General features: G+C 61.7%; 113 protein-coding genes and 3 pseudogenes (1 of these 116 only partly in view). 58 read left to right on the forward strand and 58 right to left on the reverse strand.

Annotation, left to right across the window (positions count from 1 at the left end):
- Positions 1–18: 18 nt before the first annotated feature.
- From K3724_RS06940 to K3724_RS06950, 3 genes are all read left to right on the forward strand, one after another.
- Positions 19–222, forward strand: a complete 204-nt coding sequence (locus K3724_RS06940) for a hypothetical protein (protein ID WP_129370421.1) — start codon at positions 19–21, stop codon at positions 220–222.
- A gap of 152 nt (positions 223–374) precedes the next feature.
- The gene (locus tag K3724_RS06945) at positions 375–2,420 is read left to right on the forward strand and encodes an acetyl/propionyl/methylcrotonyl-CoA carboxylase subunit alpha (RefSeq protein ID WP_259991281.1); all 2,046 of its coding nucleotides are present in this window, start codon (positions 375–377) and stop codon (positions 2,418–2,420) included.
- 159 nt (positions 2,421–2,579) lie between these two features.
- A complete protein-coding gene (locus tag K3724_RS06950) occupies positions 2,580–3,071 on the forward strand; it encodes a hypothetical protein (protein WP_259991283.1) in 492 nt (163 codons plus the stop codon).
- Positions 3,072–3,093: 22 nt separating this feature from the next.
- On the opposite strand, the gene K3724_RS06955 is transcribed toward K3724_RS06950, so the two are convergent.
- Positions 3,094–3,528 (reverse strand): DUF4174 domain-containing protein, encoded by a 435-nt coding sequence (locus K3724_RS06955; protein ID WP_259991285.1) that lies wholly within the window; start codon positions 3,526–3,528, stop codon positions 3,094–3,096.
- A 177-nt stretch (positions 3,529–3,705) separates the two neighbouring features.
- On the opposite strand from K3724_RS06955, the gene K3724_RS06960 reads away from it, so the two are divergent.
- From K3724_RS06960 to K3724_RS06995, 8 genes are all read left to right on the forward strand, one after another.
- Entirely contained in the window at positions 3,706–4,638 is a 933-nt protein-coding gene (locus K3724_RS06960) for a hypothetical protein (protein ID WP_259992584.1), read from the forward strand.
- A complete protein-coding gene (scpA, locus tag K3724_RS06965; protein WP_259991287.1) occupies positions 4,604–6,733 on the forward strand; it encodes a methylmalonyl-CoA mutase in 2,130 nt (709 codons plus the stop codon). The genes K3724_RS06960 and scpA overlap by 35 nt, the downstream gene beginning before the upstream one ends.
- Before the next feature lie 307 nt (positions 6,734–7,040).
- Entirely contained in the window at positions 7,041–7,649 is a 609-nt protein-coding gene (locus tag K3724_RS06970; RefSeq protein ID WP_259991289.1) for a VOC family protein, read from the forward strand.
- Complete coding sequence (locus K3724_RS06975; RefSeq protein ID WP_259991291.1) at positions 7,646–8,167, forward strand: GNAT family N-acetyltransferase; 522 nt, start codon at positions 7,646–7,648, stop codon at positions 8,165–8,167. The genes K3724_RS06970 and K3724_RS06975 overlap by 4 nt, the downstream gene beginning before the upstream one ends.
- 9 nt (positions 8,168–8,176) lie before the next feature.
- Entirely contained in the window at positions 8,177–8,875 is a 699-nt protein-coding gene (locus K3724_RS06980; protein WP_134830160.1) for a molecular chaperone DjiA, read from the forward strand.
- Positions 8,856–9,866, forward strand: a complete 1,011-nt coding sequence (locus K3724_RS06985) for an endonuclease/exonuclease/phosphatase family protein (protein WP_259992585.1) — start codon at positions 8,856–8,858, stop codon at positions 9,864–9,866. Before K3724_RS06980 ends, K3724_RS06985 begins: the two co-directional genes overlap by 20 nt.
- Positions 9,867–10,049: 183 nt before the next feature.
- Entirely contained in the window at positions 10,050–10,697 is a 648-nt protein-coding gene (locus K3724_RS06990; RefSeq protein ID WP_259991293.1) for a glutathione S-transferase family protein, read from the forward strand.
- Between the two features lie 179 nt (positions 10,698–10,876).
- A complete protein-coding gene (locus K3724_RS06995) occupies positions 10,877–11,257 on the forward strand; it encodes a hypothetical protein (protein ID WP_259991294.1) in 381 nt (126 codons plus the stop codon).
- A 17-nt stretch (positions 11,258–11,274) separates the two neighbouring features.
- Here the strand turns inward: K3724_RS06995 and K3724_RS07000 are convergent, their stop codons facing one another.
- The 5 genes from K3724_RS07000 to K3724_RS07020 all read right to left on the reverse strand — a co-directional run bounded on the left by K3724_RS07000 (position 11,275) and on the right by K3724_RS07020 (position 17,266).
- Positions 11,275–12,846, reverse strand: a complete 1,572-nt coding sequence (locus tag K3724_RS07000; RefSeq protein ID WP_259991296.1) for a Ppx/GppA family phosphatase — start codon at positions 12,844–12,846, stop codon at positions 11,275–11,277.
- Positions 12,847–12,898: 52 nt separating this feature from the next.
- A complete protein-coding gene (locus tag K3724_RS07005; RefSeq protein ID WP_259991298.1) occupies positions 12,899–13,606 on the reverse strand; it encodes an HdaA/DnaA family protein in 708 nt (235 codons plus the stop codon).
- Positions 13,607–13,611: 5 nt separating this feature from the next.
- Positions 13,612–14,685, reverse strand: a complete 1,074-nt coding sequence (locus K3724_RS07010) for an AI-2E family transporter (RefSeq protein WP_259991300.1) — start codon at positions 14,683–14,685, stop codon at positions 13,612–13,614.
- 242 nt (positions 14,686–14,927) lie between these two features.
- Complete coding sequence (locus K3724_RS07015; protein ID WP_259991302.1) at positions 14,928–15,902, reverse strand: isopenicillin N synthase family oxygenase; 975 nt, start codon at positions 15,900–15,902, stop codon at positions 14,928–14,930.
- Positions 15,902–17,266, reverse strand: coding sequence for an FAD-dependent oxidoreductase (locus tag K3724_RS07020; protein ID WP_259991304.1), 1,365 nt, complete (start codon positions 17,264–17,266; stop codon positions 15,902–15,904). The genes K3724_RS07015 and K3724_RS07020 overlap by 1 nt, the downstream gene beginning before the upstream one ends.
- Positions 17,267–17,507: 241 nt before the next feature.
- On the opposite strand from K3724_RS07020, the gene K3724_RS07025 reads away from it, so the two are divergent.
- Together K3724_RS07025 and proS are read left to right on the forward strand one after the other, a co-directional pair.
- Positions 17,508–19,109: a BCCT family transporter gene (locus tag K3724_RS07025; RefSeq protein WP_259991306.1), complete on the forward strand. Its 1,602-nt coding sequence runs from the start codon at positions 17,508–17,510 to the stop codon at positions 19,107–19,109.
- Positions 19,110–19,343: 234 nt separating this feature from the next.
- Positions 19,344–20,699, forward strand: coding sequence for a proline--tRNA ligase (gene proS, locus K3724_RS07030; protein ID WP_259991308.1), 1,356 nt, complete (start codon positions 19,344–19,346; stop codon positions 20,697–20,699).
- Positions 20,700–21,009: 310 nt separating this feature from the next.
- On the opposite strand, the gene K3724_RS07035 is transcribed toward proS, so the two are convergent.
- On the reverse strand, positions 21,010–21,498 hold the full coding sequence (locus K3724_RS07035) for an HPP family protein (protein WP_259991310.1): 489 nt from the start codon (positions 21,496–21,498) through the stop codon (positions 21,010–21,012).
- 282 nt (positions 21,499–21,780) lie between these two features.
- Between K3724_RS07035 and K3724_RS07040 the strand changes: the two genes are divergently transcribed.
- From K3724_RS07040 to K3724_RS07050, 3 genes are all read left to right on the forward strand, one after another.
- Entirely contained in the window at positions 21,781–23,067 is a 1,287-nt protein-coding gene (locus tag K3724_RS07040) for a lipoprotein-releasing ABC transporter permease subunit (RefSeq protein WP_259991312.1), read from the forward strand.
- Positions 23,060–23,743: an ABC transporter ATP-binding protein gene (locus K3724_RS07045; protein ID WP_259991314.1), complete on the forward strand. Its 684-nt coding sequence runs from the start codon at positions 23,060–23,062 to the stop codon at positions 23,741–23,743. Before K3724_RS07040 ends, K3724_RS07045 begins: the two co-directional genes overlap by 8 nt.
- Before the next feature lie 197 nt (positions 23,744–23,940).
- On the forward strand, positions 23,941–24,258 hold the full coding sequence (locus K3724_RS07050) for a polymer-forming cytoskeletal protein (RefSeq protein ID WP_129370442.1): 318 nt from the start codon (positions 23,941–23,943) through the stop codon (positions 24,256–24,258).
- Positions 24,259–24,304: 46 nt separating this feature from the next.
- Here K3724_RS07050 and K3724_RS07055 read toward each other — a convergent pair whose 3' ends face one another.
- From K3724_RS07055 to K3724_RS07075, 5 genes are all read right to left on the reverse strand, one after another.
- Entirely contained in the window at positions 24,305–24,823 is a 519-nt protein-coding gene (locus K3724_RS07055; RefSeq protein ID WP_259991317.1) for a hypothetical protein, read from the reverse strand.
- Positions 24,820–25,254 carry a DMT family transporter gene (locus K3724_RS07060; RefSeq protein WP_129370444.1) on the reverse strand — a complete coding sequence of 145 codons (435 nt, stop codon included), beginning with the start codon at positions 25,252–25,254 and terminating at the stop codon, positions 24,820–24,822. Before K3724_RS07060 ends, K3724_RS07055 begins: the two co-directional genes overlap by 4 nt.
- A gap of 149 nt (positions 25,255–25,403) precedes the next feature.
- Complete coding sequence (locus tag K3724_RS07065; protein ID WP_259991319.1) at positions 25,404–26,084, reverse strand: hypothetical protein; 681 nt, start codon at positions 26,082–26,084, stop codon at positions 25,404–25,406.
- 12 nt (positions 26,085–26,096) lie between these two features.
- The gene (locus K3724_RS07070; protein WP_259991321.1) at positions 26,097–26,753 is read right to left on the reverse strand and encodes a DNA-3-methyladenine glycosylase I; all 657 of its coding nucleotides are present in this window, start codon (positions 26,751–26,753) and stop codon (positions 26,097–26,099) included.
- Positions 26,754–26,782: 29 nt separating this feature from the next.
- Positions 26,783–27,547: a hypothetical protein gene (locus tag K3724_RS07075; RefSeq protein ID WP_259991323.1), complete on the reverse strand. Its 765-nt coding sequence runs from the start codon at positions 27,545–27,547 to the stop codon at positions 26,783–26,785.
- Positions 27,548–28,179: 632 nt separating this feature from the next.
- Between K3724_RS07075 and K3724_RS07080 the strand changes: the two genes are divergently transcribed.
- The gene (locus K3724_RS07080) at positions 28,180–29,340 is read left to right on the forward strand and encodes a DUF3644 domain-containing protein (protein WP_259991325.1); all 1,161 of its coding nucleotides are present in this window, start codon (positions 28,180–28,182) and stop codon (positions 29,338–29,340) included.
- Positions 29,341–29,352: 12 nt separating this feature from the next.
- On the opposite strand, the gene parE is transcribed toward K3724_RS07080, so the two are convergent.
- Entirely contained in the window at positions 29,353–31,311 is a 1,959-nt protein-coding gene (parE, locus tag K3724_RS07085; protein ID WP_259991326.1) for a DNA topoisomerase IV subunit B, read from the reverse strand.
- 235 nt (positions 31,312–31,546) lie between these two features.
- Here parE and K3724_RS07090 point away from each other — a divergent pair, with 235 nt between their 5' ends.
- The 5 genes from K3724_RS07090 to K3724_RS23975 all read left to right on the forward strand — a co-directional run bounded on the left by K3724_RS07090 (position 31,547) and on the right by K3724_RS23975 (position 35,534).
- Positions 31,547–32,962, forward strand: a complete 1,416-nt coding sequence (locus tag K3724_RS07090) for a pyridoxal-dependent decarboxylase (protein WP_311200224.1) — start codon at positions 31,547–31,549, stop codon at positions 32,960–32,962.
- A gap of 462 nt (positions 32,963–33,424) precedes the next feature.
- A complete protein-coding gene (locus tag K3724_RS07095) occupies positions 33,425–34,240 on the forward strand; it encodes an IS110 family transposase (RefSeq protein ID WP_259992586.1) in 816 nt (271 codons plus the stop codon).
- 70 nt (positions 34,241–34,310) lie between these two features.
- On the forward strand, positions 34,311–34,442 hold the full coding sequence (locus K3724_RS07100; protein ID WP_259991331.1) for a hypothetical protein: 132 nt from the start codon (positions 34,311–34,313) through the stop codon (positions 34,440–34,442).
- Between the two features lie 15 nt (positions 34,443–34,457).
- Positions 34,458–34,796 carry a hypothetical protein gene (locus K3724_RS23970; RefSeq protein WP_409201406.1) on the forward strand — a complete coding sequence of 113 codons (339 nt, stop codon included), beginning with the start codon at positions 34,458–34,460 and terminating at the stop codon, positions 34,794–34,796.
- A gap of 72 nt (positions 34,797–34,868) precedes the next feature.
- Positions 34,869–35,534: an IS110 family transposase gene (locus tag K3724_RS23975; protein WP_409201416.1), complete on the forward strand. Its 666-nt coding sequence runs from the start codon at positions 34,869–34,871 to the stop codon at positions 35,532–35,534.
- A gap of 384 nt (positions 35,535–35,918) precedes the next feature.
- Here K3724_RS23975 and K3724_RS07110 read toward each other — a convergent pair whose 3' ends face one another.
- On the reverse strand, positions 35,919–36,749 hold the full coding sequence (locus K3724_RS07110) for an AraC family transcriptional regulator (protein ID WP_259991333.1): 831 nt from the start codon (positions 36,747–36,749) through the stop codon (positions 35,919–35,921).
- Positions 36,750–36,866: 117 nt separating this feature from the next.
- On the opposite strand from K3724_RS07110, the gene K3724_RS07115 reads away from it, so the two are divergent.
- Complete coding sequence (locus tag K3724_RS07115) at positions 36,867–37,811, forward strand: NAD(P)/FAD-dependent oxidoreductase (protein ID WP_259991335.1); 945 nt, start codon at positions 36,867–36,869, stop codon at positions 37,809–37,811.
- Positions 37,808–38,428: a hypothetical protein gene (locus K3724_RS07120; protein WP_259991336.1), complete on the forward strand. Its 621-nt coding sequence runs from the start codon at positions 37,808–37,810 to the stop codon at positions 38,426–38,428. The genes K3724_RS07115 and K3724_RS07120 overlap by 4 nt, the downstream gene beginning before the upstream one ends.
- Before the next feature lie 455 nt (positions 38,429–38,883).
- Here K3724_RS07120 and K3724_RS07125 read toward each other — a convergent pair whose 3' ends face one another.
- Positions 38,884–39,405 (reverse strand): winged helix DNA-binding protein, encoded by a 522-nt coding sequence (locus K3724_RS07125; RefSeq protein ID WP_259991338.1) that lies wholly within the window; start codon positions 39,403–39,405, stop codon positions 38,884–38,886.
- 168 nt (positions 39,406–39,573) lie between these two features.
- Here K3724_RS07125 and K3724_RS07130 point away from each other — a divergent pair, with 168 nt between their 5' ends.
- The 8 genes from K3724_RS07130 (at position 39,574) to K3724_RS07165 (ending at position 47,280) form a co-directional block, all read left to right on the forward strand.
- The gene (locus tag K3724_RS07130) at positions 39,574–40,545 is read left to right on the forward strand and encodes a TRAP transporter substrate-binding protein (RefSeq protein WP_259991340.1); all 972 of its coding nucleotides are present in this window, start codon (positions 39,574–39,576) and stop codon (positions 40,543–40,545) included.
- Between the two features lie 58 nt (positions 40,546–40,603).
- Entirely contained in the window at positions 40,604–41,152 is a 549-nt protein-coding gene (locus tag K3724_RS07135) for a TRAP transporter small permease (protein ID WP_259991342.1), read from the forward strand.
- 9 nt (positions 41,153–41,161) lie between these two features.
- The gene (locus K3724_RS07140) at positions 41,162–42,457 is read left to right on the forward strand and encodes a TRAP transporter large permease (protein WP_259991344.1); all 1,296 of its coding nucleotides are present in this window, start codon (positions 41,162–41,164) and stop codon (positions 42,455–42,457) included.
- Complete coding sequence (locus K3724_RS07145; protein WP_259991346.1) at positions 42,457–43,203, forward strand: allophanate hydrolase subunit 1; 747 nt, start codon at positions 42,457–42,459, stop codon at positions 43,201–43,203. The genes K3724_RS07140 and K3724_RS07145 overlap by 1 nt, the downstream gene beginning before the upstream one ends.
- Positions 43,200–44,216, forward strand: coding sequence for a biotin-dependent carboxyltransferase family protein (locus tag K3724_RS07150; protein ID WP_259991348.1), 1,017 nt, complete (start codon positions 43,200–43,202; stop codon positions 44,214–44,216). Before K3724_RS07145 ends, K3724_RS07150 begins: the two co-directional genes overlap by 4 nt.
- A gap of 9 nt (positions 44,217–44,225) precedes the next feature.
- Complete coding sequence (locus tag K3724_RS07155) at positions 44,226–44,999, forward strand: LamB/YcsF family protein (RefSeq protein WP_259991350.1); 774 nt, start codon at positions 44,226–44,228, stop codon at positions 44,997–44,999.
- Positions 45,000–45,728: 729 nt separating this feature from the next.
- Positions 45,729–46,364, forward strand: a complete 636-nt coding sequence (locus K3724_RS07160) for a DUF1007 family protein (RefSeq protein WP_259991352.1) — start codon at positions 45,729–45,731, stop codon at positions 46,362–46,364.
- Position 46,365: 1 nt separating this feature from the next.
- A complete protein-coding gene (locus K3724_RS07165) occupies positions 46,366–47,280 on the forward strand; it encodes a nickel/cobalt transporter (RefSeq protein WP_259991355.1) in 915 nt (304 codons plus the stop codon).
- A gap of 4 nt (positions 47,281–47,284) precedes the next feature.
- Here the strand turns inward: K3724_RS07165 and K3724_RS07170 are convergent, their stop codons facing one another.
- A complete protein-coding gene (locus tag K3724_RS07170) occupies positions 47,285–47,935 on the reverse strand; it encodes a TIGR02453 family protein (RefSeq protein ID WP_259991357.1) in 651 nt (216 codons plus the stop codon).
- 122 nt (positions 47,936–48,057) lie between these two features.
- Here K3724_RS07170 and K3724_RS07175 point away from each other — a divergent pair, with 122 nt between their 5' ends.
- The 3 genes from K3724_RS07175 (at position 48,058) to K3724_RS07185 (ending at position 51,096) form a co-directional block, all read left to right on the forward strand.
- Positions 48,058–49,440, forward strand: a complete 1,383-nt coding sequence (locus tag K3724_RS07175) for an MATE family efflux transporter (protein ID WP_259991359.1) — start codon at positions 48,058–48,060, stop codon at positions 49,438–49,440.
- Between the two features lie 82 nt (positions 49,441–49,522).
- On the forward strand, positions 49,523–49,969 hold the full coding sequence (locus K3724_RS07180) for a nucleoside deaminase (RefSeq protein ID WP_259991361.1): 447 nt from the start codon (positions 49,523–49,525) through the stop codon (positions 49,967–49,969).
- A 143-nt stretch (positions 49,970–50,112) separates the two neighbouring features.
- Positions 50,113–51,096 carry an NAD(P)H-binding protein gene (locus K3724_RS07185; RefSeq protein WP_259991363.1) on the forward strand — a complete coding sequence of 328 codons (984 nt, stop codon included), beginning with the start codon at positions 50,113–50,115 and terminating at the stop codon, positions 51,094–51,096.
- Between the two features lie 125 nt (positions 51,097–51,221).
- Here K3724_RS07185 and K3724_RS07190 read toward each other — a convergent pair whose 3' ends face one another.
- On the reverse strand, positions 51,222–52,085 hold the full coding sequence (locus K3724_RS07190; protein WP_259991365.1) for a delta-class carbonic anhydrase: 864 nt from the start codon (positions 52,083–52,085) through the stop codon (positions 51,222–51,224).
- 348 nt (positions 52,086–52,433) lie between these two features.
- Between K3724_RS07190 and K3724_RS07195 the strand changes: the two genes are divergently transcribed.
- Entirely contained in the window at positions 52,434–53,084 is a 651-nt protein-coding gene (locus K3724_RS07195; RefSeq protein WP_259991367.1) for a hypothetical protein, read from the forward strand.
- A 21-nt stretch (positions 53,085–53,105) separates the two neighbouring features.
- Here K3724_RS07195 and K3724_RS07200 read toward each other — a convergent pair whose 3' ends face one another.
- Both K3724_RS07200 and K3724_RS07205 read right to left on the reverse strand, forming a co-directional pair.
- Positions 53,106–53,519, reverse strand: coding sequence for a hypothetical protein (locus K3724_RS07200; protein ID WP_259991369.1), 414 nt, complete (start codon positions 53,517–53,519; stop codon positions 53,106–53,108).
- 14 nt (positions 53,520–53,533) lie between these two features.
- Entirely contained in the window at positions 53,534–54,736 is a 1,203-nt protein-coding gene (locus tag K3724_RS07205) for a pyridoxal phosphate-dependent aminotransferase (RefSeq protein ID WP_259991372.1), read from the reverse strand.
- Positions 54,737–54,833: 97 nt separating this feature from the next.
- On the opposite strand from K3724_RS07205, the gene K3724_RS07210 reads away from it, so the two are divergent.
- From K3724_RS07210 to K3724_RS07220, 3 genes are all read left to right on the forward strand, one after another.
- On the forward strand, positions 54,834–55,250 hold the full coding sequence (locus tag K3724_RS07210; RefSeq protein ID WP_259991374.1) for a helix-turn-helix domain-containing protein: 417 nt from the start codon (positions 54,834–54,836) through the stop codon (positions 55,248–55,250).
- A gap of 7 nt (positions 55,251–55,257) precedes the next feature.
- On the forward strand, positions 55,258–55,515 hold the full coding sequence (locus K3724_RS07215) for a succinate dehydrogenase assembly factor 2 (protein ID WP_259992587.1): 258 nt from the start codon (positions 55,258–55,260) through the stop codon (positions 55,513–55,515).
- A 76-nt stretch (positions 55,516–55,591) separates the two neighbouring features.
- Positions 55,592–56,089, forward strand: coding sequence for a MarR family winged helix-turn-helix transcriptional regulator (locus K3724_RS07220; protein ID WP_259991375.1), 498 nt, complete (start codon positions 55,592–55,594; stop codon positions 56,087–56,089).
- Between the two features lie 289 nt (positions 56,090–56,378).
- Here K3724_RS07220 and K3724_RS07225 read toward each other — a convergent pair whose 3' ends face one another.
- The 3 genes from K3724_RS07225 to K3724_RS07235 form a co-directional block, all read right to left on the reverse strand.
- Complete coding sequence (locus K3724_RS07225; protein ID WP_259991377.1) at positions 56,379–56,807, reverse strand: VOC family protein; 429 nt, start codon at positions 56,805–56,807, stop codon at positions 56,379–56,381.
- A gap of 77 nt (positions 56,808–56,884) precedes the next feature.
- Positions 56,885–58,165, reverse strand: coding sequence for a surface lipoprotein assembly modifier (locus K3724_RS07230; RefSeq protein WP_259991379.1), 1,281 nt, complete (start codon positions 58,163–58,165; stop codon positions 56,885–56,887).
- 156 nt (positions 58,166–58,321) lie between these two features.
- Positions 58,322–59,242, reverse strand: coding sequence for a thymidylate synthase (locus tag K3724_RS07235; RefSeq protein WP_259991381.1), 921 nt, complete (start codon positions 59,240–59,242; stop codon positions 58,322–58,324).
- 422 nt (positions 59,243–59,664) lie between these two features.
- Between K3724_RS07235 and K3724_RS07240 the strand changes: the two genes are divergently transcribed.
- The 3 genes and pseudogenes from K3724_RS07240 to K3724_RS07250 all read left to right on the forward strand — a co-directional run bounded on the left by K3724_RS07240 (position 59,665) and on the right by K3724_RS07250 (position 61,945).
- Positions 59,665–60,561 (forward strand): thymidylate synthase, encoded by an 897-nt coding sequence (locus K3724_RS07240; protein WP_259991383.1) that lies wholly within the window; start codon positions 59,665–59,667, stop codon positions 60,559–60,561.
- A gap of 198 nt (positions 60,562–60,759) precedes the next feature.
- Positions 60,760–61,170, forward strand: a pseudogene (locus K3724_RS07245) (hypothetical protein); the annotation flags it as partial.
- Positions 61,171–61,263: 93 nt separating this feature from the next.
- Positions 61,264–61,945 (forward strand): annotated as a pseudogene (locus tag K3724_RS07250) (transposase).
- 438 nt (positions 61,946–62,383) lie between these two features.
- Here the strand turns inward: K3724_RS07250 and K3724_RS07255 are convergent.
- The 3 genes and pseudogenes from K3724_RS07255 to K3724_RS07265 form a co-directional block, all read right to left on the reverse strand.
- Positions 62,384–62,725: pseudogene (locus K3724_RS07255) on the reverse strand (ATP-binding cassette domain-containing protein); the annotation flags it as partial.
- Between the two features lie 3 nt (positions 62,726–62,728).
- Positions 62,729–63,604 carry an ABC transporter permease gene (locus K3724_RS07260; protein ID WP_259987394.1) on the reverse strand — a complete coding sequence of 292 codons (876 nt, stop codon included), beginning with the start codon at positions 63,602–63,604 and terminating at the stop codon, positions 62,729–62,731.
- A complete protein-coding gene (locus K3724_RS07265; RefSeq protein ID WP_259991386.1) occupies positions 63,601–64,437 on the reverse strand; it encodes an ABC transporter permease in 837 nt (278 codons plus the stop codon). The genes K3724_RS07260 and K3724_RS07265 overlap by 4 nt, the downstream gene beginning before the upstream one ends.
- Positions 64,438–64,587: 150 nt before the next feature.
- On the opposite strand from K3724_RS07265, the gene K3724_RS07270 reads away from it, so the two are divergent.
- Together K3724_RS07270 and K3724_RS07275 are read left to right on the forward strand one after the other, a co-directional pair.
- Positions 64,588–64,800, forward strand: a complete 213-nt coding sequence (locus tag K3724_RS07270) for a hypothetical protein (RefSeq protein ID WP_259991388.1) — start codon at positions 64,588–64,590, stop codon at positions 64,798–64,800.
- Between the two features lie 695 nt (positions 64,801–65,495).
- On the forward strand, positions 65,496–65,975 hold the full coding sequence (locus K3724_RS07275; protein WP_259991390.1) for a dihydrofolate reductase: 480 nt from the start codon (positions 65,496–65,498) through the stop codon (positions 65,973–65,975).
- A gap of 55 nt (positions 65,976–66,030) precedes the next feature.
- On the opposite strand, the gene K3724_RS07280 is transcribed toward K3724_RS07275, so the two are convergent.
- The gene (locus tag K3724_RS07280; protein WP_027259410.1) at positions 66,031–66,237 is read right to left on the reverse strand and encodes a cold-shock protein; all 207 of its coding nucleotides are present in this window, start codon (positions 66,235–66,237) and stop codon (positions 66,031–66,033) included.
- Between the two features lie 188 nt (positions 66,238–66,425).
- Here K3724_RS07280 and K3724_RS07285 point away from each other — a divergent pair, with 188 nt between their 5' ends.
- Together K3724_RS07285 and K3724_RS07290 are read left to right on the forward strand one after the other, a co-directional pair.
- Positions 66,426–66,743 carry an arsenate reductase family protein gene (locus tag K3724_RS07285; protein ID WP_259991393.1) on the forward strand — a complete coding sequence of 106 codons (318 nt, stop codon included), beginning with the start codon at positions 66,426–66,428 and terminating at the stop codon, positions 66,741–66,743.
- Between the two features lie 42 nt (positions 66,744–66,785).
- The gene (locus K3724_RS07290) at positions 66,786–67,151 is read left to right on the forward strand and encodes a hypothetical protein (RefSeq protein WP_259991395.1); all 366 of its coding nucleotides are present in this window, start codon (positions 66,786–66,788) and stop codon (positions 67,149–67,151) included.
- A gap of 72 nt (positions 67,152–67,223) precedes the next feature.
- Here the strand turns inward: K3724_RS07290 and K3724_RS07295 are convergent, their stop codons facing one another.
- The 5 genes from K3724_RS07295 to thrS form a co-directional block, all read right to left on the reverse strand.
- Positions 67,224–67,799: a DoxX family protein gene (locus tag K3724_RS07295; RefSeq protein WP_259991397.1), complete on the reverse strand. Its 576-nt coding sequence runs from the start codon at positions 67,797–67,799 to the stop codon at positions 67,224–67,226.
- Between the two features lie 4 nt (positions 67,800–67,803).
- On the reverse strand, positions 67,804–68,559 hold the full coding sequence (locus K3724_RS07300; RefSeq protein WP_259991399.1) for a DUF2063 domain-containing protein: 756 nt from the start codon (positions 68,557–68,559) through the stop codon (positions 67,804–67,806).
- The gene (locus tag K3724_RS07305; RefSeq protein ID WP_259991401.1) at positions 68,556–69,410 is read right to left on the reverse strand and encodes a DUF692 domain-containing protein; all 855 of its coding nucleotides are present in this window, start codon (positions 69,408–69,410) and stop codon (positions 68,556–68,558) included. The genes K3724_RS07300 and K3724_RS07305 overlap by 4 nt, the downstream gene beginning before the upstream one ends.
- 68 nt (positions 69,411–69,478) lie before the next feature.
- Entirely contained in the window at positions 69,479–69,784 is a 306-nt protein-coding gene (locus K3724_RS07310; RefSeq protein ID WP_259991403.1) for a DUF2282 domain-containing protein, read from the reverse strand.
- Between the two features lie 221 nt (positions 69,785–70,005).
- Complete coding sequence (gene thrS, locus K3724_RS07315) at positions 70,006–71,952, reverse strand: threonine--tRNA ligase (RefSeq protein ID WP_259991405.1); 1,947 nt, start codon at positions 71,950–71,952, stop codon at positions 70,006–70,008.
- Positions 71,953–72,232: 280 nt separating this feature from the next.
- Here thrS and K3724_RS07320 point away from each other — a divergent pair, with 280 nt between their 5' ends.
- Entirely contained in the window at positions 72,233–72,481 is a 249-nt protein-coding gene (locus K3724_RS07320; RefSeq protein ID WP_259991407.1) for a hypothetical protein, read from the forward strand.
- Between the two features lie 100 nt (positions 72,482–72,581).
- Here the strand turns inward: K3724_RS07320 and K3724_RS07325 are convergent, their stop codons facing one another.
- On the reverse strand, positions 72,582–73,589 hold the full coding sequence (locus K3724_RS07325) for a DUF4105 domain-containing protein (RefSeq protein ID WP_259991409.1): 1,008 nt from the start codon (positions 73,587–73,589) through the stop codon (positions 72,582–72,584).
- Positions 73,590–73,721: 132 nt separating this feature from the next.
- Between K3724_RS07325 and K3724_RS07330 the strand changes: the two genes are divergently transcribed.
- From K3724_RS07330 to K3724_RS07340, 3 genes are all read left to right on the forward strand, one after another.
- Positions 73,722–74,471 carry a carboxylesterase gene (locus K3724_RS07330; protein WP_259991411.1) on the forward strand — a complete coding sequence of 250 codons (750 nt, stop codon included), beginning with the start codon at positions 73,722–73,724 and terminating at the stop codon, positions 74,469–74,471.
- 86 nt (positions 74,472–74,557) lie between these two features.
- Positions 74,558–74,983 carry a VOC family protein gene (locus tag K3724_RS07335; protein ID WP_259991413.1) on the forward strand — a complete coding sequence of 142 codons (426 nt, stop codon included), beginning with the start codon at positions 74,558–74,560 and terminating at the stop codon, positions 74,981–74,983.
- 122 nt (positions 74,984–75,105) lie between these two features.
- Positions 75,106–75,831, forward strand: coding sequence for an alpha/beta fold hydrolase (locus K3724_RS07340; RefSeq protein WP_259991415.1), 726 nt, complete (start codon positions 75,106–75,108; stop codon positions 75,829–75,831).
- Here K3724_RS07340 and K3724_RS07345 read toward each other — a convergent pair.
- Positions 75,828–76,400 (reverse strand): DUF6151 family protein, encoded by a 573-nt coding sequence (locus K3724_RS07345; protein ID WP_259991417.1) that lies wholly within the window; start codon positions 76,398–76,400, stop codon positions 75,828–75,830. The genes K3724_RS07340 and K3724_RS07345 overlap by 4 nt on opposite strands.
- Positions 76,401–76,404: 4 nt before the next feature.
- Complete coding sequence (gene phaZ / locus K3724_RS07350; protein ID WP_259991419.1) at positions 76,405–77,679, reverse strand: polyhydroxyalkanoate depolymerase; 1,275 nt, start codon at positions 77,677–77,679, stop codon at positions 76,405–76,407.
- A gap of 133 nt (positions 77,680–77,812) precedes the next feature.
- Here phaZ and K3724_RS07355 point away from each other — a divergent pair, with 133 nt between their 5' ends.
- Together K3724_RS07355 and K3724_RS07360 are read left to right on the forward strand one after the other, a co-directional pair.
- A complete protein-coding gene (locus K3724_RS07355) occupies positions 77,813–79,615 on the forward strand; it encodes an alpha/beta hydrolase (RefSeq protein ID WP_259991420.1) in 1,803 nt (600 codons plus the stop codon).
- A 132-nt stretch (positions 79,616–79,747) separates the two neighbouring features.
- Positions 79,748–80,197, forward strand: a complete 450-nt coding sequence (locus tag K3724_RS07360) for a phasin family protein (RefSeq protein ID WP_129371274.1) — start codon at positions 79,748–79,750, stop codon at positions 80,195–80,197.
- A gap of 94 nt (positions 80,198–80,291) precedes the next feature.
- Here K3724_RS07360 and K3724_RS07365 read toward each other — a convergent pair whose 3' ends face one another.
- Positions 80,292–82,043: an adenylate/guanylate cyclase domain-containing protein gene (locus K3724_RS07365; RefSeq protein ID WP_259991423.1), complete on the reverse strand. Its 1,752-nt coding sequence runs from the start codon at positions 82,041–82,043 to the stop codon at positions 80,292–80,294.
- A 114-nt stretch (positions 82,044–82,157) separates the two neighbouring features.
- The gene (locus K3724_RS07370) at positions 82,158–83,027 is read right to left on the reverse strand and encodes an NAD-dependent epimerase/dehydratase family protein (RefSeq protein WP_259991425.1); all 870 of its coding nucleotides are present in this window, start codon (positions 83,025–83,027) and stop codon (positions 82,158–82,160) included.
- 196 nt (positions 83,028–83,223) lie between these two features.
- Between K3724_RS07370 and phaR the strand changes: the two genes are divergently transcribed.
- Positions 83,224–83,778, forward strand: a complete 555-nt coding sequence (gene phaR, locus K3724_RS07375; RefSeq protein WP_259991426.1) for a polyhydroxyalkanoate synthesis repressor PhaR — start codon at positions 83,224–83,226, stop codon at positions 83,776–83,778.
- Between the two features lie 183 nt (positions 83,779–83,961).
- On the opposite strand, the gene K3724_RS07380 is transcribed toward phaR, so the two are convergent.
- The 18 genes from K3724_RS07380 to K3724_RS07465 all read right to left on the reverse strand — a co-directional run bounded on the left by K3724_RS07380 (position 83,962) and on the right by K3724_RS07465 (position 101,961).
- Positions 83,962–84,156, reverse strand: a complete 195-nt coding sequence (locus K3724_RS07380; RefSeq protein ID WP_259991428.1) for a hypothetical protein — start codon at positions 84,154–84,156, stop codon at positions 83,962–83,964.
- A gap of 53 nt (positions 84,157–84,209) precedes the next feature.
- Entirely contained in the window at positions 84,210–84,731 is a 522-nt protein-coding gene (locus K3724_RS07385; RefSeq protein WP_259991430.1) for a hypothetical protein, read from the reverse strand.
- Positions 84,732–84,823: 92 nt separating this feature from the next.
- A complete protein-coding gene (locus K3724_RS07390; RefSeq protein WP_259991432.1) occupies positions 84,824–86,029 on the reverse strand; it encodes a DegT/DnrJ/EryC1/StrS aminotransferase family protein in 1,206 nt (401 codons plus the stop codon).
- 138 nt (positions 86,030–86,167) lie between these two features.
- Entirely contained in the window at positions 86,168–87,478 is a 1,311-nt protein-coding gene (locus tag K3724_RS07395; RefSeq protein WP_259991434.1) for an FAD-binding oxidoreductase, read from the reverse strand.
- Between the two features lie 105 nt (positions 87,479–87,583).
- Positions 87,584–88,942, reverse strand: a complete 1,359-nt coding sequence (locus tag K3724_RS07400; RefSeq protein WP_259991437.1) for a glutamine synthetase family protein — start codon at positions 88,940–88,942, stop codon at positions 87,584–87,586.
- A complete protein-coding gene (locus K3724_RS07405) occupies positions 88,942–89,622 on the reverse strand; it encodes a type 1 glutamine amidotransferase (protein WP_259991439.1) in 681 nt (226 codons plus the stop codon). Before K3724_RS07405 ends, K3724_RS07400 begins: the two co-directional genes overlap by 1 nt.
- An 86-nt stretch (positions 89,623–89,708) precedes the next feature.
- Positions 89,709–91,028: a glutamine synthetase family protein gene (locus K3724_RS07410; protein ID WP_259991441.1), complete on the reverse strand. Its 1,320-nt coding sequence runs from the start codon at positions 91,026–91,028 to the stop codon at positions 89,709–89,711.
- Between the two features lie 196 nt (positions 91,029–91,224).
- On the reverse strand, positions 91,225–92,031 hold the full coding sequence (locus tag K3724_RS07415) for an ABC transporter permease (protein WP_259991443.1): 807 nt from the start codon (positions 92,029–92,031) through the stop codon (positions 91,225–91,227).
- Positions 92,028–92,912, reverse strand: coding sequence for an ABC transporter permease (locus K3724_RS07420; protein ID WP_259991445.1), 885 nt, complete (start codon positions 92,910–92,912; stop codon positions 92,028–92,030). The genes K3724_RS07415 and K3724_RS07420 overlap by 4 nt, the downstream gene beginning before the upstream one ends.
- 108 nt (positions 92,913–93,020) lie before the next feature.
- Positions 93,021–93,728 carry a transporter substrate-binding domain-containing protein gene (locus K3724_RS07425; protein WP_259991447.1) on the reverse strand — a complete coding sequence of 236 codons (708 nt, stop codon included), beginning with the start codon at positions 93,726–93,728 and terminating at the stop codon, positions 93,021–93,023.
- A gap of 46 nt (positions 93,729–93,774) precedes the next feature.
- Positions 93,775–94,554, reverse strand: coding sequence for an ABC transporter ATP-binding protein (locus K3724_RS07430; RefSeq protein WP_259991449.1), 780 nt, complete (start codon positions 94,552–94,554; stop codon positions 93,775–93,777).
- 143 nt (positions 94,555–94,697) lie between these two features.
- Positions 94,698–95,462, reverse strand: a complete 765-nt coding sequence (locus K3724_RS07435) for a phosphate/phosphite/phosphonate ABC transporter substrate-binding protein (protein WP_259991451.1) — start codon at positions 95,460–95,462, stop codon at positions 94,698–94,700.
- On the reverse strand, positions 95,459–95,899 hold the full coding sequence (locus K3724_RS07440) for a TerB family tellurite resistance protein (RefSeq protein ID WP_259991453.1): 441 nt from the start codon (positions 95,897–95,899) through the stop codon (positions 95,459–95,461). The genes K3724_RS07435 and K3724_RS07440 overlap by 4 nt, the downstream gene beginning before the upstream one ends.
- Entirely contained in the window at positions 95,899–96,360 is a 462-nt protein-coding gene (locus K3724_RS07445) for a TerB family tellurite resistance protein (protein WP_134831307.1), read from the reverse strand. Before K3724_RS07445 ends, K3724_RS07440 begins: the two co-directional genes overlap by 1 nt.
- A gap of 41 nt (positions 96,361–96,401) precedes the next feature.
- Positions 96,402–96,695, reverse strand: coding sequence for a DUF1330 domain-containing protein (locus K3724_RS07450; protein ID WP_259991455.1), 294 nt, complete (start codon positions 96,693–96,695; stop codon positions 96,402–96,404).
- 185 nt (positions 96,696–96,880) lie between these two features.
- Positions 96,881–99,937, reverse strand: a complete 3,057-nt coding sequence (locus K3724_RS07455; RefSeq protein WP_259991457.1) for a valine--tRNA ligase — start codon at positions 99,935–99,937, stop codon at positions 96,881–96,883.
- Positions 99,938–100,306: 369 nt separating this feature from the next.
- Positions 100,307–100,780, reverse strand: coding sequence for a hypothetical protein (locus tag K3724_RS07460; protein WP_259991459.1), 474 nt, complete (start codon positions 100,778–100,780; stop codon positions 100,307–100,309).
- Between the two features lie 179 nt (positions 100,781–100,959).
- Positions 100,960–101,961, reverse strand: coding sequence for a sterol desaturase family protein (locus K3724_RS07465; RefSeq protein WP_259991461.1), 1,002 nt, complete (start codon positions 101,959–101,961; stop codon positions 100,960–100,962).
- 136 nt (positions 101,962–102,097) lie between these two features.
- Between K3724_RS07465 and K3724_RS07470 the strand changes: the two genes are divergently transcribed.
- Positions 102,098–102,979 (forward strand): LysR family transcriptional regulator, encoded by an 882-nt coding sequence (locus K3724_RS07470; RefSeq protein ID WP_259991463.1) that lies wholly within the window; start codon positions 102,098–102,100, stop codon positions 102,977–102,979.
- A 3-nt stretch (positions 102,980–102,982) separates the two neighbouring features.
- Here the strand turns inward: K3724_RS07470 and K3724_RS07475 are convergent, their stop codons facing one another.
- Positions 102,983–103,420, reverse strand: coding sequence for an Lrp/AsnC family transcriptional regulator (locus K3724_RS07475; protein WP_027259373.1), 438 nt, complete (start codon positions 103,418–103,420; stop codon positions 102,983–102,985).
- A gap of 106 nt (positions 103,421–103,526) precedes the next feature.
- Here K3724_RS07475 and K3724_RS07480 point away from each other — a divergent pair, with 106 nt between their 5' ends.
- From K3724_RS07480 to K3724_RS07490, 3 genes are read left to right on the forward strand one after another with little or no spacing between them, the layout of a single operon-like run.
- The gene (locus K3724_RS07480; RefSeq protein WP_259991465.1) at positions 103,527–104,678 is read left to right on the forward strand and encodes a type III PLP-dependent enzyme; all 1,152 of its coding nucleotides are present in this window, start codon (positions 103,527–103,529) and stop codon (positions 104,676–104,678) included.
- A gap of 49 nt (positions 104,679–104,727) precedes the next feature.
- Positions 104,728–107,025, forward strand: coding sequence for a xanthine dehydrogenase family protein molybdopterin-binding subunit (locus tag K3724_RS07485; protein ID WP_259991467.1), 2,298 nt, complete (start codon positions 104,728–104,730; stop codon positions 107,023–107,025).
- Positions 107,003–108,079 carry a DUF2235 domain-containing protein gene (locus K3724_RS07490; RefSeq protein WP_259991469.1) on the forward strand — a complete coding sequence of 359 codons (1,077 nt, stop codon included), beginning with the start codon at positions 107,003–107,005 and terminating at the stop codon, positions 108,077–108,079. Before K3724_RS07485 ends, K3724_RS07490 begins: the two co-directional genes overlap by 23 nt.
- Before the next feature lie 93 nt (positions 108,080–108,172).
- Here the strand turns inward: K3724_RS07490 and K3724_RS07495 are convergent, their stop codons facing one another.
- The 3 genes from K3724_RS07495 to metF all read right to left on the reverse strand — a co-directional run bounded on the left by K3724_RS07495 (position 108,173) and on the right by metF (position 110,201).
- Positions 108,173–108,688, reverse strand: coding sequence for a DUF2867 domain-containing protein (locus tag K3724_RS07495; protein WP_259991471.1), 516 nt, complete (start codon positions 108,686–108,688; stop codon positions 108,173–108,175).
- Positions 108,689–108,780: 92 nt separating this feature from the next.
- Positions 108,781–109,266 (reverse strand): PaaI family thioesterase, encoded by a 486-nt coding sequence (locus tag K3724_RS07500; RefSeq protein WP_259992588.1) that lies wholly within the window; start codon positions 109,264–109,266, stop codon positions 108,781–108,783.
- 65 nt (positions 109,267–109,331) lie between these two features.
- Positions 109,332–110,201, reverse strand: a complete 870-nt coding sequence (gene metF, locus K3724_RS07505) for a methylenetetrahydrofolate reductase [NAD(P)H] (RefSeq protein WP_259991473.1) — start codon at positions 110,199–110,201, stop codon at positions 109,332–109,334.
- Positions 110,202–110,299: 98 nt separating this feature from the next.
- Here metF and K3724_RS07510 point away from each other — a divergent pair, with 98 nt between their 5' ends.
- Positions 110,300–110,774 carry the 5' portion of a LysR family transcriptional regulator gene (locus K3724_RS07510; RefSeq protein WP_259991475.1) on the forward strand. The gene runs 431 nt beyond the window's last position, so only the first 475 of its 906 coding nucleotides appear in the window; the start codon lies at positions 110,300–110,302; its stop codon lies off the right edge, out of view.

The following is a 110,774-nucleotide window of genomic DNA, read 5'->3' on the forward strand; positions in this document are numbered from 1 at the left end:
GGAAGAAGGAAACTGGACATGCGGGCAAAAACTTTCATCGCGGCCCTGTCGCTCTGCGGCTTTGCGGCGGCCTGCGGCGACACCACTGGCGAACGTATCGTATATGGCGCCGGCGCAGGCGCCGCAGGTGCTGCGCTGCTGGACGGCAGCCTGGTCACCGGCGCAGCCGTCGGCGTGGCCGCAAACCTGGTCTATTGCCAGCAAAATCCCCGCAAGTGCTAAGGCCGCCACCGCTGCCGCTGCACTGCTGAACATCCGGCCCGCTGCGGCCGGTGCAAAAATCGCGCAAACGCCGTGCCTGGGTCTGCCCCGGGCGCGGCGTTTTGCATTCCGGAATGCCAAGGACCAAGGGCCAGAATACAAAGGGACCACCTATGTTTGACAAGATCCTGATCGCCAACCGGGGCGAGATCGCCTGCCGGGTGATCAAAACCGCGCGGAAAATGGGCATCAAAACCGTTGCCATCTACTCTGACGCCGACAAGCAGGCCCTGCATGTGCAAATGGCCGACGAGGCTGTCCACATCGGCCCGCCGCCCGCCAACCAGTCCTATATCGTCATCGACAAGGTGATGGAGGCAGTCCGCGCAACCGGCGCCCAGGCGGTGCATCCGGGCTATGGCTTCCTGTCGGAAAACTCCAAATTCGCCGAGGCCCTGGCCGCCGAAGGCGTCGCCTTTGTCGGCCCGCCGGTGGGTGCGATTGAAAGCATGGGCGACAAGATCACCTCAAAGAAAATCGCCCAGGAGGCCGGTGTTTCCACCGTGCCCGGCTACATGGGGCTGATTGCCGACGCGGATGAGGCGGTGAAGATCTCGAACGAGGTCGGCTACCCGGTGATGATCAAGGCCTCCGCCGGCGGCGGCGGCAAGGGCATGCGCATCGCCTGGAACGACGACGAGGCCCGCGAAGGTTTCCAGTCCTCCAAGAACGAGGCCGCGAATTCTTTTGGCGATGACCGGATCTTTATCGAGAAATTCGTCACCCAGCCGCGCCACATTGAAATCCAGGTGCTCTGCGACACCCACGGCAACGGCATTTACCTGGGCGAGCGGGAATGCTCGATCCAGCGCCGCAACCAGAAAGTCGTGGAAGAGGCCCCGTCGCCCTTCCTGGACGAAGAAACCCGCAAAGCCATGGGCGAGCAGGCCGTGGCCCTGGCCAAGGCCGTCGGCTATGCCTCAGCCGGCACTGTGGAATTCATCGTTGACGGCGACAAGAACTTTTACTTCCTGGAAATGAACACCCGCCTGCAGGTGGAGCATCCGGTGACCGAGCTGATCACCGGCGTTGATCTGGTCGAACAGATGATCCGCGTCGCAGACGGCGGTGAGCTGCCGCTGCGCCAGGAAGACGTGAAACTAACCGGCTGGGCGATTGAAAACCGTCTTTATGCCGAAGATCCCTATCGCGGCTTCCTGCCCTCCATCGGCCGCCTGTCGCGCTACCGCCCGCCGGCCGAGACTGCCGCAGGCCCGATGCTGATCAATGGCAAGTGGCAGGGGGATGCGCCCGCGGGCGAGGCTGCCGTACGCAATGACACCGGCGTCTTTGAGGGCGGCGAGATCTCGATGTATTACGACCCGATGATCGCCAAGCTCTGCACCTGGGCGCCCACCCGGGCTGAGGCGATCGACGCCATGCGCATTGCCCTCGACAGCTTCGAGGTGGAGGGCATCGGCCACAACCTGCCGTTCCTGTCAGCTGTCATGGATCACCCGATCTTCATCGACGGCACCATGACCACCGCCTTTATCGAGGAACAGTATCCCGAAGGTTTTGAGGGCGTTGAGCTGCCCGAAGCCGACCTGCGCAAGATCGCCGCCTCCTGTGCGGCGATGCACCGGGTTGCCGAAATCCGCCGCACCCGAGTGTCGGGCCGGATGGACAACCATGAACGCAAAGTCGGCACCGATTGGACCGTCACCCTGCAGAGCCAGTCCTATGACGTGGTGATTGACGCCGACCGCGACGGTGCCACTGTCAAGTTCGCCGATGGCACCGCATTGCGCGTGTCCTCGGACTGGACGCCGGGCGACCAGCTGGCCACCCTGGACGTGGACGGCGACATCCTGGTGCTGAAGACCGGCAAGGTCACCCAGGGTTTCCGCATCCGCTCCCGCGGGGCGGATCTCAAGGTCCATGTGCGCACCCCGCGCCAGGCGGAACTGGCGCAGCTGATGCCGGAAAAACTGCCGCCCGACACTTCCAAGATGCTGCTCTGCCCGATGCCCGGCCTGATCGTGAAGGTCGACGTCGAAGCGGGGCAGGAGGTCCAGGAGGGCCAGGCCCTTTGCACCATCGAGGCGATGAAAATGGAAAACATCCTGCGCGCCGAGAAAAAGGGCGTGGTGTCCAAGATCAACGCATCCGCGGGCGACAGCCTGGCGGTTGATGATGTGATCATGGAATTCGAATAATGCACCACGGGGCAGGCATATGCGCGGGCGGGCAGGCGGTTTTTTCCGCCGGCCCCCGCATGCCTGCCCCGGACCGCACGGCTGCGTGCACCGAATCTTCAGGAATTTCTGCAATCCTGCCCGGGTTGAACTTCCTCAAGGTGCCCTATGTTCCGCTTAATGACCGGTTTGCTTTCGGGCATTCTCCTGCTGACGGGCTGCACGCTCGACAAGGAAGAGGAGGTGCGCGTGCTGCTGTCCGAATGGACGGAACTGGGCGAAACCTTCTTTTTCCAATCCTCGTCCACCTGCACCGCTGCGGTGTTCCACACAACGGAACAGCCGCGGATCACTTCGCTGCTGGGCAGGGCGCGATCCGTCAACACCGGCATGAAAATGCTGGCAGACGGCAAGCCGGTTGTGTTCCGGGTGGCCGGAAAATCCCCCAATGCGGTGACCGAGGCGATCATGTCGCGGGATCTGCCGCAAGGTATCGGGATCCTGAACTCGGGCCTGGCCGGGGTCAATTGCATGAACGAGACTGTGAAAGGCGTCTACTACCGCGCTATTCTCAATCCGCAGTCCAACCTTGTCTTTGTGCCGGACAGCCATGCCATGGTTGTGCTCGACAAACAGGCGATGGCGCTGATTTACGTCCGCGGCAACAGCTGACAGCAGGCGCGGCCCGGTCAGCTCAGCTGCCGCGCCGCTCTTCCACTTCGCGCAGCCGCTCGGGGAATTTGTCGATGGTGCGGGACAATTCGCGCGCTGTCCAAGGGTGCGGTTTGCGCAGCTTCACGCCGCCGTCCTTGCCGACCAGAACCAGCATGAACCCGCGCGGACGCAGCTTTTTGCGCAGCGCCGATTTTGCGGCCGGGTCGGTGTCAACCAGCACCACCACATCCCGGGTTTTCAGAACCTCGGCGCCTTGCATCAGCCGCTCCATCTGCTCGTGGAAGCGCGGGTCGTCGGGGCTGTCGGCAAACACCACCACAGGGCGCTGCTTCCACTGGAAATCCTCCAGTTCCACGTCATACCCGGGCTGTATCCAATCAGGCGCACTGCCATCTGCAGCCAGGGCCGCAAGCGGAATAAAACCTGCCAAAACAACGGTTAGGATTGCTCTCATGATCTCTCCTGTCCCGTTGAATATATGCGCCGCGGCGGCAAATGCGACCGGGAAATCCGCAACTTGGCCAAAAAACATCATCGTTAACGGGATACTGAGGGGTTGCCGGCCATGATTGTGCCATTCCCCTTGACCGGGCTGCGGCCTGCGGCCCTCCAGAAGAGGTCCCGAAGCATGATGAAAGTGATCCTTCATACAGGTGCGCACCGCTGCGCAACCACGTCGTTTCAGGAATACATGCGCCAGAACGCCGATGGGCTTGCCAAACAGCGCATTGGGTTCTGGGGGCCGTTCCGCACCAGGGGCGGGCTGTTCCACGGCATCCAGCCCGGGCCTGCACGGGTGACTGGCCGCGACCTCGCCCAGCGTGCCCGCGGGCGGCTGCAGATCCAGATTGCCGGCTGCCGCGAGCAGGGCATCCATCAGCTGCTGATCAGTGAAGAAAACATGATCGGCTCCATCCGCGGCAACCTGCGGCTTGGCGATCTTTATAATGGAGTGGGGGAACGGATGGCGCGGTTCTCCCAGGCCTTCGGCAATGCCGTGACAGACGTGGCCCTCAGCATCCGCAGCCTGGACGGCTACTGGACCTCAGCACTGGCCTATGCGGTTGCCCGCGGCCACCGGGTGCCGTCGCCTGCGCAGCTTGACCGTCTGGTGCAGGCGCCGCGCAGCTGGCGCGATGTGATCACCGATATTGCCTGTGCGGTGCCAGATGTGCGCCTGCATGTGTTGCCGTTTGAAACCTTCGGCACCCGGCCCGAGGCACAGCTGACGGCCCTCACCGGGGCCGAGGCGCCGCGCACCCACGCAAGGGTGCGGCTCAACGCCTCGCTGTGCCTGCAGGACCTGCGCGCCAGCGTGCCGTCCTCTGCGGCGGCCAAACTGCCAGGGGGCTCAGGCCGCTGGCGCCCCTTTGACGACGCGCAGACCGCACGCCTGCGCGAGGCGTATGCCGACGACATGATGTGGCTGGCTGCCGGTGCCGATGGCATCGCCGCACTGGCCCATGATCCCGATAAACTGGCGGCGGGCACGAACCCGCCCCGTATCGCACTGACAAGAGGAAGACCTGATGACAAACAAAGACGAATGGCAGGCTCTGGCTGAGAAAGAGCTGCGCGGACGGGCGGTTGACGACCTCAATTGGCAGACGCTGGAAGGCATCGAGGTCAAGCCGCTTTATACCGAAGACGACACCAAGGACCTGCCCCACATGGGCACGCTGCCCGGCGTCGGCCCATTCACTCGCGGCGTCAAGGCCACCATGTATGCCGGCCGGCCCTGGACCATCCGCCAGTACGCAGGCTTCTCCACCGCCGAAGAATCCAACGCCTTCTACCGCCGCAACCTGGCCGCGGGCCAGCAGGGTGTCTCGGTCGCCTTCGATCTTGCCACTCACCGCGGTTATGACAGCGACCACCCGCGCGTGGTCGGCGATGTCGGCAAGGCCGGCGTGGCGATTGACAGCGTCGAAGACATGAAAATCCTGTTTGACGGCATCCCGCTCGACAAGGTTTCGGTCTCGATGACCATGAACGGCGCGGTGATCCCGGTTCTGGCGTCCTTCATCGTTGCGGGCGAAGAGCAGGGCCACGATAAATCGGTCCTCGCAGGCACCATTCAGAACGACATTCTGAAGGAGTTCATGGTCCGCAACACCTATATTTATCCGCCGAAACCCTCGATGCGGATCATCTCGGACATTATCGAGTTTACCTCGAACGAGATGCCCAAATTCAACTCGATCTCGATCTCCGGCTACCACATGCAGGAGGCCGGCGCGAACCTGGTGCAGGAGCTGGCCTATACCATCGCGGACGGGCGCGAATACGTGCGCGCGGCGCTGGATGCGGGCATGGACGTGGACAAATTCGCAGGGCGTCTCTCGTTCTTCTTTGCCATCGGCATGAACTTCTTCATGGAAATTGCCAAGCTGCGCGCGGCCCGCACCCTGTGGCACCGGGTGATGACCGAATTCGGCGCCAAGTCCGAACGCTCCAAGATGCTGCGCACCCATTGCCAGACCTCCGGCGTCTCCTTGCAGGAGCAGGATCCCTACAACAACGTGATCCGCACCGCCTATGAAGCGATGTCGGCAGTCCTCGGCGGCACGCAAAGCTTGCACACCAACGCGCTGGATGAGGCCATCGCGCTGCCCACCGATTTCTCGGCCCGCATCGCCCGCAACACCCAACTGGTGCTGCAGGAGGAAACCGGTGTCACCAATGTCGTCGATCCGCTGGCCGGCTCTTACTATGTCGAAAGCCTCACCAACGACCTGATCGAACAGGCCTGGGCCTTGATCGAAGAGGTTGAGGAAATGGGCGGTATGACCAAGGCGGTTGAGAGCGGCATGCCCAAGCTGCGCATCGAAGAAAGCGCCGCCCGCCGCCAGGCGATGATCGACCGCGGCGACGAGGTGGTGGTCGGCGTCAACAAGTACCGCAAGGAAAAAGAAGACCCGATCGACATCCTGGATGTGGACAATGTGGCTGTCCGCGAGTCTCAGATCGCCCGTTTGCAGAAAATGCGGGCTGGCCGCGACGAGACCGCTTGCCAGGCCGCGCTGGATGAACTCACCCGCCGTGCCCAGGCGGGCAGCGGCAATCTTTTGGAAGCCGCAGTTGAAGCCGCCCGTGCGCGGGCCTCAGTCGGAGAAATCTCCATGGCGATGGAAAAGGAATTCGGCCGCCACCGTGCCGAGGTGAAGACTTTGGCGGGCGTCTATGGTGCCGCATACGAAGGCGATGAAGGCTTTGCGGCGATCCAGAAATCGATCGAGGATTTCGCCGAAGAAGAGGGCCGCCGCCCGCGTCTTCTGGTGGTCAAGATGGGCCAGGACGGCCACGACCGCGGCGCCAAGGTGATTGCGACGGCGTTCGCCGACATCGGTTTCGACGTTGACGTGGGCCCGCTGTTTCAGACTCCCGCCGAGGCCGCCCAGGACGCCATCGACAATGACGTGCATGTGATCGGCATCTCCAGCCAGGCGGCAGGCCACAAGACATTGGCTCCGCAGCTTGTCGAGGCGCTGAAGGCGGAAGGCGCGGGCGACATCCTGGTGATCTGCGGCGGCGTGATCCCGCAGCAGGACTATGAGTTCCTGTACTCCAAAGGCGTCAAGGCAATCTTCGGCCCCGGCACCAACATCCCGGAAGCCGCCCAGGACATCCTGCGCCTGATCCGCGAAGCGCGGGCGTAACGTAAGTAGCAGGGGGCTCCCGCACCCGCAGGTGCCAGCCCTGCGGGCAAACCCCTTGGCGGCTTTGGGCCTGGCAGTTCACCCTGCCAGGTGAACTGTCGGCATCGCGCGCCGTCAGGCGCGCGATGCCCCGCCCAACGGGAGCGGATGTGCCTTCGCACAGCCTGCGACGGGCGGGAGCGCTGACGGTTTTGAGTGTCCTCTCAGCGCCGGTGGCGGGTGCCCGCTTCACTGTCCTTGACGGCAAATCCCGCCTTGTACCCCGCCGCTGTCCGGCTAGTCTCTGGCCGCAAAAGGGGAGGCGCAAATGATACTCGATCACCTGGCCGTGGCCGGCGAAACGCTGGAAGAGGCGGTTGCCCATGCCGAAGAGGCCCTTGGCGCCGCGCTTGGCCCCGGTGGCTCCCACGCCCGCTATGGCACCCATAACCGGCTGATCGGGCTGGAGGACGGGCTGTACCTGGAGGCCATCGCCATCGACCCGGACGCCCGACCGCAGGAGCAGCCGCGCTGGTTCAACCTGGACCGGTTCTCCGGCCCTGCACGGCTCAGCAACTGGATCCTGCGCAGCGAAAACCTGGAAGCGGAGAAACCCCTGCTGCCGCCTCATGCGCAGCGCCACGTGGCAATGCAGCGCGGGGACTTGCGCTGGCTGATGACGGTGCCTGCGGACGGGCTGCTGCCGTTCGGCAACATTTTCCCCGCGGTCCTGCAGTGGCAGTCCGAGCCGCCCGCCGGCAAGCTGCCGCAGTCGCACTGCCGCCTGACCCGCCTGATCCTCAGCCACCCGGAGGCCAAAGACCTGCAAGCCGCACTGGACCGGATCCTCGGCGACCCGCGCGTTGCAGCGGAGCAGGGTAAACCTGCGATGATGGCGGAGTTCGAAACCCCGCATGGGCCAAGGGTGCTGCGATGAAAATCCGCTCTGCCCGCCCTGATGATGCCGAAGCCGTCTGCACCATTGCCAACTGGGTGATCCGCGACACGCTGGCCACCTTCAACACCATTGAAAAAACGCCTGAAGACGTCCGGGAACTGATCATGGCCGGCAACGGCGCTTATCTGGTGGCGGAACAGGGCGGCAGGATCCTCGGCCACGCGCATTGTTTCCCGTTCCGCCCCGGTCCCGGCTATCGATTTACGGCAGAGCACACCATTCATCTGCTGCCCGAAGCACAGGGGCAGGGCGCGGGCCGCAAGCTGATGCAGGCGCTGGAGGCCAAGGCGGAACAGGCGGGCATTCATGTGCTGATCGCCAGTGTCAGCAGTGCCAATCCCGCAGCAATCGCCTTCCATGCTGCTATGGGCTATGTGGAAACAGCAAGGATGCCGGAACTGGGCTGCAAGCAAGGGCGCTGGCTCGACACTGTTTTCATGCAGAAAATCCTGACGCCCGGTATTCCCGCCCCTGACAACCCTGGCAAAGACGCATAGGCTGGCACCATGTCACTTTGGACCCGCATATCCGACGCGCTGGCCGCACTTGCCGCAGGAGAAAGCCTGTCGGAAGTCTTTGACCGCTTGCGCGCGCCGCCCGAACGCACCGTGGCCTTTGCCATTGCCGTCATCGCCCTTGGCGCCAAGATGGCCAAGGCCGACGGGCAGGTCACCCGCGACGAAGTGGCCGCCTTCCGCGAGGTGTTCCAGATTGCCCGCGATGATGAAACCGGCGCCGCCCGCGTCTTTGACATGGCGCGCACCGATGTGGCCGGCTACCAGGAATACGCCCGCCGCATCCACAGCATGTTTGCCGATGACCCCACCACGCTGTGCGACCTGATGGAGGGGCTGTTCCATATCGCCATGGCCGATGGCTTCTATCACCCCGGCGAAAATGAATTCCTCGAAGAAGTAAGCCGCATTTTCGGCCAGACCCCGCAGCAGTTCCAGGCGCTGCGCGCGCGGTTTGTGCCGGATGCGCCCAAGGATCCCTATACCGTGCTGGGTGTCAGCCCAGATATGGCCATGGACGAGATCCGCAAGCATTGGCGCAAGCTGGTGCGCGACACCCACCCGGATGCGATGATCGCCCGCGGCGTGCCCGAAGAGGCGGTGCGGCTGGCGGAGAAGCGGATGATCGACATCAACCGCGCCTGGGATGAAATCAACGGATGCTGCGGCAATGCGGCTGGCAACCTATAATATCGAATGGTTCGCCAACCTGTTTGATGCAGAGGATAATCTGCTGCTCGACGGCGAACGCTCCTCCCGCCATGGGGTCGACCGGTACACCCAGGGCCAAGCCATCGCCCAGGTGCTGCGCCGCATTGATGCCGATGCGGTGATGGTGGTGGAGGCGCCCAATACCGGCCGCAGCCAGCGCACCACCCGCGCGTTGGAGCGCTTTGCGGCTGAAGCCGGCCTCAGAGCGCGCGAGGCCGTCAGCGGCTTTCCCAATGACACCCAGCAGGAAATTGCATTGCTGTTTGATCCGGATGTTCTGGACGCCCGCCACGACGCCCGTTCCTCGGCGGATGCGCCGCGGTTTGACGGGGTGTTCGGCATTGACCTGGACGTTGACGCCCAGGCCGATCAGGTGCGGTTTTCCAAACCGCCGCTGGAGCTGGCGGTGACCACCAAAGGCGGCCCGGACAAGAAGGGGGTGGAGCTGCGGATGATCGGCGCGCATCTGAAATCCAAGGCGCCGCATGGTGCCCGGACCAAGAACGAGGTTACCACCGTCTCCATCGCCAACCGGCGCAAGCAGCTGGCACAGGCGATCTGGCTGCACCGGCGGGTGGCGGAACATGCCGCGGCGGGGGAGCATGTGGTGGTTTTGGGGGATCTGAACGACGGCCCCGGCCTGGATGAATTTGAGAAATTGTTCGGCCAGTCCTCGGTTGAGATCGTCATGGGCAGCCTGCTGAACGACCCCCACGCGCAAAGCCTTTTGCGTCCGCGCACCACCGTGCTGCCCAGCACCTCGCGGTTCTACAATCCTGAAACCAAACGCTATTTCTGCGCGCTGTTGGATTATGTGATGATCTCGCACAGCCTGATGGGGCTGCAGCCCAAGTGGCGCATCTGGCACCCGTTCGAGGACGCGGAATGCTATGGTGATGCGGAATTGCGCCAGGCGCTGCTGAATGCCTCGGATCATTTCCCGGTGACGCTGGATATCGCGCTGGCGTGAACGGTCTGGTTTCATCCCGGGCCTGCACTTGCCGTCCAGCGCCCGAAGGGGTGCAGTTCTGGACTTTCCGGACAGGCGGTCAGCCGCCGCCGTCTAAGCCCTTCACATTGCCCCTTTTATAAATCCAAGGGGCGGCGCAAGGTGTGTGCAGAACATCCAACGTCTAAGCTGCCGGATCGGTCTATGAAGCTCATCACCGCAGAATACTGCCCGTTCAGTTTGCGCTGCGTGCTCGCGCTTCGGGAAAAGCGGCAGAAGTTCGAATTGCTGACGGTCAACTTGGCGGAAAAGACGCAATTCGGCGCGCTCCTTTCACCTTATGGCCGGGTGCCGGTTCTCGAACATAATGGCAATTCGATCTATGAGAGCAGCGTGATCAATGAATATTTGGAGGAGGTTTTTCCCGAACCTGCGCTACTGCCCGGGGATCCTTATAACCGTGCTGCCGCTCGTTTTTGGATCGATTTTTGCAACACGCGGTTCATGCCCGCTTATTTCAATCTGCTGAAATCAGTTCCCGGAAAAACGCGGGATGCGCTGCGTGCGGAATTGCTGGAACATTTGGCTTTCATCGAAGATCAGGGCCTTTCGCAACGGGCCGCGGATCAGCCGTTCTGGCTAAGCGGCCGTGCCGGGCTTGTCGACTTTTCGTTTTATCCTTTCTTTGAGCGCTTCGCCGACGTGGAAGTGTTTCGCAATGTCGAAATTCCGCACCGTCTCGAGAATTTGCAGAAGTGGCTGAAAACGATGCGCGGCCTGCCGTCGGTTCAATCCATCATGCGTTCAAGGGCACACTACATTGCGTATTTCCGAACGTTCTACGCTGATTGAGGTTTCGCTTTTGGCAGGTTCCAGTTTTGTTGCAAGGCCTGCAGTTCATTGACCGGGGCAATCGGCATTCATGCCAGACGGCTGCAAATCAGCCATCACCGCGGGCATGCACCCGCCCGGCGCGGTTCCGTATCAGGGCACCCCTGTTACCCCCGGCGAGACCTCCCTATATTGGCACTATGAAACAGATCCTTTTGCCAGCTGCCCTCGTTGCCCTGATGTCCGTTCCGCTTGCCGCCCAGGAAGCCGGGGAGGAGGGCGGTGCCCCCTCTCTGATGGAACGCGGGGCGGAACTGTTCTGGGAGGGGCTGCGCGAGGAAATGGCGCCGGCGCTGGAAGACCTGCAGGGCATGATGGAGGACATCGGCCCCTCGATGGGGGCTTTCCTTGCCGAAATGGGGCCTGCGCTGGCCGAAATCGCCAAGGAGGTGGAGGATTGGAGCGCCTATGAGCTGCCCGAGATCCTGCCCAATGGCGACATCATCATCCGCAAGAAACCCAAGGACAACGCGCCCGCCGAAAAAGACAAGGGCGAGGAGGAAGGCGTCACCGAAATCTGACGCACCACCCTAGGGCCTTACGCCTCAGACGGACCGGCGGGTTTGCTGAAACTCAGCTGCACCCCGGCATCCAATGCCTTGCCCAGCGATTGCAACCGGGCTTCGGCAACTTCGCCGTACAGCGGCCGTGCCGCATCCGGCAGTTCCGCGTGCAAAACCCGCTTGCGCGGCTGCCAGCGCAAGCTGCCAATGGCGCCGGTGCTGGTCAGCATCAGCATGGCGCCGAACCGCATCGCCTTGCCCAGAACCTCGGCCTCGTGCTGGCCCTTTTCATCCAGCAGCGCATAGAGATGCTCAAAGGCGCTGCCCTGCCGCTTGTTGCTGTAGCGGTGCAGCAGCGCCAGGCCCAGGAACACCCGTTCTGAATGTTTCAGCCCGCCCAGGTTGGCGCGGGTGGCGTTGTCGAAACAGACCTCGGCGCGGTAGTCGGGATGGGCGCGCCAGCTGACGTCATGCAGCAGGCAGGCCGCCTTGACCAGCCGCCGTTTGGCCAGCGGGGCACCGCTGAACAGCGGGCTGACAAATTCATACAGGGTGCCACCGAAACCGGGCACGCGGGCGTCCTTGGCCTCGGCAAAGCGCGAGGCTTCGATCAGCGGATCGCGGGCGCGCAGCCGCTGCGGCATCTGTTCATACAACAGCCCTTCGCGGATGCCATAGCTGGAGACGGCGATATCCTTGGGTTTGAAGGTCTTGACCAGCCGGGTCAGCACGTCGATCGCATAGGGCACCAGCGACATCCGGCTGGCGGAGACGCCGCAGGCATTGCGCAGCTTGTCCAGATTGGTGGTCTCGATATAGCGGGCGGTTTCGCGCACGTCCTTGGCGGACATCCGGTATTCATGCAGCACCTTCAAGGGATAGCCGCGCCGGTGCATGTCGATGCGGGCAATCGCCCGCCAGCTGCCGCCGACCAGGAACAGCCGGTCGCGCTGTGCGCCCATCGCGCCTTTCAGCTGTTCGATCACCTCCCTGATGTGGGCTTTGCGGCCCTTGCGCCCGCCTTTGATGTCGCGCAGCTTCAGCGGCCCCAGGGATGAGGTGACCCGGCGCCCGACAGAGTTTTCCTGTATTTCCGCCAGCTCCATTGACGAGCCGCCGATATCGCAGACCAGCCCATAGGCGCCGGGCCAGCCCAACAGCACACCTTGCGCCGATAACCGGGCTTCTTCGCGCCCGTCAATGACGTGGATCTTCAGGCCGGTCTCGCGCAGCACTTCGGCGCAGAAATCCGGCCCGTCCCCGGCGTCGCGCACCGCGGCGGTGGCAACGGCGGACAGCGGCGGCAGGCCCATGCCCTTGGCCAGATGCTGGAACCGGCGCAGCGCCGACAGGGCGCGGGCGCGGCCGTCGGGGTTCAGCCGGCCGCTCTCGGACAGGCCCGCGCCAAGCGCGCACATGATCTTTTCGTTATAGAAATAAGCCGGGCTGCGGGCGGCGCCGTCAAACACCACCAGCCGGACCGAGTTGGAGCCGACATCGACCACCCCCACCCGCGACAGCGCCCGGGCCCTGGGGTCATCAAAGATCGGGCGGCCGAAGGGCCCCCAATCGGCATTGGCGGCGGCGGGGTCCTGGGTGACGTTCATAAGGGCTCCGTCTGGCAATCCGCGGTCAGGATGGTCGAAGGGAGGGCAGCGGTCAACCGCTTGCGGATGCGTCATTTTCCGCGGCCTCGTGGCGGATCTCGGACAGCGCCCGCACCGCCAGGGGCCGCGACAGGCTGCGTTTTTCGGCCAGCGACAGGTGGTCCAGCCGCCCGACAATCCGCGCCGCGGCGGCAAAGGAGCGGTCCATATGCGCCACCAGATAGGGAATCACATCCGGTTTGGGGGTGATCTGGCGGTCGTTGAACAGTTTGGCCAGCACCACCGCCAGCAGCTGGTCGTCCGGCGGCTGCAGCTCGGCATGGGTGGCGGCCTGCACCCGGCTTTGCAGATCGGGCAGGGTCAGCCCCCACAGATTCGGCGCGCCGCGGCCCGTCATCACCAGCGGATACCCGTTTGCCAGCACCATATTGTGCAAATGAAACAGGGCGTTCTGCTGTTCCGCGCTGCCGGCGGTCTGCGGCACGTCCTCAACCGCGACGGGGCCTTGCGCCAGTTCCGGCACGGCTCCGGCTGTCAGCTCTGCCGCCGGCAGGATCCGCGCGCCGGTCTGGCTGGCCCAGACATGCACCAGATGGGTCTTGCCCGCACCTGCAGGCCCGGTCAGCACCAGCTTGCCGCTGGGCCAGGCAAATTGCGGATCCAGCAGCGCCACCGCCATTGCATTGGAGGGTGCCACAAAGAAATCATCCCGCCCCAGCGCCGGTTTCGCCGGGAGGTCAAAGCTCAGCTGTTGTGCCATCTGTGTTATTCCGCCCCTGCGTCCCGGTGGCTTTGCCCCTGATAGAGGCGGCTGTGCAGATACTGTTCAGTCAGGAAGCGGGCCACCACGCCCAGGGCTGCGGCCACAGGGACAGCAACCAGCATGCCGACAAAGCCAAACAGCGCGCCAAAGACTGACAGCGCCAGCAAGAGCCACACCGGGTGCAAGCCGACCGAGCTGCCGACCAGTTTCGGGGTCAGGAAATTGCCTTCAGCCACCTGGCCGATGGCAAAGATGATGCCCACCAGCCCGATCGACACCCAGTCGCCCCAGAACTGGAACAGCGCCAGGCCGATTGCCAGCGCGCCGCCGATGAGGGCGCCGAGATAGGGGATGAAGGTAACCAGCCCGGCAATAAAGCCGACCGCCAGGCCGAAGTTCAGCCCCACCAGCATCAGCGCCACGGCGTAATAGGTGCCCAGGATCAGGCAGACCGTGCCCATGCCGCGGATGAATGACGCCAGCACCGCGTCGATCTCGCCGGCAATGCGGCGGATCACTGGCTGGTGGTCGCGCGGCAGCAGCTCATCAATGCGGGCGACCATCCGGTCCCAATCGAGCAGCAGATAGACCGCAACCACGGGTACGATGACCAGCAGAACCACCACGTTCAGCAGTGAAACCGCCGATCCTGCAACCGACTGCAGCACCTCAACCGCGCGCGATTGCAGCGTCTGCAAAAAGGCGGTGAGGGCCTGGTGGATACGGCTGTTTTCCTCAAAGACAGAAGGGAACTGTTCAATTGCAAAGGCGCGGGCATCGCGCAGCAGCTGCGGCAGCACCTGTGCCAGGTCGATCATCTGCGACACCAGCGTCGGCACAACCACCACCAGCAGAAGCAGGAACACCATCAGCGCGCCGGCGGTGATGGCGGCGGTGGCAGCCGTGCGGCTCAGGCCCCAGGACTCCAGGCGGTCGGCAATCGGGTCGATCATATAGGCAATCGCCGCGCCCAGGATAAAAGGCATCAGCACGCCGCCAAGCGCCCACATCACCACGGCAAACACCACTGCGGCGATGCCCCAGTATTTGAATTGTTTCTGTGCTGGTAGCGCCATGGTCAGTCAGCCCGCCCTTTATCCGTTTGGTTCAGGATCTTGGCGCCAGTCTTCCCTGATGGGGCAGGGGCTTGCAAGGGGGGCGGGTCAATCCTCTGTGGGCAAGCCGGGGATAAGACGGAAAAGGCGGGGGGCAACCGGGGGGCAACCCGGGAAAGGCCTTCCGCCCGGGCGGAAGGCCGGGCAGCGCCCGCCCTCACGGTGTGGGCGGGCGCTCCGCCCCCTTGGGGCGGGGCGTTCCCTCAGCTGTGAATTGTGCCCAGTTCCGGCGTATCGGCGCCCGCGTCTTCATCCGGCCAGTTAGTGCGCCAGATCTCGGCCGACCAGTGGCCGCAATGCACCGCGGGGCGGTCAAACCCCGCGACCGGCGGCAGCAGCGGCGCCACCACCACGTCATGGCGCGGCACCGCGAAATAGGGGAAGGAGTAGCGTTCTTTGCCGGTTTTGTTCACTACCCGGTGCGGGGTGGAGACCAGCCGCCCGCCGGACCACAGTTCCAGCATGTCGCCGATATTGACCACAAAGCCGCCGGGCGGGCAGTCCGGGGTGATCCAGCCGCCGCCCTTGGTCTGCACTTCCAGCCCGCCCACCGGATCGGGTGCGATGATGGTCAGCGCATCGGTGTCCTTGTGGGGGTGGATGCCAAAGCCCGCGTCCTCCGGCGCCTGGGGCGGATATTGCAGCAGCGACATGTTGGTGAGCGGGGTTTCAAACGGCTCGCGAAACTGCGCCGGGTTCAGCCCCAGCCCCTCGGCCAAAGCACCCAGCAGCAGGTGGAACACGCTGTCAAGTTCCGCCCAGTAGCCTAGGATCACCTCGCGCGCTTCCGGCACTTCAGCGGGCCAGCGGTTGGGGCCGTAAAGCGGGCAGGCGGCGCGGATGGGATCATCCGCCGCCACCTCGTAATGCAGCTTATAGCCCTCGTATTTGTCCGCAGTACCTGAGCCGTCGTTCGGCGTGAAAAACCCCATCGGGATATAGCCGCGGTAATTTTCCCGCGTAATTGCCTGATCCCACTTGGATTTCTCCGGCACGGCAAAGATTGCCTGCACCGCGTTCCGCACCGCCTCTACGGTTTCCTGCGCGACGCCGGTGCCGGTGATTGAGAGGAACCCGATATCCTCCGCCGCGGCCAGAATAGCAGCGACGGTCTGCTGGTGCTGCGGGTGGCCAACCTCCCGCAGCGGTGTGATGTCGATGGTCGGAATGCTCTGCATCAATGGATCCTCACACCTTGGCGCTTCAGCTCTCCTTGCACGGCGGTAATGTCCACCGCGTCAAACTCGCAGCCCGCCTTGACCGACAGCGCCGCGGCGATGCCCGCGCCCTGTCCCGCAACGGCGCAGCAGGCCATGTTGCGGGTGGCGGCATGGGCGATTCTGTCGCCGCCAATGGCGCGGCCTGTCACCAGCAGGCCCTGAACGCCCTTGGGCAGCATCGACCGGTAGGGGATCTGCATGTAGCGCCCGGTGGTGGGCAAGATCAGCACGCCGTAGCCGTCGATGAACTCGGGATAAATGCCGATGGTGTCATCAAAACGGCCCTGATTGCGGGTCTCACCTTCGGTAATGTTGTGATGCGCGTCGATCTTGCGGGTGTCGCGGATGCCGATGGTCATCCCGAAATTGCGCAGCCGCGCGCCCTCGCAGCCCGGCGTATAGGCGCGCAGCGCGTCAATCGCGTGCATCGCCTGTTTGCGGCCCTCGATTTCGCCCTTGGTCATGCTGTTGGGATCGGTTCCGTCGATCCCGGCCAGATGCACCAGGTTCATATAGGTCATCTCGCCACTGTCATGCACCGCGCCCCAGGTGCCGCCGATAGTATTGAGATGCGCCGGAATGACCCCGTCGCGGATCGCCTGCCCGAACGGCTTGGCCAGAAAGGGCGAGAACATGCCGTCTTCCTTGCCCGAGGTCTCCACCTGCCATTCGCCGGTGGACCAGTTGGCATAGGTCTGCGGGTCGGCCCTGACGCCCTCCATGAATTTCTGCTTGTCGACGCCGGCGATGTGGAACATCACACTGGCCGCCTGCATTTCTTCGACCGGAGTCTTGAGGGTCGGCGCGCCCATCATATGGGCAATGTCAGCATCTCCCGTCGCGTCAATCACCCGTTTCGCCAGGATGGCCTCGCGGCCAGCCTTGCTTTCGACAATCACACCGGTGATCCGGCTGCCCTCGCGGATCGGCGCCACAAACACCCGGTGCAGCATCGGGTGGATGCCGGCCTCCTCGACCAGCTTGTCGGCGACCAGCTTGAAGCCCTCGCTGTCCAGCTCATAGGACAGCGACTGGCTTTCCGGCACCGCGGCGCCCATGGCCTTGGCGCGCTCCTCGAACTCCCAGCCGATGCCATGGGCCTCGACCGTCTGTTCGTGCCGGTACCAGGCAAAGCCTTCAACCCCGACGGTGGTGATATTGCCGCCGAAACAGCCGAAGCGGTCCAGCAGAGTCACCTCTACTTCCGCCCGCGCCGCAGCCAAGGCCGCCGCAAGCCCGCCGGGACCGGAGCCGACAACCAGCACCTCGGTTTCGTGAATGACCGGTATTTCGCGCGCCGGCTCAAGGATTGTTTTGGCCACGTCTGTCTCTCCCTTGTCGCTGCTGAGAGCGGTGTTTCCGGTAACAGTTTCGAATCTTGTACAGCGGCTCAAGTTCTTTTGCGCCATGATGCCGGAAAAACGACATCGGCGCGGGTGGCGGAACCGGCCCTTCTGCGCGATCTGCTGTCTGCTGCAACGGCAGGCTTGGACGCCGGATTAGGTAATTCCGGCATTTAATGCGACACTTGCGGGATAGTTAACGAGTATAAGGGGAGGCGTCATGCCAGAGACAAAGAAAATGCTCGATCCCGACCCGAGGGTTTGGGATTTCGAGACAGAACATGAGTTGGGACAGGACAACATCCGCCCGTTCGGCCTGGACATTCATAATCCGGTCTTTCTGATCTCCAGCGTTCTGATCGCGGCGTTTGTGCTGATTGCGCTGGCCAATCAGGAGGCCACAGCGGCGTTCTTCGGCTGGCTGAGGCCCTGGCTCACCAGCACCTTTGACTGGTTCCTGGTGCTGTCGGTGGATGCCATCACCCTGTTCTGTCTGGCGCTGATCGTGCTGCCGGTCGGCGCGGTCCGGATCGGTGGCAAGGACGCCACGCCGGACTATTCCTATGCCGGTTGGATCGCGATGATGTTCGCGGCCGGCATCGGCATCGGCCTGCTGTTCTTCGGCGTGCTGGAGCCTGTCTACTACAACTTTTCCGAAGGCGGGGCGGCGCGACCGTTGAACATCGACATCACCCAGCCGGGCAATGAATACATCGGCATTGTCGGCACCATCCACCATTGGGGGCTGGAGGGCTGGGCGGTCTATGCCGCAGTCGGCCTGTCGCTGGCGATCTTCTGCTACAATCTTGGCTTGCCGCTGACCCTGCGCTCGGCGTTTTATCCGATCCTGGGCGAACGTGTCTGGGGCTGGTGGGGCCATGCCATCGACACGCTGGCGGTGTTTGCCACCCTGTTCGGGCTGACCACCTCGCTGGGTCTTGGCGCGCAACAGGTTGCGGCCGGCCTTTATGAGGTCTTTGGCATTGAGCCTTCCCCGACGGTTGTTGTCCTGCTGATCATCGGCATCACCGCGATTGCGCTGGGCTCGGTGCTGATGGGTATGGATGCCGGCGTTAAACGCCTGTCCGAGATCAATATGGTAATGGCGGTGGTGCTGTTCATCTTCGTGATCCTGGTGACGGGTGTCGTCTCCGCAATCACCCGCTACTTCAGCGTGATGGCGGATTACGTGATGCTGCTGCCCCAGCTCTCAAACCCGTTCGGGCGCGAGGACACCAGTTACTTCCACGGCTGGACCACATTCTATTGGGCGTGGTGGATTGCCTGGTCGCCCTTTGTCGGCATGTTCATCGCCCGCATCTCCAAGGGCCGCACGGTGCGTGAATTTGTGCTGTGTGCGCTGATCGCCCCCACCGCGGTTTGTGCGCTATGGATGTCGACCTTTGGCGGCGGCGCCATCGACATGCTGAACGCCGGCGGCGCAGAGGGCGTCAAGGCCACGGTGATCGACGCTTACAAACCCGAAGGTGCCTTGTTCGGCTTCCTGAAGGAGCTGCCGCTGTACTCAATCGTGGCGCCGGTGTCGCTGGTGCTGATCATCATCTTCTTCGTGACCTCGTCCGACTCCGGTTCGCTGGTGATTGATACCATCACTGCGGGCGGCAAGATGGACGCACCGGTGATCCAGCGCGTGTTCTGGTGCACGCTGGAGGGGTTGGTGGCCATCGCGCTGCTGCTTGGCGGCGGATTGTCTGCATTGCAAGGCGCGGCGGTCTCCACCGGTATTCCGTTCACGCTGGTGGTGCTGATCATGTGCTACTGCCTGTGGCTGGCGCTGCGGGCCGAACGCGCGAAGATGTAGGCAACACAAAAATCTTGGGAGAAAAAGCTGCGGGCGTCCCGGCGTCCGCAGCTTTCTTTTTGGGGACGTGGCGTGCAGCGGCACGGCCCGCGCCTGACCTTCCCCCCGATCAGGCGCGGGCCTTGTGTTGCACTAGGGCCGTATCCCGAACGCTTTGGATCCTCCTCTTGCCCGCACCCCCATCACCCACTAAACCGGGCGGGACCTCGACCACACATCATTGATGGAGCCAAGATGCGCCTGTCCCGCTATTTCCTGCCGGTTCTGAAGGAAAACCCCTCGGAAGCCCAGATCGTCAGCCACCGGCTGATGCTGCGCGCCGGGATGATCAAGCAATCCTCCGCCGGGATCTACTCCTGGCTGCCGCTTGGCTTCAAAGTCTTGAAAAAGATCGAAAGCATCGTCCATGACGAGCAGATCCGCGCCGGCCACATCCCGATGCAGATGCCGACCATGCAGTCCGCCGATCTGTGGCGCGAGAGCGGCAGGTACGAGGCCTATGGCCAGGAAATGCTGCGGATGAAGGACCGGCATGACCGCGATATGCTGTTCACCCCCACCGCCGAAGAACTGATCACCGACATCTTCCGCGCCCATGTCAGCAGCTACAAGGACCTGCCGCTGACCATGTACCAGATCCAGTGGAAATTCCGCGACGAGATCCGCCCGCGTTTCGGCGTGATGCGCGGCCGCGAATTTTACATGAAGGACGGCTACAACTTCGACCTGACCAAGGAAGACGCGCTGCACGCCTACAACCGCCACCTGGTCAGCTACCTGCGCACTTACGAACGCATGGGCCTGCAGGCGATACCGATGCGAGCTGACTCGGGGCCGATCGGCGGCGATGACACCCATGAATTCCTGGTGCTGGCTGACACCGGCGAGTCGGAGGTGTTCTATGACAGCGCCGTCACCGATCTGACCTTCGGCGACCGCGAAATCGACTATGACAGCGTCGAGCAGTGCCAAGGCGTGCTGGAGGAGTTCACCTCCAAATACGCCCGCACCGACGAGACCCACGACGAAGCCCTGTTCAACCAGATCCCCGAGGAGCGCCGTCGGGTGGCGCGCGGTATCGAAGTGGGGCAGATCTTCTATTTCGGCACCAAGTATTCCGACGCGATGGGTGCCACTGTGCAAGGTCCCGATGGTAAGCCGGTGCCGGTCCATATGGGTTCGCACGGCATTGGCGTGTCGCGTCTTTTGGGCGCCATTATCGAGGCCAGCCACGACGACAAGGGCATCATCTGGCCCGAGGGCGTGACCCCGTTCCACTGCGGCATCGTCAACCTCAAGCAGGGCGATGACGAGGCAGACGCGGCCTGCAACCAGCTTTATACCGCGCTGACTGCTGCCGGGCTGGACCCGCTGTATGACGACCGCAAGGAACGTGCGGGCGGCAAATTCGCCACCATGGATCTGATCGGCCTGCCATGGCGCATCACTGTTGGCCCGCGCGGGCTGAAGAACGGCGTGGTCGAACTCACTTCGCGCCGCACTGGCGACAGCGAAGAGCTGAGCCCGGAAGAGGCAGTGAAGAAGGTGGTCGAGGTCTACAAGGCGCACCCCACGGGGCGCGGCTTCTGAGCCAGCCCGGCAATCAGAAAAAAAGCCCCGTCAGCGGAAGCTGGCGGGGTTTGTCGTTCAGCGGGGCAGGCAGACGGGATTGCGCAGTCTTTGATGCGGCCACACATGGGACTGACGCGAAGCGGCGTTTTTTGACGGTCAGGAGTATTGCGGGGTTTTCAACTTTGTCAGCACCATCGCCAAGCCTGCCGGGCCTGCCGCGCCGGAACGGCGCCGCTGCCAACGGCAGAAGGGCTGGAAAACACCTATGCTTAAGTGGCGGGCGCGGTGCGCGGGAATCCGGGCATCGCACGATGGAGAGCCGCAGCGCTCAGCTGTGTTTCATCGGATATTCGTGGCCGGCCAGCCGGTGGAACACTGCGGCAATCACCACCAGCGCCACCGCGCCGGTCAGCACCGGGAACAGCAGGAAGGACAGGCCGGGATCGGTGGCAAAGACCACCAGCGGATTGGCGCCGGCAGGCGGATGGGTGAGGCGCAAAGCCGCCATCACCGCAATCGACAGACCCACCGCCAGCGCCAGTGCCCACCAGGTTTCCGGCAGCACGGCATTAAGCCCGAGGCTGATAGCAGCGGCCAGAAGGTGGCCGCCTATTACGTTGGCAGGCTGCGACAGCGGGCTGGCGGGAACGGAGAACAGCAGCACGCAGCTGGCGCCAAAAGGCGCGATCAGCAGCAGCAGATTGGCATGGGTGGTCAGCAGCGACAGCGCTGCAATTGCCAGAAAGGCACCCAGCCCGGCGGTGATCACAGCCCGCGGTGACGGATGCGGCAGCGCGCGCTTGAAGTATCTGTCCATCGTCCTCACCCGTAAAAAAACCGTAACCAGCGCGGTACACCCTGCTTACGGCGCAGATGCAAGGCAATAGGCGTTTGCGGCAAGTCACGTTGCGGTGACGCCCGGCAGAGGAGCCTGTGACCGGCGTCCAAGAGTTTTGAGGAAAACTCTTGGCAAATCTTTTCTCAAAAGATTTGCGGCTTCGGCTGCGGCCGGCGGAAAAAGGGCCGGGCCGGCAACCACATCTTGACCCCAAGCCCCCGGCAGCACAGGTTGCAGCAAAATTTCCGGGCAGGACAGCACATGGCCACAACACCTCCGCCGTTTTCACGATTTGAATGGATCATCGCCTGGCGGTACTTGCGCGCCCGCAAGGCCGAGGGCGGGGTCAGCGTGATGACCTGGATCAGCCTCATCGGCATCACTCTGGCGGTGTTTGCGCTGATTGCCACGCTGGCGGTGCGCTCGGGCTTCCGGTCGGAATTTGTCGGAACCATTCTGGGCGCCAACGCGCATGTGACGCTGTATTCCTACGGCGAGGTGACGGAATCCGGGGTGGTGGACCGTTTGCTGAAAGACTATGACGCGCTGGCTGACAAAGTCGCCGCCGTTCCCGGTGTGACCCGTGCAGCCCCCCTGATCAAGGGGCAGGTGATGGCCAATAGGCGCCAACGCAATGCAGGGGTTGAGGTGTTCGGCATCTCAGCGGCTGATATTCAAGGCATCCCCGGTGTCGCCCAAAGCGCGGAGGCGCTGGGCGATCTGGCGCGCTTTGACGATGGTATCGCTATTGGGTCCGGTGTGGCGCGGGAACTTGGCGTCTCGGTCGGGGACAAGATCAAGCTGATCTCCCCCAACGGGGTCAAGACCGCCTTTGGCACCAGCCCGCGGGTCAACGCCTATGAGGTGGTCTATGTCTTCACCGCCGGGCGCTGGGACATCGACCGTACCCGTGTTTATCTGCCGTTTGCCGAAGCGCAGGGGTTCTTCAACCGCGAAGGCACGGCGGATGAGATCGAGGTGATGGTGGAGGATCCGGAAGACGTTGATGCCATGGCGGTTGCAATTCTGGGGGCAGCTGGCGGCACCGCAGGCGTTTGGACCTGGCGCGATGCCTCGGGCGGGTTCCTGCGGGCCTTGGAGGTCGAGGACAATGTGATGTTCATCATCCTGTCGATCCTGGTGCTGATTGCAGCGATGAACATCGTCTCGGGGCTGATCATGCTGGTCAAGAACAAGGGTCGCGACATCGGCATCCTGCGCACCATCGGCCTCAGCGAAGGATCGGTGATGCGGGTGTTTTTCATCTGCGGCGCCTTTACCGGGGTGCTGGGCACGCTGTTCGGGGTGCTGCTGGGGTGCCTTTTTGCGCTGTATATCGATCCGATCTTCTCGTTTGTGAATTATCTGATGGGCGGCGGCGTCTGGGATCCGTCGATCCGCGGCATCTATGCGCTGCCGGCCGAGCTGCGGCTGGGCGATGTGCTGTCGGCGGTTGGTCTGTCGCTGGGGCTGTCGTTCTTTGTGACCATTTTCCCGGCCCGCCGCGCGGCGCGGCTGAACCCGGTGGAGGCGCTGCGCTATGAGTGAACTGACGTTGGAGCTGACAGGGATCAGCAAATCCTATCTGCAGGGCACACCCGGTCAGGTAGATGTATTGCGCGGTGCCGATCTGACCTTGCAGGCGGGGGAGGTTGTGGCGCTGGTGGCGCCCTCCGGTGCCGGTAAATCAACATTGCTGCATATCGCCGGGCTGCTGGACACGCCGGACGCGGGCGAGGTGCGGGTGGCCGGTGAGGACGTGAGCCGCAAGGGCGACCGCCGCCGCACCCGTGTGCGCCGTCAGGAGGTGGGGTTTGTCTACCAGTTCCACCACCTGCTGCCGGAGTTCACGGCGCTCGAGAACATCGTGCTGCCGCAGCTGGCCAATGGGGCCTCGCAAAAAGCCGCAGCCGCGCGGGCGGCGGATCTTTTGGCCACAGTCGGGCTGGCGGGCCGCGCCGGTCACCGCCCCGCGGCGCTGTCGGGCGGTGAGCAGCAGCGGGTCGCCTTTTGCCGCGCGCTGGCCAATGCGCCGCGGGTTCTGCTGGCGGATGAGCCGACGGGAAACCTGGATCCCGGCACTGCGGATCAGGTGTTTGCTGCATTGATGGAACTGGTGCGCGGCACCGGCCTGTCGGCGCTGATTGCCACCCACAACTTGGAGCTGGCTGCGCGGATGGACCGGCAGGTGAAGCTGCAGGAAGGGTTGCTGGTGGCCATGTGAGCAAATTGCGCCTTGGCGGCGCAATGCCTTCGGCGAGAGTATTTTCGCAAAGGTGATAGCGGGGCAGGCAGCGGCAGGCGGAACCTTGCCTGCGGTGCCGGGAGCGGGCTATGGCCGGGTGGCGGGGTTTGCTATCAGGTGTTCAAACCGGAGCTGGCAGGTTAGGCTGGCCGGGAATGCGCAGAAAGGGCTGAGACGTGGTGAATTCCGTTATCGAAAAAGATGTGACTGTTGAGGGCAATATCACCTCCAGCAAAGGCAGCGTCGAAGTCCGCGGCCGAGTGGTTGGGGATCTTTCGGCGCAGGCGGTGACAGTGCATCAGGGCGGCACGGTTGACGGCGCCCTGAGCGCGCAATCGGTGACTGTTGAGGGCACCTACAGCGGCAGAATCCAGTGCGAGGACCTGCGGCTTGCCTCCAGCTCGCAGGTGAAGGCGGATGTGTCTGCCCAAAGCATGGCCACCGAAAGCGGTGCGCAGGTGGAAGGCAACATCAAGATCACCGGCAAGGGGTAGAGGCGCGGGTGAAAAAAATCCGCCAGCCTGCTGTCACCCTGGCCAGTTAATCCGGGTGTTTTGAAGGGCGGATCGGATCAACTGAGCGCAGGTAAATAACAGCCCCTCCAGCAAGGGTTCCCAAAAGGCCGATCGTGAATATGGTCTCCAATGGGACCCCCTTGCTGACCAGCACGGCCATCGCAAGGGACCAAACCAGAAAAGCAGCATACAAGGTGAACGCGCCCAGGAACCTTGCTCGCTTCCGCGTCAATACTTTGGCGGCGAGAAATGCAGCCAAGAAGGGAAACCAGGTTTCTGCCACATGGTTCAGGAAGTGCAGGCCTGGTGTGGCTCCGCCGGGGAAGGACATTCCGGTGAACAAAGCGAGAGCCGGATACTGCCAAGGAAGAAACGGGTTCATCGCTTCCATTACTGTGAAGAAAACCCAAAATAGAAATCCTGCCAAGAATGCAGCGGCATAAGTGAGAAGGCGCTTTGTCATGTCTCGTTGCTCTTGCTGGAAGCGCTGAACTGCCGCAAGGGCAACGGTAGTCTTGTTCTTTTCCCGGTTTTTGCGGCTCACGCCATCTGGGTGATCCAGACCCCCAGCGCCATTACCGAAATTCCGGCTGTGCGGGTCAGGGTCAGGGGGCTGATCTGGGCGCCGAACAGCCCGTAGTGGTCGATGGCTGCAGCTGAAATCAACTGGCCGATCAGCACGAAGAACACCGCGTTGCCAACGCCGAAATGCGGCGCGACATGGGTGATGGACAGTACGTAGAAGGCCACCAGAACGCCTGCCAGCAGCAGGTGTTTGGGCGCGGCGGGGATTTTTGCCAAGGCTTGCGGGCCAACAATCAGGCAATAGAGGATCGTGGCAATCAGCGCGATCAGGAACAGCACCACAGCGGCTGAGGCGGGGGAGCCGATCAGCTTGCCCAGGGCCGCATTCAGGGCGGCCAGCACCGGGATGCCAAGGCCCGCGGCCAGCATGATGAGGGCGTATTGTGTCATCGGGCGGCTCCTGAAGATTGCTTGCGAGAGTAGTGGCCGGAATTCACTTGGCAAAACAAGTGCTACGTTGCGGCGCGGATTCCGGCCCTGGTAAATTTGAGGCAAATTTGATTTTCTAGGGCCGTCCAAATTGCAAGAAAACGACGGGGTCAGTCGCAGATGCCGCGCAGTTCGGCGTCCTTCCAGGGCAGGTAGACATCGCTTTCGCGGTTTTGCGGCAGGGCACTGACCGGCATCGCCGCCGCCAGCATCCCGTGCAGCCGGCGGGTGCGTGCCGCCTGCGGGGCCAGGGCGCGGCAGCAGACGTATTCTTCAATGATGGCGCCCTGCTGTTCAAATCCATAGGTGAGGAAATCCGGTTCGCCCTCGAGATCGAACAGATAGGGGTCGCGGTTCTGGCCGTGCTCTGCCGCAGCCCGCAGCGGCGAATAGCCGGTTTGCTTGCGGTTCTGCCATTGCCAGACATGGGTGACTTCATGTGCGAGCAGCATCGCCTCGACCAGGTGCAGCTTGTCCGGGTAGTCCGGAAGGTAATTTTCCGTGTACCAGACCCTGGCAAAGAAGATCCGGTTGAACAGGGCCACCGCAGCGGGGGAGGAGGTGACGACCTCTTCCGTCACCGGCGGCAGGATACGTTCGCGGCAGGTGACGCGCGGGCGCGGCATCCGGCGGAAGGTAACCGCCCCCACAGGTGCGCCGCGCACGATCCGCACCTTGCCGGCGTTCAGGCTGGACCCGTGCAGCTCGGCCAGATAAGCGCGCTCTGTGTCCGTCAGCGGGCGGCCGCAGGCGGCGAGAAACAGCAGGGCGAGGAGCAGGCAGCGGATCATGCGGACTCTGCCTCAGCAGCTCATCGCCAGCACGCGGCTGATTTCGGTGAGCGAACGGCCCGATTGATCCATCCAGCTGTTGAACGCGCCCTGCACCGCCTTCAGCGCGGATTTGGAGGTCGCAGGTTTGTCGATCACCCCTTCGGCGATCAGGCGCGCGGTGACGTCCTGTGACAGGATGAAGCTGTCGCGGCCGGCAAAGCGCATGGCGTATTGGCCGGTGTTGCCGCCGAGCCGGGCACCGCGTTTCTTGAGCATCTCCAAGAGACCGGTGTAGTCGGTGGAGGGCCAGCCGCCCAGCACCTTTCCGGCGCCGCCCTGGTCGCGCAGGTCCATCAGGAAGGCGGCGTTGTGGCGGACGGTGGCCAGCTTGGCGCCATTGCGGACCACGCGGGTGTCGCCGAGGATGCGGTCGAACTCATCCTCGCTCATGAAGGCGCAGGGGCCGGGGTCAAATCCGTGAAAGACCTCCTCAAAGCCGTCCCATTTGGCCTCGATCACTTTCCAGTTGAAGCCCGCTTGGAAGATGCATTTGGTCATCGTGGCGAGCCAGCGGTCCTCGGGCAGATCCGTGACCGTAGGGTCGGGTTTGGCGAGCTTTTCCTCCAGCGCGTCCGGCCCGCCGTGGCGGTCTGCTGAGATGGCGTGGATGTCGTCAAAGGATCGCATGGCGGCTCCGGTGTGGCGTTCCGGTGAGGTTAGCGGGGGCGGCGCAGCTCGACAATGGATTTGCCGAGGCGGAAGGGGGCGGCAAAGCTGACAAGGCACAGCGCGATGATCTGCAGCACCAGGATATGGGCATTGGCCTGCAGGTATTCCCATTCGTCTTTCAGCTTGGACACATGGGTGATCAGGTCGTCATAGGCCCGCGCGATGATCAGGTAGTCGCCTGCGATGGCGGGAACCTTGCGGCGCATGTTGTCGACGGCGGCCTGGGCAGGGGCGTCGAGCGAAGTGAAGACCAGAAACGCTTCCGGGTTAAATGCGCTGGCCTTGGCTTCCATGTGTTTCATCTCGTCCATGTCGTCCCCGCCGGTTCCGAACAGGAAGTTGAGGCCCTGCAGCGGCGCCACCTCATTTGTTACCGCGATAAACAGGGGCAGTTCGGCGTTGCCTGCGGTGGAGGCAGAGAGGAATTCGACCTTTTCGCACAAGACCGCGATGTCGGCGTCATAGGCGGGGTCGCAGAACCGAAGGCGGAAGCGGGCGGCGTCGCGGTCAAAGGCGGCTGTGGCTGCATAGGCGATGTCGATCTGGCGTTCGAGTTTGGAGCTGTCGGCGGCGTAAATGCCGGAGATCACCGCCACCAGCGCGCCAAAGCCGCCAAGCACCACCCACACGAGGTCCGCCAGTTTCCAGGCGCGGTGGCCGGCCGGTTTGCGGAACAGGAAGATGGTGCCGATAAGGCCCGTGAGGAAGAACAGCAATAGCAGGGGCAGCTGGTTGTTTGCGATGAAATTCATGCCCGGTCTCTTTGCTGTGATTGGCTTGCCTAACCATAAGAAGAGAAAGGGGTTTCAGGCAACAGGCATCACGCAAGCGTCATGCCGCGGGCGGCGCGCATGACTGTGGCCGGGCGGGAGGGGATCCCGGTCCGGGTGGAATGTTGTTCCGGGGGCCGTTTGGCCGCTATGCGCTTAAGACCGGGATGGTCTGGCCGGGTAAGAGGTGGCGGCGCCGCCAGGATGGCGGAGGGCCGGCAGGGGATCGCAAGACCCCATGTCCGCTTGAAAGCTTCCTGTTTGCGGAAAACCCCCGCACCCGATGAGAGGGGGTCCTGGGGGGGCGTATCTCCTGTTGGTGCGGGGTGTCAGTCCGCACCGGTGTCGCGACACATTGGAGTATGGCAGAGCGGGATTAAGGCGGGGGAAGCGGGGCGTGCGGTGGATTGGGGTTTGGTGCAACGCCTTGAGCGGAGCGCTTGCCGCTGATGTTGGATGCCTCCGGTAGGAGTATTGGGGAAGATGAGCTGAGGCGGGTAGTTTTCTTGGAATGTGACACGGAAGAAAGGAGGTCTGTGCTGTTCTGTCTAGTTGACAAACTCTGGCAATCAAAAGATGCACTTTGTCATGTATAGTCAACCTGAGAGGTTTTCATGATTTCTTTCGCTCAAGGGAAAACCGGAAGGCTGAATGAAGCCGAAAAAAGGATCGTCAAATATCTTCTAGGCGAAGAGTGGCGAAACCAAGATGTTTTGGCGCTTGTGAATCTAGAGCGACCCGCGACTGTAAACCCTGGGAGAGTGGCTGAAGTCAAAAAAGACTCAACCCAGTTTGCGGCTAAGGCAAGTGAGTATGAGAGTTATTATCGATTCAAGCGGTCTTTCGACCTGAAAACCGGTCTTAACCCGTTTCTTGACGAGAGGCTTATCAAGTCTCGAGAGGCAATGAAAATGGCCGTAAGTATCTTTAATAACCCAACACTGGAGTTTCGCTCAGAGACATTCTCGATGTTGTCCAACGTTGCATGGACTTACCTGGCGTTGGAATACTCGGGGCGTAATAACCATCCAATAACAAGAAAGAACGGAAAAGTTGTATCATTGGCGGATTTTTTGAAACAACCTTACTGCCCTTTCTCTGAGGGGGTGAATAATAACCTTAAGGCAATAATAAAAATCCGGGATGCTTCTGAACATACGCTCTTGGGTCCGTATGACGATTCTTGGATGGGCCTCTTTCAGGCTTGCTGCATGAACTACGAGAAGTCAATTGTAGAGCTCTTTGGTAGTCGTCTTTCTTTAGGAAGAGAGGTAAATTTCGCTCTGCAGTTTTCCGGTTTGTCGGTCGGTCAAGCGGAGGAAATGGCGAAATCAGATCTTCCTGAAGTTATCAGGTCAGTGAACTCAGAGATATACAAGGGAATGAGTGCGCAGGATAAGGATGATTTAGAATTTGAGTTTTCGGTCGTCTATACGACCGTGGCCAGTTCGAAATCCAAAGCGAAATTCAACTTTGTCTCTCCGACAACTTCAGAAGGTGTCGAAATTGCAAATGTGCTAGTGAAGCACAAGCCTTCTCAAGAGACACATCCTTATACACCAAGTGATGTCGTGGATATGGTTAAGAAACGCTCCGGGAAGAAGTTCTCTACAATGGATCACACGAAGACGTGGCAAGCACATATGGTGCGCCCTGACGGAAAGTCACTAAATCCCGGCAAAACAGATTTGGATTATTGTTATTACCACCCTGTTTTTAAAAGATATACTTACAACGATGCTTGGGTGGATCGTATTTGCCGGGAGCTGGAATGAGGGGCTCGCCCCTCAAACATCCAGCTCCTCCACGAACTTCGCATTCTCCTGAATATACTGGTAGCGAAGCTCGGGTTTTTTGCCCATCAGCTGTTCGACCAGCTCGCTGGTCTCGCCGGGTTCGTCCTCGTCAATGGTGACGCGGATCAGCTTGCGGGTGGTGGGGTCCATTGTGGTCTCTTTCAGATCCTTGGCGTCCATTTCGCCAAGACCCTTGAAGCGGCTCACGTCAATCTTGCCCTTGCCGCCCAGACCCTTTTCCAGCCATTTGTCGCGCTCCGCCTCGTCCAGGCAGTAGACGCGGCGCGCGCCTTGGGTCAGGCGGAACAGCGGCGGGCAGGCCAGATACAGGTGGCCGCCGTCAATCAAGGGCCGCATCTGGGTGAAGAAGAAGGTCATCAGCAGCGAGGCGATATGGGCGCCGTCGACGTCCGCATCGGTCATGATGATGATCTTGTCATAGCGCAGATCGTCGAGGTTGAATTTGGTGCCGGTGCCGACACCCAGCGCCTCGCAAAGGTCGCGGATTTCGGCGTTGGTGCCGATCTTGTTGGAGGCCGCCCCCAGCACGTTCAGGATCTTGCCCTTGAGCGGCAGCAGCGCCTGATTGACCCGGTTGCGCGCGCCCTTGCCGGAGCCACCGGCCGAGTCGCCCTCGACAATGAACAATTCGGTGCCGGCGCGGTCTTTTGATGTGCAGTCGGTCAGCTTGCCGGGCAGGCGCAGTTTCTTGGTGGCGGACTTGCGCTGGGTCTCTTTCTCCTGCTTGCGGCGCAGGCGTTCCTCGGCCCGCAGCACCAGGAAGTCGAGGATGGCGCCGGCTGATTTGGTGTCGGCGGCCAGCCAGTTGTCGAAATGGTCGCGGACCGAGTTTTCCACCATTTTCGAGGCGGACTCGGTCGACAGCCGGTCCTTGGTCTGGCCAACGAATGCGGGGTCGGCGATGAAGCAGGAGATCAGCGCGCAGCCGCCGGCCATCAGGTCATCGCGGGTGATGTTGCCCGCTTTCTTGTTGCCGACCAGCTCGCCGTAGGCCTTGATGCCTTTGAGGATCGCAGCCCAGAAGCCCGCCACATGCGTGCCGCCCTCCGGCGTGGGGACGGTGTTACAGTAGGACTGGGTGAAGCCGTCGCGGGACGGCGTCCAGTTGATCGCCCATTCGACATAGCCCGGCGCATTGAATTTCTCGCGGAACTCGACCTTGCCGGCAAATGGCGCGTCTGCATAGACCGAGGATTTGCCCAGGACTTCGCTCAGGTAGTCGCGCAACCCGCCGGGGAAGTGGAAGGTGGCCTCGGCCGGGGTTTCACCGTCGTCGATATGGGTTTTCCAGCGGATTTCGACGCCGGAAAACAGATAGGCCTTGGAACGCACCAGGGTCATCAGGCGCTTGGGCTTGAACCGGTGGGAGCCAAAGATCTGCTCATCCGCGTGGAAGGTCACGAAAGTGCCGCGCTTGTTGGGGGCGGCGCCGATTTTTTCCACCGGTCCCAGCGGCAGACCGCGGGAGAAGCGCTGCTCGAACAGTTCCTTGTTCTTGGCCACCTGGACCACCAGCGAATCCGACAGCGCGTTCACCACCGAGGAGCCGACGCCGTGCAGGCCGCCGGAGGTCTGATAGGCCTTGCCGGAGAATTTGCCGCCTGCGTGCAGGGTGCAGAGGATCACCTCAAGCGCGGATTTGTCCGGGAACTTGGGATGCGGGTCGATCGGGATGCCGCGGCCGTTGTCGGTGATGGTGACGGAATAATCCGCGTTCAGGGTGACTTCGATGCGGTTGGCATGGCCCGCGACGGCCTCGTCCATCGAGTTGTCGAGGATCTCGGCCACCATGTGGTGCAGCGCGCGCTCATCGGTGCCGCCGATATACATGCCGGGGCGCTGGCGGACCGGTTCGAGGCCTTCCAGCACCTCGATTGAGGAGGCGTCATAGGTGTCGGCTGCAGGCGTGCTGAGGAGGTCGTCGGCCATGTGCGGAAACTGCTCTTCCTTGGTGTTGATTGGGAGGCATTATGGCAGGTGTCGGGGCCGGGTGGAAGAGGGGCGCATGGGGCTGTGGATAAGGCGGCCGGGGCGGGCGGAGAGCGGTTGTTTTCACTGCGCCGAAGGTAAGTTCCGGTTATCCGCTTGCGTCGATATTTCCCGTGCAGGAAAACAGCCTGCGAGTTAAACCTTGGCCAACGAATGGCATGAGGAGGGCCGCCAAGTGGCTGGCAAGGGGATCAAGACGCAGGACTGGGCGGCGTTCCGGGCGGAGGCGCAGCGGATGCTGGAGGCGGCGCTGGATCAGATGGAAGAGGCTGCGGAGCACCCTTGGCAGCCGGTGCCCGAGGATATTGATGCGCGCTATGCGGTGACGGCACAGGCGCGGGGGCCGCAGGCGGCGGTGGACCGGATCATCCGCGACGTGTTGCCCTATCATGGCGGCAATACCCATCCGCGGTTCTGGGGATGGGTGCAGGGATCGGGACTGGCAACGGATCTGATCAGCTCAATGGCGGCGGCGGCGGTCAATGCCAATATGGGCGGGCGCGATCACGGTGCGAATTACATGGAGCGCGCCGTGGTGGACTGGACCCGTCAGAAGATGGGGATGCCGGACAGCGCCAGCGGGCTGCTGGTGACCGGCACCTCGCAGGCGACGGTGATTGCCTTTCAGGCGGCCCGGCTGCGGGTATTGAAGGATTTGCGCAAATCCGGCCAGGGTGACACGCGGTTGACGGCCTATGCGGGCGAGGGTGTGCATAATGCGACGCTGAAGGCGGTGGAGCTGCTGGGCATCGGCTCGGACAATCTGCGCAAAGTGCCCTTGGCTGGCGGACAGATCGACTGTGCGGCTTTGGCGGCGATGGTGACGCAAGACAAGGCTGCCGGGGCGGTGCCGTTCCTGGTGGTGGGCACAGCCGGATCGGTGGATCTGGGGCTGTATGATGATCTGAATGCGCTGGCCGATGCGGCGGCGGATCTGGGGTTGTGGCTGCATGTGGACGGGGCCTTTGGCGCCTGGACGCGGATTGCGCACGCGCCTTGGCGGTCATTGTCCGACGGGATTGGACGGGCCGACAGCATTGCGCTGGATTTCCACAAGTGGATGTATGTGGGTTATGACTGCGGCATGGCGCTGCTGCGCAACGAAGATGAGCATAGGGCTGCGTTTTCGGCGCGGCCATCCTATCTGGAGGGGGCCGAGCGCGGGCTGGCGGGCGGTGAGCCGTGGTTCTGCGACTACGGCATTGATCTGAGCCGCGGCAATAGGGCGTTAAAGGTCTGGACCGCGCTGGAGACCTATGGCGAGGCGGCGTTTTCGGAAGCCGTTACAGGGAACTGCGAGCTGGCGGCATATATGGCGGCGCAAATTGAGGCGCAGCCCGATATGGCACTGGGGGCGCCGGTGGTGTCGAATGTCTGCGTGTTCACCGCGCGCAGCGATCTGCCGCCGGAGGCGCAGTCAGAGGTGAATGCGCGGGTTGCCCAGACCCTGCAGGAAAGCGGCGAGGCGGTGTTTTCCACCACCCGTTCGCAAGGCCGCGTGATGCTGCGCGCGGCAATCACCAACCACCGCAGCCGCGAGGCGGATGTGCGGGCGGCAATCGCGGCAGTGGCGCGGGAGGCTGCCGGTTAACTCGGCGGATCGGGGGGCTATCGGCGGGCTCTTGCGGTTTTGGGTTGCAAGAAGGGGCGCTGCCCTCTTGGCCTTCCGGCCTCACCCCAGGGTTATGCGTAAGACATTGCCTCTATTTTATCTTCTGAGAAGATGAAGCCGGTCGGTTTCCCGGATGGCTTTTCGGGAAGCTGGTGGCGGGCAGGCCAACCCGAGGAAGACCTGCTCAACGGTCGCAAAATATCTTGCCGCCCGTCACATCTGTCCGGCCATCCGAACGGCAGAAGGGCCTTCGCGGCCGAGCCTAATCAAGGATAACGACATCAGCAATAACTTCAGCGAGGCAGACCGCACCAACATCATTGCATTCGAAGTCTCGAAGGCCAGTCTGACGGTGCATAGATTGCCCGATGATCGGCAGGTGACAAGTCCCAACAGCGTCACGGCCATCAAACGGTTTCTCAAGACAAGAGGAAAGGCGGCATCCCATTTGTCGTTTGCGAGGCATCTGGAGGCTATGAACGGCACGTTCTTCAGTCCTGTGTCGATCTGGAGCTGCCTGTCCATCGCGCACATGGCACACGGACACGGAACTTTGCGAAGTATCCCGGATTGTCAGCCAAGACAGACCAGGTGGACGCAAGAATGCTCGCACTCTTTGCCGCAAAATCAGAGGATCTGCGCCTTTGGCAGCCGCCTGGCACGGAAACAGCCGAGCTACGTGGGCTACGGCGGCGTCGCGATGGCCTTGCCCAGATGATCCGCAAGGAACAGAACCGGCTGGAACATCCACAAATCAGGGCCGTTGAGCGCTCCTTGAAACGCCATATCCGCGCCCTGACCAAAGATATGAACGAGCTGGATGAACAAACCGGCAAGCTGATATCATCAACACCCGGGTTTCGGAGCAAGTCGGACTTGCTGAAATCCGTGGTCGGTGTAGGCTCCGAAACGGCTGCGGCGTGCTTGGCATATGTGCCTGAGCTTGGCTCACTGGCCAAGGGTAAAGCAGCCGCCATCGTTGGACTTGCGCCGCACGCCCAAGATTCAGGGACGTTGAAAGGCCACCGCCGCATTTCCGGGGGCAGGCGCGACGTCAGATCCACGCTCTACATGGCCGCTCTGTCAACGCTGCGATACGATCCCATGATGCAATCATGCGCGCGACGCTTACGTGAACGTGGCAAGCCCGCAAAGGTCGCGACCACGGCACTCATGCGCAAGCTCATCGTCATCATGAATGCGGGGCTGAAGACCGGCGAACCTGCGCGACGGCCCGTTCCAACTGACGATTACTGACCTTCGAAACCACGGCTGCCAACTGGCAGGATGCGGACCTTCCGGACTTTTGCCCGTGCGGCTATTGCCCATGCAGAAAGCCTTCGCTCTTGCGGCAGGGTTTTGCGGCGATGCAGCGGATTTTCTGATTGCGGACGAAGTGGATGGCTCCTGCTCCACCGGCGTCGCAATGCACCATAGTGCAGTTGTCATGAACTGCTAGGAGAGGAACCACCCAATGACAGTTAAAACCATAAGTCTCGATCTGGCCAAGAATGTTCTTCAGGTTCACGGAATTACCGAGACAGGCCGCAAGATTTTCAATCGCAAGATAAAGCGCGCCAATCTACTGGTATTTTTTGAAAGCTTGCTGCCATGCATGGTCAGCATGGAGGCCTTCAGTTCTGCCCATCACTGGGAGCGCGAGTTGCGCAAACTTGGCCATGATGTCCGGCTGATGCCAGCGACTTACGTCAAACCTTATGTGAAGCGGGGAAAGACCGATGCGGTGGATGCCGAGGCGATTTGCGAAGCCGTTCGTCGCCCGAGTTTAAGCTGGTCCGCGCCAGCGGATTGAACGATCCGGGGGATCGTTCAAAGGCGCAAGACGAGATTTGTCGAGATCAAGACGGAAGACCAGCAGGCGCTGCTGGCGGTCCACCGCACCCGCGAACTCGTTGTCCGCCAGAGAACTCATGTCGCGAACATCATCCGCGGCCTGTTGCGCGAATTTGGGCGTGTCCTGCCAACCGGTGCCGAGGCCGTGACCGCCTTTTCCAAACGCCATCTCAAGGGCGTTCAACCTGACATGCCCGAGCCGGCGAATGGGGTCCTCGGTACGCTGTTTTACCAATTCCTCGGGCTCAACGCCCGCATTGATGGCTTCACCAGGTTGATCGAGAGCCACTGCCAACGAGATGCCGATGCGCGACGGCTGATGCAGGTGCCGGGGATCGGTCCGATCACGGCATCCGCAATCGTGGCGACGATCGGCGATGCCAAACAGTTCAGAACCGGACGCGATCTGGCCGCCTGGTTGGGATTAACCCCGCTCAGTAAATCCAGTGGCGGCAAGGAGAGGCTCGGACACATCACCAAGAAGGGGAACCACTACATCCGGAAACTCCTGATCGTTGGCATGCCATCCCGCGCGCTGATGACCAAACGGAATCCTGAAAAGGTCGATACCTGGACCGCTAAAATTCTGGCCGGAAAACCGGTTCGGCTTGCGACTGTTGCCATGGCGAACAAGGCGGCTCGTGCAATCTGGGCAATGCTGACGCGACTGGAAGACTACCGGCAGCCGGTCGCTTGACCGGATAACCTGCCAGAGATGCAAGACGAATGACGTGATGATGCGGAATCAAGTCAACCAAGAGCCAGGACACTCCGGGAATGGCAATTACCCCTTGAGGTTGTTTTGCTGATTGGAGCTTCGCCTGCGGAAATCATCAGGGCCAGTGGGAGATCGCCAAGCGAACAGGCCGGACAGACGACTGTACTGACCAAACCGCCGCAGAAATCGTCAAAATATGTCTTGCTATGCAGGCGCCATCCACAGAAGTCATTCATCGGCATAAATTTCGGCCAAATCCAATCCGCCCTTTCGCCGCGACCAGGATCGACCATCGAGGAGCGGGACTTGGTGCATTTGCTGCAAATGCGTCAGTGTCTGCAAAGGAGAATTTTATACAAGCGGCTACGCTGGCAATCGTTGCTTCTTGCGCCAGGCAGCAGGGGTCACTCCATAGATTCTTCGAAACTGGCGTATGAAATGGGTCGTGTCCTGCCATCCGATGTGTGGGGCAATTTGATCGACGGGAATGTCGGTATGTTGCAAGAGTTGCGCGGCCTTGGCGAGGCGGGCGGAAGTGATCCATGTGCCGACCGTAAAGCCAGTATCGGCTTTGACGACGGCCGCGACATGGGGCGCGGTTCGCCTAACTGCGGAGGCCACATCGCTGAGGGAAATTGGGGAAAGGCTATGCCGTTGAATGTAGCGCAGTGCGGCGGCGACCAGCGGCGAGCGTTGCGTATCCTCATCCGCATTTGGCATCGCCCGTGACACCTCTGAAAGAATTAGCGTAATCAAGCTGCGTTGCACGTCTGCGGTCAGCTCGTTTTGCCCTTCGGCCTCGCGCGCCAAGGTTTCAAACCAGAGCTGCAGGCGTGCCTGTGCCGCATTCTCCAGGTGGATCACCGGGGATGCCCCAAGGCGAACCTCGGCAAAGGGACGCATGACCGCCTGCTCCTCATCAAGCCCAAAGCCGCCAGCGGAAAACCCTAGCAGCCAATAATCGAGATCTTCACCTGCCAATGGCCGGTGCGGCACACCGGCGGGAACAATCGTCACGCTTCCCGCCAAGGATAGCGTTTCGTATCTTTGCTCCATTGTGAACCAACCCTCGCGGGCAAACACCAACCCATGTTCGGCATGAACGGCGACGGGCGCCGGATGTGTGCTGACGCCCGTCTCGTGAATCACATAGCAGGAGGGATGCGGCGGTTCGGGCTGCTTAAGATCTGTCATGCACAAATCCCGAATATCATAAGATCAGCCGATAATACCCGAATCCACGCTCTCAAGCAACGACGCCAGCGGGCCTATGTTGGGCCGACGAAACCATCAGCATTAACGGATCCAGACATGGCTAGCCAACACTACGACCTCATTATCATCGGTGGTGGACCCGCCGGACAATCCGCCGCTTTGATTGCTGGACGCACCCGTATGAAAACCGCATTCATCAACGCGGAAAGCCCCCGCAACTTTGTGACCACAGCCTCGCACGGGTTTTTGACCCGCGATGGTGCCCACCCAAGCGAGCTTTTGGCAGTGGCCAAAGAGCAGCTGCACAAATATCCAACCGTCAACTACATTGCCGGTAAGGTTTCTGAGGTCTCCCGCTTGGCCGGCGGATTTTCGGCGACGACAGCGCAGGGTGCAACGATGACCGCGACCCGCATGCTGATTGCGACGGGTCATCGGGACAACCTCGACCAGTTGGACTTGCCCGGTATCGAGGACGTCTACGGCAAATCGGTTTACCCATGCCCGTTCTGCGATGGGTACGAACATTCCGACGAAGCGTTGGCCATTTTCGGCCACGGCGCAATCGAACATTTTGTGCCGATGATGCGGATTTGGTCGCGCGATATGATCGTGTTCACCAACGGCAATCCATTGGACGCCAAGGTGAAAGCAGAGTTGCAGGCCAAAGGCGTGCCGGTCGAAGAAGCCGGGGTTGCGAGTTTACGGTCAAAAGGCGGCACGCTCACCCATGTCGTATTGGACGACGGCCGCGAGATTGCGCGGCAAAGCGGGTTTGTCGTCGAGGAATTCTCGTCGCCCGCGACTGACTTTGCGGTGCGTCTGGGGGTTATCGCGAACGAAGAGAACGATTGGGGTATGTCCGAGCTTGCCGGTGCGAACGGCACAACTAATATTCCAGGTCTTTACATCGTAGGGGATGCACGGATGGGATTCGCGGGCATCGCGGCAGCGGTTTCGGAAGGCGGGTTCTGCGTAGAAATGATAGCCCATGAGGTCGCGATGGAACGTTGGGCCGTCCTGCTGGAGGAACCAAAGTGAAGGAAAAGACAAAGGCGCTTTGGGAAAAGCAGGATCAGCATAAAGGCGACCGTTGGCGGCTGTTTCAAGCGGTGAGCGCGGCGGTCCCTGCGCGCCGTGTGCTCTATGCGGGCAGCTACGTCGATGTTGCGCCGTCCTTTGTTTATGACGATGTGACCTATGCGGACATGGACAAACGGGCGGCGACGTTTTTTGCTGATACTGGAGGTACGCGACAGATCATCTGCGACCATGGAGGCAATGTGAACGGGCGGGTCGCGTTCGTGCATGGCGACTACGCCGCACTTGATTTGCCGCCCGAAAGCTTCGATCTGCTGATCTCACTCTATGCGGGGCTTGTATCGGAGCCCTGCGGCCATTTGCTGCGCATCGGGGGGCATTTCCTGGTGAACTCAAGCCATGGGGATGCAGCGCTTGCGGCGCTCGATCCACGGTTCAAGTTGGTTGCGGTCGTCACCTCTGCAAGCGGTTGCTTCGAGGTCACCGATCAACACCTTGACAGCTACATGGTGCCGAAAAAGCCGCAAACGATCACCCGTGACAGCCTGATGAAATCAGGACGCGGCGTTGCTTATACCAAATCGCCATTTGCCTACTTGTTCGAAAGGGTGCTGTGACTTGCCAATCGATAAGCCGATGATGAAAGCAGCCGTTGGCCGCGCCACAGAAAATTTGCAAAGTGGGCTCTGCTCCCGCTTTTGTGGCGTTTTGCCTGAACGCTAGCTATGAAAGCGTCAATGCCGGGACATTGAATGAAGCCGAAGCGTCTCAGGTACATAGTCTGGCAGGCGCACGGCAGGTTCCAATCCGCCGTCAACCTCTTTCACGCCTCACAGGCAATGTGCTGGCCAACAAATAGGCGGGCCAATTTCCCCTGTACCAGCAGCCGCAGAATTACGGGCAGGAAGGGATCACTCTGGACCGCTCCATCCTGGCGGATTGGGCTGGCCGTTCTGCGGCGCGGCTGGAATCACTGGGCGGAGTCCTGCCGGACAGGTTAACCGTCAAAGGAGCTCATCGGTCAGGTGGCCCGGAACTGCCGATTCCCATTGCCCTTGGTCCCCGGCCATCCTTATAGCGACGCCGCTGCGCGGCTGGCCTGATCGTAGTAGCCCGATAAAGTGCGCAAGCTGCGGGCAATCTCGCGCAGATCTTTTCCTGGAAGATCGACGCCATCCAGCCCGTCCAGCAGGCATTGGCGGCGGACATCGCGATAGGCAGCACAAATCGCGGCGCCCTCAGGGGAAGTGCGGTAGAACACTTCCTTGCCGCGTTTTTCAGAATCCAGCAGCCCCGCCTTGAGCAGCTTGCGCAGCCCGTAATTCACCGTGTGGCTGTCCTCGATGTTCAAAAGGAAGCAGATGTCGGACAGGCGCTTGTCCTTGCTGCGGTGATTAACGTTGTGCAGGATCAGGATTTCCAGCGGGCTGAGGTCGGGTTGGCCGGCCGCGGACATGCAGCGGGCGGTCCAGCGCGAAAATGCATTGAAGGCGACGATCAGCCCGTATTCCAGTTCCGACAGTTCCCATCCGTCGCCCTCTGCCAGATGGCGGGAGGAGACGATTCGGCGGCCGTCCGGTTGGTTTTCAGCCATCTTTAGCTCCTTCATTATTGATAAAACCCCGGTGTTTTACCTGCTTGAAGCTATAAAAATGCAAAGTATCAGCAAGATCAAGCGAGCAGGGGCCCATTTTGGCATAACGTTGACAAATTGTCAGCGTTATGAATATAAATAGACAACAAACCGCATTGGGAGGAAAAAATGCAGATCACACGTATTCTGGGCAGTGCCGCCGTCCTTGCTGCCGGGCTGTCGGTTTCGGTGCAGGCCGCAACCTGGGACATGCCGACGCCTTATCCGGACTCCACGTTCCACACCAAGAACGTCGCTGAATTTGCCAGCGACGTGGCCGAGGCCACCGGTGGCGGGCTGGAGATCAAGGTCCATTCGGCGGGTTCCCTGTTCAAGCATCCCGAAATCAGCAAGGCGGTGCGCAGCGGCCAGGTGCCTGCGGGCGAGTTCTTCCTGTCGCTCTTGGCCAATGACAACCCGGCGTTTGGCGCCGACTCGCTGCCGTTTCTGGCGACCAGCTACGCCGAGGCCGAACGGCTGTGGGCGGCGCAGAAGGATGTGATCGACGGGCTGCTGGACGAGCAGGGGCTGATGGCGCTGTACGCAGTGCCGTGGCCGCCGCAGGGGCTGTACACCACTAAGGAAATCAACAGCGTGGACGATCTGGCCGGGCTGAAGTTCCGCACCTACAACGCCACGCTGGAGCAATTCGCCAACCTGGCGGGCGCCGCGCCGACCCAGGTTGAGGTTCCGGATATTCCGCAAGCCTTCAGCACCGGCCGGGTCGAGGCGATGATCACCTCACCCTCCACCGGCGTGAACTCCAAGGCCTGGGATTTCCTGACTCATTACACCGATATCCAGGCCTGGATCCCGAAGAACATCGTGGTGGTGAACAAGCGTGCCTTCCGCCGCCTGGATGAAGCCACTCAGACCGCCGTTCTGGAAGCCGCAGCTGCGGCCGAGGCGCGCGGCTGGGAGATGAGCCGGACCGAGACCGCCGAGCAGGTCGGGGTGCTGAAGGAAAACGGCATCACCGTGGCCGAACCCTCAGAGGAGCTGATGGAAGGCCTGCGTGCCATTGGGGCGCAGATGCTGGAAAACTGGAAGGGCGAGGCTGGGGAGGCCGGCGCCACCCTGCTGAACGCTTATCAGCAGTAACTGCAACACGGCCGGACGCCGGCAGCGGCGTCCGGTCTCCTGGGGAGGAGGAGCAGCCATGCGGCTTGTGCTTGATTTCATCTACCGTGCGGCCGGCGGGCTGGCAGCACTGTTCATCGTGGCTATTGTGGCATTGGTATTCGCGCAGGTGTGCCTGAACCTGGCCGACAAGATCGCGGCGGCACTGACCGGCAGCGGGGTCGGCCTGACCATTCCGTCTTATGCCGATTTCACCGGCTTTTTCCTGGCGGCCTCCACCTTTCTGGCACTGGCCTACGCACTGCGCGCTGGCGGCCACATCCGGGTGACGCTGCTGACCAACCGGCTGCCCGTCCGCGCCCGCCGCATGTCCGAAGCGGCCGTCACATTTCTGGCACTGGTCATGAGCGGCTATGCCACCTGGTACATGGGCTTGCTGCTGCTGGAATCGCTGGAATTCGGCGACCGCAGCGCAGGAATGGTGTCGGTGCCGCTGTGGCTGCCGCAGGCACCGGTGGCACTTGGCCTTGCGATCCTCACCCTGGCGCTGGCGGACGAGCTGATCTGCATATTGCGCGGCGCCCCGCCCTCCTGGGAGGGCAAGGGCGAAAATCTTCTGAGCGAATAGGGGTTCACCATGTCGATTGCCGCACTTTCCATCCTTCTTCTTGTCCTTCTGTTCCTGTTCCTGGGTGCAGGCCTTTGGGTGGCCTTTGCCCTGCTGGGGGTGGGCATCGCCGCGATGACGCTGTTCACCGAGGCGCCGCTGGGGCTGGTGATGGCCACCACCATGTGGGGCCACAGCAACTCCTGGGCCCTGGCGGCGCTGCCGCTGTTCATCTGGATGGGCGAGATCCTGTTCCGCTCGCGCCTGTCGGAGGACATGTTCACCGGGCTGTCGCCCTGGATGAACCGGCTGCCGGGGCAGCTGCTGCATGTGAACGTCTTTGCCTGCGGGATCTTTGCCGCCGTGTCGGGGTCGTCCGCCGCGACCGCCGCCACCATCGGCAAGCTGTCGATCCCGGAGCTGTCGCGCCGTGGCTATCCTGAAAAGCTGGTGATCGGCACCCTGGCCGGTTCTGCCACGCTGGGGCTGCTGATCCCGCCGTCGATCATCCTGATCGTCTACGGCGTGGCGACCGAGCAATCCATCGCCCGGCTGTTTGTCGCGGGCGTGCTGCCGGGCGTGCTGCTGGTCGGGCTGTTCGTCGGCTATGTGGTGGTCTGGGCACTCCTGAACCGCAGCCAGCTGCCCACCGAGGACATCGCCGCCACCTTCCGCGAGAAGCTGAAGCGCGCCCGTAGGCTGCTGCCGGTGGTGCTGCTGATCGGCGGGGTGATCGGTTCGATCTATGCAGGCATTGCCTCGCCCACCGATGCCGCCGCTGTCGGCGTGGTGCTGGCGCTGCTGTTGTCATGGCAGTCCGGGTCGTTGAACCGGCAAAGCTTTACCGAAGGGCTGATGGGGGCGACCATCACCTCCTGCATGATCGCCTTTATCCTGGCGGGGGCGTCCTTTCTGACCGTGGCGATGGGCTTCACCGGCATTCCGCGTATCCTGGCGGAGTGGATCGGGTCGCTGAACCTGTCGACCTTCACCCTGCTGGCAGCGCTGACCATCTTCTTTGTGATCATGGGCTGCTTCCTAGATGGGATTTCGGTGGTGGTGCTGACCGCCTCGGTGATCATGCCGATGGTGCTGGAAGCGGGCATTGATCCTCTGTGGTTCGGCATCTTCCTGGTGATCGTGGTCGAGATGTCGCAGATCACGCCACCAGTCGGCTTTAACCTGTTTGTGCTGCAGTCGCTGACCGGGCGGGACATTCTGACCGTGGCCAAGGCGGCGCTGCCGTTCTTCTTCCTGATGATCGTGGCACTGGTGCTGATCGTGCTGTTCCCGTCCATCGTCACCTACCTGCCGGAGCAGATGTGATGGCACAGGATACCGTTGCAACGCCCAGCTCTGAAATCCGCACGGTGGGGGTGGACGGGATGCTGGTGAGCTTTGGCAGCCGCCTGAGCGAGCCGGCCAACCGCGCCGCCCTGGCGTTCCGCGCAGCACTTGCGCAGGAAAGCTGGGACGGGATCGAGGAGGTTTCCACCTCGCTGGTGTCGGCCTATGTGCGCTTCGACCTGCGGCATCTGGGCCATGCGGCGCTGCGGGTGCGGTTGGAGGGGCTGCTGTCGCAGCGTGACTGGTACGCGGCCAAACTGCCCGGCCAGCGCCGCCTGTGGCGGATCCCGGCTGTGTTCGGCACCGATCTGGCGCCGCAGCTGCCGCAGGCGGCGGAGGCGGCAGGTATGAGCGAGGCAGAGGCAGCGGCCTCGCTGTCGGCAGCGCGGGTCAGGGTGCAGACCATTGGTTTTGCCCCCGGCCAGCCGTACTTGGGAGAGCTGCCCGAAGCCTGGGATATCCCGCGCCAGAGCCAGCTGACCACCCGCATCCCCGAAGGCGCGCTGGCGGTGGCGATCCGCCAGCTGGTGCTGTTCTCGGTGGCGACGCCCACCGGCTGGATGCACGCGGGCCAGACCGCGGTGCGGCTGTTCCGCCCGGATGCAGAGGAGCCGTTCCTGCTGCGCCCCGGCGATGAGGTGCAATTCAACGCGACAACACCGGAGGAGCTGCAGGGCTTGCGGCGCGATCCGCTGGGCGGTGCAAGGGCGGAGACACTGTCATGAGCGGCACCTTGACCATTCTGCGCGCAGGACCTGGGATGACGGTTCAGGACCTTGGCCGCCCGGGCTGGCTGGAATACGGGGTGTCGCGCGGCGGCGCTGCCGACCGGCTGGCGCTGGCCGAGGGAGCTGCGCTCTTGGGGCAGGCGGCGGATCTGGCGGCGGTCGAGATGGCCGGCCTGGGCGGCGAGTTCCAGGCGGGCAGCGATCTGCGCATCGCCCTGACCGGCGCGCCGATGCGGGCCAGCATCGACGGCACCGCCGTGGCTTGGAACGCCAGCCACCTGCTGCCCGCTGGGGCGCGGTTGACGATCGGCGCGGCCCGCAGCGGCAGTTATGGCTACTTGCATGTTAGCGGCGGTATTAAGTCGGCGGAGCATCTGGGTGCGCGGTCGGCGCATCTGGCGGCGGGCATCGGCGCGCCGCTGGCGGAGGGGGAAGTTCTGGACACCGGTCCTGACGGCAGCCAGGGCACTGGGCTGGGGCTGACGCCGGAGAACCGGTTCGAGGGCGGCACCGTGCGGGTGGTGGCGAGCCTGCAGACGGCGCTGTTCCCGCAGGCCGAGCTAGAGCGGTTCGAGCAGACGGCCTTCCACCGCGGAGCGCGCGGCAACCGGATGGGCGTGCCGCTGGAGAGCGAAGGCGAAGGCTTCCGCCCGGAGGGCGCGCGCACGGTGGTCTCCGAGGTGATCACGCCCGGCGACATCCAGGTGACCGGTGACGGCACGCCCTATGTGCTGCTGTCGGAATGCCAGACCACCGGCGGCTATCCGCGGATCGGCACGGTGGTGCCCTGCGATCTGCCCTTGCTGGCGCAGGCGGCGGCGGGGGCGGCGCTGCAATTCCGCTTCATCCCGCTGGAGGAGGCGGTCGGGCTAGAACGGTCAGAGGCGGAACGGTGCGAAGGCTTGCGCGGCCAGTGCCGTCCCTTGATCCGCGATCCGCGCACTATGTCCAACCTGCTGTCTTATCAGCTGATCAGCGGCGCGATTGCCGGTGAAGAAGATGTCTTGTGAGGAGATGACATGACCCGGACTGTCGATCTGAACGCCGATATGGGCGAAAGTTTTGGCGCCTGGTCCCTGGGCGATGATGCCGGGCTGCTGGATATCGTGACCTCGGCCAATATCGCCTGCGGTTATCACGCGGGCGACCCGGATGTGATGGCGGCGACGATGAAACACGCGGTGGCCAAGGGCACCGGCATTGGTGCGCATCCCGGTTTTCCCGATCTGCAGGGCTTTGGCCGCCGCCGGATGTCGGTGCCCTATGGGACGCTGGGCAACATGGTGCGCTATCAGCTAGGGGCGGCGCAGGCAATGGCCCGCGCGGCGGGCGGCGCAGTGCGGCATCTGAAGCTGCACGGGGCGCTGGCCAATATGGCCTCGGAAGACATTGCGGTGGCGCGGGCCTGCTATCAGGCGGCCTTGTCAGTCGATCCGGAAATCATCGTGATGGTGCTGGCGGGCACCGCGCAGCAGCAGGCGGCGCAGGAGCTGGGTTGCAAGACCGCGTGCGAGATCTTCGCCGACCGTGCCTATAACGACGATGCGACGCTGGTGAACCGCAGCCTGCCCGGCGCGGTGATCTATGATCCGGCAGAGGCCGGGCGGCGGATGGTGGAAATGGTGCGCGAAGGCGCGATTATCACCGCTGCCGGCAAGCGCATCCCGGCGCGGATCGATACCATCTGCCTGCATGGCGATACTTCCGCCGCTGTGGCCATCGCAGCGGGGGTCAAAAGCGCACTGCAGTCAAACGGCCTAAAGACGGCCATATTCGGTGGGGCCATGCTCTGATTTACCGGGACAGGCGGACGGGGTCCGTAGCATTGAAGTGCTTTGCCGAAGGATTCTGTTTGCTTAACTTCTTCGACTAAGATGCTTCGAATGAACAGTTCGAAATCCCCCCTGCTGCACGGTTTTGAGTGTTCGTTTTTGGGCAAACCGCTTCACCGCCGAAAATCTGCCGCATCGGTTACGAGAATTTTCTGCGTACGCGAAAGCTACGTTGGCAAAAGGCGGCTCTATCCGGCCTCTTTAGTGTCCAAACGCCAAGCAGTGAAGGCGCGGTTTTGATCCACCGCTCGAACCCGCCAAGCAATGACCGCTTCCGTGACAAGGACTGTAAGGTAGCGAGAAGCCCGTCGCATGTGCAAAGCGATGCTGCGTCAGCGAAGAAGAAATTGCCAAGGTCGGTTCTGTCCGGCGTCCTGGAATTTCAGATAAAGAATCTCGCTGCAGCACACACGAACGGCAGGTATTCCCGCCGCGCTGCGACGTCAGAGTTCGCGCGAGTGCAGAAAAACCCGTGCTGCGCGCACGCAGTAAGGAAATCCAATCTACAGGTTGGGCTCTCCGCCAGCTTTCGCCGTGTTTTACTCAACAGCTGCTTTGCTGAATCCGCAAGGATGTTGACCAAAGGTCCACGGTAGACATTTCCGGCCAGAAAGAAGCGGGCGGGCAGAAGCCTGCTGGTGAGGTGCGCGGCTGTTGCGGGGGGGCGGATTGGGGCGTAAAGCTGTGGCCATGAAACGTTTTGTTCCTTTGCTTTCGTTTGCGCTGCTGGTGCCGCAGGGCGCCGGATCGCATCCGCATATTTTTGTCGATACCGCGCTGAAGGTGATTGTTTCGGATAGCGGGCAGTTGCAGGCAGTGGAGATCACCTGGGCCTATGATGAGTTCTATTCACTGCTTATTTTCGAGGACCGGGGGCTGGACGGCGATTATGACGGTGCGCTGACAGCCGCGGAACTGGCCGGGCTGCAGGGGTTCGACTTGGCGTGGACCGAGGGGTTTCAGGGCGACACCTATCTGTCCCGGGATGGGGCTGCGCTGGCGCTGGGAGCGCCGGAGCATCTGTCCACCGAGGTCGCCGGGGGGCGCATCAGCACCCGCCACCGGCGCGTTCTGGCGCAGCCGCAGGCTGCGGACGGGGTGATGATCAAGGCCTATGATCCAACTTATTACACAGCCTATACCCTGACCGGCGGGCTGGAGGTTTCAGGGGGCTGCCAAGGTCATGTCACCCCGCCGGATCTGGACGCGGCGTATACCAAAGTTGAAGAGCTGCTCTATGCGATGCCCGCGGATCAGGCAGAGGCGGCGTATCCTGAGGTAGGGGCAGCTTTTGCCGATACCGTGCAGTTGAGCTGCGGGGCGTAAGGTGCGGGCTTTTCTGGCAGTTTCAGTGCTGGCTGTTGCGGTTTCCGCCGCCTGGCTGTGGGGCTTCGGCGGTGCAGGCGTTGTTGCCGCCTGGGCGGGCGAAGGCCAGCGCGAGGCGCAGACTGCGATGGCGCGGGGGCTGCGGGCCTTGCGGGCCGGTGAACCCGGAGCGCTGACGGCGCTGCTTGGTTTGTGTTTTGCCTACGGGTTCTTTCATGCCGCCGGGCCGGGGCATGGCAAGCTGGTGATCGGCGGCTATGGCATGGGCAAGCCGGTGCCGCTGGCGCGGCTGGCCGGGCTGGCGGTGGCGTCTTCGCTGGCGCAGGCGGCCACCGCGGTGCTGCTGGTGGCGGGCGGGCTGCTGCTGCTGGACTGGGGGCGGGAGCAGCTGACCCTTGCGGCCGAGGATGTGCTGGCGCCGCTGTCTTACGGGCTGATTGCGCTGGTGGGGCTGTGGCTGCTGCTGCGCGGGGCGCGGCGGCTGCTGGCCAGCCGGGGTGGCGGGCCGGAAGGGCATCACCCGCATGACCACCATCATGAACAGGGAGACGCTTGTGCCGCCTGCGGGCACCGGCACGGGCCCACGGCGGAGGAGGCGGCCAATGTGGCCTCGCTGCGCGACGCGTTGGCAATCATCGGCGCGGTGGCGCTGCGGCCCTGCACGGGGGCAGTGTTTTTGCTGCTTCTGACCTGGCGCATGGGGGTGCTGTGGGCCGGGATTGCCGGGGCCTTTGCCATGGGGCTTGGCACTGCAACGGTGACTGTGGCGGTGGCGGCGGCAGCGGTCACCCTGCGCAAGGGCGCGCTGGCGCAGCTGCAAGGGACGGGCGCGCTGCGGGCAGCGGCAGTGCTGGAGATCGCCGCAGGCGCAGTGGTGGCGGTGCTGGCGGTCCAGATCATGCTGCGGGCATTGTAAAGGATCACGCGGTCAGGGCGCTGTCCAGCAGGGCAAACATCGGCTCCTGAGTGAGATAGGCTGACATCAGCGCTTGCATCGGGGCGGCTTGTTCCTGCGCAGTCATCCCGTGCCAGAAGGTCAGGGATTTGCGCTGCAGCAGGTGCCCGTGCGGGTGGGCTTTGCCATAGGGGGCGGGCACGCGTTTCAGTTCCGGGTCTTTGACGGCGAAGCCCTTGAGCGCCAGGATGTCCGTCAGCGCTGCGATCTCGTCGCCATAGGCGCCGTCGATGGCCGCCCGCCAGCGCGGCAGCTGCGGCTTGCCGAAACCCATGATGCCGCCGCCTGCGGTGCAATAATCCGGGGCCAGCCCGAAAAACAGTGCACAGCCGCTGCTGTTCAGCGTCCACATCAGGTGCAGATGGGTGCTATAGGGCGTCTTGTCCTTGGAAAACCGCACGTCGCGCTGCGGGCGGAAAAACTTGCCCGTGACTTCGGCGCCGCTGCGCCGGGTTATGGCTTGGGAAACTTCGTCCAGCAGCCGCAGCGCAGGGGACTTCAGCTGGGCTTCATACCTGTCCTTATGCGCGGTGAACCAGTCCCGGCTGTTGTTCTGCGCAAGCGCTGCCAGAAAGGCGCGGGCATCGGGGATCAGCTGGGCAAAGGCGTTGGTCATCGGGAATGGCTCCTGGGCGGCAGGCGGGAAATCCTTCTGTGCAGGATATCACCATAGGCCTGTGCAGGGGCAAGGAAACTCCGCTCTTGCCGGGAATGACTGTCCCGCCTAAGGCTGGCTGTATGAGCACGTTCGCACCCAAACACACCGAGATGTCTCTGCGCGGCCATACCAGAGCGATAGCCATCCTTGGGCTGCCGCTGATTGGCGGCCATGTGGCGCAGTTTGCAATCGGCCTGACCGATACCGTGATGCTGGGCTGGTACGGGGTAGAGGCGCTGGCGGCGGTGACGCTTGGGGCGACCTATTTCTTTTCCATCTTCCTTTTGGGGTCCGGCTTTGCCTTTGCAGTGATGCCGATGGTGGCGGCGGCAGCCGGTGCCGGGGAAGAGCGGCAGATCCGGCGCAGCACCCGGATGGGGCTGTGGCTGTCGCTGCTGTATGGTGCGCTGGCGATGCCCTTGCTGTGGTGGTCGGAGCCTATACTGCTGATGCTGGGGCAGAAGGCGGATATTGCCCATGCGGCGGCTGAATACCTGCGGATTGCAGGCTGGGCGATCTTTCCGGCGCTTTTGTACATGGTGGCCAAGTCGTATCTGGCGGCGCTGGAGCGCACCCAGATCGTGCTGTGGCTGTCGGTGTTCGGGGCGGTGCTGAACGCGCTGGTGAACTATGCGCTGATCTTTGGCAACTGGGGCGCGCCGGAGCTGGGCATCACCGGGGCGGCGATTGCGTCGCTGGTGACCAACGGGGTGTCCTTTGTGCTGGTGCTGGCCTATGCGCTGAAGGTGCTGCCGGAGCATGAGCTGCTGAAGAATTTCCAGCGCCCCGACTGGGAGATGCTGGGGCAGGTGTTGCGGATGGGAACGCCGATCGGGCTGACCACCCTGGCCGAAACCAGCCTGTTTGCGGCCTCAGCCATGATGATGGGGTGGCTGGGCACGGTGCCGCTGGCTGCGCACGGGATTGCGATCTCGCTGGCGGGGCTGACGTTCATGGTGCATCTGGGACTGTCCAATGCGGCCACGATCCGCGCGGGCAATGCCTTTGGCCGGGGTGACCGGGACCACATGGCGCGCGGCGGCAAGGTTGTGACAGTGATGTCGCTGGTGGTGTCCGTGATTGGGATCACTCTGTTTCTGACCCTTCCGGATCCGCTGATGTCGCTGTTCCTGGATCCGGCGGATCCGCAGAAGACGGAGATCCTGCTGATCGGTGCCGGGCTTCTGGCGGCGGCGGCACTGTTTCAGCTGATGGATGGGATGCAGGCCATTGCGCTGGGGCTGCTGCGCGGAGTGCAGGACACTGGCGTGCCGATGGTGATTGCGGTGCTCAGCTATTGGGCCGTCGGGATTCCTGCGTCTTATGTCTTTGGTTTTATGCTGGAATGGGGCGGCGTTGGTGTCTGGGTGGGGCTGATTGCAGGGCTTACAGCCGCCGGCGTCTTCCTGATGGCCCGGTTCTGGCGGCAGTCGATCAAGCTGGTGGGCGCTGCGGCAGTCTGAGCGGCGCGGGGTTGACCCTTTGCGGGCATCTGGGCAGGCTTCCGGGACAGCTTTGTATTCATTCAGAAAGAGGCCGTTCCTGATGATGACCGACGACGACACACGCCTGCTGCGCATTGCCTATGAAGAAGCCAGGGCGGGATTTGACGAGGGCGGCTGCCCGATCGGTTCGGTACTGGCGCGCGGCGGTCAGGTGGTGGCGCAGGGGCGCAATCAGCGGGTGCAGAAGGGGGATCCGATTGCCCACGGCGAGATGGACGCGCTGCGCAAGGCGGGGCGGCAAAGATCCTATCGCGATACGGTGCTTTATACCTCTTTGTCGCCCTGCATGATGTGCAGCGGTACCATTGTCCAGTTCGGCGTCCCGCGGGTGGTAATCGGTGATGCGCAGAATTTTGGCGGCAACGAGGAGTTCTTGCGCTCGCGCGGTGTGGAGGTGGTGATTGCCGAGGACCCGGACTGCATCGCGCTGATGGAGCGGTTCATCCGGGAAAAGCCTGAATTGTGGGCGGAAGACATCGCCGAGTGACAGCGGCCTGAGGTCTGGCGAAACCATGGCATTTTGCGTCGGGTTTCGGAGGCTTGGCACCAGCCTGTTGCGGTAGGGTCTGCGCAGATTTGCAATATTTGCGCGCGCCGTTTGGACGGTGCGCGGTACCAGGAGGATCCCCCATGTCCAAACCCGTTGTTCTGATCACCTCGGCCACCGGCCGCATTGGCCGCGAGCTGGTGGCGCGTCTTGCCTCCGCAGGCGGTTTCACCGTGCGTGCCTGCTATTTCAGCGAGGCCAAGGCCGAGCAGTTGACCGCGTTGGGCGCTGATGAGGTTGTGAAGTTCGACCTGTCGGAGCCGGCCACCTGGGACGCCGCGCTGGATGGTGTTTCGGCGGTCTATTCCGCCTCGCTGGACCCGATGCTGGAGGGGCATCTGAACTTTGCTAAGGCGCTGGGCGCGCGCAGGGATCAGATCAAACACGTGGTGCGGGTCAGCTGCATGGGCGCCGATACCAACACCGCCGATTATGACGCGGATACCCATGCCTCGCGCGCAGGGGCCGGTATTCCGCTGATGCTGCAGCATTACTGGTGGGGCGAAAAGGCGCTGATTGATGCCGGGCTGAACGTGACCGCGCTGCGCAACAACTTTTTCATGAACCACCTGCTGAAGACCGATTGCGACACCATCGGCGCCGAGGGCTGGTTCTCCAACCCGCTGGGGGATATGCGCAATTCCTTTGTCGCCACCCGCGACATCGCCGAGGCGGCGGCGGTGGTGCTGGCGGAAGGCCCCGCTCGGCATGGCAACAAATTCTATGACATCACGGGCCCGGCGCCGCAGTCGATGGCGGAAATCGCTGCTGATCTGGGCCGCGCAATGGGCAAGGAAATCGCGTACCGCGCCCAGTCGATGGAGCAGTTCGAGGCCGATTTCGGCAGCACCCGCGCCGAGTTCTTTGAGTATCTGACCAACGGTTTCTACACCCGCTGCAGCCCGGATTTCTATAACATCACCGGGCACAAGCCGACCTCTTATTATGACTATCTGACCACCAAGGGCGCCTGCGGTGAAACGGGTCTTGAAGAGCTATGGCAGGGCAACCTGTGGAAGAAAGGCGTCGATGCAATGAAAGACGCCGCCGCCGCCACGGCGTCCTGAGCCGCAGAGGGCAGTTTGCCGGGCTGAAAGAAAAAAGGGCTTCGCACGGGCAGCGCGAAGCCCTTGGCTTGTCCTGCGTGGGGGGATTCGGCGGACAAGCAATCAGCGCCTTAGCGCGGCCGTTTCTAGTGGCTGATGTCCGACAGCAAATCCGGGTTCATCACCAGATTGCGAACACCGTGGGCGTGATCCTCCATAAAGACATTGTCTTCGAGCCATTTGCCGACGGAATGAATGTTCACCTTGGCGACCTTGGGGCGCACGCTCCAGGAGACCTGGAAGGGGGAGCCGTCCTCGTTATAGCCGGGGCCGGTGGTGGAGCCGGCATATTGCACCGGGGTGCCGGTATCGCTGGGAATATTACTGGCCTGATGCAGCCCGTTTGCCTTGCCCAGATGGGCCAGCGCGTTGAAGTCGAGCGCATTTTCGTCGTTCACCAGCACAAAAACCTGTGCTTCGACCCGCAGCTGCGGGTTCTTGATCGCGTCGCTGAGACAGGACCCAAGGGTCGGGCCGGGCTGCACCTGGGCGGTGGAGTGGACGTAATGCACCTCGATCGTGTCGCCGGGCTGCAGATCGCCGTGTTCGGTTGCGCCGATGGGATGGTCGAGCGGTGCCAGTTCTGCGGCGGTCAGCGTGCCGTCGTATTTGTAGCCGGTGCCATAGCCGTGGCCGTCGCCATTGCCGGCGAAAGTCGTGAAGTCACCGCCGCGGTGTTCGGCGTTCTCGTGAAAGTGGATGTTGCACAGGTTCATCTCCGCATAGTCCGGCGCCGCCTGGAAACTGCGCGTGTTGCTGCCAGCGGCGGCGTCTATGTCGCGCGGCGCCTGGGGGCCGAAACCGGCGCCCTTGGTCTTGGCCGCAAGGGCTGCGCGCTGTTCGGCAATCACACTGTCCGCAACAGCGCCTGCGCCGACAGCATAAGCTGCGGTCCCGGCAAGCAGGGTGGAAACAGTGGCAGCGGCCAGAGACAGAATGGGTTTTTGCATAGGGATTCCTGTTGTAGCTGAGAACAAAAGCGGGACGTACCGGTGCACCGCGGGTTCTGCGGGTGCGGGGCTGCTCAGGCGGCAGCAGTCCAAATGTGATACTAGGATTGTGTTAATGGAAAATTAATCAGCTAGTAGTTGCGTTGTCCGCCCCTGTATCCGCTTGGGCAGTGTGGTATGCTGGGCGGGAACACTGCCACCGGCGGCAAGGAGGCCCCTGTTATGGCAAGCTCCGTTACCTGTCCTGTTTCTCCGGCGTCTTTTGGGGGCGCTTTGCTGGCCTGCCTGGTATTGATCGCCCTGGCTGCGGGCGCCGCGGCAGAGACTGAGCGGCCCCGGAGCGGGCTGATGTGGAACAAAACCGGACTGCCGGCTGTGTTTCCGCTGCAGGTGAAAAGCCCGCCGGGGGCGGATTATTATCTGGTGCTAAGCAGCGAAGACAGCGGCGAGGAAGCGCTGGCGGCCTATTTCGAAGGCGGTGCGTTCTTCAAGGTGCTGGTGCCGCCGGGCCGCTATGCGCTGCATTTTGCCAGCGGATCAGGCTGGCAGGGCGAGGGGCGGCTGTTCGGACCCGGAACGCGGGTCTTCAAGCTGCCGGAGGTGCTGGAATTTGCCATCCGCGGCGCAGGGATCAAGGGCGGGCACAAGATCACCCTGACGCGGAGCGGCGCCTATTTGCAGGCCGCGGTCACGGAACAGTATATCTGCCAGGTTGCCAGTCTGGACGAGCCGGCGCCGGTGCCCCGCCCGCTGCAGGACAGCCGGCACCTGTTCCGCCTGGGTGGTGACCGCCATGAAAGATGGAGCCTGCATCTGCAGTGGCGGCTGGGGCTGCGCGCGCCTGAGGCCGGAACGGCAGAACAGTTGTGGCAGCGCAGAAGGTTTGTGCTGGGCAGCCAGCTGTTGCCAAGGCGCCAGGCAGGCCTGCAAGACCTGGCCCCCGGGCGGGCGGAGGCCCGGTTCCGGTCTTTTTCGGTACGGTCGCTGTTCTGCGGCTGAAGCATCCGGGAGGGAGGGAGGTCAGTCCCCGCTTCGGTCCTTCATCAGCCGGTCGGCCTTTTTGCGCACCAGCACGCCGCGCAGATCGTGCATCGCCAGCAGCAAAGCGTCGGTGACATCCTCCAGCTGCGCATCCGTAGCCCGGCTGTTGGCCCAATGGGCGGTAAGGTTCAGGTGATCGATGGCGCGGTGGATGTCGTCGGTGTCGCGGGCGGCGATGGTGGCGGCGCGGCTTTCCATCCAGGATTTGATCTCGGCGATGTCCTGTTCGGACAATGCGCGCTGGCCATGCGGTTTGATCTCGCCGTTGCGGATATTCACAACGGCGATCTGATCCATTTCGATCCGCCGCTGGCGGTTCTCGGTATCAACGCGAAAAACAAAAGCGCCGTTTTCACGGACGCGGAAGTAATAGTCCGGCAGATCGGCGCTCATGTCTTGTTCTCCCGTTACGTCAGCGCGGCGCAGAACGCCTGGATGCGGCTGCAGGCCGTTTCCAGCGCTGCGTCGGATGTAGCGTAGCTGACGCGGAAGTTGGGCGACAGCCCGAAGGCGGCACCGAACACCACGGCGACGTCGGCCTCCTCCAGCAGCGCGGTGGCGAAATCCTCGTCCGTTTCAATCAGCTTGCCTGCGGGCGTGGTCTTGCCGATCAGCCCGGCGATGGAGGGATAGACGTAAAAGGCGCCTTCGGGCACCGGGCAGGAGATGCCGTCGATTTCGTTCAGCATCCGTACCACCAGATTGCGGCGCCGGATGAAGGTCGCGTTGTTGGGCGCTAGGAAGTCCTGTGTGCCATTGAGTGCCTCCACCGCGGCCCATTGGCTGACCGAGCAGGGGTTGGAGGTGGATTGCGATTGCACCTTGCGCATGGCGGCGATCAGCTGTTCGGGGCCTGCGGCGTAGCCGATGCGCCAGCCGGTCATCGCATAGGCCTTGGAGACGCCGTTGCAGGTGAGGGTGCGACCGTACAGCGCCGGTTCGACCTGTGCGGGCGTGCAGAATTCGAACCCGTCATAGGCCAGGTGCTCATACATGTCGTCGGTCATTACCCAGACATGCGGGTGGCGCAGCAGCACATCTGTCAGTTCCTTCAACTCGTCCCGGCTGTAGCCCGCACCGGTGGGGTTCGACGGCGAATTGAAGATGAACCATTTGGTTTTCGGGGTGATCGCAGCCTCCAGCTGATCGGCGGTCAGCTTGAAATTAGTCTGGATCGAGGTCTCGGCAATCACCGGCGTGCCGCCGGCCAGCAGCACCATGTCCGGGTAGCTGACCCAATAGGGGGCAGGGATCACCACCTCGTCGCCTGCATTCAGGGTCGCCATCAGCGCATTGTACAGCGTCTGTTTGCCCCCCGTTCCGACCGACACCTGCGCGGGCGTGTAGTCCAGCCCGTGGTCGCGCTTCATCTTGGCGCAGACCGCCTGCTTCAGCTCGGGGATACCGTCGGGGGCGGTGTATTTGGTCTTGCCCGCGGCAATGGCGGCGACCGCTGCGTCCTTGATATTCTGCGGCGTGTCAAAGTCCGGCTCGCCGGCGCTGAGGCCGATGACGTCGCGTCCCGCGGTCCGCAGCTCGGCGGCTTTTGCGGTCATCGCGATGGTCGGTGACGGTTTGACGCGGGATAAGGTCTCGGACAGGAAAGACATGGGCTATGGCCTTGGTTTGTATGTTTCGCATAACTGTCATAGGGTGCGGCTAGATGGCGATCAAGCCGCGTCGAAACTGGATTTAGGAGAACTGGCAATGACGGAGCAGAACACAGACTGGTACGGTCCGGATGCAGCAACTTTCGGCGACCGCGTGGCGGCCGCACGGGAAGCTGCCGGGATGACCCAGGGCCAGCTGGCGCGCCGGCTTGGCATCAAGAAATCCACTCTCAGCGCTTGGGAGCGGGATCTGGCAGAACCGCGTGCCAACAAGCTGACCATGCTGGCGGGTGTGTTGAACGTCTCCATGTCGTGGCTGCTGACCGGCGAAGGCGAAGGCATGTCGGAACCGGCGCCGTTGGAGCTGGACGCTGGTGACTTCGCAAGTGTTCTGAGCGAATTGCGCGATCTGCGCAGCGAGATGCGCCAGAATGCAGATCGTGCGGCGCGTTTGGAGAAAAAACTGCGGACCCTGCTGCAAGTCAATGACAGCCAGGCAACTGAAGCTGCCTGAGACCGGGATGCAGGAAGACCGTGCCACCCGTCTGAAGCGGCTGCAGATGCGTTCGATGCGCCGGGGTATCAAGGAAATGGATATCCTGCTGTCGGCCTTTGCAGCCGCGAATCTTGAGCAGATGGACGAGGCGCAGCTGGATCTTTATGATCAGCTGCTGCTTGAGAATGATCAGGATCTGTATCAATGGGTCACCGGTCAGGCGGCACCGCAAGAGCGGTTCCGCGCCCTGGTTGCCGATATATCGCAAACGTACCAAAAATAATAAAATACCGGCTTAACTGATTTTTGGGGAATTGTTGGCATCTTGTCTCAAGAGCAAATTCGAGTCGGAGATGCGAATGAGTATGGAAATGCCAATCGGCCAGACGGACCGCAAAGGGTTCATGACTGGCTACCTGGAGGCGCTGGGTCTGCTTGAGCGCCTTCATCGTCTGCTGCTGGACGTCATCAAAGATGAGTTCGAACGCGTCGGCGTGCTGGAGATCAACGCAGTGCAGGCGCTGCTGCTGTTCAACATCGGCGACAATGAAGTGACCGCCGGGGAATTGAAGACCCGCGGCTACTATCAGGGCAGCAATGTCAGCTATAACCTGAAGAAGCTGGTCGAGATGGGCTATATGCACCATCAGCGCTGCGAGATCGACCGCCGGTCGGTGCGCGTCCGCCTGACCCAGCGGGGCCGGGAAATCCGCGATATCGTCTCAGCGCTGTTCTCGCGCCATGCGGAAGGCCTGGAGAACAAGGATGTGATCTCCTCCCAAGGGATCGACGATATCTCCACCGCGCTGAAGCGGATGGAGCGGTATTGGTCTGACCAGATCCGCTATATTTACTAAGCCGCCGGTTGGGGTGTGAAATCCCAGCGGGCAACGGGCCGCAAAAGCCGGGAAAACACCGGCGGGCCGCAGACAGGGCATGAGGGGAAACCGTGCTCTGGACGTATTGAAGGGCAAAGCGCCAGGATCCGCATGAAGGTCCATGGCAGACGGCTGCAGAAGCGGCCGCCCTTGTTACCGGGTTTGAGGGTTGCAGGAAATCAATAAGCGGCCGCAGAGGCCGCATGGAACGGGCAGCACCAAACCGGTGCTGCGCCGGGTTTTCTGCGTTGCGGAACGGGGTGTTACCCTACCACTTGCCGGTGTTTTCCATGCCGGCCCAGGGTTCTGCAGGTGCCAGCGGCTCACCGTTTTGCAGAAGTTCGATTGACACATTGTCGGGGGAGCGGACAAAGGCCATATGCCCGTCGCGGGGCGGGCGGTTGATGGTGACGCCATTGTCCATCAGATGCTGGCAGGCCGCATAGATATCATCGACACCATAGGCGAGATGGCCAAAATGACGGCTGTCATCAGGCAGCGCATCATCGCCGTCCCAGTTCCAGGTCAGTTCCAGCGGTGCCTCCTCCTGGCCCGGCGGGGCCATGAAGACCAGGGTGAACCGGCCCTGCTCATTCTCCCAGCGGCGCGTTTCGCGCAGACCCAGAAGCGTGTAAAAGGCCATTGATTTTTCCAGATCCTTCACCCGGACCATGGTGTGCAGATATGTAAGGGGCATGGCGGATTTTCCTGTCTATGTTTGAAGGGATTTTACCGGGGCGGTGCACAAAGGCCAGCGAAAGCGCCAAGGCGCTCTCAGAATTTTGTTTCAATGCCCAGGGAGACAGAGAATTCCGAGCTTTCAAAGCGGCTATGGTTTGAGAATTTTTTTCCGGCACGCAATCGCAGCATCGGCGCAAAACCGGCATAGTCAAAATCTTCAAAGAAGAGGTTCAAATCGGCGTAAGCGGAATGGTCCTGCCGTCCGCCAGGAATAGGAACCCAGTCTGTTCCATTGTTGAAGATGTAGATGGGGTAGTCGGCGGCCCCTAGGATCAGCCCGGTGCTGACCTTGACCGGTCCTACTTTTTGACCAAAGGTATAGCCGACCCTGAATGTTGCGGATTTCGTGGTGGAGCTGTCGCTTTCCGCTTGGGTATCACGCAGGCCAAGTGTGACGTTCAGGTTATCACCATTGGCCAGTTTCCGGGAGAGCGAGGCGCCTAAGCCAAACACATCGGCGTCCAAAGAGGCATACCGAGGATTCAGGCGGTGTTCGGCGCTTCCATCAAGAGTGAAACGCATCTGAGGTGATAGTGCCCAACTGCGTGCAGCGGTCAGCTTTGCCAGATCATAGTTCCGTTCCCCGCCATACCAGGAAGTTGCACTGGTCACGGAAATCCGGGCGCTGCCACCCTTGTTCTTGGGGCCAGCGGCAAAAGCATGGCTTAAGGTGATTTCACCATAAGTGGAGCCGAATTCGGAGTTTCGCGGCACCGTTGTACCAGTTTGCCCGGCCAATTCAGCGGCCTTTGCCTTGGCATTGGACGACAGAGCCACACGCTGAATATAAAGACGGCCGCTTAAGGACGTCAGGCTTGTTTCGTTTTGCCTCAAGCGGCGGCTGATGCCTGCGTCCAGCGTGCCGGTAACACCTGATAACGCAACGGCTCTTGGCCCAAGCCTGTTGAGATGGGAGGAGAGCCCGTCAATCTCCTGCGTGGCTGCATCCGAACCGCCGTTGACATTATTTGATGGCTTTACCCCGCCGCTTAGCCGGAAGGACCACGGATTTATGCGCCGGAGGGTCTTGTAATCCTTGGCGATCAGGGTCTCGGCCTTGTAATCGGGGGCGTACACGGCAGTGCGGCGCAGCCAGTATTGCGACAGAGTCGGGCTGCCGCTCTGAAAAGCCAGGCGGGAAGCAAGCTGCGCCATCTGGTACTTTGCAGCGCCGTCCGGTGCAAAGCGGAAGGCGCGTGCGGCGGACTTCCGGCCTTCGCCGGGTTGGCCGTTTTTGGCATGGGCTGCTGCCTGCAGGTGCCAGGCGGCATGGTTTTTGCGGTCGGCCTGCAGCAGGGCGCTGGCGATCCGCAAGGCCAGCCGGGGGTTGCCGGAGTTCAGCGCATGCGCACCTAACGCGTGCCCTTGCTGGACCGACAGATGCATCTGCGGCGCTGGTGCTTCTTGCGCATGGGGCTGGGCCGTTGCCAGGGCCAGCCCAAAGAGAGCCGCGGTGGCCTTGCGCATGGTTTAAGGGTCAGGCTGGTTGCAGACCGGGTCGGGACTGGCACCATCGCAAGAGCCGAGTACAAAGACCCCGTACTCCTCGATTGGGGGAGTATTCCCCGAAAAGGCTTCAATATGGCTTGTCGCGTGGACCGAGCCTGCCACCGCTGCGGCATCCGCACCCGAAAAGACGCCGCCGTAATCGCCCACACTTGTGCCTCCAGCATTGACAGCGCCTGTAAACGAGCCGTCTGACGTTATCGCCGTCGTCATGAGGGTCAGATCCTCGACGGCTGTTGCAGGCAGGTCAGTGATCCGACGGTTGTAGATCCGGCCTTTGACTTCACTGTCTTGTGTGAAATCGGCATTGATGAAGACATCACCGGTAACTTCCGCGGATTGGCCGGGGAGAATTGAAGGGTCGGTGCCGGGAGCCGGAGTGAGCAAGTCGCCGCCGTCGCCGTTGATGTTCAACAGGCCCACGTAGGTGCCGGCATAGCTGACGATACCGCCGACCCCCGCGTCCGTAACGGGAGCGGTAAAGCTGCCGGTGCGCCCGTAGGTCGTGCCGCCCTGGTAAGTGCCGAACTGCCCGCCTGTCACAACGACAGCAGCGTAACCGCCTTCGGTTTGACGCACATAGGCAGTCGAGTGCTCAGTCAGTGCGTTGTCCTGAACGGCATAGGCCTCGTAGCCATTGCGGTCCAAAGCAGGCTTACGGACATAAGTCGCGGTAAAGGGCGTTTCATCCAGGCCGACACCAGTAACCGTCAGTGTTTGGTTGCCTGGATCATAATCGACGCTCTCGAGGTCATTTGCCAGAGCTTCGGGGATGGTGGTGGCCGGATCATCTGTGGGGTCATCCGTCGTCGTGATGAACGGATTGCCCCCGCCGCATGCGGACAGCACGGACGCTGCCGCGAGCCCTAGCCAATAGCGCCTCATCTGTCTCTACCTCAATTTGTTTTATCGTTTTGCGCCACCTTCGGTCCAGGCTGGCCTGTTGTCAATTGAGCCGTTGGCATTTGGACGCAACCGTGGCGGATACGCTACCTGCATGTAGCTCCAATTCAAGCCAGGCTGCGCATATGTTGTATGAAAGGAACGGCGCGGAGGTGTTTTTGATCTTGGCGCTTGATGGCGCAGCCGATATGCCGGGGTGTGAATTCCGGGTGTAAATCGAGGAAAGCAGCCATGCATCTGTATCTGTATCTGGGCCGGCGCCGCGGCTTTCTGTTTCACAAAGCGTTGTGGAACGTTCTTGGGACAGAAGAATGAGCTGTCGCCTGGCACGTGTTATTCATTATGATTGAAAAGGGCTGCCACGCAGGTTTCTGTTGATGGCAAAAAAATGTGGAGACAGAGGCATGCGGCACCCGGAATACCAGTACCTGGACCTGATCGAACGAGTCCTTGAATACGGGGACGAGCGGGTTGACAGAACAGGGGTCGGCACCCGCTCGCTGTTCGGCGCCATGGTCCGCTTTGATCTGTCGGATGGCACTGCGCCTATTCTGACGACCAAGCGTGTCTATTGGAAAACCGCAATCAAGGAAATGCTTTGGTTCCTGACCGGGGGCACCAATATTCAGCCGCTGCTGCGGGAAAATGTCCGGATCTGGACAGACTGGCCGCTGGCGGCCTATCGCCGCGAAACAGGCGAGGACATCACGCAACAGGACTTTGAGCGCAGGATTACCGAGGACGACGGCTTTGCCGCCCGATGGGGTGAGCTTGGTCCTGTATACGGGAAACAGTGGCGGCGCTGGATGGGATCTGATGGCCGTGAACATGACCAGATCGGGACGCTGATCCGCTCGCTACGCGAAACCCCTGCGAGCCGGCGTCTGCTGTTTCACGGCTGGAACGTTGCAGAACTGGGAGAGATGGCGCTGCCGCCCTGCCATATGGTCTATCAGTATCACGTGACCTCTGACGGGCGCCTGAATTGCCTTCTGTTCCAGAGATCGGTCGATTTGCTGCTGGGGGCGGCCTTCAACTATGTGGGGGCTTCCGCGCTGCAGCTGATGCTGGCGCAGCAAGCGGGGCTTCGCCCCGGTGAATTGGTTTGGGTCGGCGGGGATGTGCACCTCTACCGCAATCACTTCGATCAAGCGCGCGAGCAGCTGGCACGTGAGCCCCGTCCATTGCCGAAAATTTCGCTGACGAAACGTGCTGAGAGTATCGACGACTACCGGATTGAGGACTTTGAAGTCGAAGGTTACGACCCTCATCCTCACATCAAGGCCGACGTCGCGGTGTAAGGTTGAACCTGCTGAAGAGGCTGGTTCCCCGCGGGGCAGCCACGGGCTGCCGCAGCCGGATCCAAGCCTGCCAGGAAGGGCAGGGGGATACGTCCCGGCTTTCCCGGTGGCTTTGTGTCTGCCGGCGGCCGGTCAAATCCTGACGGGCCACTGCGCCTTGGATGGTTGGCATCACATCCACCGGGACAACCGGCCAAACGCTTGTGCCATGTTGCTGGTTTCAGCACGCGCGGATTGCGGGCCTTTCGCAACCGCCCGGCCAGCCGCAGGCCGCGGGTTGAAATGGTGACGCCGGCGCCCATCCGCTGCCTGGCAGTACATTGAAAATGCACGTGAGGGGAAGAACAGCCGCGTCTCGGCCTGGGCAGCTATGGCAGGCCAAGAATGATTGAAGAGCTGAAGGAGACCGGTTTGGATGCCGGTCACCGCCGTGTGGGTAGCCGCCTCCCGGCAGATTGGGCTTTGTCAGATCACCTGCCGGGCAATGGATGCGCCACAACGGCATATCCGTGGTGCAAAGGCGGCAAGCACAAGGTCACGACGGTCAGCGGCTACAAGTTTAACATCGCGCCCAACCTGCCGGACCGGAACTTCATGGCAGACGCGCCGAAATATCAATGATGGAGTGGATGCCCCACCCGGCGGCATCGCGATGTGCCAGAATGACTGAGGTTTGAACTGTCAAGCAAGGGGAGAGTGCCCGTGGAGAATGTTAGTATAATCGGAATTGATTTGGGGAAACGAAGCTACCAGCTTCACGGTGCTGCACATGACGGCACTGTGATTCTCCGCAAGAAGCTTTCACGTCCATAGCGCCTAGCATTTCTGGCTGGACAGTCTGGGTGTATCGTTGCGATGGAAGCCTGCGCCACTTCTCATCATTGGGGCCGCGGGATTGGTCGGCTGGGCCATGAGGTGCGGCTCATTCCTCCGATCTGCGTCAAACCGTTTGTGACGCGGTAAAAGAACGACGCAAATGATGCGAAAGCAATTGCTGAAGCAGCTTCATGTCCAAAGATGCCCCATGTGTGCGCCAACCATTCAGGCCTTTGCGCCTGCGATGGAAGAGTTTGCAAACGGCGGGGAATTTGCTGCTTGGTGCGGGCTGGTGTCACGACAAAGACCGGCCGGCAGCCGGTAAATCCTTGGGCGAAGCTCGAAAACAGGTCAGTGGGACATTCGAAGACTGTTGATTACCGGTGCAATGGCGGTAATTCAGCGGGCCATCCGGAAAGGCCCGCCCGTTGGATCGTGGCTGGCCAGAATGCTCGCCCGAAAACTACGCATGCTGGCGGCTACAGTTCTGGCCAATAAATTGGCCCGGATCGTTTGGGCCCTAACAACCAAAAACGAAACTTATAGAATTCCGGCACTGGCAGCATAGTCATCAAGCCGAGTGCCGGAAGGGCCGGGGATGTGAGAAAGTCGAAGGAGAGTAAGGAACAACGGTCATATGACGGGATCGGGGAAACCAGGTGGAAGCCAGGAGCCTGGTGCCTGCATCAACGATTTGGACCCAATCCACGGTCACCATACAGGCCAGCGGCGTGTCAAAAGCTGCAATCAAAGGCCGGACACACGACTGCATCTGATCATAGGTTCCATACCCCTCTGAAAAACTTCTTGCCTCAAACCGGGCATCCACACACGGCTTCTATAATCCGCGACGCTGCCACTCAGCATTGAGCTGGAAAAGCCCAGTCGTTTTTGAACGGAAGGTGGCTAAAAACGAGCACTTGGGGAGCACAAAACCGCGACAGGTCCAATCCAGCGCGTCTATGGCACGCTGCCATTTCTCTCGCTTGGACCAAGGCTCGCGGTACAGAAGATCGATCATCTGCTGGCCGATGGTCAGACCCGGTGCCAGCGAGGTCATCGGGTCCTGCGAGATGTATGAAATCCGGGTGCCGCGCAGCGCCTGCATCCGGTCCGGCGGCTGGCGCAGCAGATCCATACCGTCGAACCAGACTTCGCCCGAATTCAGCGTGGCGGCATCCGGCAGCAGCCGGGTCAGCGCCCACAGCAAGGTGGATTTGCCGGAACCGCTTTCACCGACGATGCCCAGGGTGCGGCCCTTCTGCAGCGTGAAAGACACCCATTTCACCGCCTGAATGGGACCAAAGCGCACGGCGAGGTCGTCAACTTTCAGAAGCATATCCGCCATGGTTCAGCCCTTTCCGCCAAGTTTCGGGTCAAAGGCATCGCGCAGCGCTTCGCCCAGGAAGGTGAAACCAAGGGTCGCCAGCACCAAGGGGATCCCCCCCGCCACCACCAGCCAGGGCGTGTGGCCGACAAAATCAAACCCGTCCTGCAGCATCAAACCCCAGCTTGAGGCGGGCGGCTTTACACCCACGCCAAGGAAGCTGAGGCCCGCCTCGGCGGCGATGAAGGTGGGAATATCCATTGAGGCGACGATCAGAACCGGGCCGATCACATTGGGCAGGATGTGGCGAACCACGATACGGACGCGTCCGGCGCCCATAGCGCGCAGCGCTTCAACATATTCGGCATTGGCCTGCGCCATGACCGAAGCCCGCATGATCCGCCCGTAATAGGGCACTGATGTTGCGACCAGCAGGCCGACCAGCACAACCATACCGCCGCCAAAGATCGGCCCGATGGCCAGCGCCAGGATGATCACCGGATAGGCGCGTACAGTGTCAAACCCCAGGGTCAGCACATAGTCCAGCCAGCGCGGCCCCATCGCCGCCATCATGCCTAGAATGCCACCCAGGATGACCGACAGCGCGGTGGAAATCAGCGCCACGCTCAGCGCGATCCGCCCGCCATAGATCGCCCGGGACAGCACATCGCGGCCCAGCTGATCCGTGCCCAGCCAATGCGCCGCACTTGGCCCCTGCAGCTTGGAGGGGATGTCCATGGCATTGGGGCCGTAAGGCGCAATCCAAGGGGCCAGCAGCGCCGACAGGATCAGCAGCAGCGCCAGCAGCAGCCCCAACATACCCATCGGATCGCGGGCCAGATTGGTGAACCCGCCGGGGCGCACCGGTTTGATGACGGGTTGAATATCAGCCGCAGTCATTGCTCTTGGCCCTCCTTGAAACGGGGATCGATGATGGCGTTGAGGATGTCCGCGGCGGTGGTGGCGGCGATCAGCAGCGCGCTGGAGGCCAGCACCGCACCAAGTGTCACCGGGTAGTTGCGCAGGATCACCGCGTCATACATCAGCTTGCCGATGCCGGGCCGGGCAAAGACGATCTCGGCAAAGACCGCGCTGCCCAGCATGTAGCCGACCCCGACCCCCAGCACGGTAATGGTCGGTGCCACCGCCACCCGCAGCGCATAGCGGGAGATGATGCGCGGTTCGGTCAGGCCAAAAGAGCGGGCGTTGCGGATGTAATTTGCCGACAGCACCTCGATCATCGAGGCGCGTACCAGCCGCGCCAGGTAGCCGACCCAGCCGATGCCAACTGCGACGGCTGGCATGATCAGGTGGTGCAGCGTAGAACCAAAGCCGCCTTCGCCCGCGCCGATGGCAGGCAGCCAGCCCAGCCGGGCGGAAAACAGCAGCATGCCGTAGATTGCAATGATCACCGAAGGCACCGCGATGACGCTGACCGACAGCAATCCGATCAGCCGGTCAAACAGCCCGTTGCGGCGCACCGCCGCCAGGCAGCCCAGCGGGATGCCCAGGCCTGCTGCCAGCAGCATGGCTGCCGTGATCAGCTGCACAGTATGCGGAAGATGCGCCATCAGCACTTCGCTGACAGGGCGGCGGCTGCGCAGATCGGTGCCCAGATCGCCCTGGGCCACTGACCCCAGATACTTCACGATCTGCACTGGCATTGGCTGATCCAGCCCCAGCCGCTCGGCAAACTCGGCCTTGATGGCTGGCGTCGCCCGTGGGCCCAGCATCGCGCTGGCAGGATCGCCCCATGACAGGTGCGGCGGAGAATATAACCAAGCACGCCGGCGGCTCCTTGGAAGAAAAATCCGGGCGGGCAGGTCCGGGACAAATTACTGCATCGTGCAGATCCCGTTGGGATTGCCGGTTCAGAATTTCTGATGCAATTGCAGGTCGGCAGTGTGGATTTCATCGCTGTTCCGGAAGGTCCCCTTGTCCTGGCCGATCAGTTCGGCAATCAAGCTGGTTTCACAAAGCACTGCGTGAATGTCCTGCGCGGTGATACCCGGTTGGCGGTGTTGGCAAAATCCAGCCGGACGACCGTGCCGCCTCAAAATACCTGTCCGAAGCTTCCGCCGCGGCCTTGGGAATGATGGTGCTGGAGGTGCCGGCTAAAATTACAGACTAATACGACGGAGACGGTGCGCTCAGCTGGAGGGTCCTGGTGTTAGGCCCGGTAACCTTGGCATCTTCGAGCCGCGCAAATTCGGTGGCAATGCCCGGATCCAGCTCCGGATTCAGGTGATGGTTTTTATGCGGGATGCAGGCTGCTTGCAAAAATGAGCGCGAAACTGTGCCAGCATTCGGCCTCCCCGCCAACTTGCATCTGTTATGCAGCTGCAGCCGCCCGGCCCCGGATGCATTCCGCCGAACCGGCATCAACCGGCAGCAATCCCGCACAGGCCGCACCAGCCAATCCGCCCTCTCTCTCTCTCCAGCCGCGCTTGCTCATGCACAAACCGGCGGCTATGAAACGCAAACACGCAAAAGTCCGGTTTGATCAGATCGAGGCGGCCGGGGCGCTGGAAGGGCTGACAGACAGGGTGCGGGCTGTGGCAGGCATTCTTCAGAGGAAGAGCGGACCAGCGCAGACGCGGGATGGGGCCATGGCGGCAATCGCCAATTCGAAGGAGACCGGAAAACCGTTCAGAATATGCGTCATTTGCCGATCAAGCGGCAGGCCGGCGCATTCTTCGATTTCACCTACGGTGATTTCTGGATTCTGAATTATGATCCCGGTCCGGACGTCAAGGCACCGGTTGCACTTTGAACAGCAAGGAAGACACTTATGATTACTCTGATCGCTGCGCGGGCGCGCAACGGGGCCATTGGCAAGGACAATGATATCCCGTGGTTTGCGCCTGAGGATTTAAAAGCGTTTCAGCGCGAGACCCTGGGCGGCGCCATCATTATGGGCCGCAATACCTGGGACAGCCTACCGGTGAAACCGCTGAAGAACCGGCTCAATCTGGTGGTGTCGTCCAACCCGCAGGCGGCAGAGAATGTGCTGCCGTCGATCGGGGCGGCGGTGCAGGAGGCCTATGCGCAGGGCTACCGCCGGGTCTATGGCATTGGCGGCGAAGGTATTTACCGCGGCATGCTGGAAATGGCCGACCGGCTGCTTGTCACCGAAGTAGATCTGACCATCGAGGATGCAGATGCCTTTTTTCCGGAGTTTCAGGCAGACGAATGGGCCAAGTCCGGGGAAACGGTTCTGCGCGGCAGCGATCCGGCCTGTGTGATGGCTGAGTATCTGCGGCGGACCTGACGGGCGGTCTTTGCCTGCGCCCAGTCTGATCCCGGGCGCAGTGCAGATTAATCGGTCAAAGCTCTTTCAGCTCTGCGGCCATTTGGCGGCCATCGCGGCCTTCGGACAGCTCGTAGCCGACCTTCATATTGTCCGCGAGGCCGGCCATGCCCGACCGTTCCACCGCGGAAATGTGCACAAACACATCCTTGCCGCCTTGATCAGGTTCAATAAACCCATACCCTTTGGTGGTGTTGAACCACTTCACGGTGCCACTTGGCATTTCCCGCGTCTCCTTCTACTTTGCACGTCGCCTTGAGGCTTCCCAAGACATCCGGCCCGTCCCGTTGTCTGAAGCGAGTGAGGCAAGGCCGGACAACTTTAAGTTTTGCACGGGCTGCTCGAAAATCAAGAGAAACCGGCGCATTCTACCATAAATTGTGTGAGGTTCCCGGAGAGGATGGAGGATTTATGAAAATCTACGGGCTGAAAAACTGCGATACCTGCCGTAAGGCGTTGAAGAGTATTGAAAACTCAACTCTGATCGATATCCGCACAAGCGGCATGCCAGAAGGGCTGCTGGAGGCGGCTTATGCACAATTTGGTGCGAAACTGGTCAATACGCGGTCTGCCACGTGGCGTGGTTTGAGCGAGCAGGATCGGGCAAGCGAACCGCTGGTCTTGTTGCGGGAACATCCTGCATTGATGAAGCGGCCGTTGATCGACCGGGACGGGGAGTTATTCCTGGGCTGGGATCAGAACGTGCAGGCGGCACTTGGCGGATCTTAAACCGCTGCCTATGTCGTTACCGTCAATTTAGGGAGAGGCATTATGCGCAACGCAGCCCTGGTATTGGGGATCATCGCCGGTGTTTTCGGCATGATCGTGGGCTTTTTCGGCTATGGCTACACTGCGGCGGTGGAGCATTTCGGCGAGATCGAAGGGCTGGCTGAACAAGTCGTTAACGTGGAGCAGCTGCGGCTGGCGGTGCTGTCGCCGCTTCTGGCGATTGCGGGCGGTGCGATGGCGCGGGCGCGGGCGTTGTGGGGCGGGGTCCTGCTGCTGGGATCAGCTGCGGGAATGTATGCAGGGTTCGGCCTCAACGTCTTTACCATCTTCCCGCTTAGCTTTGCCGCGGCGGCCGGGCTGATGGCGCTGGCAGCCGGGAAGCCGGATGAACCCAAGGCGCATTTCTAACCAGCCCTGGGGCCATTGAAAAAGGCGCTGTTGCGGAAGTAGGGCGCCTTTATTGCCGAAGTGATTAAGGTGTCAGGCGGTCACAGGTCCTGCGCGGCGGCGAAGGATCGCATCAGCCGAAAGGGCGCCGCCGCCCTTGATGACCAGGATCGCCAGAACAAAGACCCAGAACACGCGTATATCTGCCAGGCCGACACTTTTGATGGCTGGATCGAATTCAGCGATGTTGTCAAACCAGTTGCCCCACTGGGAATGCTGCGCGACGTAGACATCGGTAAAGCTTTGTACCGCGACAAAGCCGATCATGCCAAGTGATGCCAAACGGGTGAACAGGCCGATCACGATCAGCAGTGGCAGAATAAGCTCGGCCCACATGCCGGCAAAGGCGAAGGCCCAGTGAAAAATGGTCAGCTGGTCAAAATCATAGCCAACGGATTCAATGAATTTGGGGAAGATCTGGATATAGGCGCCGTCCGAGGGAAACAGGAAGCCAAAGAAGCCGTCGCCGAATTTGGTCAGGGCGGATTTCCAGAAATACACCAGCAGGACAGCGGCAAAGACAAAGCGCGCGGCCAGTGGAAGCAGCCAGTCTCCGACCCTTTCGATCTGGCTGAAGATGGCGTTGTGAATGGAGACTAGTGCGTGCATGGTCTTACCCTTTGCTGTCCAGACCGGTTATCGCGCCGCCCTGCAACAGCAGGGCCAGCGTGGCACCCAGGTCGAATGTTTCGTCTTCGGCGGCGGCCTGTTCCAAGGCTTCGCCGATGCTGGCGCCCTTCGTCAGGGCGCGGATCCAGTGTGCGCCCGCGGGCGGCAGGAGCTGGGGAATGGGATCGAATTCAGGGCGGGTGATCAGCACATCCTGCGCCTGGGCTTGCGGCTTGGGCGCGCTGTCTTCGGTATTGTAAAGCCAGAGGCCATAAATGGGCCAGGGCGAGCGCAGGAGCTGCACCGCGGGGGCCAGGGCTACGCGCGTGTTCATCAGGTCCCCGGGCGTCAAGGCGCCAAGGTCCTCGGGTGGAACGGGCGCGGCATCTGCGGCGTGGTAGGCGCGGCGCAGGGCCAGTTCCAGCCGGGCCACATCACCCAGATAGCCAAGGTGCTTGAGTTGCTCCATACCCTCCAGGAAGGCGGGGAAGTGGTCGCCATAGAACATCATCAGCGGCGAAGACGGCGGATGTTGGCGCAAGTAGATACCGGCCAGCCCGGCCATGTTTTGTTTGCCCAAAAGCTTGGCAATCACCGGGAAGGCGCTGTGCATGGCTTCGGTCAGGGACACGGCCACATTGTTGCGGTAGACGCTGAAGCGGCGCCCGGCGGGCTGGTCCTGATGATCCACCAGCCCATCCGGCACCGGCTGGCCCGCATCCATCATGGCGCGGGTGAAATCTGCTTGGGATACACTCATGCCGGGATGCGCTCCAGCGCGGTTGCGGCGCGGGCGGCCTCGGCTGCCAGCACCACCCAGTCCGGCACGTCGTTGTCCCATTCGATCAGCACTGGCTTGGGGCCGGATTTGGCGAGGGTGTAATCCAGCAGCGCCCAGACCGGATCCACCACCGCGGCACCATGGCTGTCAATCAGCAGGGGATGGCCGTGCTCATCCTGATCTTCGTCATGGCCGCCGAGATGGATTTCACCCACCTTGCCCAGCGGAAAGGCGTCAATGTAGCCCTGCGGAGAGAAGTCGAGGTTGGTGGCCGAGACAAAGACGTTGTTCACGTCCAGCAGCAGCCCGCAGCCGGTGCGGCAGGAGATCTCAGCCAGGAACTCAGGCTCGGACCAGGTGCTTTCAGTAAAGGCGAGATAGCTGGAGGGGTTTTCCAGCAGCATCCGCCGCCCGATGGTGTCCTGCACTTGGCCGATGTGATCGCAGATCCGCTGCAGGCTGGCGTCCGTATAGGGCAGCGGCAGCAGGTCGTTGTAGAAATGGCTGTCGTGTGTGGACCAGGCCAGATGCTCGGAGAAGCTGGCGGGGTTCAGCCAGGACACCAAATGCTTGAGCCGGGCCAGATGGTCTGCGTCCAGCGGTCCTTCGCCGCCGATGGAAAGGCCCACGCCATGCACTGACATGGCAAAATCTTCGGCAAGGTGGCGCAGCTGCGCAATCGGGCGGCCGCCGTCCCCCATGTAGTTTTCCGCGTGGATTTCCAGCCATTTGACAGCGCCCGGATCCGTTATGATCTGGGCGAAATGCTGCGGCTTGTAGCCAACGCCCGGGGCGGCGGGCAGCCTGTTTTGTGCAGCGGCGTCAAGCATGGGAAGTCCTGTTTCCGGGTGCAAAAAGGGCGGGAATTCACACTCCCGCCCCCGAATTCAAGCGGCGCTTATGCCGGCAGGTCGCGTTCCAGCGGCTCCAGCGAGCCGCTGCGTGCGGTGCCGTCGGCCATGGCCGGCAGCTCAAGACCGGCGCAGGTGCCGGCGTCAACCAATGTCCAGGCGTTGCCCTGATAGTCGGTGGTCGAGGTGCCCGCGCAGGTGGTGCCGGGACCGGCGGCGCAGTCATTCTGGCCGGCCAGCGAAACGCCGTAGCACTTTTCCTTGGTGGCGGCGGCAGCGGGCATGGTCGAAGCGGCGGTCAGAGCGGCAGCAACGGCGCCTGCAACGGCCAGGGATTTTGCGGTGTTCGACATCTCGTGAATTCCTTTCGGTTTAACATGCGGTGTCGTGATGACAGGCAAACACTAACCTGAGGTTTTCAGGATTTTAAGTCACGAGGCCGTGTCTCACGCCTGCGTCAGCGTATGTGAGAGCGGAACGCCGGGTAAAGAGCTGATTTCAAGCCTTTTTGCCTGCGTTTGAAACAAAACGGCCCCCGATTGGGGGCCGCTGATGCTGTTCTGCGCGCGAAATGTTACAGAAGGTCCGGCGGGGTGGCTTCCGCCGCCAGCGCGTTTGTAACATTTTCCAGGGAGTCGACCCTGGTCTGCTTTTCGCCAAGACGGCGCACCGAGACGGTGCGCTCCTCCACTTCGCGGTGGCCGACGGCGAGAATGACCGGCACCTTGCCCACCGAATGTTCGCGGACCTTGTAGTTGATCTTCTCGTTGCGGATATCGGCCTCGGCGCGCACGCCGGCCTTTTGCAGGTTGGCAACAACCTCCTGCACATAGTCATCCGCGTCCGAAGTGATCGAGGCAACCACTACCTGACGCGGGGCCAGCCAGAACGGCAGTTTGCCCGCGTGCTCTTCGATCAGGATGCCAATGAAGCGTTCGAACGAGCCCAGCGTGGCACGGTGCAGCATAACCGGGCGGTGCTTGGCGCCGTCGGCGCCGATATAGGTGGCATCCAGACGCTCGGGCAGAACAAAGTCCACCTGATGGGTGCCGCACTGCCAGTCACGGCCGATGGCGTCAGTCAGCACAAACTCCAGCTTGGGGCCATAAAAGGCGCCTTCGCCCGGGTTCAGTTCCGGTTCGATCCCGGCGGCGCGGGTAGCGGACAGCAGGGCAGCCTCGGCCTTGTCCCAGACCTCATCCGAGCCGGAGCGCTTTTCCGGGCGGTCAGAGAATTTGACTGAGAACTTCTCGAAGCCAAGATCGGTGTAGACCTTCGACAGGAAGGTGATGAATTCCGCGGTCTCGGATTCGATCTGGTCTTCGGCGCAGAAGATATGGCCGTCATCCTGGGTAAAGCCGCGCACCCGCATGATGCCGTGCAGCGCGCCCGAGGGCTCATAGCGGTTGCAGGAGCCGAATTCGGCCATCCGCAGGGGCAAATCGCGGTAGGATTTGAGGCCCTGGTTGAAGATCTGCACGTGGCAGGGGCAGTTCATCGGCTTCAGCGCGTTCACAGCTTTTTCGCGGGCGTGCTCCTCGTCGACTTCGACGATGAACATGTTTTCCTGGTATTTTTCCCAGTGGCCCGAGGCCTCCCACAGCTTACGGTCGACGACCTGCGGGGTGTTCACCTCGACATAGCCGCCCTTTTCCTGCTGGCGGCGCATGTAATCCTGCAGCTGAGTGTAGATCTTCCAGCCGTTGGGGTGCCAGAAAATCTGGCCGGGGGCCTCTTCCTGCATGTGGAACAGGTCCATCTCGCGGCCCAGCTTGCGGTGGTCGCGCTTGGCGGCCTCTTCCAGCATGTGCAGGTGGGCCTTCAGCTTCTCCTTGCCGGTGAAGGCAACGCCGTAGATCCGCTGCAACATGGCGCGGCTGCTGTCGCCGCGCCAGTAGGCGCCAGCGATCGACATCAGCTTGAAGGCATCGCCCGGCAGCTGGCCGGTGTGCTGCAGGTGCGGGCCGCGGCACAGATCCTGCCAGCCGCCGTGCCAGTACATCCGCAGCGGCTCGTCGCCGGGGATGCTTTCGATCAGCTCGACCTTATAGGGCTCACCCAAGTCGGTGTAATGCTGGATCGCGCGGGGGCGGTCCCAGACTTCGGTGCGGACCTCATCACGCTTGTTGATGATGTCCTTCATCTTCTTCTCGATGGTGCCGAGGTCTTCGGGGGTGAAGGGCTCGGCGCGGTCGAAGTCGTAATACCAGCCGTTTTCAATAACCGGGCCGATGGTGACCTTGGTGTCGGGCCAGATCTCCTGCACCGCGCGGGCCATGACATGCGCCAGATCGTGGCGGATCAGCTCATTGGCCTGGACCTCGTCCTTAATGGTGTGGATGGCGATGGCCGCATCTGCATCAATCGGCCACTGCAGGTCCCAGTGCTGACCGTCGACGGTGGCGGAGATGGCCTTTTTGGCCAGTGAGGTGGAAATGCTGGAAGCCACCTGCGCAGGGGTTACGCCTGCGTCATAGGATCGTGCATTGCCATCGGGGAATGTGAGAGAGATTTGGGCCATTGTCTGGCTGCTCCTCGTCGGTTTGGCGCCCACTGAACGCCCGGTTGCGGGTATGTGTTTGGTCTGTGCGTATTGCTGTCAATGCAGGGGCAAGTCAAGACAGGTTTGCATGTGTCTGTTTTTGCCCTGGAAAATTCCTTTGTGTGCCAATGCATGCGATTGCACATATATGTATACCGGTAAGCATTTGAAAAACAACAAGAAAAATGTTGTCATGGGAGCGAATCCGGGGCAGTGTGGCTGAAATCTTAGGCCCAATGGACATACCAGGAGTGTTCCGATGACCCGCCCGAACCCGAACTTTGACCTGACAGTTGAAGATGTGGACCTGATTGAAACCGCGCTGTGCCAGTCACGGGAGATCCTGTCGCAGCGCCGTCTATCCTATGAGCATTGTGCGCATGTCGAAGGCGGGCCGAGCCGGGAAAAGGCACGGCTGACAGGAGAGGCATTGACCCGGATACAGGATTTGCTGGGGCGCTTGAGCATGCAGAAAACCGTTTCCAGCCCGGCTGCTGCTGTTTTTTGACTATGCCAATTGGCGCTTGCTGATTCACCTGCCGCAGAAAAGATGCGAGGGGCCGGCCCCTCGCGCTCCCCGGGGTATTTTTGACCAGAAAGAAGCCGGATCAGTTCGATATAAAAGCAGGGATGCCTTCGCGGATCACCGCGGAAAAGTCCGGGGTCACGCCGTGGGCCTGGGCAATCGGGGTAATGCTGCCCAAGGCACGCAGTTCATTGACTGTGCGGGTCTGGTCCAGCACGCCCTGTTCCCACGCATAATCCGGCAGATAACCATTGGCCAGCACCCGCCAGTCCAGCGGTACCTCATCTGCAAAGGCGCGGATCATTGTCATCACCACAGTGGTGCAATTGGTGGTGAGCGAGTTGTACCACTCTGGCCGGGCGGCAAGGCTGTTGGCGGCGCCGACATACTGCATCAGCAAGGCGCGGGCGGTCTCGGGGCTGACGTCAATGCGGAACAGCTGCACGTTTTCGCCGCGGGCGTTGGTGCGGGTGCCGACCACGTCGCGTTCATCGGCGGCAAGGATCACCAGGGTATTGGATTTGAAAAGGTCGGCGATGGGCGAGAAGCCGCCGCCGAGCTGGCGCCGCACCTCGACCGACCAGGCGATATGATCGCCGTTTTCAAAGCCGAAGCTGACGATCATATGCGCCATTTGCGGACCGGCCCAATAGGACATGAACAGATCCACGGTGTTGAGCGTGGTCAGGTCATAGCTGCGGGTCTCCCAGCTTTCGCTGAATTCTTCAGGGGTTTGCCAGGAAAAGTTGCGCACATCCGTGAGTGTGAGAGTATCGCCCGCAACCCGGCCGGTGACCTGGCGGGCCACGTCGGGGGACCAGTTGCGCGCGTCCGGCGGTGTGAGGGTGGACCACCACAAGATCACCGCGGCCAGCGCCAGCGTGAAGGTGGTCAGCGCGCGCAAGGCACGCCTGCGGAACAGACCGGCAATAACAGTGAGGCCCAGGATGGCAAACCCGCCTGCCAGCAGGCCGCGCGGCAGTGTGCCAAAAGGCAGCCGGTACCATAGCGCCAGGGCGGCCCAGGCGGTGGCCAGTGCCACGGCCAGAATGGCGATGGCGATCGCAATGCCCTTAATGAGTCTGAACATGCCCAAGGTCCCTTGAAAATTTTCGCGGACCATAAGGAGGCAGGCGGGGGGCTTGCAAGCAGGGAGTGCCGGCGCTTGCGGGGCAGGCGCTGCCATGCCACATCTTAGGGAAAAGGACAGGAGACCAAAGACATGCCCGCCACATCTTTCCTCGAGACCGCCCAGGGCCGCCGGATTGCCTATCACAAGAGCGAAGGGCAGGGGCCGTGCGTGGTGTTTCTGGGCGGGCTGAAATCCGACATGGAAGGCACCAAGGCGGTGCACCTGGAAGCCTGGGCCAAGGCGCGCGGGCTGGCGTTTCTGCGGTTCGACTATTCCGGCCACGGCGAAAGCTCGGGCAGGTTTGAGGAAGGCTGTATCGGCGACTGGCATGAAGACACGCTGGAGGCGGTGGCGCAGCTTACCGAAGGGTACATCGTGCCGGTGGGATCGTCGATGGGCGGCTGGCAGGCACTGCTGCTGGCGCGCGAAATGCCGGAACGGATCAAGGGTTTGGTGACCATCGCTGCGGCGCCGGATTTCACCGAGGACGGGTATTGGGCCAATTTCTCGGATGCGCAGAAGGCTGAGCTGGAGGCCCAAGGCTATGTGGAGCTGCCCAGTGATTACATGGAGCCCTATCACATCTCCAAGCGGATGATCGAAGATGGCCGCAAACGGCTGGTTCTGCGCACGCCGCTGTTCCTGCCCTTCAAAGTCCGCTGCCTGCAGGGGACCGCGGATACGGCTGTTTCGACGGAAACCGCGCTGCGGCTGATGGATCACGCGACCTGCCCGGATATGCGGCTCAGCCTGGTGAAAGATGCCGACCACCGGTTTTCGGACGAGGTTTGCCTGAAGATGATGGAAGACGCGGTGCTGGATGTTCTGGGCGTCACCTGATGCGGCGGTTTGGGCGCGCGCTGGAGCGGCCTGACGGCTGATGCAACGGGCATAGCGGAGTGGTTGAAAGTGCAAAGGATTCGTTCATGGAACAGAGAGTAAGCCTGATTACGCTGGGTGTGCCGGACATGGAAAGGGCTGCTGCCTTTTACGAAGCTTTGGGGTGGCAGCGTGCTGAAAGCCCAGACGGGGTGATTGCCTTTGATCTGATCTCGCAGACCTTGGGGCTGTATCCGCTGGCAGCGCTGGCAGCCGAAATAGGCCTGCCGGAAGCGGAGCTGGGCACCGGTGCGGTGACGCTGAGCCATAATACCCGCAGCAAGGAGGACGTGGCTGTGCTGCTGACGGCAGCGGAGGCGGCTGGCGCAGAGGTTCTGAAACCTGCGCAGGATGTGTTCTGGGGCGGGCATCACGGCTATTTCCGCAGCCCGGACGGGCATATCTGGGAGATTGCCTTTAACCCATTCTCACCTTTGGCAGAGAATGGCGCGTTCCGCTGGAACGGCTACTAGGCGTGGCAGCGCAGCGGCAGCAGCTTTCTAAATCCCTGCCGCCGGGAGGTTTTTCTTGATCCCGGGGGAGGTTCTCCGCAGAGTTGAAACATCGGGTGGAAGGCAAACCGCGAGGGCAGGATATGCCTTATGACCAGCAACCGTGCCGCGAACCATTGGTTCTGCTGCCGGGGATGATGTGCGACGGCCGGATTTTTGATGCTCAGGTCCGGAGTTTTTCCGGCAGTATGCCTGTTATGGTGCTGCCGCTGGCGGGCGGCGACACGGTGGAAAAGATCGCTGTCCGGATGCTGGCACACCTGCCGCCGCGGTTTTCTTTGGCGGGTGTGTCGATGGGTGGCATCCTGGCGATGGAGCTGCTGCGCCGCGCACCGGAACGGATCAGCCGGTTGTGCATCATGGGGGCCAGCCCGCTGGCGGAGACGCCGGAGCAGGCTGCCGACCGGGAACCGCATATCATTGCAGCCCGGACCGGACGGCTGGAGGATGTGCTGCGCGAGACCCTGCCGATGGAGGCGCTGGCGCCGGGGCCGGGACGGCTGGAGGTCCACAATCTGTTCTGCCGCATGGGGATGGAGCTGGGGCCGGAAATGTATGTGGCGCAGGCCCGCGCGCTGCAGCGGCGGCCGGATCAGCAGGCAACGCTGCGGCGGACGCATGTTCCCACTCTGGTTTTGGGGGGAGAGCATGACACGATCACCCCGGTTGCCAAGCACCAGTTGCTGGCGCAGCTGATCCCGGATGCGCAGCTGCAGGTGATCCCCGAAGCCGGGCACATGCCGGTGCTGGAACAGCCGGATGCTGTGAACCGGGCGCTACTGCACTGGCTGGCGGTGCCTGTTTCTTAAGGGGAGAGTTTTGCGCGCTGGTCTTTGCTGAGCAATTCGGGTTCAGCCACCGGTTTGCCTGTTTGTGCATTAAAGAACGGCGTTTCCCGCCACTTGCCGGACAGCCGAGAGGTGATCATCCGGCTAAGGATGCCCCAGGCCATAACTCCGCCGCCCTTGGTCCGGGACTGTTTGCCCGTGACTGGGAGGAAAGCCTTGGCGCGGATTTTGCCAAGTGCGGATTTATCTTCGAACAAGTCCGAGCGCATCCCGGCGAAGGGCAGCGTGGGTTTGGCCAGCGTGTTGGCAAAAGGGGTGCCGCAGCAGGCGGTGTACCAGCGCAGCGGGCCGCGGGGGCCAAGGCGCAGCGCTTTCAGATGCGTCGCGCCTTGGGTGATGGAAATGCTGTCCGGTGCCAGCTGAAACAGGTCCACCGGATCCGGTGCCGGATCCGGCTGGCCGTGGTACAGCTCATTGGCGCGGCAATCGGGGCAGTAGCAGACCACGCGGGTGCCGCTTTTTACACCCTGTGCGGAAACTTCGCCGCACAGGGCCCCGCACTTACAGGAAAACGCCAGCCCGCCGCCCATGCCGTCAGGCAGCCGTGTTCTTGTTGGCCGGTTTGCGGCCAGGTTTTTTGCGGCTGTTTGCGTTCATGAAATCAATCACCAGCGGACGGATGTTGTCGCGCCAGCTGCGGCCGGCAAAGATGCCATAGTGGCCGGCACCCGGCTCCAGGTGGCTGGCCTTCATGCTTTCGGGCAGGCCGGTGCAAAGATCCAGCGCCGCGACGCATTGGCCGGGGGCAGAGATATCGTCCTTGGCGCCTTCGACAGTTTTCACCGCAACATTGGTGATCTTGCCGATATCGACCTTGTGGCCGTTGACCACAAATTCGTTGCGGGCGATCTCGCGTCTTTTGAAGACACGCTCGACGGTGGACAGGTAGAACTCGGCTGTCATGTCCATGACGGCAAGATATTCGTCGTAGAAACGGTTGTGGGCGTCGTGATCCGAAGCCTCGCCGCGGGAAACGCGATGGATCTGGTCCATGAAGGCCTTGGAGTGGCGCTCGCCGTTCATCGACATGAAGGAGGACAGCTGCAGCAGGCCCGGATAGACCTTGCGCCCGACACCTTTGTTTTTGTAGCCGACACGCTGGATCATGGTTTCCTCCAGCTGGCCCATGGTGACGCGCCGGCCAAAGTCTGTGACCTCGGTCGGGGTGGCGTCCGGGTCCACCGGGCCGCCGATCAGGGTCAGCGACGACGGCTGCGCCTTGGGGTCCTGCTCGGCCAGATAAGCGGTTGCGGCCAGGGTCAGCGGCACCGGCTGGCAGACCGCGACAACATGGGTGTCGGGGCCCATTTCGCGCATGAAATCGACGAGGTAGAGCGTGTAATCCTCGACGTCGAATTTTCCTGCGGAAACAGGTATATCGCGGGCATTGTGCCAGTCCGTCACATAGACTTCACAATTGACGATCAGGCTTTGGACGGTGGACCGCAGGAGAGTGGCGTAATGACCGGACATCGGCGCAACCAGCAGCACCTTGCGCGGCTGTTCCTCGCGTCCGTTGACCTTGAAATGGATCAGATCGCCGAACGGGCGTTCGACAACAGTGGTGATGTCCACCAGATGGTCTTTGCCGTCTTCGCAGGTGAAAGTGCGGATGCCCCAGTCCGGTTTCACCACCATCCGCTGGTAAGTACGTTCCGTCACTTCACCCCAGGCGGCCATCCAGCTGAGCGCAGGGTTTGGCAAGGCGGAAAAGACCGGGTAAGATGCCATGGAAAGGGCGGTTGCGCCCAACCATTGGTTGGTGTTCCGGACGGTCTCCATCAGATCGTAGGTCATCATGTATCGCATGCGTGTCTCCTTCGGGTTCTGCCCCTGCGTCATCGGATCGTCAAATCCGGAACATTGGACCAATCGCCGCTTTGCCCTGAAAAATGCAGAAGAGTATTCTGCATAGCAGAAAGCCTATGAGGGATTCTTTTATATGACAACTAGTGACGAATTATCCGCAGCGCCCAATTCTGAGAGCATTGAAAAGCTTAAGGAAAACATGAGCCGTGTTGAGGAGCTGACTAAGCGTCTGGCCGATGTCATGTCCCGGAAGACCCCGCATAACGCCGCTTTGGACGGTCCGAATCAAGAGCTTTATGCGCGTGCAGCAACTGCGTATTGGACCGAAGCGATGCAGAACCCTGCCAAGATCCTGGAGCAGCAGGTGGCATACTGGAGCAAATCGGTGCTGAATTTCGCCGAAGCGCAGAAGGCCCTGGCCGGACAGATGGACAGCCCGGACGATGGCAGCCCCAAGGACCGCCGGTTTTCGAATCCGCTGTGGGAGAGCAGCCCGTATTTCCACTTTGTGAAACAGCAATACATGACCAACGCCGATGCGATCCGCAATGCGGTGCAGGATGCGGACGAATTGGACAGCAAGGACAAGCAGCGGCTGACGTATTTTGCCGACCAGATCATCGAGATGATGTCGCCGACCAATTTTCTGCCCACCAACCCGGATGCGCTGGAGCGGGCCGTTGCGACCGAAGGCCAGTCTTTGATCGACGGGCTGGAGAACCTGGTCACCGACCTTGAAGCCAACAATGGCGAGTTGGTGGTGCGGCTGGCGGATGAGAGCGCCTTTGAGCTGGGCGGCAATATCGCCACCACGCCCGGCGATGTGGTCTATCGCAACCGGATGATGGAGCTGATCCAATACAAGCCCGCGACGGAAACCGTGCATGAGACCCCGATTGTCCTGTTCCCGCCCTGGATCAATAAGTTCTACATCCTGGATTTGAAGGCACAGAACAGCATGATCAAATGGGTGACCGAGCAGGGCTATACCCTGTTTGTCGTCTCCTGGGTCAATGCGGATGCCAGCCATGCCGAGGTGGGGATGGAGGATTACATCCAAGAAGGCATCCTGACCGCGATTGAGACCGCCAAGGAGATCTGCAAGGTCAAGCAGGTGAACGCTGTGGGTTACTGCATCGCCGGCAGCACGCTGAGCCTGACCTTGTCGCTGTTGAAGCAGCGCGGCGACACTTCGGTGAAATCGGCGACTTTCTTTACCACGCTGACCGACTTTGGCGAACAGGGCGAATTCACCCCGTTCCTGCAGAATGACTTTGTTGACGGGATCGAGGCGCAAGTGGAAGAGGAAGGGCTGCTGCGCTCCTGGGTGATTGCACGCACCATGTCATTCCTGCGGTCCAAGGATCTGATCTATGGTCCCGCCGTCAAAAGCTACATGATGGGCGAGACGCCGCCGGCCTTTGATCTGCTGTATTGGAACGGTGACGGCGCCAATCTGCCGGGCCGTATGGCGGTGCAGTATCTGCGGGGCCTGTGCCAGAACAATGAATTTGTTCGCGACGGGTTTGAGCTGATGGGCCACAAGCTGCACATCAAGGACGTGGATGTGCCGCTGATGTCGATCACCTGCGAGACCGACCATATCGCCCGCTGGAAAGACTGTTACCGCGGCGTGCAGCAGATGGGATCGCGCAGCAAAAGCTTCATCGTGTCGGAGTCCGGCCATATCGCGGGTATCGTCAACCCGCCCAGCAAAAAGAAGTACGGCCATTACACCAACGCTGATCTGAAAGGCGATAGCGAGGCCTGGATGGCAGGGGCGGAATACCACGAAGGCTCCTGGTGGCCGCGCTGGAATGAGTGGCTGAAAAAGCGGTCCGGCAAGCAGGTTCCTGCCCGCGAAGCAGGGGATTCGGGTTATCCTTCTTTGATGCCTGCTCCTGGATCCTATGTAAGGGTCAAGGCAAACCGTTGATTTGACGGGATTTGCGATTTTTTTCTGCACTGCAGCATTAAAAACCTTGAAATGCTGCAGTGCGGCACGCATATTCCTCTCATGCTAAGAGCGCAGGATGGTCCTGCTGCAGCTTTCTGAGGAATTAGAACTATGGCAAAGACCCAAGACTTCACCGCGATGATGAAAGACTTCATGGGCGCATTCCCGGTCGACACCAAAGCGATGGAAGACGTTTTCAAAAACACCGCAGCCCTGAACGAGAAGCTGTCCGCCGTTGCGCTGGACGCTGCCGGCAAATCCGCTGAGCTGTCGAACAAGTGGACCAAAGAAACCATCTCCAAGCTGGGCGATGTGTCCAAAGTCAAAGCCGACCCGGCCGACTATGCCAAAGCCGCAACCGATTTCGCCTCTGCTTCCGCTGAAGTGGCTGCTGAAAACATGGCTGCCTTTGCTGAGATCGCCAAGAAGGTCCAGATGGAAACCGTTGAGCTGGTGATGGCTGCCGGCAAAGACATGGGCGAAGAAGCCACCGCAGCTGTGAAAAAGGCCACCGACGAAGTGACCTCCGCTGCGAAAAAAGCTTCGGCTACTGCAAAGTAAGATCGACCACAGACCGGCCCTGGCTCTCCTCCCTGACGGAGCCGGACTGTGAGAAAGGGCGGGCCGCAAGGCCTGCCCTTTTGCCGTTCAGGGGTCAGTCCGGCAACCCGGCCCGCCGCAGACCGTCGCAGTAATGCTCCAGATCTTCTGCTCTGACAAAGGGCAGGGTCTTGCTGATACGGGCGAGCGAAAACTCTGGCTCCAGGCCAAGGATACGCCCGCATTCCCGTGCTGCCGCAGCCCTGTCTCCCAGTTGTGCGTAGCAGGCAGCCAGATGGCGGTGCGGGGCCGGAAAGCCGGGAAACAGCCCGACAGCCTTGTTCACTTCAGATATGCCGGGGCGGTATTCCCGGCACATATACAGCGCCAGCCCCCTGAACCAGTGGAAGTAGGTTGGATGGAACGGGTTGCGGCCAGAGGCTTGATCCAATTCGGCAAGGGCCTTTTCGGGCTGGCCCCGGTACACATAAGACAGGCCGCGGAAAGCCATTGCGTCAGTGTCGTTCGGGTTCAGGGCAAGGGCGCGCTGGAAATGGTCTTCTGCCAGAGAAAATTCTCCCTTGAACAGATGCATGACGGCCAGACGGCGCTGCACGACGCTGTCCAGCGGGTCGATACGGGCGGCGCGGCGCAGATACGGGAAGGCCTGATCCAGGGTGTCTTCAGGGGACAGGCCCCAGCCGCTCATCCATTCGACCAGGAATGTGAGCGCCAATCCGGAATAGGCCGACGGATTCCCAGGATCGCTGTCACAGGCATTCTGGTACAATTCCCGGCACTGATACAAAGTGTCCCGGGTGTCTAGGATCAGAGCTTTGGCTTGCAGGACCAGTTCCTTGGATGTCCAAGGGCCGCCGCTGGCCAGAACTTCGGCTGATATGCGTTTTGCGGTGGCCTGCAATTGTCCGGCCAGGGTTTGGGTGATTTGCCGTGCCAAAGCATCCTGAAGGCTGAACCCGGCCTGATTTTCCAGATCGTATTGTTCACTAAGCAGCGTTGTACCGCTGTAGCCATCAGCCAGCGAAACAGCGACACGCAATTGTCCGGACCGTTGCCGCACCGTGCCCTCAACCAGGTAACGGACGCCCAATTCCACTGCAGCCAGGGATGTTTCAGATGCGCTGCCGGCAAAGCGGAGTGCAGTGGTGCGGGAAATGACACGCAGCTCACGGAACCGGGAAAGACCGATGGTTATGTCTTCGGTCAGGGTTTCAGAGAGACTGTCTGCTCCGGGTGCACCAGGTGATTTGTTCAGGAAAGGCAGAACGGCAACGGATACTTCGTAGGCGGGGCCTTCGGCCTCAAAGCGCGGCATCGGGTTTTCGGCTATGCGGAAGATCCGCACCGGGTCTGAGATGTTGCGGATCACCTGCAGGCCGAGGTCGTCAAAGGCTGCATTGATCCTGCCGCGGACCTGTTCTTGAACCGTGCCGGAAACACAGATTTCACCGGGTCCTGCAAGGCTTTCGAGGCGGGCGGCGATATTGACGCAATTGCCGAACAGATCGTCCCCGGCAGCAATGACGGTTCCTGTGTGAATTCCCATTCTCAGGTGCAGATGCGGCGGAGGATGGCTGGCAGCCGCGGCAGCGGTCCGCTTGGCAATCAGCAAGGCGGCTTTCACCGCTTGCACAGACGTTTGGAACTCCAGCAGAAAGCCGTCGCCCTGTGATTTGACAAGCCGGCCTGAATACTGCTGTGCGGCTGGCACGACGATATCGTCCGCAAGAGTGCGAACGGCAGCGACCGCTTCCGCCTCCCCGGTCTCAACCAGTGCGGAAAATCCAGCCACATCAGCGATTAAAACAGCAGCTTGTCTTTGTCTGTCCCCTTGGTCAGCCATCATTCCCGCTACCACAGACTCGAAAAGACTCTGTCTGAATTGTATCACATCAAGCCCTGTTTGCTGCACCTCAATTGCAAAATGTTCGATTTTTGTTCATGGAAAGCTGTCTTGAGGTCAAAACTGCGCATTGCGGAAACTGGTGTATTGCGGCTCCCAGCCAGTCATTTGGCGCAGTTTTGCAGAGCCCATCTGCTGGTCCAATGCCGGTCCCTCGGCCCAATCGCCGTATTTGATCAGCACGTGCTTGAGGCTGCGCACAACATAGCTGGCGTCATGGCCATGGCGCCGGGCAATCTCGCGGGTGATCTCTGCCACTGGCACGCCGGTTTCCGCACTGGCATTGAAGTGGCCTGTTAGCTTGGGGCGCTCCATCAGCAGACGGTAGGCGCGGGCAAGATCCGCACGTTCGACCAAGGGCCAGCGGGTTGCGATACTGCCCCAGATCTCAAACGGTATCCTATGACGGGCAGCCTCCAAGTAGCGGGAAAACACGCCGCCATCCGGGTGATAGACCATCGCCGGGTGGATCACCGCGGTTGAAACCGCAGGGGCTGCAAGGGCGGCGCAGGCATTCTTTTGCATCCAGGCGAAGGCTTTGATCGGCCTTAAGGGGCTGGCCTCATCGGCGATCCGGTTGCCGGTCGCGCCGTACAGCCAGCAGCCGCCAGTATAGATCAGCCGCAGAGGTTCAGGGCGCAGGGCCGCTTGGCGCAGGATGGCGGTCATGGCGGCGGCGTCCGTCTCTGCCATGTCCGGGCCAAAGGTGGCCGCCAGCTGGATCAGCCCGTCCACGCGGGACACTTCGCGGACCCAGCTGCCGGGGTGGCGCAGATCGCCGCGCAAGGGGCGGGCACCCAGTGCTGTCAGTTTGCGGTCCGAGGCGACCGAGCGGCTGAGGCCGGTAACGTCATGGCCGTGCCGGACCAGGTCTTGGGTGACGGCGGTGCCGATGGATCCGGTGCCGCCGAGGATCAGGATTTTCATGTCCCGCGCTTTCCTGCTGCAGATTCTATTGCGGGATCCTCTGTAAAATCTCAAGCCGGGTTGAGGTCAAGCGTCTTGAAGACCGCCGCAGCAGGGCTGTCCGGAACAAATGTTGCGGAAAACATGCGAAGGCTTCCCTTTTGTTCTGCGCTGGCATAGGCTTTGCTGCGATGCGTCATGACCGGGGAGGGAATACATGGCAGAGCAGGACAAACCCTTGCTGATCAAGCGGTACGCGAGCCGCAGGCTTTATAACACCGAGACCAGCGATTACGTCACGCTGGAGGATATCGCGGGGTTCATCCGGGAAGGGCGCGAGGTGCAGATCGTCGACCTGAAAACGGGCGATGACCTGACACGGCAGTACCTGTTGCAGATCATTGCAGAGCATGAAAGCCGCGGCGAGAATGTGCTGCCGGTGAATGTTCTGAATGATCTGGTGCGCAGCTACATGGTGCCCGGCGGCGGGGTAATGCCGCAGTTTCTGCAGTCTTCCTTTGATATGCTGCGCGAAAGCCAGTCCAAGATGATGGAAAACATGAGCGCGATGAATCCGATGGCCAAGATGCCGGGATTTGAGGCGATGAAGGCGCAGCAGGAAGCGTTTCTGAAGGCGATGACCGGCGGCCTTGGCACGGCTGGCTGGCCCGGCGGCGCACCGGGGGAAGAGAAATCCGAAGGCGGCGAGGACCTGGACGACATCAAGAAGCAGCTGGCTGAGCTGCAGGAAAAACTGTCCAGGATGAAGTGAGGCGATTGGCGGCAGCGGGGGCCTGATCAACAGGGGCTCCCGCCTGTTCGCAAACAGTCTGCGACTGTTCCTTACAGTTGGGCGTGGCACCGCGGTGCGGTGCCATTCTCTTTTTGTGCGGTTTCTGCGTAGGATTTGCAGCGCCCGTGCGCTGCGCCGGGGGCCAGACGCCGGGGTCGGCGGTCAGGCGCTGGGTTTGATTTTCAGGATATTGTGCAGCCGGTGGTACGGCGCATTCCTGACGATTTTGTCCAGATCACCGGTTTCCGGTTGCGGTTTGGAGCGATAGAACAAATAGACGCTTGCAGCAAAAGACAGGGTGCAGGCCCCGGCAATTGCGCTGACGATGACAGTTTCCATTCCCATAGCTTCAAACATGATGTTCTCCGGTTTCAGGACCAATATAGGCATGGAGAGTTGAAATTTCCATATCACTTTGTACTGCCCGTGTTCTTTGCTGCTTCCAGAACATGGCGGGCCAGTGTTTCCGCGGCTTCGCGTTCTTGCGTTTTGATCCGCCGCCGCGCGCGTCCGCCGAGGCGGGACGCGGTGGCAAAAATGAACCCTGAAAAAGACAAAAGGGTCAGGCCAAAGGCCAGCCCGCCCGTTACTGTGCCGGCAATGGCGGCGCCGAAGCTGGCCAGAAGCGCGCCTGCTGCCAGGCGTTGCGACCATTGGCCGATCACCTGATCGGCATCCTGCGCCTGGGCTTCCGCATCTCCGGCCCGGGTGGCGAAGGCAGTCAGCAGATCCGCCACGGTGAGGCCGGTTTCCGGGTCGTTCGCGGCCCCGATGGCGGCCAAAAGCGCAGCCCGTTCACTGCTGCTGGTGGCAACCGCGCGGATGATTTGCGTCAGCGCGTCTTCGCTGACGGGATCGCCCATGCTGAGCGCATTGGCCATCGCAACCAGAGCCGTGGCCGGGCGCCGTTCGAATTCGGGAAGCGGAGTCATGGCGGCAAACTGTACGGCGCAAGCCAGGATTGCAATCAGGAAAACCCCGGCATAATGCCGGGGCGGTATCTTCTTTACATCACCTGTGGCGTTCAGGCTGCGGCCTTGGCCATGGTCTCCTCAACCGCGGACAGCAGAATGTCTGCAATCACATCCAGCTCGGCTTGGGGCAGGCGCACCGGCAAGCGCACGTCGCAGGCCTTCATCAGCATGGCGCGGGTTTGCGGCAGATCGGGCTGATCGCGCAGGAACTGCCAGTTCCAGAAGGCGCGGGCATTGTCGGTAGAGAGGCCGAAGACCTGCACCTTGACGCCCTTGGCTTCTGCCGCACTGGCAAAGGCGCGGGTCTGCGCCTCGCTGAGGCCTGCCAGATTGAACTGGATCGAATCCGGCGCGCGGCGTTCAGGGACCAGCGGTTCGGGCACGTCAAAGAAAGGGGAGGCATTCAGCCGTTCGGCCACATAGTCATGGTTGGCCAGCCCGTCGCGCACCCGGCGCGCCAGTTCCGGCAGCTGCGGGCGGATCACCGCGGCGGACAGGTTGCTCATCCGCAGGTTATACAGCGGCAGCTGGTTCTGCCACTTGGCAAAGGCCTGCTCCAGATCGGGGGTGTTTTCCCCATGCGGACCTTTATGCTTTTTCCAATTGTGCTCATAGGCGCCGGACATGATCACGGCGCGAGCGATCAGGTCAGCGTCGTCGGTGATCAGGATACCGCCTTCGCCGGCGTTGACCATCTTGTAGGACTGGAACGAGAAGCAGCCGGCCTTACCGATGGTGCCGATATTCCGGCCGTTCCAAGTGGTGCCCAGCGAATGGGCCGCGTCTTCGACCACCGGGATGCCGCGGGCACCGCACAGCGCCATGATCGCATCCATATCAGAGGTATGGCCGCGCATGTGGCTGATGATCACCGCCTGCACGCTGTCCAGCCTGGCCTCAAAGTCACCCATGTCGATACGGTAGTTGTCGCCGACCTCACACAGGACCGGCACGCAGTCGGCATGAACCACCGACGACGGTACGGCGGCGAAGGTGAAGGCGGGGATCAGCACGCGCGCGTCGCGCGGCAGGCCAAGCGCTTTCAATGACAGGAACAAGGCGGCGGAGCAGGAGGAGACTGCCAGCGCATATTTGCTGCCCAAAAGGTCCGCATATTCCTGTTCCAGCAGCGTGACCGGAGCGTTTTCCGGCGCGGTGTAGCGGAACAGGTCGCCCGACTGCATCAGGGCCTCGATTGCCTCAAGGGCGGCTGCGGGAATGGGTTCAGCGTCATGAACGTTGGGCGGCAGAGCCATATTTCAAAATCCTGAATTATTGCTTCAGGAAATGTAAATCTAGATGCCGGAAATGCCAAGAGGCGACGCGGCGGAAAATGCCGGCGCAGGCGGGATTTCACAGAAATGTTGCGGAGTTGCGCGGAAACCGGCCTGGGGTCAGACCCCCAGCCGGTCGCGCAAGGCAAACCAAGTCATTGCCAGCACCAAGAGCGGCGAGCGCATCCGCGGCCCGCCCGGGAAACGCGGGGCGGGGACGCGGGCCAGGGTGTCGAACCCTTCCGCCTGTCCCTGTATCGCCTGCGCCATTAGCTGGCCTGCATGGGTGGCGGTGCCGACACCATGGCCGGAATAGCCGGAGGCCGTCAGCACATTGGGCGCCAGCCGCGCCAGATAGGGCATCCGCTTCATGGTGATGCCCAATGTGCCGCCCCAGGCATAGTCGACCCGGACGTCCTTGGTGTGCGGGAAAATCTGCTGCATCGGTTTGCGCACTGTGGCCTCGATATCGGCGGGAAAGCGGTAGCCATAGCTTTCGCCGCCGCCGAACAGCAGCCGCTTGTCATGGCTGAGGCGGAAGTAGTTGACCACAAATTTGCTGTCTGCCACCGCGACGTCACGGGCAAGTACCCGGGCTGCGTCTTCGCCCAGCGGTTCGGTTGCCACGATGAAGTTGTTGATCGGCATCACCCGCGACGCGACCTGATGGTTCAGCCCGCCCAGATAGCCGTTGCAGGCCAGGATCAAATGGCCGGCTGACACGGTTCCGCCTGCAGTCTGCACACGGACCTGTGCGCCTTCCTGGATGTCCAGAACCTCGCTTTGCTCACAGATTTGCGCCCCGGCATCAGCGGCCGCCCGGGCCAGGCCCAGGGCATAGTTCAGCGGGTGCAGATGGGCGGCCCCCAAGTCCAAAGATCCGCCCTGATAGGCGGGCGAGGGGCAGATGGCGTGCAAACCAGCCTCATCCAGCGGCTGGATCTGATCGTAGCCGTAACGGCTTTGCAGATGTTCGGCATAGGCGTGTTCATGGGCTGCCTCGCCTTTGGAGAAACATGCATGGGCAATGCCGGGGGTCAGATGGCAATCGATATTGTGCCGGGCTATCAGGGATTTCACCAGATCCTTGGCATCTTCACCCAGCTGCCAGAGCTTTTGCGCGTCTGCTTTGCCCATCAGCGCTTCCAGCCCGTCCTGTTCCATCCGCTGGCCGCTGCCGAGCTGGCCGCCATTACGGCCCGAGGCGCCAAAGCCTGCGCGGTGCGCTTCCAGCAGCACAACACGCTGCCCGGCCTCAGCCAGATGCAGCGCGGCGGACAGGCCGGTATAGCCGCCGCCGACGATACAAACATCGGCCGTCACGTCGCCATCAAGTGCCGCGAAGCGATCCATCGGCGTGGCGGTCGCCGCATACCAGCTGTTTGGATATTCGCCCTTCCGGTCATTGGAATAGAGCAGGTTCATGCCCATAGCACACCTCTTTCCGGCGCAGTCGTCCGCCGGGACAGCCTGCACTTCATCTTTCTGTAAATACTCAACTGCATTGGCGCTGCACCGGGGCGCAGCGCCGGAGGTTTACACGTTCATCAGCAGATGTTCGCGCTCCCAGGGGGAGATCACCTGAAGGAATTCGTCATATTCCGCGCGTTTCACGATAGAATAGACGCGGGCGAATTCCGGGCCAAGAACCTCATGCAGTTCGGTGGCCTCGTCAAAAAGATCTAGCGCCTGACCCATCACTTGCGGGATATCGCCTTCGCCCTCATAGGCGTCGCCCTTGAACTGCTTGCGCGGGCGCTCCTCGTTGATCAGGCCAAGATAGCCGCAGGCCAGCGACAGCGCGATGCCCAGGTACGGGTTGCAGTCCATGCCGGCGATGCGGTTTTCCACCCGCCGTGCCGCGGGACCCGACAGCGGGATCCGGATGCCCGTGGTACGGTTGTCGCGTGCCCATTCCAGATTGATCGGGGCTGCGTGGTCCTTCACATACCGGCGGTAGGAATTCACATATGGCGCCATCACTGCCAGCCCCGCCGGCAGATGGTTCTGGAACCCTGCAATGTAGTTGTAAAACGCGTCTGTCTCGCCGCCCTGCGGGTCGGAAAAGATATTCTCGCCGGTTTCCATATCCAGAACCGAATGGTGGATGTGCATGGCTGAACCCGGCTCATCCTCGATCGGTTTGGCCATGAAGGTGGCAAAACAGTCGTGGCGCAGCGCCGCCTCGCGGATCAGCCGTTTGAAGTAGAAGACTTCATCCGCCAGTTTGACCGGGTCGCCGTGCAGCAGGTTGATCTCCAGCTGGCCGGCGCCGCCTTCCTGGGTAATGCCGTCGATTTCAAAACCCTGGGCCTCGGCGAAATCATAGATATCGTCGATCACCGGGCCGAATTCATCCACGGCAGTCATCGAATAGGCCTGGCGCGCTGCCGCCGGACGGCCGGAGCGGCCCATCATCGGCTTGATCTCATGCGCGGGATCAATGTTGCGGGCAACCAGGAAGAACTCCATTTCCGGTGCCACAACCGGCTTCCAGCCCCTGTCATGATAAAGCTGCACCACCCGTTTCAGCACGTTGCGGGGGCTGTAAGGGATCGGTTTGTCGTGCCTGTCATAGGCGTCGTGGATCACCTGCAGCGTCCAGTCGCCGGTCCAGGGCGCTGCCGTGGCCGTGGACATGTCCGGCTTCAGCGTCATGTCCTTTTCGATCCAGCCGTCCTCATCCGCGGCATCGGCCCAGTCGCCGGTGATGGTCTGGTAGAAGATGCTGTCGGGCAGGTGGAAATAGTCGGTTTTTGCGAATTTGGATGCCGGTACCGCCTTGCCACGGGCGATACCGGGAAGGTCCGAGATAACGCATTCAACTTCGTCGAGACGACGGCCCTCCAGATAGGTTTTTGCTGCTTCGGGAAGGGCGTCGAGCCAGGCTGACATTACGTCCTCTCTTTCCTGTAAAATTCTGCGAGGAGGGTTGCGATTTCTTGGTTGTCCACGGGGGCGTCCAGCTCAGCGGCTGCACGGTCCAGCAGGTCGTCCGGCACCACGCCGCGGCCGCGTTTTTCGATCAGGCCGCCGACAAAGGCGCTGGGGAATTCGGGGTGGGGCTGCCAGGAGATGATGTGATCGCCATAGGCCAGAATGCCGTTTTCGCAGAAATCGTTGCCGCCCAGCACGCGGGCACCTTGGGGCCGTTCCACCACCTGATCCTGATGCCAGGCATTAAGGGTCAAGTCCTGGCCGTCCACCTGATAGGTGACACGGCCCACGGCCCAGCCGCCCTCAAACTTCCTGACCTTGCCGCCAAGCGCCTGGGCGATGATCTGATGGCCGAAACAGATACCGGCCAGCGGCTGTTTCCTGGCGTTGATTTCGCGGATCAGATCCTCCAGCGGCGGGATCCAGGCGTGATCTTCATAGGCGCCATGCTTGGAGCCGGTGATCAGCCAGGCGTCTGCCGCATCGGCGCTGTCCGGCAGCACCCCGTCCACCACGGCCCAAGTTTGAAATTCAAAGCCGTTACCGTCCAGCATGTCGCGGAACATGCCGTCGTAATCTCCGAAAGGGCCGAACAGATCTTCGGGGGAGTGGCCGGTTTGCAGGATGCCGATTTTCATAAGTCACCAGATTTGATCAAATTGAGCCTAGCTGAGGGGGCTGGAGCAGGCAAGCGCCTTGCCAATCCCCTTAAGGCAACGCGGCTCTATACCGCTTCCAGCCAGGACAGCCAATGGCTCTCCCGGGGGCGTTCGGCAAAGCCTATCAGCTCTTGCCGCTTGGTCATCACCAGGTTCCGGATGGCAAGGTCCGGCAGCACACGGGCGATCAGCGGGTCGGTCTCAAACCAGTTGATCGCGGTCTCCCAGTCGGCGGCCAGCTGCGGCAGGCCCTGGATCTCGTAGATGTTGCCCTCGGACGGAGCGGGCGGCTGCATCTGATCTTCGATCCCGGCCAGGGCAGAGCCAAGCACGGTTGCGAGCATCAGGTAGGGGTTGATGTCGCCGCCGGCGACGCGGTGTTCAATGCGGCGCGCCTTGTGGCTGCCGCCGGGGATACGGATGGCGGCGGTGCGGTTTTCGTAGGCCCAGGCGGCGCTGACGGGCGCATGGGCGCCAGGCACCAGCCGGTCATATGAATTACCGTGCGGGGCAAAAATCAGCGAGCTGGCGGGCATCGCCGCCAGACAGCCCGCCACCGCGTGCATCAGCAGGTCCGACCCCTTTTCGCCGCCGTCGTCAAAGACATTGCTGCCGTCCTGATCCTCGACCGAGAAATGCACATGCATACCGTTGCCGGCTTCTTCAGCATAAGGCTTCGCCATGAAGGTCGCGGCAAAGCCGTGTTTGCGTGCAAGCCCTTTTACCAAGGCCTTGAACAGCCAGGCATCATCTGCTGCGCGCATCGCCTCCTGATGGTTCAGGTTGATCTCAAACTGACCCAGTCCCGCCTCGGAAATTGCCGATTGGGCAGGAATGCCCATCATCTCGGCACCGTCGTAAAGATCCGTGAAAAAGTCATCGAATGCGTCCAGCTCTGCCACCGACAGCACCGACTGCTGATCCAGCTCACGGCCGGTCTGCGGGTCGATCGGCGGGGCAGGGCGGGGACCGCTGTCATCCAGCAGGCTGAACTCCATCTCAGTGGCGGCCACAACGCTCCAGCCGCGTGCCGCATACCGCGACAGCACATCGGCCAGCACATGGCGGGGATCGCCAAGGAAGGCAGAGCCATCTTCCCAGTACATTGCCATCGGCACCAGCGCCGAGGCGCTTTTGAGCCAGGGCATCGGCACCGCACCGCGTTCGGTCGGCAGCATCACCCCGTCGGCGTCGCCGGTTTCAAACACCAGCGGATTGTCTTCAACGTCGCGGCCCCAGAGATCGACATTAAGGGTGGAGATCGGCATCCGCGCCGCGCCGCTGTCCAGCTTGGCTGCCATGCCCGCAGGCAGGCGCTTGCCGCGCATCTGGCCGTTCATGTCACAGGCGGCAATGCGGATGGTCTTCAGTCCGGACAGGTCCATAGGGGGCTCCATGAATGCGTTGCGCCAACCCTAGCGCAGAGAATTGCATTCGCCAAGATAATTTGATCAAAAGTTTGAGCCGACGCCCCGGCGACCCAATCTTGCGGGAGAAACCCCTGCGGTGTGAGGCACCGAGTGCGCCCGGTATGATCCAGCGATCGCCAAAAAAATGGCTCCCGAAGGAGCCATTCTGCATTCAGCGGATCAGGTTGATCTTCAGCCTGGTGCGGCTGCGCCGCTCTTGCGGCAGGTGCCGGTTCAGCTGCTTGTTCACAAAACCGAACACCGAGATAACAACCAGTGTCAGCAGAATGAAGTAGAAGGCCAGGATCGGGTAGGGGACAAAGGGGTTAAAGGTCTTGTCCGCGAAATAGCTGGCGTAGTACAGCGCATCGCCCTTTTGCTGCCAGGCCGGAAAGCCCGAAAAGAACACCAGCGTGGTGGCGTGGAACAGGAAGATCGCCTCGTTGGTGTAGGCAGGCCAGGCCAGCCGCATCATGGTCGGGAAGGTGATGCGGCGGAACCGGGTCCAGCCGGTCATGCCATAGGCGTCCGCAGCCTCGATATCGCCCTTGGGGATCGACAAAAGCGCGCCATAAAAGATCTCGCCCGAATAGGCCGCGGTGTTGAAGAACAGCACAACCAGCGCGCCCAGCCAGGCCGAGGTGAACGGATCAAAGAAGCTGGAGACGCCTTTGAGGCTGAGGAAGCAGGCGTAGGCAAAGAAGAACTGGATGAACAGCGGGCTGCCGCGGAACACAAAGATGAACCACTCCGCCGGTTTGCGCCACGCCGGGTTGGGGCTGGATTTGCCAACCGCCAGGGCGACGGCCAGGAAAAAGCCGGTCGTCAGAGCGATGATGCCAAAGTAGATATTCCAGATCAGGCCGGATCCGATCAGGGTAAAGTGCTCGCACAGGGTGTACTCGCCCTTGGGCAGCAGCCGTTCGCCAAAGCCCAAAGAACGGAAGGCATAGGCCTGGATGGTTTCAACGCAACTCATGCCGCGGCCTTTCTTTGTGCTTCGCCTGCTGCGGTGGCCTGGCCTCGGGTCAGACGCTTCATGATCCGGTCCAGGGCGACTTCGGACAGTTTGGTAAAGCACAGGTAGAACACCAGCAGCGCGGCGAAATACCAGACATGCCAATTCGGATGCGGGTAGTCGGTGAACCTGGCGGTCTTGGTGCCGCCAAGCTCCCGCGCCCAATAAACGATGTCCTCGACCCCCAGCAGGAACAAAAGCGGCGTGGCCTTGATCAGCACCATCCACAGGTTCGACAGACCCGGCAGCGCATAGACCCACATCTGCGGCACCAGAATGCGCCAGAAGGCCTGGCGGCTGGTCATGCCATAGGCCTCGGCGGTTTCGATCTGGGTGCGCGGCACGGCGCGCATGGCGCCAAACAGGACGTTGGCGGCAAAGGCGCCGAAAACGATCGAGAAGGTCAGAACCGCCAGGAAGAAGCCGTAGGTTTCATGCACCCATTGCGGTGCGGTGGACAGCGGCAGTTTCGCTGCATCGCAGACCACAAAATCGATGCCGCGGCGGACCGGTTCGTCCCATTCCGGGCATTTCACCTTGTGGCGCATCCACTCGAACGCCTGGTCAAGCGCGATGACGAAAAACAGGAAGAAGGCAATATCGGGCACGCCGCGCACAATGCTGGTATAGCCCATGCCGAACCAGCGCAGCGGCAGGAATTTGGAACGGGCGGCACTGGCAGCGCCAAAGCCGAACATCAGCGCAACCGGAGCGGTGATGGCCAGCAGGGTCAGGACCACAAAGACCGAGATATAAAGGTTCAAATGCTTGCCGGTGGTCAGGTAGCAGCTGAGCCAGCTCAGCCCCTCAAGCGTCGATGGGTCCGTGCAATAGGAAAACATAAGTGAGCCTGTCTTTCTCTGTTCACGCCCGGCGCGCGGCACCGGATGAGAATGAATGAGGCCCGCGCGCCGCAGCGGCGGGCCTGCAGATCCTGTAACAGGATCAGATTACCACTGGGAGGAAACTTCCCATTTGGCGATCAGTTCGTTCAGCGTGCCGTCGTCTTTCATGGTCTGGATCGCCGCGTCGAACGTGCCGCGCAAGTCTCCGTCAGATTCCCGGAAGCCCATGCCAACGCCGCCGCCAAGTGCTTCGGATTTCTCCAGCATCACCAGATCGTCGCCCACAACCGTGTCGAGGAAGCTTTTGTCGGCCAGAACCGCGTCTGCTTCGCCGTTGCGTACTGCTGCGACAGTTTCTTCGGGGGTGGCGAATTCGACCAGGGTCCAGCCCTGTTCGGCCACAAAGGCGGCCTGAATGGTGGTCGCCTGGGCCGCAATCACGCCGCTTGCCAGGTCAACGTCTGCCGACTGGGCAACATAGGCGGACGGATCCGGCGGGGTGTAGGGCTGGGTGAAATCAATGACTTCGTCGCGCTCGTCGGTGATCGACATGCCGGCGATGATGGTGTCGTAGTTGCCGGAAACCAGGTTCGGAATGATCGAATCCCAGTCGTTTTTGACCCATTCGCAGGTCAGTTCGGCACGCTTGCACAGCTCATCGCCCAATTCGCGTTCAAAGCCGTCGATCTCGCCTGCGTCATTGACGAAGTTCCACGGTGCATAGGCGCCCTCGGTGCCCAGGCGCACGGTGTCCGCCAGGCCCATGCCTGCGGTCAGCGCCAGGGCGGCGGTGCCAAGGATCAGTGATTTCATGTATTTACTCCCGTTCTGTTTGGTTATTGGGTCTGTTTGTTATTGCTTATTGGCCGTGCCGGGTCGAGGACAGGAATGCCCTCAGCCGCGGTGAGCGGGTGTTGCCGAACAATTCGTCCGGCGAACCTTCTTCTTCGATCAGCCCCTGGTGCAGGAACACGATGTGGCTGGAAACATCCGCCGCCATGTTCATGTCATGGGTCACGATCAGCATGGTGCGGCCCTCAGCGGCGAGGTCCTTGATCACCTTGACAACTTCCTGTTCCAGCTCGGGATCGAGCGCAGAGGTGGGCTCGTCGAACAGCAGTGCTTCGGGTTCCATGCACAGCCCGCGGGCAATTGCGGCGCGCTGCTGCTGGCCGCCCGAAAGCTGCGCCGGGTAGACATCCCATTTGTCGCCGATGCCGACCTTTGCCAGATAGTGGCGGGCTTTTTCTTCGACCTCTGCCCGGTCGCGGCCCAGCACGGTGACCGGCGCCTCCATCACATTCTGCAGGATGGTCATATGGGCCCACAGGTTGAACTGCTGGAACACCATCGACAGATTGGTGCGGATGCGCAGGACCTGTTTGGCGTCCGCCGGGCGGCGGTTCAGACCCTGGCCCGACCAGGTGATCGGCTCATCCTTGAACCGGATTTCGCCTTGCTGGCTGTCTTCCAGCAGGTTGCAGCAGCGCAGCAGGGTAGACTTGCCTGATCCCGAAGACCCGATCAGCGAGACCACGTCGCCCTTGTGGGCGGTGATATCAACGCCTTTGATCACTTCCAGCTCGCCATAGGATTTATGCAGGCCGCGGATTTGCAGAACGGGCGAAGTATCGGTCAAGGTGTCTTTGTCCCTGTAAGTGGAAATTCGTTCTTATTGGACCGAAAAAAAGACCGAATGCAACGTTCAAACCGCACAAGCCGGCACCGCAGGCGCCGAAATGACCGGATGAGCCGCCATTTCGGAAGGGGGCGCTGCGTCAGTTACGCAGCACGGATGCGCTGTTCGGTCAGCACCGGGCCGGGCGGTGTCGGCACCGCCAGGTAGTCGCTGGGGGCAAACTGCACCAGCCCTTTCAGATGCAAAAGGGTTTTGCTGTCTTCGTCCAGCGCGCGGATTGCAGCTTCGATGGCAGCAAACAGCGCCTGCGGGTCCTGGTCCAGGGCGGTGATGTAGGGCAGGGTCGGGGTTGGCTCAGTGCGTTCAATTTCGGTCAGCCCTTCGGCGAACCCGTCGTGCGTCTTGACCAGTTCCCAGGTCAGCGCGTCCAGGGCCGCAAAATCGGCCCGGCCCTCGGCAACGGCTTGCGCCGACAGGCTGTGGCCGCCGGTTTCCAGCAGCGCACCTGGCAGGATGCTGCGGTCGTGCAGATGCACCATCGGTGCGGCCCAGCCGGATTGCGACAACCCTTCATTATAGGCAAAGCGGCGCCCGGCAAAGGCAGACAGCGGCCGCCCCGCGTCCGCGCCGCGGGCAATAAAGACGCTGTTGTAATAACCCGCCGGGCAGCCCGGCAGGCCGTAGTCCGGGGTGCCCACCAGCTCCACCTCGCCATACAGCCGGGTGCGGTACGGGCAGCCGCAGGTCTGTGACAGCAGCAGCTCCGGCGATTTCCAGACCTCCCAGAAATCGGCGCCACGGGTCAGCTGTTCCGGCCCGCGGCCCAGTTGTGCGCGGATCAATGCCCAGAACCGGTCGTTGGCCGCTGCCGTTTCCGGACGGTCGTACATTCCAAGATGAGCAATCATAAAGCAGCCTCTGCCCGTTTGCGCGCCATTGCGCTGTCCACATCCGAAACCCCCAGCAGACTGGCGGACAGCCGCAGCAGAGCATCTTCATTTGCATCGCGGTGGCCATCGGCCAGGGCCACCTGCCACAGGGCCTCAATCACACCCGTGCGGTCCTCATAAGCCACGGCGTCCTTGATCGCGCGGGTGAAGCGCACGGTGTCAGGCGCCTCGGCCTCCATCGCTTCAGCCTGTTCGCGCAGGATCAGCGCCCCGCCGGTGTCCAGCCGGTAGCGGGTGGACAGGATCCGGTCGATCCGGTCTTTCTCGACTTCGGAATAATTGTGGTCCGAGCGGGCAATCCGCACCAGCAGCGCGGTCAGGGCAAGCCGCGCGCCCTCATCATCCAGCGGCGCGGGCGCAGGTTCCAGCAATCGCTGCAGAAGCTCCTTGAACATCAGGTTTCCTCCGCTGTGCCGCTGAATTTCCCGACCGCGCGGGCGCGGGCTTTCTGGCTGTCGGCATAAGACAGGCCCATCGCTTTGCGGGCCTCTTCGACGATGGTGACTTCGCCCGCGTGCTCGTTGCCGTCGGCCAGCACCACCTCCCACAGCGCGTCCATCGCCGCCAGTCGTTCCTCCAGCCCGGTGGTCTCGCGGATCAGCCGCCCGAAGGTGTCGGTTTCCGGCGCCGCGGCGTGCAGCTTTTCGCAGGTAGCGCGCACCTTGGCGGCCTCAATTGCGTTGTGCTGGTAGAGCCGGGCCAGGATCCGGTCGATCAGGCTGATTTCCTCCAGCTGGTAATCGCGGTCGGACTGCGCCACCCGCACCAGCAGGGCACCCAGGGCCAATTCGGCATCCGGGTCCGGCAATCCGGGGCGCTCAGTCGGGCGGAACGCTTGGAAGAATTTCTTAAGCAGCGGCATCAGCAGACCTCGGTCAAAGCGGTTGGGCGGGCGGGTTAACCGCCGTACCCTTCGATGATTTGCATATCACCCGACGAGACCAGATCGCGAAAGGCCTTGGCGTCCTGATAAGCCATGGAAACATAGCAGGCTTTTGCAGTTTCGAAATCCTTGAATTCAAGGACAACAGTGCGCGAGCGGAACGCGCCTTCGCGTACCTCGCGCTCGCCGCCGCGGATCAGGAACTTTGCACCGAACTCAGCCAGCACCGGTTTGGCTGCATTCTTATAGTCCTCATAGCGTTCCATGTCCTGCACATCCACATGGGCCACCCAGTATCCTTTGGGCATGGGCTGCAGCCTCCCTTCTTTTTATGGTTGAGTGCAGGCTGATACAAAAGCGCGGCAATGACAATGGGGCGGTTGTTAAGAATTTCCCCGTTCCGCGGGAATTTGCGCCCGGTTCAATGGTTTGCCGCGAAATGCAAAACGCCCGCCGGAGAGGGCGGGCGTTTGAAACATGCTTAACAGGCGGCTCAGCCGATCTCGGCCAGGCGCGCCAGGGCTTCCTTGACCTTGGCTTCCTCTTCCTCGCGCAGGCGGAGGTTCTCGCGGGCTTCGGCAACCACATCTTCCGGGGCCGAGGCCGCGAATTTCGGGTTGTTCAGCCGCCCGCGCAGCCCCCCCAGCTCTTTGGCGAGCTTACCCAGCGTTTTCTCCAGCCGCGCCTTTTCGGCTTCGACGTCGATCACATCCGCCAGCGGCAGGCCAAAGGCGGCACCGGGTGCAGCAACAGACGCGCAGCCCTTGGGGAAACTCTCGACCTGCTCCAGCGAAGTGATGCGGGCCAGTTTCTGGATCATCGCCTCGTTCTTCTGCCAGGCATTGCGCGCCTGATCAGAGAATTCGGTCACCACCATCGGGATCTTGGCGCCCGCCGGCACATGCATCTGCGCGCGGGTGGAGCGGATGTTCTCAATCGCGGTGATCACCCAATTCATCTCGGCGTCTGCATCCGCATTGACCAGTTCGGTGCCGTAAGCGGGCCAGTCCGCGTGCACCAGCATGTTGCCGCGTTTGGCGGTGTTGCCCCACAGCTCCTCGGTGATGAAGGGCATGATCGGATGCAGCAGGATCATGCACTGATCCAGCACCCAGCCCAGCGTCTGGCGGGTCTCGGCGATCACCGCCTCATCTTCCGAGCCGAACAGCGGTTTCGACAGCTCGATATACCAGTCGCAAACCTTGCCCCAGGTAAAGGCATAAAGCGCATTGGCCGCGTCGTTAAACCGGTAAGCCTCCAATGCTGCGTCGACTTCGACACGCACCTTGGCGGTCTCGCCAATGATCCACTGGTTCACAGCAGCCTTGGCATCCGGGCAGTCATAGGCCGGGGTGTTTTCGTCATAGACGTTGTTGAAATGGGCAAAGTTCACCGCATTCCACAGTTTGGTGCCAAAGTTCCGGTAGCCCTTGAGGCGCTCCATATCCAGTTTCAGCACGCCGCCAAGCGCCGCCATTGCAGCCGAGGAGAAGCGCAGCGCGTCGGCGCCGAATTCGTCGATGATTTCCAGCGGGTCGACCACGTTGCCGGTGGATTTCGACATCTTCTTGCCCTTGGCGTCGCGCACCAGCCCGTGCAGGTAGACGGTGTCAAACGGGATCTGATCGACCACAGCCAGCTGCATCATCATCATTCTGGCAACCCAGAAGAACAGAATGTCCTGACCGGTGACAAGCGTCGAGGTCGGGAAGTATTTCTGCATCTCGGCCGTGTCTTCCGGCCAGCCCAGCGTGCCAATCGGCCAGAGGCCGGAGGAAAACCAGGTGTCGAGGACGTCGGGGTCGCGTCGAAGAATGATGTGTGGAGCAGAGGAAAGGTCAGCCTGCGCGGAAAGGCCTCCACCAATTGCGCCTAAATCAACAGGCTTACCCGAGTCCTTCATTGCTTCTGTGACGATGAGTTTCTTGAAACCCAGCTTCTGATAAGCAGCTTGTAGGGCTTCTTCTTCTGTCGCCGCACAAAACATCTCTTCGAGGTCTTCCTCGGCGCCGCCGTCAACGGCGACCGCGAACCAAACCGGGATCTGATGGCCCCACCACAGCTGGCGCGAGATGCACCAGGGCTCGATGTTTTCCAGCCAGTGGTAATAGGTCTTCTCACCGCTCTCCGGCAGGATCTTCACATCGCCATTGCGCACGGCGTCCAGCGCCGGGCCGACAACCTTTTCCGCGTCCACAAACCACTGGTCGGTCAGCATCGGCTCGATCACCACCTTGGAGCGGTCGCCAAAGGGCTGCATGATCGGCTTGTTCTCTACGTAGGGTTCCAGCACCTGGACCTCTTCACCGCTTTCCGGATCGGTCTTGGTGACGGTCTGCATCACCGCCAGGCCTTCGCTGGTGATCTGCTCTACCACCAGTTTGCGCGCCTCGAACCGGTCCAGACCGCGTAGGTCGTCAGGAACGAGGTTGACGGCGTCGGCTTCCGCTTCGGTCAGTGTTTTTTCGCCCTTGGCGACAGCCATGGCGAGGGTGGCGGCAGCGTCATAGCTTTCGCCGTCAGCCCGCATCTGGCCGCGCATGTCCATCAGGCGGTACATCGGAATCCGTGCGCGCTTGGCAACCTGATAGTCGTTAAAGTCATGCGCGCCGGTGATCTTCACCGCACCCGAGCCAAAGTCCTTGTCCGGGTATTCGTCCGTAATGATCGGGATCAGGCGGCGCTGTCCCTTGGGGCCCACCGGGATTTCACACAGCATGCCAACGATGGGCGCATAACGCTCGTCTGAGGGATGCACGGCGACCGCACCGTCGCCCAGCATGGTCTCGGGCCGGGTGGTGGCGATGGAGATGTAATTGCGTTCCTCGCGGAAGGTCACATTGCCGTCTTCATCTTTCTCCAAATACTCATATGTCGCACCATTTGCGAGCAGGTACTTGAAGTGCCACATATGGCCCGCGACTTCCAGGTTTTCGACTTCAAGGTCCGAGATTGCGGTCTCGAAATGCGGGTCCCAGTTGACCAGCCGCTTGCCGCGGTAGATCAGCCCCTTGTTGTACATCTCCACAAAGACCTTGATCACGGCGTCGTGGAAGTTGGGGGAGTTTTCGTGCCCCGTCCGCGTGTCGCCATGGGCGCCCGCCATGGTGAAGGCCGTGCGGGAGAAATCGCAGGACGCGCCGAGGCGTTTCAGCTGCTCAACAATGGTTCCGCCGGACTTCTCTTTCCATTCCCAGACCTTCTCCAGGAATTTCTCGCGGCCCAATTCGCGGCGCGAGGGCTGCTGGGTCTTGGCCAGTTCCCGCTCAACAACCATTTGGGTGGCGATCCCCGCATGGTCGGTACCCGGCTGCCAAAGGGTGTCGAACCCCTGCATACGCTTCCAGCGGATCAGGATATCCTGCAGGGTATTGTTGAAGGCATGGCCCATGTGCAGAACACCGGTCACATTCGGCGGCGGGATCATGATGCAATAGGCGGAGGCCTCTGGCTTGGCATTGGCGCCGGCCTTGAAACAGCCCGCTTCTTCCCAGGCCTTGTAAAGGCGGCTTTCGGCTTCCGCCGCGTTGAACGTCTTTTCCATCGCCATCGCTGTGATCCCTCATGCAAGTGGCCGATCAATTACCCAATGGCGGCAGGAAGGGGAAGGCGGATTTTGCCGCAAGTGTCCCGTCTGCGGCTGGCAGAGCGCCATTGGGTATTTAAGACCAGAAAGAAGCGGTAAGATTCCGTTAACTGGAATCACGGCACTCTCCTTATGCGGTACAGGCTGGGGAGCCGATGACCGCACCAGGAAGAAGCTGCCCTCGCTCCTGGCAGGATTATCCCTTGGCGGACGGACGGCCAGCGGGCTAGGGCGCTTCGCTTGCTGCTTCTTTCTGGTCCCAAATACCCAAATTCCGCGCCGGAGGCGCTAAAGCCAGCGCGCGCCCATTGGGTGCGCTCCGCTTTGCTCCGGTTACAGCTTGTCCAGTGCTTCGTGCAGTTTCTCCAGTTCGCCTTCGTGCATGAAAATCGCCTGCTCCTTATAAGGAAACTTCTTGGCGTGGACTTCCGGCTGGAATTCCTGCAGCGCTTCCACGCTCTCCCGGTACATCTGCCTATGCGGCCGGCCCAGGCCGCCGGACCAATGGCTGAGCGACGGCACCAGACCCATATGCACCTGCACCGGGATGCCTCCCTTGGCGGGCATTTCGGCCACGCCGAATAAGCGGTTGGTGAAATGCATTTCGGCGCCGTTTTCCATACAGGTGATGGCGTGGCGCATGATCTCGTTCTTGGTGGTGACTTGCCTCCAATTCATCGCGGCGCCGGCAAAGCGGCCGGGTGCGGTTTCGCGCGCCATGTCCAGATGCACGTCCCACAGAGTCTGAAGATTGATGCCCGCATTAACGCAAGCCTGGATTCCGGTCTCGTTGGCCGGGTTGCACATGGTCGAAGGTTCACCGGTTTTCTTCAGGCCTATCAGATCCTTGACGATGTAATTGCGCTGCGCCGGGCGGTGGCTGAAGATGTAGATGTCCTTTATCGTTTTTCCCTGTCTTCAAATAGGGAAGCCGGGCCGCCCGTTTTGAATTCTGGATGCCCGGCGGTGTTTGCCGTGGTGCGTAGTTACTCTGACGCCCAGATCTTGCGCCGGCGTTCCTTGACCATTTCGTTGCCTTCATCGGTGCCGTCGTGGAAAGTGTTGAACCACTCGTCCCATGGTGTCTCCCAGGTGCCGTAGTTGCAGTCGAAGAACCGGTGGTGCAGCTGGTGGAAGAAATCGCCAACCAGAAACTTGGCCTTGTTGCCGAATTTCACATGCTCAAACCCGGCGTGCGAGGTCGGGGCGCCGATGCCGTGGTGGAACAGCAGGAAGATCGCCAGAACCGGGTGCGAGGGCAGCAGGAAGAAAATCATCGAGTCGAACATCAGAAAGAAGCTTTCGACCGGGTGCATCGCCAGGCCAGACCACGGGCCGGTGTTGATGTTGCGGTGATGCCAGGCATGCACCCTGGTATAAAGCACGCCCACGTGCAGCAGCCGGTGCAGCCAGTAAAAGTGAAAGCCTGCCCAGACCGGGATGAAGATGGTCATCAGGATCATGGTGACGGGGTTGCTCTCCAGTGTGATCATCGTGATCCAGCCGCTTGCATAGGCATAAAGGATGAAGCTCTCCCAGAAGGTCCAGAAGGCAAGCGCCGGGCCAAGGGTCCAGAACATGTTGTCCCAGACCTGGTTCTTGAAGGTGAACACCTTGGCGCCTTTCATCATCGGGCGCATGTCATAGCGGTAGTCGTCGTTTTGCGTGCGGAACCTCCACAGCGCCAAGTGCAGCCCGCCGGCCACCACCATGAGGATGCAGAAATTGCGCAGCCAGATCTCAAACACCCAATCCCAGCTGAGCGTGGCAATCCGGTCCAGTGACGGGGTGAAGAAATTCCAGGTGACAATGGCAAAGACAAGAAGAAATGCCCGCAGTGCCAGCGGGTTCCAGCTTTGCAGCAGGTATTTGACCGAGGCCAGCGGCCTCAATGGCCAGTCCCAATAGGGGGAAGTCTGGATCGGCAGCTGGGGGGTGAAATTCCAAATCTTGCGTTTGGGGCGCGGTGTGCTGGCGGGACGTGTCATGTCTCGTCTCTCATGTGGCTTGTGGAGGAGCGGCCGTAGCCGCGGCTGTTCGCTGTTGAAAACCCTAGTCCGGGCCAAGGCAATCCCAGCACGGTATGTCTTGCCGGTCAGGCTAAGTTCTGCTTAGCCTGTGCGCATGACGGCCCGGATACCCTCTCTCAACTGGCTGCGCGTGTTTGAAGCGGCGGCGCGCACCGAAAGCTTTGCCCGTGCGGCAGCGCAGCTGAACATGTCGGCGGCTGCAGTCAGCCAGCAGGTGAAAGCGCTGGAGGCGCAGTTGGGCACGCCGCTGTTTCACCGCCATGCCCATGCGGTGACATTGACCGAGGCCGGGCGGGCCTATCTGCCCTCGGTGCAGCAGTCGCTGCTGATGCTGGAAACAGCCACGACCGGACTGTTTGGCGAAAGCCGCGAGCAGCGGCTGTTTGTGCAGTCGGTGCTGCTGTTTGCCCATGGGGTGCTGGCGCGGGGGTTGCCGCAGTTCCAGGCGGTGCACAGCCAAATCAACCTGGCGCTCAGCACCGGCAATATGGCGGCGGATTTTGCCAACCGGTTCACCGATTTGCAAATCGTGTTTGGCAATCCGTCGCTATTCGGCACCGAAGGGGACGAGCTATTGCGCGAGGTGCTGTATCCGGTGGCTCCGCCAGAGATTGCGGGTCAGGTCCGGACACCGCAGGATCTGTTCCGCTTTCCGCTGATTGAAGTCTCGACCCATCGGGCCAGCTGGGTGCAGCTGTTCGGGGCCTTGCGGCTCTCGCACGGGCAGGCGCGCTATTTCTTTGCCGACAACTCCCTGATGGCGGCAGAGCTGTCGGCGCAGGGTATGGGGATTGCGCTGGCGCGCGCACCTGCGTCGGACGCGGCGGTCAGCGCAGGCGGACTGGTGCGCTGCCTGCCGGACGTCGCGGTGCCGGGGCAGGAGGCCTACCACCTGATCTATCCCGACCGCGGCGCCCTGCGCCCGGCAGCACGGCTGTTCCGGGACTGGCTGCTGGATTACGTGCGCACCGTCTGACCCTTACTGCCCGGTCCGGTCCAGTTTTGTCGCCAGATGGATCAGGCTCTCAGAGGAACGCACGCCGCGGGCCTCGGCGATGTGGTCGATGGTATTGTCAAGCTCGGTCGTGCTTTGCGCCACCACCTGAGCCAGAAGATCAAACCGTCCTGAGGTCGTATGCACGACCTCAACTCCGGGCAGGCTGCGCAGGCGGGCGAGCACCTCAGGCCCCGAGCGCGGCTCAATCGACATCAGCACCGTGGCTTGCAGCGGCGGGCGGGAGGCGGCCGAGGATTTAAGCGTATAGCCTGTAATTACCCCGGTTGTTTCCAGCCGTTCGATCCGCGCCTGTACCGTGGTGCGGGCCAGCCCCAGATGCCGGGCAAGCTCCGCCACCGGACGGCGGGCGTTTTCCCGCAACAGGGTGACAAGGCGCTGATCAGTATCGTCGGTTTGCATGTTGTTCCTGCGATTTGACGTCAATTCTCGTCACTATAGGAAAAGTGACGAGCGGAATCGACGGAAATTTGTCGGAAAATATGCAAAACAAACGAGGCTTTTCCTGATGCAGCAAATTCCACCGCTTTGGCTTTCCCCTGAATCCCACCTGGCCCGCAGCGCGCCGGATCACCCGATCCTGTATTTCTCGCCGCGGGTATTGCACGAGGTTGCGGGGCGTTTTCAGCGGGGGTTTCCAGGGCTGGTGACCTATGCGGTGAAGGCCAACCCGCACCCTGCCGTGCTGTCCAATCTGGTGGCGGCGGGGATCACTGCATTTGATGTCGCTTCGCCTGCGGAAATGGCAGCTGTGCGTGCCGCCAGCCCTGATGCGGTGATGCATTACAACAACCCGATGCGCTCCACTGCCGAAGTCGCGGCGGGGATCGAACATGGTGTCGCCAGCTGGTCGGTGGATGAGCTGAGCGAGTTGGAAAAACTGGCCGCAGTGCCGCGCTCTTGCGAGATTGCGGTGCGCTTTGCCTTGCCGGTGGCCGGTGCGGCCTATGATTTTGGCAGCAAGTTCGGCGCAGCCCCGGAAGAAGCGATAGAGCTGTTGAAACAGGTGGCGGCGGATGGCTGGACGCCGGCGCTGTGTTTCCATCCGGGCACCCAGTGCGAGGATGAAAGCGCATGGGTGGAATATGTTCACGCTGCCAAGCGGATTGTGGACGCAGCAGGTGTGAAGATCGCTCGTCTCAATGCGGGCGGCGGTTTCGCAGCCAACCGGGATGGAGTGGCGCCGGATCTGGAGAAGGTCTTTGCCGCTATCAGTCAGGCCGCGGACACGGCATTTGGCACAGACAAGCCCACGCTGATCTGCGAGCCGGGCCGGGCGATGGTCTCCGAAAGCTTCACATTGGCGGCCCGTATCAAGGGGATGCGCAAAGGCGGCGAGGTGGTGTTCCTGAATGACGGCATCTATGGCGGGTTGGTGGATATCCGCGACATGGGGCTGCCGGGCCGGGTGGAAGTTGTCGGGGGGGATGGCGCCCATCGCACAGGCGCGCGTAAGCCGCGTGTGGTGTTCGGGCCCACCTGCGACAGTCTGGACCGTTTGCCGGACGGGCTGCCGCTGCCCGGTGATGCCGCAACCGGCGACTATGTGCTGTTCCCGGGGCTGGGCGCCTATTCTTCCGCCATGAGCACGCAATTCAACGGCTATGGCCTGTCTGACGTGGCGACGGTGATCGAGCTGTCTGGACAAGCCGCCCGCTAAGGTTAGTCTCGCCCCCGGAACGCCAGCCAGCGCGAACAAAGGGGCAAGCATGGACAAATTCGGTAAAAGCCAGCCGGTAAAACGGGTTGAGGATCTGCGGTTTCTGACCGGTCAGGGGCAGTACATCGAGGATGCGGCCCCGGCGGATGCCCTGCGCGCCTGGGTATTGCGCAGCCCGGTGGCGCATGGCGTCATCACAGCGCTGAACGTTGAGGACGCGCGCGAGTGTGAAGGCGTCCATGCGGTGATCACCCTGGCAGATCTTGAGGCGGCCGGCATTGATGTGTCGATGGATGGCACCACAGTGAAGAACCGGGATGGCTCCAGCGGCGCCGCGCCCGAACGGCCGATGCTGGCACGGGACCGCGTGCGCTATGTGGGGGAACCGGTGGCGGTGGTCATTGCCGAAACGCTGGACCAGGCCCGTGATGCCGGGGAACTGATCGAGCTGGATATCGACGATCTCCCTGCGAAGATGGACGTCTTGCCGGGCGGTCAGACGCTGCATTCGGAGGCACCGGACAATCGCGCCTTTGACTGGGGCATGGGGGATAAGGCGGCAACGGCTGAGGCCTTCCGCACTGCGGCGCATACCGTTGCACTGCAGGTCGATGACAACCGGATCATCGTCAACTCGATGGAGCCGCGCGGCTGCTTTGCCGAATGGCGCGGCGGGCGGCTGCATTTCACCTTTGGCGGGCAGGGGGTCTGGGCGATCAAATCCCAGCTCGCGGCCAAGATGCGGCTGGACGAGGCCGACGTCAAAGTCACGATCCCGGATGTGGGCGGCGGCTTTGGCATGAAGGCTTTTCCCTACCCGGAGTATTTCGTTGTCGCCCAGGCTGCCCGCGCGCTGGGCAGCCCGGTGTTCTGGATCGCCGACCGGACCGAGTCGATGCTGAGCGACAACGGCGGGCGCGATCTGACCTCGCTGGCGGAGCTGGCCTTTGACGCGGATCTGAAAATCACCGCATACCGGGTCAGCACCCGCTGCAATCTGGGCGCTTATAACTCCCATTTCGGGCAGCCGATCCAGACCCAGCTGTTCAGCCGGGTGCTGGCCGGTGTCTATGACATCCAGACCGCCTGGCTGCAGGTGGAGGGGATCTACACCAACACCACCCAAGTGGATGCCTATCGCGGCGCCGGGCGGCCCGAGGCGATCTATGTGCTGGAACGGGCGATGGACCGCGCCGCGCGGGAACTGGGTGTGGACCCGCTGGAGCTGCGGCGGCGCAATTTCATCAAACCGGCGGCCTTCCCCTATGGCACCGTGACCGGAGAGACCTATGACGTCGGCGACTTCGACAAAGTTCTGAGCCGGGCTGCGGATGAGGCGGATCTGAAGGGATTCGCCGCCCGCCGCGCCGCAGATGGTAAACGCGGCAAGTACCGGGGCGTTGGGGTCTGTTACTATATCGAAAGCATTTTGGGCGATCCTTCAGAAGGCGCGGAAGTGGAGTTTCTGGAGGGTGGCCGGGTGAATATCTATGTCGGCACGCAAAGCAACGGGCAGGGGCATGAAACCGTCTATGCCCGGTTCCTGGCCGACCAGAGCGGTATCCCGGCGGAAAACATCCATGTCATTCAAGGCGACAGCGACCGCATCGCCCAGGGCGGCGGCACCGGCGGGTCGCGGTCTGTGACAACACAGGCAAACGCCACGCTGGCCGCAGTGGATACGATGATTGCCGCCTTCATCCCCTTCCTGGCGGAGGAAATGGGGGTGCAGGAAGACAAAGTGGAGTTTGATGGCGAAACCTTCCGGGCTCCGGGATCGAACCTGACCCCGACGATGCTGGAAGCGGCAGAGATGGCCCGCGCGCAAGGCCGGCTTGATCTGCAGCGTCACGCCGCGCGGGCCCGGCTGCCGGGGCGCTCGTTTCCGAACGGCGCACATATTGCCGAAATTGTTATTGATCCGGAGACTGGGCAATCCGACGTCGTGCGCTACACTGTAGTTGACGATTTTGGTAATTTGATCAACCCGATGCTGGCCGAAGGGCAGGTGCATGGCGGGGTGGCGCAGGGGCTGGGACAGGCCATGCTGGAACGTGTTGTCTATGATTCTGACGGACAACTGCTCACAGCTTCGTTCATGGACTATGCCTTGCCGCGGGCCAATGGCGTCCCCATGATTGGTTTTACCTCCGAGCCTGTGCCGTCGACACAGAACCCGATGGGGATGAAGGGCTGCGGCGAGGCAGGCACCGTTGGCGCGCTGGCCGCTGTTGCAAATGCGGTGCAGGACGCGGTCTGGGACTGTGGCGTGCGGCAAGTGGACATGCCGTTCACCCCGCTGAGAGTTTGGGAAGTGCTTAGGGATGTTTCTGAGGCAGCTGAGTAAGAAGGTTCTAGGGTGGCTTGGACGGCCGCTGCGCTCGGAACACTCCGGCGAAACCAAGCTGCGCGGGCCGCATGCCCATGTGATCATCCTGGACGGCACCATGTCGACGCTGGAAGAAGGGCATGAAACCCATGCCGGCCAGCTGTTCCGTCTGTGCCGTGAAATGGGCGGGCAGGTCTCGGTTTTTTATGAATCCGGTGTTCAGTGGAAAGGCTGGGGCAGCGCCCCCGATGTGATGATGGGGCGCGGCATCAACCGTCAGATCCGCCGGGCCTATGGCTATCTTGCCTCGCGTTACCGGCCCGGCGACCGGATTTATCTGTTCGGCTATTCCCGCGGCGCCTATGCGGTGCGTTCGCTGGCCGGGGTGATCGACCGGATCGGCCTGCTGAAGGCGGAACATGCGACCGTGCGCAATATCCGCACTGCGTACCGGCATTACCGGCTGAACGGGCGGTCCAAGACGTCGAGTGCATTTACGGCAGCGCATTGCCACGAAGACATTGAGATTGAAATGGTCGGCGCCTGGGATACGGTCAAGGCTTTAGGGCTGCGCCTGCCGCTGCTGTGGCGCTGGGCGGAGAACCGGCACAACTTCCACAACCACCACCTGGGCCACCATGTCAAAAGCGGTTACCACGCGCTGGCGCTGGACGAGACACGCGATGTTTTCAAACCAGTGTTGTGGGATTGCCCCAAGGACTGGGGCGGACATGTGGAGCAGGTCTGGTTCCGCGGCGCCCATGGTGACGTCGGCGGCCAGCTTGGCGGCTATGAAGAAGCCCGGCCCAAGGCCAACGTCTCTTTGGTGTGGATGCTGGAAAAGGCCGAAGACCGCGGTTTGCCGCTGCCGCTGGATTGGCGGATGCGGTTTCCGGTCGATCCCAAGGCGCCGTCTGTCGGCACCTGGCGCGGCTGGGGCAAGATTTTCCTGCTGCGCAGCCGCCGCCGGGTTGGTCTGGATGGCAGCGAGCGTTTGCACAGCAGTGTCGATGGCGGCAAACAGGAAGCTGCCGCAGCTGGCGGCTGGCTGGCTATGTTTTCGAAGACCTGACACTTCGGCGCAGCGGGGAACACGTGAGCCAGTCATCCGGGCCCCTGTGCAAAGCCGGTCCGGGGTGAATACCGGGCACGGCGGCAATAATTGTCAGCCGGCAGCTGCCCGCCGGTCAAACTCCCGGCGCAGACGTTTCAGTGACAGCCACACAATCAGTTTGTGGGCCGGCCGGACCGGGATCATGTAAACCCGGCCAAACAGATTATGTGTTTTGACGGAGGACGTCACTGACACAACTCCGCTGCTGGAGGAAACACAGGTCATGACATCCAAATGCCGGTCCCGGACCGTGAGGGTCATCACTTCATCCGACAGGGCCTCTACCAGAAAGAAATCCAGCTTGTCGCCCGTTTGCACTGCCGCTTTTGGCGCCCGGGAAATGCCGCCGATGCGTTTAACCCCGAAGCATGCGGAAATGGCGTCGCGCAGCCGGAAGGCCAGTTTGATGCCCGGCAATGGCTTTGCGTGCATGATGTTCCAGGCCTCCAGCGGCGTGACAGGCGCCGGCAGAACAACGGATTGGGTATCCAGAAAATCCAGCTCCTTGGCGGGGGCAAGGATTTGAATGCGGGCTGTGGCGGCCCGGCCGAGACTGTTTGGCGGCATGATCAGCCCTCTTTTGGGTTTTCCGGGTGGCCTGCTGGAGCATAGACGGATGAAGGCGGCGGGCAAGCCCGGAAGGCGTTTACGCCAAAAGGTCAGTCCGCGGCGATCTTCATCACAATGCAGGTGGTGGAGCCGGTGGCATAGAGGCGTCCGTCTTCAATTCCTCGGATTTCGCCATGCGCCACTCCGGTGGACCGTCCCACGTGGTCGATGCTGCCGCTGCAGTCGATGGCGGTGCCCAGCGGGATCGCCCGCAGGATGTTGATCTTGTATTCCAGCGTTGTGTAGACCGACCCGGCAGGCACCTTGGTCATCACCGCACAGGCCATGGCGCTGTCCAGAAGTGTGCCGTACCAGCCGCCATGCACAGTGCCCATCGGGTTGCAGACCGGAAATTCCGGCGTGCCGCGGAACACAATCCGGCCGTCTTCGACGCTGTGCAGATGATACCCCAGCGTTTCGGCAATCGGGGGGCCGGGCAGGCGGCCGTCCAGGATACCCTGCATGAAGTCCAGACCGGAAATCCGGGTGATCTGCTCCACTGTCAGCAGGTCGGCGGGTTTTTCAGCATAATACATAGCGCGCGGGTCCTTGGCGGGGGATATACCCGCCATTTGAAACCGCGCGCCGGAGCCCGCAAGGCTTACGCCACGTTCTGAAGCGAGACCTTGGGGGTGACGCCCAGGGCAAAGCAGACATCCCGGGTCAGTTCAGGGCGGTTCAGTGTGTAGAAATGCAGCTTGTCGACGCCGCCCTCCAGCAGGTCCGAACACAGTTCGGTGCAAATCGCCGTGGCCAGCAATTCCTCGCGGTCATCGCGCAGCGCCTTATCAAAAGCGTTCTCAACCCAATCGGGGATGATGGTGCCGCAGCGCTTGGCAAAGTTGCGCGCCCCTTTCCAGTTTTCGATCGGCAGGATGCCGGGGGTCAGCTTGCTGCCATCAATCCCGGCCTTTTCGCAGGCGTCGCGGAAGCGGAAGAAAGTCTCGGCCTCGAAGAAAAACTGGGTCAGCGCCTCATTCGCGCCGGCGTCCAGCTTGCGCTTCAGCCACTCCACGTCCGCCGCCTGATCCGCAGCTTCGGGGTGGCGGTCCGGGTAGGCGCCGACCTTGATGTTGAAATTGCCGCGCAACGCCAGCCCTTTGATCAGCTCCACCGAATTGGCAAAACCGTCGGGATGCGGGATGAACTTGCCTTCGCCCTTGGGGGCATCGCCGCGCAGGGCGACGATCTCGGTCACGCCGGCTTCGGCAAACTGGTCGGCGATCTCCAGCGTTTCGGCCTTGGAAGCATTCACGCAGGTCAGATGCGCAGCCACGTTCAGGCCGGAGGATTTGTGCAGCGTCGCCACTGCGTCGCGGGTCAGGGTGCGGGTGGTGCCACCTGCGCCATAGGTCACGGACACAAACCGCGGGTCCATCGGGGCGAGGACTTGCACGGTGTCCCAAAGCCGGAAGGAGGCTTCGAGATTTTGCGGCGGAAAGAATTCAAAGGAAATCTTGGGCGTCGTCATCTCAGGTCTCTCGCTAGGTTGATTTCAGCTCTTGTTGCATGTGCAGCATTGTGAGACAATTTCATAATCCTCAAGAACAACATGAGTGCAATTGAAGAATGCATATTGAGTTCCGTCACCTCCGCACCATTAAGGCCATTCACGAGGCCGGCGGGCTGGCCCGCGCCGCGGATCAGTTGAACATCACCCAAAGCGCGCTGAGCCATCAGGTGAAGGGTCTGGAGGAACAGGCCGGGGTCGAGCTGTTTATCCGCCGGTCCAAGCCGATGAAACTGTCACCGGCGGGTCTGCGTCTGTTGCGGCTGGCCGAGCAGGTTTTGCCGCAACTTGCGGCAGCACAAGCGGAATTTTCCTCTTTGCGGGATGGCAATACCGGACGGATGCACATCGCCATCGAATGCCACGCTTGTTTTGAATGGCTGTTTCCGGTGCTGGAGGGGTTCCGCAAGAACTGGGGCGATGTGGATGTGGATATCCGCCCCGGCCTGGCCTTTGATGCCTTGCCCGCGCTGCAAAAGGAGGAGGTGGATCTGGTGGTCTCCTCCGATCCCGAGGACATCGCCGGCGTCGAAT

The organism is Leisingera sp. M658, assembly GCF_025144145.1.
Classification (GTDB): domain Bacteria; phylum Pseudomonadota; class Alphaproteobacteria; order Rhodobacterales; family Rhodobacteraceae; genus Leisingera.

Excerpts from the sequence above, each read along its gene's own strand:
- K3724_RS06940 (WP_129370421.1), top strand. The coding sequence starts at position 19 with ATGCGGGCAAAAACTTTCATCGCGGCCCTGTCGCTCTGCGGCTTTGCG.
- K3724_RS06945 (WP_259991281.1), top strand. The coding sequence starts at position 375 with ATGTTTGACAAGATCCTGATCGCCAACCGGGGCGAGATCGCCTGCCGG.
- K3724_RS06950 (WP_259991283.1), top strand. The coding sequence starts at position 2,580 with ATGACCGGTTTGCTTTCGGGCATTCTCCTGCTGACGGGCTGCACGCTC.
- K3724_RS06955 (WP_259991285.1), bottom strand. The coding sequence starts at position 3,528 with ATGAGAGCAATCCTAACCGTTGTTTTGGCAGGTTTTATTCCGCTTGCG.
- K3724_RS06960 (WP_259992584.1), top strand. The coding sequence starts at position 3,706 with ATGAAAGTGATCCTTCATACAGGTGCGCACCGCTGCGCAACCACGTCG.
- scpA (WP_259991287.1), top strand. The coding sequence starts at position 4,604 with ATGACAAACAAAGACGAATGGCAGGCTCTGGCTGAGAAAGAGCTGCGC.
- K3724_RS06970 (WP_259991289.1), top strand. The coding sequence starts at position 7,041 with ATGATACTCGATCACCTGGCCGTGGCCGGCGAAACGCTGGAAGAGGCG.
- K3724_RS06975 (WP_259991291.1), top strand. The coding sequence starts at position 7,646 with ATGAAAATCCGCTCTGCCCGCCCTGATGATGCCGAAGCCGTCTGCACC.
- K3724_RS06980 (WP_134830160.1), top strand. The coding sequence starts at position 8,177 with ATGTCACTTTGGACCCGCATATCCGACGCGCTGGCCGCACTTGCCGCA.
- K3724_RS06985 (WP_259992585.1), top strand. The coding sequence starts at position 8,856 with ATGCGGCTGGCAACCTATAATATCGAATGGTTCGCCAACCTGTTTGAT.
- K3724_RS06990 (WP_259991293.1), top strand. The coding sequence starts at position 10,050 with ATGAAGCTCATCACCGCAGAATACTGCCCGTTCAGTTTGCGCTGCGTG.
- K3724_RS06995 (WP_259991294.1), top strand. The coding sequence starts at position 10,877 with ATGAAACAGATCCTTTTGCCAGCTGCCCTCGTTGCCCTGATGTCCGTT.
- K3724_RS07000 (WP_259991296.1), bottom strand. The coding sequence starts at position 12,846 with ATGAACGTCACCCAGGACCCCGCCGCCGCCAATGCCGATTGGGGGCCC.
- K3724_RS07005 (WP_259991298.1), bottom strand. The coding sequence starts at position 13,606 with ATGGCACAACAGCTGAGCTTTGACCTCCCGGCGAAACCGGCGCTGGGG.
- K3724_RS07010 (WP_259991300.1), bottom strand. The coding sequence starts at position 14,685 with ATGGCGCTACCAGCACAGAAACAATTCAAATACTGGGGCATCGCCGCA.
- K3724_RS07015 (WP_259991302.1), bottom strand. The coding sequence starts at position 15,902 with ATGCAGAGCATTCCGACCATCGACATCACACCGCTGCGGGAGGTTGGC.
- K3724_RS07025 (WP_259991306.1), top strand. The coding sequence starts at position 17,508 with ATGCCAGAGACAAAGAAAATGCTCGATCCCGACCCGAGGGTTTGGGAT.
- proS (WP_259991308.1), top strand. The coding sequence starts at position 19,344 with ATGCGCCTGTCCCGCTATTTCCTGCCGGTTCTGAAGGAAAACCCCTCG.
- K3724_RS07035 (WP_259991310.1), bottom strand. The coding sequence starts at position 21,498 with ATGGACAGATACTTCAAGCGCGCGCTGCCGCATCCGTCACCGCGGGCT.
- K3724_RS07040 (WP_259991312.1), top strand. The coding sequence starts at position 21,781 with ATGGCCACAACACCTCCGCCGTTTTCACGATTTGAATGGATCATCGCC.
- K3724_RS07045 (WP_259991314.1), top strand. The coding sequence starts at position 23,060 with ATGAGTGAACTGACGTTGGAGCTGACAGGGATCAGCAAATCCTATCTG.
- K3724_RS07060 (WP_129370444.1), bottom strand. The coding sequence starts at position 25,254 with ATGACACAATACGCCCTCATCATGCTGGCCGCGGGCCTTGGCATCCCG.
- K3724_RS07065 (WP_259991319.1), bottom strand. The coding sequence starts at position 26,084 with ATGATCCGCTGCCTGCTCCTCGCCCTGCTGTTTCTCGCCGCCTGCGGC.
- K3724_RS07070 (WP_259991321.1), bottom strand. The coding sequence starts at position 26,753 with ATGCGATCCTTTGACGACATCCACGCCATCTCAGCAGACCGCCACGGC.
- K3724_RS07075 (WP_259991323.1), bottom strand. The coding sequence starts at position 27,547 with ATGAATTTCATCGCAAACAACCAGCTGCCCCTGCTATTGCTGTTCTTC.
- K3724_RS07080 (WP_259991325.1), top strand. The coding sequence starts at position 28,180 with ATGATTTCTTTCGCTCAAGGGAAAACCGGAAGGCTGAATGAAGCCGAA.
- parE (WP_259991326.1), bottom strand. The coding sequence starts at position 31,311 with ATGGCCGACGACCTCCTCAGCACGCCTGCAGCCGACACCTATGACGCC.
- K3724_RS07100 (WP_259991331.1), top strand. The coding sequence starts at position 34,311 with ATGCAGAAAGCCTTCGCTCTTGCGGCAGGGTTTTGCGGCGATGCAGCG.
- K3724_RS23970 (WP_409201406.1), top strand. The coding sequence starts at position 34,458 with ATGACAGTTAAAACCATAAGTCTCGATCTGGCCAAGAATGTTCTTCAG.
- K3724_RS07110 (WP_259991333.1), bottom strand. The coding sequence starts at position 36,749 with ATGACAGATCTTAAGCAGCCCGAACCGCCGCATCCCTCCTGCTATGTG.
- K3724_RS07115 (WP_259991335.1), top strand. The coding sequence starts at position 36,867 with ATGGCTAGCCAACACTACGACCTCATTATCATCGGTGGTGGACCCGCC.
- K3724_RS07125 (WP_259991338.1), bottom strand. The coding sequence starts at position 39,405 with ATGGCTGAAAACCAACCGGACGGCCGCCGAATCGTCTCCTCCCGCCAT.
- K3724_RS07130 (WP_259991340.1), top strand. The coding sequence starts at position 39,574 with ATGCAGATCACACGTATTCTGGGCAGTGCCGCCGTCCTTGCTGCCGGG.
- K3724_RS07135 (WP_259991342.1), top strand. The coding sequence starts at position 40,604 with ATGCGGCTTGTGCTTGATTTCATCTACCGTGCGGCCGGCGGGCTGGCA.
- K3724_RS07140 (WP_259991344.1), top strand. The coding sequence starts at position 41,162 with ATGTCGATTGCCGCACTTTCCATCCTTCTTCTTGTCCTTCTGTTCCTG.
- K3724_RS07145 (WP_259991346.1), top strand. The coding sequence starts at position 42,457 with ATGGCACAGGATACCGTTGCAACGCCCAGCTCTGAAATCCGCACGGTG.
- K3724_RS07150 (WP_259991348.1), top strand. The coding sequence starts at position 43,200 with ATGAGCGGCACCTTGACCATTCTGCGCGCAGGACCTGGGATGACGGTT.
- K3724_RS07155 (WP_259991350.1), top strand. The coding sequence starts at position 44,226 with ATGACCCGGACTGTCGATCTGAACGCCGATATGGGCGAAAGTTTTGGC.
- K3724_RS07160 (WP_259991352.1), top strand. The coding sequence starts at position 45,729 with ATGAAACGTTTTGTTCCTTTGCTTTCGTTTGCGCTGCTGGTGCCGCAG.
- K3724_RS07170 (WP_259991357.1), bottom strand. The coding sequence starts at position 47,935 with ATGACCAACGCCTTTGCCCAGCTGATCCCCGATGCCCGCGCCTTTCTG.
- K3724_RS07175 (WP_259991359.1), top strand. The coding sequence starts at position 48,058 with ATGAGCACGTTCGCACCCAAACACACCGAGATGTCTCTGCGCGGCCAT.
- K3724_RS07180 (WP_259991361.1), top strand. The coding sequence starts at position 49,523 with ATGATGACCGACGACGACACACGCCTGCTGCGCATTGCCTATGAAGAA.
- K3724_RS07185 (WP_259991363.1), top strand. The coding sequence starts at position 50,113 with ATGTCCAAACCCGTTGTTCTGATCACCTCGGCCACCGGCCGCATTGGC.
- K3724_RS07190 (WP_259991365.1), bottom strand. The coding sequence starts at position 52,085 with ATGCAAAAACCCATTCTGTCTCTGGCCGCTGCCACTGTTTCCACCCTG.
- K3724_RS07195 (WP_259991367.1), top strand. The coding sequence starts at position 52,434 with ATGTGGAACAAAACCGGACTGCCGGCTGTGTTTCCGCTGCAGGTGAAA.
- K3724_RS07200 (WP_259991369.1), bottom strand. The coding sequence starts at position 53,519 with ATGAGCGCCGATCTGCCGGACTATTACTTCCGCGTCCGTGAAAACGGC.
- K3724_RS07205 (WP_259991372.1), bottom strand. The coding sequence starts at position 54,736 with ATGTCTTTCCTGTCCGAGACCTTATCCCGCGTCAAACCGTCACCGACC.
- K3724_RS07210 (WP_259991374.1), top strand. The coding sequence starts at position 54,834 with ATGACGGAGCAGAACACAGACTGGTACGGTCCGGATGCAGCAACTTTC.
- K3724_RS07215 (WP_259992587.1), top strand. The coding sequence starts at position 55,258 with ATGCAGGAAGACCGTGCCACCCGTCTGAAGCGGCTGCAGATGCGTTCG.
- K3724_RS07220 (WP_259991375.1), top strand. The coding sequence starts at position 55,592 with ATGAGTATGGAAATGCCAATCGGCCAGACGGACCGCAAAGGGTTCATG.
- K3724_RS07225 (WP_259991377.1), bottom strand. The coding sequence starts at position 56,807 with ATGCCCCTTACATATCTGCACACCATGGTCCGGGTGAAGGATCTGGAA.
- K3724_RS07235 (WP_259991381.1), bottom strand. The coding sequence starts at position 59,242 with ATGAGGCGCTATTGGCTAGGGCTCGCGGCAGCGTCCGTGCTGTCCGCA.
- K3724_RS07240 (WP_259991383.1), top strand. The coding sequence starts at position 59,665 with ATGCGGCACCCGGAATACCAGTACCTGGACCTGATCGAACGAGTCCTT.
- K3724_RS07260 (WP_259987394.1), bottom strand. The coding sequence starts at position 63,604 with ATGACTGCGGCTGATATTCAACCCGTCATCAAACCGGTGCGCCCCGGC.
- K3724_RS07265 (WP_259991386.1), bottom strand. The coding sequence starts at position 64,437 with ATGCTGGGCCCACGGGCGACGCCAGCCATCAAGGCCGAGTTTGCCGAG.
- K3724_RS07270 (WP_259991388.1), top strand. The coding sequence starts at position 64,588 with ATGCAATTGCAGGTCGGCAGTGTGGATTTCATCGCTGTTCCGGAAGGT.
- K3724_RS07275 (WP_259991390.1), top strand. The coding sequence starts at position 65,496 with ATGATTACTCTGATCGCTGCGCGGGCGCGCAACGGGGCCATTGGCAAG.
- K3724_RS07280 (WP_027259410.1), bottom strand. The coding sequence starts at position 66,237 with ATGCCAAGTGGCACCGTGAAGTGGTTCAACACCACCAAAGGGTATGGG.
- K3724_RS07285 (WP_259991393.1), top strand. The coding sequence starts at position 66,426 with ATGAAAATCTACGGGCTGAAAAACTGCGATACCTGCCGTAAGGCGTTG.
- K3724_RS07290 (WP_259991395.1), top strand. The coding sequence starts at position 66,786 with ATGCGCAACGCAGCCCTGGTATTGGGGATCATCGCCGGTGTTTTCGGC.
- K3724_RS07295 (WP_259991397.1), bottom strand. The coding sequence starts at position 67,799 with ATGCACGCACTAGTCTCCATTCACAACGCCATCTTCAGCCAGATCGAA.
- K3724_RS07300 (WP_259991399.1), bottom strand. The coding sequence starts at position 68,559 with ATGAGTGTATCCCAAGCAGATTTCACCCGCGCCATGATGGATGCGGGC.
- K3724_RS07305 (WP_259991401.1), bottom strand. The coding sequence starts at position 69,410 with ATGCTTGACGCCGCTGCACAAAACAGGCTGCCCGCCGCCCCGGGCGTT.
- K3724_RS07310 (WP_259991403.1), bottom strand. The coding sequence starts at position 69,784 with ATGTCGAACACCGCAAAATCCCTGGCCGTTGCAGGCGCCGTTGCTGCC.
- thrS (WP_259991405.1), bottom strand. The coding sequence starts at position 71,952 with ATGGCCCAAATCTCTCTCACATTCCCCGATGGCAATGCACGATCCTAT.
- K3724_RS07320 (WP_259991407.1), top strand. The coding sequence starts at position 72,233 with ATGACCCGCCCGAACCCGAACTTTGACCTGACAGTTGAAGATGTGGAC.
- K3724_RS07325 (WP_259991409.1), bottom strand. The coding sequence starts at position 73,589 with ATGTTCAGACTCATTAAGGGCATTGCGATCGCCATCGCCATTCTGGCC.
- K3724_RS07330 (WP_259991411.1), top strand. The coding sequence starts at position 73,722 with ATGCCCGCCACATCTTTCCTCGAGACCGCCCAGGGCCGCCGGATTGCC.
- K3724_RS07335 (WP_259991413.1), top strand. The coding sequence starts at position 74,558 with ATGGAACAGAGAGTAAGCCTGATTACGCTGGGTGTGCCGGACATGGAA.
- K3724_RS07340 (WP_259991415.1), top strand. The coding sequence starts at position 75,106 with ATGCCTTATGACCAGCAACCGTGCCGCGAACCATTGGTTCTGCTGCCG.
- K3724_RS07345 (WP_259991417.1), bottom strand. The coding sequence starts at position 76,400 with ATGGGCGGCGGGCTGGCGTTTTCCTGTAAGTGCGGGGCCCTGTGCGGC.
- phaZ (WP_259991419.1), bottom strand. The coding sequence starts at position 77,679 with ATGCGATACATGATGACCTACGATCTGATGGAGACCGTCCGGAACACC.
- K3724_RS07355 (WP_259991420.1), top strand. The coding sequence starts at position 77,813 with ATGACAACTAGTGACGAATTATCCGCAGCGCCCAATTCTGAGAGCATT.
- K3724_RS07360 (WP_129371274.1), top strand. The coding sequence starts at position 79,748 with ATGGCAAAGACCCAAGACTTCACCGCGATGATGAAAGACTTCATGGGC.
- K3724_RS07365 (WP_259991423.1), bottom strand. The coding sequence starts at position 82,043 with ATGATGGCTGACCAAGGGGACAGACAAAGACAAGCTGCTGTTTTAATC.
- K3724_RS07370 (WP_259991425.1), bottom strand. The coding sequence starts at position 83,027 with ATGAAAATCCTGATCCTCGGCGGCACCGGATCCATCGGCACCGCCGTC.
- phaR (WP_259991426.1), top strand. The coding sequence starts at position 83,224 with ATGGCAGAGCAGGACAAACCCTTGCTGATCAAGCGGTACGCGAGCCGC.
- K3724_RS07380 (WP_259991428.1), bottom strand. The coding sequence starts at position 84,156 with ATGTTTGAAGCTATGGGAATGGAAACTGTCATCGTCAGCGCAATTGCC.
- K3724_RS07385 (WP_259991430.1), bottom strand. The coding sequence starts at position 84,731 with ATGACTCCGCTTCCCGAATTCGAACGGCGCCCGGCCACGGCTCTGGTT.
- K3724_RS07390 (WP_259991432.1), bottom strand. The coding sequence starts at position 86,029 with ATGGCTCTGCCGCCCAACGTTCATGACGCTGAACCCATTCCCGCAGCC.
- K3724_RS07395 (WP_259991434.1), bottom strand. The coding sequence starts at position 87,478 with ATGGGCATGAACCTGCTCTATTCCAATGACCGGAAGGGCGAATATCCA.
- K3724_RS07400 (WP_259991437.1), bottom strand. The coding sequence starts at position 88,942 with ATGTCAGCCTGGCTCGACGCCCTTCCCGAAGCAGCAAAAACCTATCTG.
- K3724_RS07405 (WP_259991439.1), bottom strand. The coding sequence starts at position 89,622 with ATGAAAATCGGCATCCTGCAAACCGGCCACTCCCCCGAAGATCTGTTC.
- K3724_RS07410 (WP_259991441.1), bottom strand. The coding sequence starts at position 91,028 with ATGGACCTGTCCGGACTGAAGACCATCCGCATTGCCGCCTGTGACATG.
- K3724_RS07415 (WP_259991443.1), bottom strand. The coding sequence starts at position 92,031 with ATGAGTTGCGTTGAAACCATCCAGGCCTATGCCTTCCGTTCTTTGGGC.
- K3724_RS07420 (WP_259991445.1), bottom strand. The coding sequence starts at position 92,912 with ATGTTTTCCTATTGCACGGACCCATCGACGCTTGAGGGGCTGAGCTGG.
- K3724_RS07425 (WP_259991447.1), bottom strand. The coding sequence starts at position 93,728 with ATGAAATCACTGATCCTTGGCACCGCCGCCCTGGCGCTGACCGCAGGC.
- K3724_RS07435 (WP_259991451.1), bottom strand. The coding sequence starts at position 95,462 with ATGATTGCTCATCTTGGAATGTACGACCGTCCGGAAACGGCAGCGGCC.
- K3724_RS07440 (WP_259991453.1), bottom strand. The coding sequence starts at position 95,899 with ATGTTCAAGGAGCTTCTGCAGCGATTGCTGGAACCTGCGCCCGCGCCG.
- K3724_RS07450 (WP_259991455.1), bottom strand. The coding sequence starts at position 96,695 with ATGCCCAAAGGATACTGGGTGGCCCATGTGGATGTGCAGGACATGGAA.
- K3724_RS07455 (WP_259991457.1), bottom strand. The coding sequence starts at position 99,937 with ATGGCGATGGAAAAGACGTTCAACGCGGCGGAAGCCGAAAGCCGCCTT.
- K3724_RS07460 (WP_259991459.1), bottom strand. The coding sequence starts at position 100,780 with ATGTGCAACCCGGCCAACGAGACCGGAATCCAGGCTTGCGTTAATGCG.
- K3724_RS07465 (WP_259991461.1), bottom strand. The coding sequence starts at position 101,961 with ATGACACGTCCCGCCAGCACACCGCGCCCCAAACGCAAGATTTGGAAT.
- K3724_RS07470 (WP_259991463.1), top strand. The coding sequence starts at position 102,098 with ATGACGGCCCGGATACCCTCTCTCAACTGGCTGCGCGTGTTTGAAGCG.
- K3724_RS07475 (WP_027259373.1), bottom strand. The coding sequence starts at position 103,420 with ATGCAAACCGACGATACTGATCAGCGCCTTGTCACCCTGTTGCGGGAA.
- K3724_RS07480 (WP_259991465.1), top strand. The coding sequence starts at position 103,527 with ATGCAGCAAATTCCACCGCTTTGGCTTTCCCCTGAATCCCACCTGGCC.
- K3724_RS07485 (WP_259991467.1), top strand. The coding sequence starts at position 104,728 with ATGGACAAATTCGGTAAAAGCCAGCCGGTAAAACGGGTTGAGGATCTG.
- K3724_RS07490 (WP_259991469.1), top strand. The coding sequence starts at position 107,003 with ATGTTTCTGAGGCAGCTGAGTAAGAAGGTTCTAGGGTGGCTTGGACGG.
- K3724_RS07495 (WP_259991471.1), bottom strand. The coding sequence starts at position 108,688 with ATGCCGCCAAACAGTCTCGGCCGGGCCGCCACAGCCCGCATTCAAATC.
- K3724_RS07500 (WP_259992588.1), bottom strand. The coding sequence starts at position 109,266 with ATGTATTATGCTGAAAAACCCGCCGACCTGCTGACAGTGGAGCAGATC.
- metF (WP_259991473.1), bottom strand. The coding sequence starts at position 110,201 with ATGACGACGCCCAAGATTTCCTTTGAATTCTTTCCGCCGCAAAATCTC.